The sequence below is a fragment of the Streptomyces sp. NPDC088116 genome, assembly GCF_044741745.1.
GTDB lineage: Bacteria > Actinomycetota > Actinomycetes > Streptomycetales > Streptomycetaceae > Streptomyces.
On the sequence record NZ_JBIUTF010000001.1, the window covers coordinates 326,109 to 440,942 of the forward strand.

The 114,834-nt window shown below is 69.7% G+C and carries 95 protein-coding genes and 2 pseudogenes (2 of these 97 running past the window's edge); 51 read left to right on the forward strand and 46 right to left on the reverse strand.

Going from position 1 to position 114,834, the window contains the following annotated elements; translation table 11 throughout:
- Together ACIOJD_RS01425 and ACIOJD_RS01430 are read left to right on the forward strand one after the other, a co-directional pair.
- Positions 1-1,911, forward strand: partial view of a M4 family metallopeptidase gene (locus ACIOJD_RS01425; protein ID WP_401907640.1) — the 3' portion only. 117 nt of this gene lie to the left of the window's left edge; the window shows 1,911 of its 2,028 coding nt (coding positions 118-2,028); the start codon falls outside the window, past its left edge; its stop codon occupies positions 1,909-1,911.
- A 229-nt stretch (positions 1,912-2,140) separates the two neighbouring features.
- On the forward strand, positions 2,141-2,680 hold the full coding sequence (locus ACIOJD_RS01430; RefSeq protein ID WP_401907641.1) for an SMI1/KNR4 family protein: 540 nt from the start codon (positions 2,141-2,143) through the stop codon (positions 2,678-2,680).
- Positions 2,681-2,755: 75 nt separating this feature from the next.
- Here ACIOJD_RS01430 and ACIOJD_RS01435 read toward each other — a convergent pair whose 3' ends face one another.
- From ACIOJD_RS01435 to glgP, 3 genes are all read right to left on the reverse strand, one after another.
- The gene (locus ACIOJD_RS01435) at positions 2,756-4,171 is read right to left on the reverse strand and encodes a DUF2252 domain-containing protein (RefSeq protein ID WP_401907642.1); all 1,416 of its coding nucleotides are present in this window, start codon (positions 4,169-4,171) and stop codon (positions 2,756-2,758) included.
- 226 nt (positions 4,172-4,397) lie between these two features.
- On the reverse strand, positions 4,398-5,639 hold the full coding sequence (locus tag ACIOJD_RS01440) for an alginate lyase family protein (protein WP_401907643.1): 1,242 nt from the start codon (positions 5,637-5,639) through the stop codon (positions 4,398-4,400).
- Positions 5,640-5,904: 265 nt separating this feature from the next.
- The gene (gene glgP, locus ACIOJD_RS01445) at positions 5,905-8,616 is read right to left on the reverse strand and encodes an alpha-glucan family phosphorylase (RefSeq protein ID WP_401907644.1); all 2,712 of its coding nucleotides are present in this window, start codon (positions 8,614-8,616) and stop codon (positions 5,905-5,907) included.
- 751 nt (positions 8,617-9,367) lie between these two features.
- On the opposite strand from glgP, the gene ACIOJD_RS01450 reads away from it, so the two are divergent.
- From ACIOJD_RS01450 to glgB, 4 genes are all read left to right on the forward strand, one after another.
- On the forward strand, positions 9,368-11,440 hold the full coding sequence (locus ACIOJD_RS01450) for an alpha-1,4-glucan--maltose-1-phosphate maltosyltransferase (protein WP_401908858.1): 2,073 nt from the start codon (positions 9,368-9,370) through the stop codon (positions 11,438-11,440).
- Entirely contained in the window at positions 11,437-13,161 is a 1,725-nt protein-coding gene (gene treS / locus ACIOJD_RS01455) for a maltose alpha-D-glucosyltransferase (protein ID WP_401907645.1), read from the forward strand. The genes ACIOJD_RS01450 and treS overlap by 4 nt, the downstream gene beginning before the upstream one ends.
- Positions 13,162-13,458: 297 nt before the next feature.
- Positions 13,459-14,955, forward strand: a complete 1,497-nt coding sequence (locus ACIOJD_RS01460) for a maltokinase (RefSeq protein ID WP_401907646.1) — start codon at positions 13,459-13,461, stop codon at positions 14,953-14,955.
- Positions 14,956-15,219: 264 nt separating this feature from the next.
- Positions 15,220-17,706 (forward strand): 1,4-alpha-glucan branching enzyme, encoded by a 2,487-nt coding sequence (gene glgB, locus ACIOJD_RS01465; RefSeq protein WP_401907647.1) that lies wholly within the window; start codon positions 15,220-15,222, stop codon positions 17,704-17,706.
- A gap of 211 nt (positions 17,707-17,917) precedes the next feature.
- Here glgB and ACIOJD_RS01470 read toward each other — a convergent pair whose 3' ends face one another.
- A complete protein-coding gene (locus ACIOJD_RS01470; protein ID WP_401907648.1) occupies positions 17,918-20,281 on the reverse strand; it encodes a HelD family protein in 2,364 nt (787 codons plus the stop codon).
- Positions 20,282-20,508: 227 nt separating this feature from the next.
- On the opposite strand from ACIOJD_RS01470, the gene ACIOJD_RS01475 reads away from it, so the two are divergent.
- Entirely contained in the window at positions 20,509-21,135 is a 627-nt protein-coding gene (locus tag ACIOJD_RS01475) for a GntR family transcriptional regulator (RefSeq protein WP_401907649.1), read from the forward strand.
- A 61-nt stretch (positions 21,136-21,196) separates the two neighbouring features.
- On the opposite strand, the gene ACIOJD_RS01480 is transcribed toward ACIOJD_RS01475, so the two are convergent.
- Positions 21,197-22,015, reverse strand: a complete 819-nt coding sequence (locus ACIOJD_RS01480) for a carbon-nitrogen hydrolase family protein (RefSeq protein ID WP_401907650.1) — start codon at positions 22,013-22,015, stop codon at positions 21,197-21,199.
- A 117-nt stretch (positions 22,016-22,132) separates the two neighbouring features.
- The gene (locus ACIOJD_RS01485) at positions 22,133-23,500 is read right to left on the reverse strand and encodes an MFS transporter (protein WP_401907651.1); all 1,368 of its coding nucleotides are present in this window, start codon (positions 23,498-23,500) and stop codon (positions 22,133-22,135) included.
- Positions 23,501-23,670: 170 nt separating this feature from the next.
- Here ACIOJD_RS01485 and ACIOJD_RS01490 point away from each other — a divergent pair, with 170 nt between their 5' ends.
- Positions 23,671-24,357 carry a DUF2848 domain-containing protein gene (locus tag ACIOJD_RS01490; RefSeq protein WP_401907652.1) on the forward strand — a complete coding sequence of 229 codons (687 nt, stop codon included), beginning with the start codon at positions 23,671-23,673 and terminating at the stop codon, positions 24,355-24,357.
- 114 nt (positions 24,358-24,471) lie between these two features.
- On the opposite strand, the gene trxA is transcribed toward ACIOJD_RS01490, so the two are convergent.
- A complete protein-coding gene (gene trxA / locus ACIOJD_RS01495; protein WP_401908861.1) occupies positions 24,472-24,783 on the reverse strand; it encodes a thioredoxin in 312 nt (103 codons plus the stop codon).
- A gap of 71 nt (positions 24,784-24,854) precedes the next feature.
- Positions 24,855-25,313 carry a MerR family transcriptional regulator gene (locus ACIOJD_RS01500; protein ID WP_401907653.1) on the reverse strand — a complete coding sequence of 153 codons (459 nt, stop codon included), beginning with the start codon at positions 25,311-25,313 and terminating at the stop codon, positions 24,855-24,857.
- Between the two features lie 286 nt (positions 25,314-25,599).
- On the opposite strand from ACIOJD_RS01500, the gene ACIOJD_RS01505 reads away from it, so the two are divergent.
- A complete protein-coding gene (locus tag ACIOJD_RS01505) occupies positions 25,600-27,030 on the forward strand; it encodes a glycoside hydrolase family 16 protein (protein WP_401908863.1) in 1,431 nt (476 codons plus the stop codon).
- Positions 27,031-27,126: 96 nt separating this feature from the next.
- Here ACIOJD_RS01505 and ACIOJD_RS01510 read toward each other — a convergent pair whose 3' ends face one another.
- Both ACIOJD_RS01510 and ACIOJD_RS01515 read right to left on the reverse strand, forming a co-directional pair.
- Positions 27,127-28,002 (reverse strand): LLM class F420-dependent oxidoreductase, encoded by an 876-nt coding sequence (locus ACIOJD_RS01510; protein WP_401907654.1) that lies wholly within the window; start codon positions 28,000-28,002, stop codon positions 27,127-27,129.
- Between the two features lie 327 nt (positions 28,003-28,329).
- Positions 28,330-29,988: a methyltransferase domain-containing protein gene (locus ACIOJD_RS01515; RefSeq protein ID WP_401907655.1), complete on the reverse strand. Its 1,659-nt coding sequence runs from the start codon at positions 29,986-29,988 to the stop codon at positions 28,330-28,332.
- Positions 29,989-30,491: 503 nt separating this feature from the next.
- Here ACIOJD_RS01515 and ACIOJD_RS01520 point away from each other — a divergent pair.
- Positions 30,492-31,574 carry an alpha/beta hydrolase gene (locus ACIOJD_RS01520; RefSeq protein WP_401907656.1) on the forward strand — a complete coding sequence of 361 codons (1,083 nt, stop codon included), beginning with the start codon at positions 30,492-30,494 and terminating at the stop codon, positions 31,572-31,574.
- Here the strand turns inward: ACIOJD_RS01520 and ACIOJD_RS01525 are convergent.
- Positions 31,564-32,442: an NADP-dependent oxidoreductase gene (locus ACIOJD_RS01525; protein WP_401907657.1), complete on the reverse strand. Its 879-nt coding sequence runs from the start codon at positions 32,440-32,442 to the stop codon at positions 31,564-31,566. The two genes, ACIOJD_RS01520 and ACIOJD_RS01525, sit on opposite strands and share 11 nt — an antisense overlap.
- A gap of 34 nt (positions 32,443-32,476) precedes the next feature.
- Positions 32,477-33,666, reverse strand: a pseudogene (locus ACIOJD_RS01530) (MFS transporter).
- A gap of 79 nt (positions 33,667-33,745) precedes the next feature.
- Between ACIOJD_RS01530 and ACIOJD_RS01535 the strand changes: the two are divergent.
- On the forward strand, positions 33,746-34,135 hold the full coding sequence (locus ACIOJD_RS01535) for a MerR family transcriptional regulator (RefSeq protein WP_401907658.1): 390 nt from the start codon (positions 33,746-33,748) through the stop codon (positions 34,133-34,135).
- A 439-nt stretch (positions 34,136-34,574) separates the two neighbouring features.
- The gene (locus ACIOJD_RS01540) at positions 34,575-34,928 is read left to right on the forward strand and encodes a hypothetical protein (protein WP_401907659.1); all 354 of its coding nucleotides are present in this window, start codon (positions 34,575-34,577) and stop codon (positions 34,926-34,928) included.
- 177 nt (positions 34,929-35,105) lie between these two features.
- Here the strand turns inward: ACIOJD_RS01540 and ACIOJD_RS01545 are convergent, their stop codons facing one another.
- From ACIOJD_RS01545 to ACIOJD_RS01560, 4 genes are all read right to left on the reverse strand, one after another.
- Positions 35,106-35,585, reverse strand: coding sequence for a VOC family protein (locus ACIOJD_RS01545; RefSeq protein WP_401907660.1), 480 nt, complete (start codon positions 35,583-35,585; stop codon positions 35,106-35,108).
- A gap of 158 nt (positions 35,586-35,743) precedes the next feature.
- Complete coding sequence (locus ACIOJD_RS01550) at positions 35,744-36,889, reverse strand: AEC family transporter (RefSeq protein WP_401907661.1); 1,146 nt, start codon at positions 36,887-36,889, stop codon at positions 35,744-35,746.
- A gap of 33 nt (positions 36,890-36,922) precedes the next feature.
- Positions 36,923-38,683 (reverse strand): NAD-dependent malic enzyme, encoded by a 1,761-nt coding sequence (locus tag ACIOJD_RS01555; protein ID WP_401907662.1) that lies wholly within the window; start codon positions 38,681-38,683, stop codon positions 36,923-36,925.
- Between the two features lie 207 nt (positions 38,684-38,890).
- Positions 38,891-39,526 carry an alpha/beta fold hydrolase gene (locus ACIOJD_RS01560; protein WP_401907663.1) on the reverse strand — a complete coding sequence of 212 codons (636 nt, stop codon included), beginning with the start codon at positions 39,524-39,526 and terminating at the stop codon, positions 38,891-38,893.
- Positions 39,527-39,887: 361 nt separating this feature from the next.
- On the opposite strand from ACIOJD_RS01560, the gene ACIOJD_RS01565 reads away from it, so the two are divergent.
- On the forward strand, positions 39,888-40,847 hold the full coding sequence (locus ACIOJD_RS01565) for a MerR family transcriptional regulator (protein WP_401907664.1): 960 nt from the start codon (positions 39,888-39,890) through the stop codon (positions 40,845-40,847).
- A gap of 43 nt (positions 40,848-40,890) precedes the next feature.
- Here the strand turns inward: ACIOJD_RS01565 and ACIOJD_RS01570 are convergent, their stop codons facing one another.
- Positions 40,891-42,063 (reverse strand): epoxide hydrolase family protein, encoded by a 1,173-nt coding sequence (locus ACIOJD_RS01570; protein ID WP_401907665.1) that lies wholly within the window; start codon positions 42,061-42,063, stop codon positions 40,891-40,893.
- Between the two features lie 110 nt (positions 42,064-42,173).
- On the opposite strand from ACIOJD_RS01570, the gene ACIOJD_RS01575 reads away from it, so the two are divergent.
- Positions 42,174-42,734 carry a CGNR zinc finger domain-containing protein gene (locus ACIOJD_RS01575; RefSeq protein ID WP_401907666.1) on the forward strand — a complete coding sequence of 187 codons (561 nt, stop codon included), beginning with the start codon at positions 42,174-42,176 and terminating at the stop codon, positions 42,732-42,734.
- A 64-nt stretch (positions 42,735-42,798) separates the two neighbouring features.
- On the opposite strand, the gene ACIOJD_RS01580 is transcribed toward ACIOJD_RS01575, so the two are convergent.
- Entirely contained in the window at positions 42,799-43,017 is a 219-nt protein-coding gene (locus ACIOJD_RS01580; RefSeq protein WP_401907667.1) for a DUF397 domain-containing protein, read from the reverse strand.
- 63 nt (positions 43,018-43,080) lie between these two features.
- Between ACIOJD_RS01580 and ACIOJD_RS01585 the strand changes: the two genes are divergently transcribed.
- A complete protein-coding gene (locus tag ACIOJD_RS01585) occupies positions 43,081-43,257 on the forward strand; it encodes a hypothetical protein (RefSeq protein ID WP_401907668.1) in 177 nt (58 codons plus the stop codon).
- A gap of 643 nt (positions 43,258-43,900) precedes the next feature.
- On the opposite strand, the gene ACIOJD_RS01590 is transcribed toward ACIOJD_RS01585, so the two are convergent.
- Entirely contained in the window at positions 43,901-44,182 is a 282-nt protein-coding gene (locus ACIOJD_RS01590) for a chaplin (protein WP_401907669.1), read from the reverse strand.
- A 457-nt stretch (positions 44,183-44,639) separates the two neighbouring features.
- Between ACIOJD_RS01590 and ACIOJD_RS01595 the strand changes: the two genes are divergently transcribed.
- Positions 44,640-45,350: a hypothetical protein gene (locus ACIOJD_RS01595; protein ID WP_401907670.1), complete on the forward strand. Its 711-nt coding sequence runs from the start codon at positions 44,640-44,642 to the stop codon at positions 45,348-45,350.
- Between the two features lie 31 nt (positions 45,351-45,381).
- Here the strand turns inward: ACIOJD_RS01595 and ACIOJD_RS01600 are convergent, their stop codons facing one another.
- Positions 45,382-45,594: an ester cyclase gene (locus tag ACIOJD_RS01600; RefSeq protein WP_401908865.1), complete on the reverse strand. Its 213-nt coding sequence runs from the start codon at positions 45,592-45,594 to the stop codon at positions 45,382-45,384.
- Between the two features lie 122 nt (positions 45,595-45,716).
- Here ACIOJD_RS01600 and ACIOJD_RS01605 point away from each other — a divergent pair.
- From ACIOJD_RS01605 to ACIOJD_RS01615, 3 genes and pseudogenes are all read left to right on the forward strand, one after another.
- Positions 45,717-46,465: pseudogene (locus ACIOJD_RS01605) on the forward strand (MerR family transcriptional regulator).
- Positions 46,462-47,136 (forward strand): hypothetical protein, encoded by a 675-nt coding sequence (locus ACIOJD_RS01610; RefSeq protein WP_401907671.1) that lies wholly within the window; start codon positions 46,462-46,464, stop codon positions 47,134-47,136. Before ACIOJD_RS01605 ends, ACIOJD_RS01610 begins: the two are co-directional and overlap by 4 nt.
- A gap of 329 nt (positions 47,137-47,465) precedes the next feature.
- The gene (locus tag ACIOJD_RS01615; protein ID WP_401907672.1) at positions 47,466-48,671 is read left to right on the forward strand and encodes a cytochrome P450; all 1,206 of its coding nucleotides are present in this window, start codon (positions 47,466-47,468) and stop codon (positions 48,669-48,671) included.
- Positions 48,672-48,892: 221 nt separating this feature from the next.
- Here ACIOJD_RS01615 and ACIOJD_RS01620 read toward each other — a convergent pair whose 3' ends face one another.
- Positions 48,893-49,660, reverse strand: coding sequence for a pirin family protein (locus ACIOJD_RS01620; RefSeq protein ID WP_401907673.1), 768 nt, complete (start codon positions 49,658-49,660; stop codon positions 48,893-48,895).
- Between the two features lie 144 nt (positions 49,661-49,804).
- Between ACIOJD_RS01620 and ACIOJD_RS01625 the strand changes: the two genes are divergently transcribed.
- The 7 genes from ACIOJD_RS01625 (at position 49,805) to ACIOJD_RS01655 (ending at position 56,330) form a co-directional block, all read left to right on the forward strand.
- Positions 49,805-50,308 carry a MarR family winged helix-turn-helix transcriptional regulator gene (locus tag ACIOJD_RS01625; RefSeq protein WP_401907674.1) on the forward strand — a complete coding sequence of 168 codons (504 nt, stop codon included), beginning with the start codon at positions 49,805-49,807 and terminating at the stop codon, positions 50,306-50,308.
- 151 nt (positions 50,309-50,459) lie between these two features.
- Entirely contained in the window at positions 50,460-50,879 is a 420-nt protein-coding gene (locus ACIOJD_RS01630; RefSeq protein ID WP_401907675.1) for a nuclear transport factor 2 family protein, read from the forward strand.
- Positions 50,880-51,076: 197 nt separating this feature from the next.
- Complete coding sequence (locus tag ACIOJD_RS01635; protein WP_401907676.1) at positions 51,077-51,640, forward strand: NADPH-dependent FMN reductase; 564 nt, start codon at positions 51,077-51,079, stop codon at positions 51,638-51,640.
- Positions 51,641-51,654: 14 nt separating this feature from the next.
- Positions 51,655-52,563, forward strand: coding sequence for an oxidoreductase (locus tag ACIOJD_RS01640; protein WP_401907677.1), 909 nt, complete (start codon positions 51,655-51,657; stop codon positions 52,561-52,563).
- A 78-nt stretch (positions 52,564-52,641) separates the two neighbouring features.
- The gene (locus ACIOJD_RS01645; protein ID WP_401907678.1) at positions 52,642-53,073 is read left to right on the forward strand and encodes a helix-turn-helix transcriptional regulator; all 432 of its coding nucleotides are present in this window, start codon (positions 52,642-52,644) and stop codon (positions 53,071-53,073) included.
- Between the two features lie 67 nt (positions 53,074-53,140).
- A complete protein-coding gene (locus ACIOJD_RS01650; protein ID WP_401877885.1) occupies positions 53,141-53,557 on the forward strand; it encodes a VOC family protein in 417 nt (138 codons plus the stop codon).
- Positions 53,558-53,927: 370 nt separating this feature from the next.
- Entirely contained in the window at positions 53,928-56,330 is a 2,403-nt protein-coding gene (locus tag ACIOJD_RS01655) for an ATP-binding cassette domain-containing protein (protein WP_401907679.1), read from the forward strand.
- 358 nt (positions 56,331-56,688) lie between these two features.
- Here the strand turns inward: ACIOJD_RS01655 and ACIOJD_RS01660 are convergent, their stop codons facing one another.
- Positions 56,689-58,104 carry a cation:dicarboxylate symporter family transporter gene (locus ACIOJD_RS01660; RefSeq protein ID WP_401907680.1) on the reverse strand — a complete coding sequence of 472 codons (1,416 nt, stop codon included), beginning with the start codon at positions 58,102-58,104 and terminating at the stop codon, positions 56,689-56,691.
- Positions 58,105-58,239: 135 nt separating this feature from the next.
- Between ACIOJD_RS01660 and ACIOJD_RS01665 the strand changes: the two genes are divergently transcribed.
- The 5 genes from ACIOJD_RS01665 (at position 58,240) to ACIOJD_RS01685 (ending at position 64,114) form a co-directional block, all read left to right on the forward strand.
- On the forward strand, positions 58,240-60,015 hold the full coding sequence (locus ACIOJD_RS01665; protein ID WP_401907681.1) for an ATP-binding protein: 1,776 nt from the start codon (positions 58,240-58,242) through the stop codon (positions 60,013-60,015).
- Positions 60,012-60,713: a response regulator gene (locus tag ACIOJD_RS01670; protein WP_401907682.1), complete on the forward strand. Its 702-nt coding sequence runs from the start codon at positions 60,012-60,014 to the stop codon at positions 60,711-60,713. Before ACIOJD_RS01665 ends, ACIOJD_RS01670 begins: the two co-directional genes overlap by 4 nt.
- Before the next feature lie 238 nt (positions 60,714-60,951).
- The gene (locus ACIOJD_RS01675) at positions 60,952-62,307 is read left to right on the forward strand and encodes an extracellular solute-binding protein (protein ID WP_401907683.1); all 1,356 of its coding nucleotides are present in this window, start codon (positions 60,952-60,954) and stop codon (positions 62,305-62,307) included.
- 125 nt (positions 62,308-62,432) lie between these two features.
- Positions 62,433-63,278, forward strand: a complete 846-nt coding sequence (locus ACIOJD_RS01680; RefSeq protein ID WP_401908868.1) for a carbohydrate ABC transporter permease — start codon at positions 62,433-62,435, stop codon at positions 63,276-63,278.
- The gene (locus ACIOJD_RS01685) at positions 63,278-64,114 is read left to right on the forward strand and encodes a carbohydrate ABC transporter permease (protein ID WP_401907684.1); all 837 of its coding nucleotides are present in this window, start codon (positions 63,278-63,280) and stop codon (positions 64,112-64,114) included. Before ACIOJD_RS01680 ends, ACIOJD_RS01685 begins: the two co-directional genes overlap by 1 nt.
- Positions 64,115-64,389: 275 nt before the next feature.
- On the opposite strand, the gene ACIOJD_RS01690 is transcribed toward ACIOJD_RS01685, so the two are convergent.
- Positions 64,390-65,415 carry an ATP-dependent 6-phosphofructokinase gene (locus ACIOJD_RS01690; RefSeq protein ID WP_401907685.1) on the reverse strand — a complete coding sequence of 342 codons (1,026 nt, stop codon included), beginning with the start codon at positions 65,413-65,415 and terminating at the stop codon, positions 64,390-64,392.
- A 469-nt stretch (positions 65,416-65,884) separates the two neighbouring features.
- Here ACIOJD_RS01690 and pta point away from each other — a divergent pair, with 469 nt between their 5' ends.
- The 3 genes from pta to pyk all read left to right on the forward strand — a co-directional run bounded on the left by pta (position 65,885) and on the right by pyk (position 70,847).
- The gene (gene pta, locus ACIOJD_RS01695; protein WP_401907686.1) at positions 65,885-67,960 is read left to right on the forward strand and encodes a phosphate acetyltransferase; all 2,076 of its coding nucleotides are present in this window, start codon (positions 65,885-65,887) and stop codon (positions 67,958-67,960) included.
- A complete protein-coding gene (locus tag ACIOJD_RS01700; protein ID WP_401907687.1) occupies positions 67,957-69,297 on the forward strand; it encodes an acetate kinase in 1,341 nt (446 codons plus the stop codon). Before pta ends, ACIOJD_RS01700 begins: the two co-directional genes overlap by 4 nt.
- A gap of 122 nt (positions 69,298-69,419) precedes the next feature.
- Positions 69,420-70,847, forward strand: coding sequence for a pyruvate kinase (gene pyk / locus ACIOJD_RS01705; RefSeq protein WP_401907688.1), 1,428 nt, complete (start codon positions 69,420-69,422; stop codon positions 70,845-70,847).
- 107 nt (positions 70,848-70,954) lie between these two features.
- Here pyk and ACIOJD_RS01710 read toward each other — a convergent pair whose 3' ends face one another.
- The 4 genes from ACIOJD_RS01710 to ACIOJD_RS01725 form a co-directional block, all read right to left on the reverse strand.
- Positions 70,955-72,343, reverse strand: coding sequence for a hypothetical protein (locus tag ACIOJD_RS01710; protein ID WP_401907689.1), 1,389 nt, complete (start codon positions 72,341-72,343; stop codon positions 70,955-70,957).
- Positions 72,333-72,878 (reverse strand): DUF6114 domain-containing protein, encoded by a 546-nt coding sequence (locus tag ACIOJD_RS01715; RefSeq protein ID WP_401907690.1) that lies wholly within the window; start codon positions 72,876-72,878, stop codon positions 72,333-72,335. The genes ACIOJD_RS01710 and ACIOJD_RS01715 overlap by 11 nt, the downstream gene beginning before the upstream one ends.
- Positions 72,879-73,048: 170 nt before the next feature.
- Complete coding sequence (locus ACIOJD_RS01720) at positions 73,049-73,687, reverse strand: DUF6230 family protein (protein ID WP_401877858.1); 639 nt, start codon at positions 73,685-73,687, stop codon at positions 73,049-73,051.
- Positions 73,688-74,303: 616 nt separating this feature from the next.
- Positions 74,304-75,284: a tetratricopeptide repeat protein gene (locus ACIOJD_RS01725; protein ID WP_401907691.1), complete on the reverse strand. Its 981-nt coding sequence runs from the start codon at positions 75,282-75,284 to the stop codon at positions 74,304-74,306.
- A gap of 283 nt (positions 75,285-75,567) precedes the next feature.
- On the opposite strand from ACIOJD_RS01725, the gene ACIOJD_RS01730 reads away from it, so the two are divergent.
- Positions 75,568-76,299: a TetR/AcrR family transcriptional regulator gene (locus ACIOJD_RS01730; RefSeq protein ID WP_401907692.1), complete on the forward strand. Its 732-nt coding sequence runs from the start codon at positions 75,568-75,570 to the stop codon at positions 76,297-76,299.
- Between the two features lie 42 nt (positions 76,300-76,341).
- Here the strand turns inward: ACIOJD_RS01730 and ACIOJD_RS01735 are convergent, their stop codons facing one another.
- From ACIOJD_RS01735 to ACIOJD_RS01760, 6 genes are all read right to left on the reverse strand, one after another.
- Positions 76,342-77,202, reverse strand: a complete 861-nt coding sequence (locus tag ACIOJD_RS01735; RefSeq protein ID WP_401907693.1) for an ABC transporter permease — start codon at positions 77,200-77,202, stop codon at positions 76,342-76,344.
- Positions 77,162-78,067 carry an ATP-binding cassette domain-containing protein gene (locus ACIOJD_RS01740; RefSeq protein ID WP_401907694.1) on the reverse strand — a complete coding sequence of 302 codons (906 nt, stop codon included), beginning with the start codon at positions 78,065-78,067 and terminating at the stop codon, positions 77,162-77,164. The genes ACIOJD_RS01735 and ACIOJD_RS01740 overlap by 41 nt, the downstream gene beginning before the upstream one ends.
- Positions 78,064-78,519: a MarR family winged helix-turn-helix transcriptional regulator gene (locus ACIOJD_RS01745; RefSeq protein ID WP_401907695.1), complete on the reverse strand. Its 456-nt coding sequence runs from the start codon at positions 78,517-78,519 to the stop codon at positions 78,064-78,066. The genes ACIOJD_RS01740 and ACIOJD_RS01745 overlap by 4 nt, the downstream gene beginning before the upstream one ends.
- Before the next feature lie 105 nt (positions 78,520-78,624).
- Positions 78,625-80,325, reverse strand: coding sequence for a methylmalonyl-CoA mutase (locus ACIOJD_RS01750; protein WP_401907696.1), 1,701 nt, complete (start codon positions 80,323-80,325; stop codon positions 78,625-78,627).
- Between the two features lie 156 nt (positions 80,326-80,481).
- Complete coding sequence (locus tag ACIOJD_RS01755; RefSeq protein ID WP_401907697.1) at positions 80,482-80,808, reverse strand: DUF3817 domain-containing protein; 327 nt, start codon at positions 80,806-80,808, stop codon at positions 80,482-80,484.
- 152 nt (positions 80,809-80,960) lie between these two features.
- Positions 80,961-81,467 carry a MarR family winged helix-turn-helix transcriptional regulator gene (locus ACIOJD_RS01760; RefSeq protein WP_401907698.1) on the reverse strand — a complete coding sequence of 169 codons (507 nt, stop codon included), beginning with the start codon at positions 81,465-81,467 and terminating at the stop codon, positions 80,961-80,963.
- A gap of 206 nt (positions 81,468-81,673) precedes the next feature.
- Between ACIOJD_RS01760 and ACIOJD_RS01765 the strand changes: the two genes are divergently transcribed.
- Positions 81,674-82,774 (forward strand): glycoside hydrolase family 6 protein, encoded by a 1,101-nt coding sequence (locus ACIOJD_RS01765; RefSeq protein ID WP_401907699.1) that lies wholly within the window; start codon positions 81,674-81,676, stop codon positions 82,772-82,774.
- A gap of 25 nt (positions 82,775-82,799) precedes the next feature.
- Here ACIOJD_RS01765 and ACIOJD_RS01770 read toward each other — a convergent pair whose 3' ends face one another.
- From ACIOJD_RS01770 to ACIOJD_RS01785, 4 genes are all read right to left on the reverse strand, one after another.
- Complete coding sequence (locus ACIOJD_RS01770; RefSeq protein WP_401907700.1) at positions 82,800-84,788, reverse strand: galactose oxidase-like domain-containing protein; 1,989 nt, start codon at positions 84,786-84,788, stop codon at positions 82,800-82,802.
- A gap of 3 nt (positions 84,789-84,791) precedes the next feature.
- Entirely contained in the window at positions 84,792-86,552 is a 1,761-nt protein-coding gene (locus ACIOJD_RS01775; protein ID WP_401907701.1) for a glycosyltransferase family 2 protein, read from the reverse strand.
- Positions 86,553-86,775: 223 nt separating this feature from the next.
- Positions 86,776-87,069, reverse strand: coding sequence for an MTH1187 family thiamine-binding protein (locus ACIOJD_RS01780; protein WP_384911061.1), 294 nt, complete (start codon positions 87,067-87,069; stop codon positions 86,776-86,778).
- Positions 87,066-87,410, reverse strand: a complete 345-nt coding sequence (locus tag ACIOJD_RS01785) for a DUF3817 domain-containing protein (RefSeq protein WP_401877842.1) — start codon at positions 87,408-87,410, stop codon at positions 87,066-87,068. Before ACIOJD_RS01785 ends, ACIOJD_RS01780 begins: the two co-directional genes overlap by 4 nt.
- Before the next feature lie 238 nt (positions 87,411-87,648).
- Here ACIOJD_RS01785 and ACIOJD_RS01790 point away from each other — a divergent pair, with 238 nt between their 5' ends.
- From ACIOJD_RS01790 to ACIOJD_RS01805, 4 genes are all read left to right on the forward strand, one after another.
- Positions 87,649-88,287 carry an AIM24 family protein gene (locus ACIOJD_RS01790; RefSeq protein ID WP_401907702.1) on the forward strand — a complete coding sequence of 213 codons (639 nt, stop codon included), beginning with the start codon at positions 87,649-87,651 and terminating at the stop codon, positions 88,285-88,287.
- Positions 88,287-88,937 carry an AIM24 family protein gene (locus tag ACIOJD_RS01795; RefSeq protein WP_401907703.1) on the forward strand — a complete coding sequence of 217 codons (651 nt, stop codon included), beginning with the start codon at positions 88,287-88,289 and terminating at the stop codon, positions 88,935-88,937. The genes ACIOJD_RS01790 and ACIOJD_RS01795 overlap by 1 nt, the downstream gene beginning before the upstream one ends.
- The gene (locus ACIOJD_RS01800) at positions 88,934-89,719 is read left to right on the forward strand and encodes an AIM24 family protein (protein WP_401907704.1); all 786 of its coding nucleotides are present in this window, start codon (positions 88,934-88,936) and stop codon (positions 89,717-89,719) included. Before ACIOJD_RS01795 ends, ACIOJD_RS01800 begins: the two co-directional genes overlap by 4 nt.
- Before the next feature lie 114 nt (positions 89,720-89,833).
- Positions 89,834-90,310 (forward strand): MarR family winged helix-turn-helix transcriptional regulator, encoded by a 477-nt coding sequence (locus tag ACIOJD_RS01805; RefSeq protein ID WP_401907705.1) that lies wholly within the window; start codon positions 89,834-89,836, stop codon positions 90,308-90,310.
- A 137-nt stretch (positions 90,311-90,447) separates the two neighbouring features.
- Here ACIOJD_RS01805 and ACIOJD_RS01810 read toward each other — a convergent pair whose 3' ends face one another.
- Together ACIOJD_RS01810 and ACIOJD_RS01815 are read right to left on the reverse strand one after the other, a co-directional pair.
- On the reverse strand, positions 90,448-92,079 hold the full coding sequence (locus ACIOJD_RS01810) for an ATP-binding protein (RefSeq protein WP_401907706.1): 1,632 nt from the start codon (positions 92,077-92,079) through the stop codon (positions 90,448-90,450).
- A complete protein-coding gene (locus ACIOJD_RS01815) occupies positions 92,076-92,738 on the reverse strand; it encodes a response regulator transcription factor (RefSeq protein WP_401907707.1) in 663 nt (220 codons plus the stop codon). Before ACIOJD_RS01815 ends, ACIOJD_RS01810 begins: the two co-directional genes overlap by 4 nt.
- Positions 92,739-92,854: 116 nt before the next feature.
- Between ACIOJD_RS01815 and ACIOJD_RS01820 the strand changes: the two genes are divergently transcribed.
- A complete protein-coding gene (locus ACIOJD_RS01820) occupies positions 92,855-93,625 on the forward strand; it encodes a PepSY domain-containing protein (protein WP_401907708.1) in 771 nt (256 codons plus the stop codon).
- 422 nt (positions 93,626-94,047) lie between these two features.
- Here the strand turns inward: ACIOJD_RS01820 and meaB are convergent, their stop codons facing one another.
- Positions 94,048-95,010, reverse strand: a complete 963-nt coding sequence (gene meaB, locus ACIOJD_RS01825; protein ID WP_401907709.1) for a methylmalonyl Co-A mutase-associated GTPase MeaB — start codon at positions 95,008-95,010, stop codon at positions 94,048-94,050.
- A 24-nt stretch (positions 95,011-95,034) separates the two neighbouring features.
- On the reverse strand, positions 95,035-96,234 hold the full coding sequence (locus ACIOJD_RS01830; protein ID WP_401907710.1) for an acetyl-CoA C-acetyltransferase: 1,200 nt from the start codon (positions 96,232-96,234) through the stop codon (positions 95,035-95,037).
- A gap of 190 nt (positions 96,235-96,424) precedes the next feature.
- Between ACIOJD_RS01830 and mce the strand changes: the two genes are divergently transcribed.
- The 7 genes from mce to ACIOJD_RS01865 all read left to right on the forward strand — a co-directional run bounded on the left by mce (position 96,425) and on the right by ACIOJD_RS01865 (position 106,377).
- Entirely contained in the window at positions 96,425-96,853 is a 429-nt protein-coding gene (gene mce / locus ACIOJD_RS01835; protein ID WP_401877825.1) for a methylmalonyl-CoA epimerase, read from the forward strand.
- Positions 96,854-97,176: 323 nt separating this feature from the next.
- Positions 97,177-100,893: a polarized growth protein Scy gene (gene scy, locus ACIOJD_RS01840; RefSeq protein WP_401907711.1), complete on the forward strand. Its 3,717-nt coding sequence runs from the start codon at positions 97,177-97,179 to the stop codon at positions 100,891-100,893.
- Positions 100,894-101,100: 207 nt separating this feature from the next.
- Positions 101,101-102,039, forward strand: coding sequence for a cellulose-binding protein (locus tag ACIOJD_RS01845; protein WP_401907712.1), 939 nt, complete (start codon positions 101,101-101,103; stop codon positions 102,037-102,039).
- Between the two features lie 147 nt (positions 102,040-102,186).
- Complete coding sequence (locus ACIOJD_RS01850) at positions 102,187-103,185, forward strand: ABC transporter ATP-binding protein (RefSeq protein ID WP_401907713.1); 999 nt, start codon at positions 102,187-102,189, stop codon at positions 103,183-103,185.
- Position 103,186: 1 nt separating this feature from the next.
- Positions 103,187-103,966: an ABC transporter permease subunit gene (locus tag ACIOJD_RS01855; RefSeq protein ID WP_401907714.1), complete on the forward strand. Its 780-nt coding sequence runs from the start codon at positions 103,187-103,189 to the stop codon at positions 103,964-103,966.
- Between the two features lie 252 nt (positions 103,967-104,218).
- Positions 104,219-105,460 (forward strand): ABC transporter ATP-binding protein, encoded by a 1,242-nt coding sequence (locus ACIOJD_RS01860; RefSeq protein WP_401907715.1) that lies wholly within the window; start codon positions 104,219-104,221, stop codon positions 105,458-105,460.
- Positions 105,457-106,377 (forward strand): ABC transporter permease subunit, encoded by a 921-nt coding sequence (locus tag ACIOJD_RS01865; RefSeq protein WP_401907716.1) that lies wholly within the window; start codon positions 105,457-105,459, stop codon positions 106,375-106,377. The genes ACIOJD_RS01860 and ACIOJD_RS01865 overlap by 4 nt, the downstream gene beginning before the upstream one ends.
- 150 nt (positions 106,378-106,527) lie before the next feature.
- Here the strand turns inward: ACIOJD_RS01865 and ACIOJD_RS01870 are convergent, their stop codons facing one another.
- The gene (locus tag ACIOJD_RS01870) at positions 106,528-106,860 is read right to left on the reverse strand and encodes an ATP/GTP-binding protein (protein ID WP_401907717.1); all 333 of its coding nucleotides are present in this window, start codon (positions 106,858-106,860) and stop codon (positions 106,528-106,530) included.
- Positions 106,861-107,071: 211 nt separating this feature from the next.
- On the opposite strand from ACIOJD_RS01870, the gene ACIOJD_RS01875 reads away from it, so the two are divergent.
- Complete coding sequence (locus ACIOJD_RS01875; protein ID WP_401907718.1) at positions 107,072-108,205, forward strand: LLM class flavin-dependent oxidoreductase; 1,134 nt, start codon at positions 107,072-107,074, stop codon at positions 108,203-108,205.
- Between the two features lie 109 nt (positions 108,206-108,314).
- Here the strand turns inward: ACIOJD_RS01875 and ACIOJD_RS01880 are convergent, their stop codons facing one another.
- Positions 108,315-108,707 (reverse strand): SCO5389 family protein, encoded by a 393-nt coding sequence (locus ACIOJD_RS01880; protein ID WP_401877811.1) that lies wholly within the window; start codon positions 108,705-108,707, stop codon positions 108,315-108,317.
- Between the two features lie 212 nt (positions 108,708-108,919).
- Here ACIOJD_RS01880 and nucS point away from each other — a divergent pair, with 212 nt between their 5' ends.
- On the forward strand, positions 108,920-109,591 hold the full coding sequence (nucS, locus tag ACIOJD_RS01885) for an endonuclease NucS (RefSeq protein ID WP_401907719.1): 672 nt from the start codon (positions 108,920-108,922) through the stop codon (positions 109,589-109,591).
- Between the two features lie 219 nt (positions 109,592-109,810).
- Here nucS and ACIOJD_RS01890 read toward each other — a convergent pair whose 3' ends face one another.
- From ACIOJD_RS01890 to ACIOJD_RS01900, 3 genes are all read right to left on the reverse strand, one after another.
- Positions 109,811-112,681 (reverse strand): ATP-binding protein, encoded by a 2,871-nt coding sequence (locus ACIOJD_RS01890; RefSeq protein ID WP_401907720.1) that lies wholly within the window; start codon positions 112,679-112,681, stop codon positions 109,811-109,813.
- Between the two features lie 206 nt (positions 112,682-112,887).
- Complete coding sequence (locus tag ACIOJD_RS01895) at positions 112,888-113,211, reverse strand: STAS domain-containing protein (protein ID WP_066956508.1); 324 nt, start codon at positions 113,209-113,211, stop codon at positions 112,888-112,890.
- Positions 113,212-113,356: 145 nt separating this feature from the next.
- Complete coding sequence (locus ACIOJD_RS01900) at positions 113,357-114,205, reverse strand: 3-hydroxyacyl-CoA dehydrogenase family protein (RefSeq protein WP_401907721.1); 849 nt, start codon at positions 114,203-114,205, stop codon at positions 113,357-113,359.
- 322 nt (positions 114,206-114,527) lie between these two features.
- Here ACIOJD_RS01900 and ACIOJD_RS01905 point away from each other — a divergent pair, with 322 nt between their 5' ends.
- On the forward strand, positions 114,528-114,834 hold the 5' portion of the coding sequence (locus tag ACIOJD_RS01905; RefSeq protein WP_401907722.1) for a cob(I)yrinic acid a,c-diamide adenosyltransferase. The gene runs 266 nt beyond the window's last position; 307 of the gene's 573 nt are visible here — the first part of the coding sequence; its start codon is at positions 114,528-114,530; the stop codon falls past the right edge of the window.

Below are 114,834 nucleotides of genomic sequence, written 5' to 3' on the forward strand. Positions count from 1 at the left end.
GCGGCCCCCGTCGCGGGCAAGGCCGATCCCGGCGCGCTGCCGCGGAGTCTCTCCCCCGCCCAGCGCGCCGCGTTGATACGCGAGGCCGACGCCGGCAAGGCGGAGACCGCCAAGGATCTCGGCCTCGGCGCGCAGGAGAAGCTCGTCGTCCGTGATGTCGTCCAGGACGTCGACGGCACCACCCATACCCGCTACGAGCGCACCTACCAGGGCCTTCCGGTACTCGGCGGCGACCTGGTCGTCGCCGCGTCGAAGGCGGGCGCCACCCGCTCGGTGAGCAAGGCGTCCCGCTCCGCCCTGAAGAATGTCGCCACCACGGCGGACATCGCCCCGGCCGCCGCCGAGAAGCAGGCGCTGAGCGCCGCCGCCGCGGACGGTTCGAAGAAGACCGAGGCCGACCGCGCGCCGCGCAAGGTCGTGTGGATGGCGCAGGGCTCCCCGACCCTCGCGTACGAGACGGTCGTCGGCGGTCTCCAGCACGACGGCACCCCGAACGAACTGCACGTCGTCACCGACGCCGCCACCGGCAAGAAGCTGTACGAATGGCAGGCCGTCGAGAACGGCGTCGGCAACACCCAGTACAGCGGCACGGTCACCCTCGGCTCCACCCAGTCGGGTTCGACGTACAACCTCACCGACGGCGGCCGCGGCAACCACAGGACGTACAACCTGAACCGCGGCACCTCGGGCACCGGCACGCTCTTCTCCGGCGCCGACGACGTCTGGGGCAACGGCGCCGCGTCCAACCTGGAGACGGCGGGCGCCGACGCCGCCTACGGCGCCGGTCTGACCTGGGACTACTACAAGAACGTGCACGGCCGCACCGGCATCCGCGGCGACGGCGTCGGCGCGTACTCCCGCGTCCACTACAGCAGCGGCTACGTCAACGCCTTCTGGCAGGACAGCTGCTTCTGCATGACGTACGGCGACGGCTCGGGCAACGCCAAGCCGCTGACGTCCATCGACGTGGCCGCCCACGAGATGTCCCACGGTGTCACCGCCAACACCGCCAAGCTGGTCTACAGCGGCGAGTCCGGCGGCCTGAACGAGGCGACCTCCGACATCTTCGCCGCGGCTGTCGAGTTCTACGCCAACAGCCCGCAGGACCCGGGCGACTACCTGGTCGGCGAGAAGATCGACATCAACGGCAACGGCACTCCGCTGCGGTACATGGACAAGCCGAGCAAGGACGGCGCGTCCAAGGACTCGTGGTACTCCGGCATCGGCGGTGTCGACGTCCACTACTCCTCGGGCCCGGCGAACCACTTCTTCTACCTGCTCTCCGAGGGCAGCGGCGCCAAGACGATCAACGGCGTCTCCTACAACTCCGCGACCTCCGACGGCCTGCCGGTGACCGGCATCGGCCGGGCGAAGGCGGAGCAGATCTGGTTCAAGGCGCTCGCCACGAAGTTCACCTCCACGACCAACTACGCGGCGGCCCGCACCGGCACGCTCGCGGTCGCCGGTGAGCTGTACGGCACCACCAGCGCCGAGTACAAGTCCGTCCAGGACGCCTGGGCCGGCATCGCGGTCGGCGCCCGCCCGGGCAGTGGCGGCTCGGGCGGCACGGCCTTCGAGAGCACCACGCCCATCGCCATCCCGGACAACGGCGCGGCGGTCACCTCCTCGCTCGCCGTCACCGGAATCACCGGCAACGCCCCGGCCGCCCTCCCGGTGGACGTGAACATCTCGCACAGCTGGCGCGGTGACCTGGTCGTGGACCTGGTCGGTCCGAGCGGCACCTCGTACCGCCTCAAGAGCGCCAGCGGCAGCGACTCGGCGGACGACGTGGTCGAGACGTACACGGTGAACGCCTCCGCCGAGGTGGCCAACGGCACCTGGCAGCTGAAGGTGCAGGACACCGCGTCCCAGGACACGGGCACCATCAACAGCTTCAAGCTCACCTTCTGATCCGCTCGTCCGCCGATCGGCGCTCGTTTTCCGACCTGCGCTCGTTTTCCGACCTGCGCTCGATGTCCGATCGGCTCGTCCGCCGAGCCGTGCGCACCTGCTGAGCCGTCAGGCCGCTTGCCGTCCTGACCGCGCGTGCCGCCCGGGGTCCCCCCGCCCCGGGCGGCACACCGCTGTTTCGGGTGATGGCCTCGTCACGTAGCTTGACCAGGCACGAAAGGAGAACCCGATGAACTCATCAGTCGCACACCTGGTCCAGGCCATTCCGCCGGCCACCACCCCGCAACCCAAGGACTGGCAACAGGTAGAGAGCCAGGTCGGGGCGTCTCTGCCGAAGGACTACAAGCAACTCGTCGATGCCTACGGCGGAGGCAGTTTCGACGATTCGATCTGGCTCCTGGAGCCGTGGTGCGCCAACAGGTACTACGACCTCGTGACCGAGAACAAGGAGCGCCCCGAGATACTCCAGCGGCTCTGGTCGATGGGCGAACCCAAGCCGCCCGAGCTGGCGGAGGAAGGCGTCCGCGTCATCCCCTGGGCGCTGACCGAGAACGGGATGTACCTGTACTGGCTCGTCCGGCCCGGTCAGGACCCCGAGGACTGGACCGTGATCCTCAATGAGGGGCGCGGGCCCGAGTGGGAGCGTCACTCGGTGACGTGCGGTCAGTTCCTGGAGGGCGTGCTGTTGACGGGGGACGTCGAGTCCTCCTACTTCGGCGATCTCCCCGCCGATACGCACGAGTTCCGCCCCAGCCCCGTGTTCGCCTGACGCACCCGTGGTGGGGCGGCGTCCGTTGCGAGCGCCGCCCCACCACGGGTGTTCACCGGCACCACGCCAGGGACGTCACGCGGGGGCAGCGGCGGCCACCCGGCCGGCGCGCGCCGCGTCCACCAGGGCCCGGTGGTCCCGCTCGTTCTGGTCCGCGTAGCTCTCGGCGAACTCCGCCAGCGCGCGGTCGAAGGTGTCACCGGAGCCCAGATAGGCGGCGATCGCGATCCGGTCCCCCGAGCGGGCATGGGCCCGCGCCAGGGTGGCGGCGCAGAACTCGCCGAACACCCGCATCCCGTTCGGCACCATGATCTGGGGCACCAGGATGCCCTTCCAGTCGTGCAACTGGCGTACGTAGAAGTCCCGTTGGCGCTGGTCGAGCCCTGCCTCGACCCGGTCCCAGCCGAGGAAGATGTCGCCGGTCGCCTGCATGAGCCGCTGCCCGGCGACCACGCGCTGCCCCTGGTTGTCGTACGCGCTCTCGCCGACGTGCGCGGCGAGCACCGACCGGTCGGCCTCCTTGGCCTGGAGGATCAGCGGGTCCTCGTCGTCCCGTCCCAGCATGAGAAGGACCCAGCAGCGGGTGCCGACGCTGCCCACACCGACCACCTTGCGGGCGATGTCGACCAGACGGTATTGCCGGAGCAGATGCCGCCGGTCCGTGGACAGACTCTGGCCGTACCGCTCGATCAGATCAGCGAGTCCCCGGGCGATCCGGTCCCGCTCGCCGCCGGCCACCATGTCGTCGAGCGGCACGATCAGCGGCGGATCGGCGGCGAACCGGCGCTGTCCGCCGCCGAGCCGGGTCAGCTTCTCGAACGCCCGCAGGTTGTCCGTTGTCCGCGCCTTCGCCATCGCCTTGGACACCCGCCCACGACCGCGCCCACTGAGCCGCCGGCTCGCCAGGGCCTGGAGTTCCTCCATGTCGGCGTGCTCGTACCAGACGGCGAGATTGCCCAGCCCGGCGAGGAACCGCATCCGCTCGCGGTACGACCGTACGGTGGCCCGGACGATGACGGCGCGCTCCTTCCTGGAGTAACCGTTCTCCCGCCCCGCGATCACCAGGCTCGCGGCGAGCCGTTTGACGTCCCATTCCCAGGGGCCGGGCAGGGTCTCGTCGAAGTCGTTGATGTCGAACACCAGCCGCCGCTCCGGGGAACCCAGCAGCCGGAAGTTCAGCAGGTGCGCGTCTCCGCACAGCTGGGCGGTGATGCCGGAGCGCGGAGTCGCGGCCAGGTCGCCGGCCATGATCGCGGCGGCGCCCCGGTAGAAACGGAACGGCGATTCCGTCATGCGCGCGTAGCGGATGGGGATGAGTTCCGGCACCCGCGTGGCCGACTGTTCCTCGACCACCGCCACCGGATCCGGCCGCTTCCCGGCGGGCGTGAACCCGGCATGGCTGGACCTCGGCACCTTCCTCCGGGCCGCCTTGCCCCGGCCGGCCCGCTCCTGGGGCGACAGATGCGGTACGCCGTCGCTGCCCTGGTTCATGGAAGTCGCCTCCCTGCCCACGGGGCGACCGCCCCCACGCCCTGCCGACGCGGAGCCCGGAGCACCCGGAACGAGCCCCCCGATGTCCCTATTATCCGTCGCCCCGCGCACGGCCCGCATCCCGGCCGTCCACAGCGGGCCGTCGACGGCCCGCTGTGGACACACACGGTCACGGTCGCGGAGCGGAGGGGCACCACCCGTGTCCGGCACCCCTCCGCGACGACCGTCAGTTCGGGTTGCTCGCGTTCGTCAGCGTCTCCCAGGCGACGAACAGGTTGTTCGTCCCCGCCGGCCGCCCCTGCTCGGTGAGCCGCTGGGTGTTGGTCATCGAGTAGCCCAGCCGCGTGTTCAGCGCGTTGAAGCCGACCTCGGTGATCGGGCCGAGGCCACGCGTCACCGTCCCCTTGCACAGCGACGCCGGTACGGGCTCGGCCCCCAGCTCGTACTTCGCCTGGAAGCCCAGCGCCTGCCGCAGCCGCTCGCCGACCTGCGGGAACAGGTCCTGGCCCTGGATGCGCGCGGTCTCGTAGACATGGCCGACGGACGAGATGCCGTAACCCGTGTGGACGAAGTCGCGGCACGTCTCCTGGGTGAGACCGGTGACGAAGGTTCCCTGGCCCTGCCAGTAGCTGACGATCTTGGCGCGGGTGTCCAGGTTCTGGCTCGGTACGGTCCTGGGCAGATCGCCGTCCGAGGACAGGTAGATGTACGCGGGCACACGGACCAGGTACTTGCCGATCGCCTTGTCGTAACTCGCCTTGTCGTCGAGGAAGACGGAGACGCTCACCGCCGCCTCCATCATCGTCAGCTCCCAGTTCCCGTTGGAATTGGACCCGTTGATGATCTCGGGCAGATAGACGGTGCGCAGCATCGTGCCGAACCGCGCGGAGTTCGCCCAGCTTCCCGAGCCGTTGGCGTAGACGTGCTTGATGATCTCCGCGGCCTTGGGCCAGGAGGAGCCGGCCCAGCCGGTCTGGAGCGGGGCGTTGCTGTTGGTGTGGTCCTTGACCGTGCCGGACCAGGCGTCCATGAGCTCGATCGACTTCTTCGCGTACCGGTCGTCGCGGGTGATGTACCAGGCCAGCGCGTCGGTGTACGCGGCGATGGCGTCCTCGCGCTCGTCGGTGCAGCCGTAGTTCGGGTTGGAGTACGGGCCGCACTCGACGACCGCGCGAGGCTTGGCCGTACGCGACAGGGAGGCGTACTTGCTCGCCATCATCTGGTCGTACGCGCCCTTCCAGGGCTGCGCGCCGGCCTGCACCTTGCCGCGCACGAAGTCGAGTTGGGCGGTGTTGAGGTTCACACCGGGGTGGGTGAAGTTCTGCGGGGCGGCCGCGGCGGACGGGGCCGGGGCCCTGTCCGCCGCGGGCGCCTTCTCGGCCGCCGCCGGTGTGACGAAGGCGGCGGCCGTCAGGCCCGCCAGGGCTGTGGAGAGAGCGAGCACGCGGGAGATGGATCCGGGGCGCATGTGGGGGTGCCCTTCCGGTCGTTGGGCGTTCCTCAACCCCAACTCGGTTCATTCATATGAACATTGAGCGGGGTTGTGAACTCTGCACGGAAGGGGAACGTAGAACCAACCCGCGAGCGCGTCAAGGTCTGGACCAATAGGGATCCCTGTGCGAACGAAAAGGCACGGACGTCCCGCACACGTCGAGGGCCGGGCGGCCACCGCCACCCGGCCCTCGAAGACCGCCTGTCGCACCACTCGCGCCCCGCGCGTCGCGCCCCACGCGTCAGCGCATCAGCACTCCCGCACCCTCGCCCGTCATCTCCGTCGGCAGTGTGACCAGCCCCAGATCCACACCGGTGGGAAGCAGCGGGTGCGCGGGCAGTACCCGCACCGTGTAGCCGTACGGGCCCGTACGGTCCAGGGCCAGCGGTCCCTCGTACACCCAGCGGCCCTCCAGGTCCGGCCCGCCGGCCGGCTTGAGCGGGAAGGTCACCGCGTCCGCGATCGCGTCGTCCGAGCCGACCCGGCCCGCGACCGCCTGCACTTCCACATCGTCCGGGCGGAGTTCGCCGAGACCGACGTTCACCCGCAGGGAGAGCGTGGAACCCAGCTCGGCGGCGCCGCCCGTGCCGCTCGCCGCCACCGCCTCCACATGGTCGACCGACACATACGGCCAGAGCGTGCGCGTCCGGTACTTCCAGGCCGCCAGCTCCGTCGCCGTACCGGCGTCCAGGGCGCGGTGGGCGCGGGCGGCCGGCGCGTACAGCCGCTCCACATACTCCCGCACCATCCGTCCCGCGAGCACCTTCGGTCCCAGGGTGACCAGTGTGCTGCGGACCATCTCGATCCAGCGGCCGGGCAGGGCGTCCGCGCCCCGGTCGTAGAAACGCGGCGCGACCCGGTCCTCGATCAGCTCGTAGAGTGCGTTCGCCTCCAGGTCGTCCCGGCGGTTCTCGTCGGCGGCCAGGCCCTCGGCCGTCGGGATGGCCCAGCCGAAGTCCGGGTCGAACCACTCGTCCCACCAGCCGTCCAGCACCGACAGGTTGAGACACCCGTTGAGCGCGGCCTTCATCCCGCTGGTGCCGCACGCCTCCAGCGGGCGCAGCGGGTTGTTCAGCCAGACGTCGCAGCCCGGGTAGAGCTTCTTCGCCATCGCCATGCCGTAGTCGGGCAGGAAGACGACGCGGTGGCGCACCCGCGGATCGTCGGCGAACCGCACCAACTCCTGCACCAGCCGCTTGCCGCCGTCGTCCGCCGGGTGCGCCTTGCCCGCGACGACGATCTGGACGGGCCGCTCGGGATCGAGCAGGAGGTCCGTCAGCCGGCCGCGGTCGCGCAGCATCAGCGTCAGGCGTTTGTACGAGGGGACGCGCCGGGCGAAGCCGATGGTGAGGACGTCCGGGTCGAGCACCCCGTCGATCCAGCCCAGTTCGGCGTCCTGCGCGCCGCGCAGCCGCCAGGACGCGCGCAGCCGTTCGCGTACCTCGGTCACCAACTGCTCGCGCAGGGCCCGGCGTACGCCCCAGATCTCGCCGTCCGGGATCCCGGCGATGGCGTCCCGGCGCGGCGATCCGTCCCCGGAGTCCGCCGCCAGGGCGTCCCCCGAACAGCCCGAGCCTCCCGGACCTGCCGGACCTGCCGGACCCGCGCCCAGCCGGGCGATCTCGGGGGCGACCCAGGTAGGGGCGTGCACGCCGTTGGTGACGGAGGTGATGGGCACCTCGTCCGGGTCGAAGCCGGACCAGAGCCCGGCGAACATCTCCCTGCTGACCGCGCCGTGCAGGGTGGAGACGCCGTTGGCCCGCTGGGCGAGCCGCAGCCCCATCACGGCCATGTTGAACAGCCTCGGGTCGCCGCCCGGATAGCTCTCCGTACCGAGGCCGAGGACCCGCTCGGCGTCCACGCCGGGCAGTTCGCCGTCGTCGCCGAAGTGACGGGCGACCAGCGCGCGGTCGAAGCGGTCGATCCCGGCGGGCACGGGGGTGTGGGTGGTGAAGACCGTCCCGGCCCGTACAGTCTCCAGAGCGGCCTCGAAGCCGAGCGAGCCCCCAGGGGCCGAACCGGAACCGGAGTCGGCACCGACATCGGCGCCACCGCTCACCAGCTCACGAATGCGCTCCAGCCCCAGGAACCCCGCGTGCCCCTCGTTGGTGTGGAACACCTCGGGCGCCCGGTGCCCGGTGATCCGGCAGTACGCACGCACCGCACGGACCCCGCCGATCCCCAGCAGCATCTCCTGGAGCAGGCGGTGTTCACTGCCACCGCCGTACAGCCGGTCGGTCACCTCGCGCTCGCCCGGTCCGTTCTCCTCGACGTCGGAGTCGAGCATCAGCAGCGGCACCCGGCCCACCCGCGCCTGCCAGACGCGGGCGCGCAGCGAGCGGTGTCCCGGCAGGGCGAGGACGACATGGGCCGGTGTGCCGTCCGCCTCGCGCAGCAGCGTCAGTGGCAACTCGTCGGGGTCGAGGACGGGATACTGCTCCTGCTGCCAGCCGTCCCGCGAGAGGGACTGGCGGAAATAGCCGTGCCGGTAGAGCAGCCCGACGCCGATGAGCGGTACGCCGAGGTCGCTGGCGGCCTTGAGATGGTCACCGGCGAGGATGCCGAGCCCGCCGGAGTACTGCGGCAGTGCCGCGGTCACCCCGAACTCGGGCGAGAAGTACGCGACGGCCTCGGGCAGCTCCGCGCCCTGGCCGTCGCGTTCCTGGTACCAGCGCTCGCCGTGCAGGTAGGTGTCGAGATCGGCCGCGGCGGCGGCCAGTCTCTCCAGGAAGGGACGGTCCCCGGCCAGCTCGGCGAGGCGGGCGGCGGACACGCTTCCGAGCAGCCGTACGGGGTCGCCGTCGGCGGCCCGCCAGCCGGCGGGGTCGACGGCCTCGAAGAGCTCTCGGGTCTCGGTGTGCCAGGACCAGCGCAGATTGCGGGCGAGATCGCCCAGCGGTCGGAGGGGTTCGGGCAGGACGGGGCGGACGGTGAACCGACGGATTGCCTTCACGCTTCCACCTTCGCAGGGGACGTACGAGCCGCAGCGGACAAACCACAGACATACGAGCCGGAAGTACGGGCCGGACACCGGACCGGACGACCGGACCGGCGGGACGCACCACGCTGTGCGGCCCACCGTCCGTCCGACGTTAGCCGTACCCCGCCCTGCGCAACCACGGCGCATTCGCGCACTCACGCCCGGGTGTCCGCGCCCCGTCGGGGCAACCGACAAGGAAGAGGCTCCTGTTCGCGCCTGTCGTCCCGGGCCGCTGTCCGTACGCCCAAAGCAGTTACACGGGCAGTCGCACGGGCGGTTCGCCGTACGCCCGAGTAGTTAACAAACCGCCGGATTGCCCACCCGAAAAGAGTGGGAAGGCTCCTGCGGTACGCACGGCTCAGCGCACGCTCAGGACGCACCCGCACACGCATGCGCACCACTCACATGCACGCCACACATGTACGGCGCACACCTGCACGGCACATGCGCGGCTCATATGTACGGCATACGAGCGCGTCTCCACATGATTCCAGCGCTATTCGAGTGAACGCGGACAGGAGCGGCCATGCTCGCAGCGTCCCAGTCGTCTACCGAGCAGCTACAAAGAACACCCAAACCTCGCGAAAAGTCTCATAAAGGCGCCCAAAACGATCAATCTGCTTCGCCTGCGCCACCTGCCTCACCTGCTTCACCACCTGTTCCACCTGCTCCACCTGCCCTGCCTGTCACGCCCGCACAGCCCACAGGTGATCGAGTGAAACCACTGATTGGCCGCATTCCCGTCCTGGACGTACGTCCGCTCGTCGACTGCGGCAGACGCCCCGCGAAGGCGGTGAACGGTGAGTCCTTCCAGGTCACCGCCACCGTCTTCCGCGAGGGCCATGACGCCGTCGCGGCCAACGTCGTCCTGATGGACCCCGCCGGCCGCCCCGGCCCCTGGACCCCGATGCGTGAACTGGCCCCCGGCACGGACCGCTGGGGCGCCGAGGTCACCCCCACCGAGGAAGGCCGGTGGACCTACACCGTCGAGGCATGGAGCGATCCGGTCGCCACCTGGCGCCACGCGGCCGGCATCAAGATCCCGGCGGCCACCGACGAGGCCGACATCGCGCTCGTCCTCGCGGAGGGCGCCGAGCTGTACGAACGGGCCGCCGCCGGCGTGCCGAAGCGCGACGGCCGGGAGGCCGTGCTGGCCGCCGCCGACGCGATGCGCGACGAGTCGCTGTCCGCCCCGGCCCGGCTCGACGCCGCGCTCGCCCCGGAGGCCGAAGCCGCGCTCGCCCGCCACCCCCTGCGCGATTTCGTGAGCTCCTCGCGCCCCGCTCCCCTGCTGGTCGAGCGCCGGCGCGCGCTGTACGGCTCCTGGTACGAGCTGTTCCCGCGCTCCGAGGGCGCGATCGTGCCCAAGGGCCCGGTCGTCCCCCAAGGCGCGGTGGTCCCCAACGGCGGCCGTACGAACGGCGGATCGAGGAAGGACGGCAAGCACAAGCCGCCCGTCAGCGGCACGTTCAGGACCGCCGCCGAACGGCTTCCCGCCGTCGCCGCGATGGGTTTCGACGTCGTGTATCTGCCGCCGATCCACCCCATCGGCACCACCCACCGCAAGGGCCCCAACAACTCCCTGACGCCCGGCCCCGACGATGTCGGTGTGCCCTGGGCGATCGGCTCGGCCGACGGCGGGCACGACGCGATCCACCCCGACCTGGGCACGATCGAGGACTTCGACCACTTCGTGGAGACGGCGCGCACCCTGCGCATGGAGGTCGCACTGGACTTCGCGCTCCAGTGCTCCCCCGATCATCCCTGGGTCGCCAAGCACCCCGACTGGTTCCACCACCGCGCGGACGGCTCCATCGCGTACGCCGAGAATCCGCCGAAGAAGTACCAGGACATCTACCCGATCGCCTTCGACAAGGATCTGCGCGGCCTGGTCCGGGAGACGACCCGCGTCCTGCGCCACTGGATGTCCCACGGCGTACGGATCTTCCGCGTCGACAATCCGCACACCAAGCCGGTGCTCTTCTGGGAGAAGGTCATCGCGAACATCAACCGCACCGACCCCGATGTCATCTTCCTGGCCGAGGCCTTCACCCGGCCCGCCATGATGCACACGCTCGGCGCGATCGGCTTCCAGCAGTCGTATACGTACTTCACCTGGCGGAACACCAAGCGGGAACTCACCGACTACCTGACCGAGCTCTCCGGTGAGTCCGCCGCGTACATGCGGCCCAACTTCTTCGTCAACACGCCTGACATCCTGCACTCCTACCTCCAGGAAGGCGGCCGTCCCGCCTTCGAGGTACGGGCCGTGCTGGCCGCGACGATGGTCCCGACGTGGGGTGTGTACGCGGGATATGAACTCTGCGAGAACTCCCCCGCCAAGCCCGGCAGCGAGGAGTACCTTGACTCGGAGAAGTACCAGCTGCGGCCCCGGGACTGGGAAGCGGCGGAGCGTGAGGGCCGCACGATCGCCCCCCTCATCACCACGCTCAACCGCCTCAGACGGCGTCATCCCGCGCTCCAGCAGCTGCGTGACATCCACTTCCACCACGCCGACAACGACGCGGTCATCGCGTACAGCAAACGGTCGGGCACGGACATCGTTCTGGTGGTCGTGAACCTCGACCCTCACCACACCCAGGAGACGACGGTCTCGTTGGACATGGAGCGGCTCGGCCTCGAACGGCACGAGACCGTCCCGGTGCGCGACGAGCTCACCGGAGAGACCTATCACTGGGGCAGAGCCAACTATGTGCGCCTAGAGCCGGGCGTCACGCCCGCGCACATCGTGGTTCTGCGACCGTCCCCGCCGATCGGAGGGTCACCCACATCATGATCGTCAATGAGCCTGTCCACGACACGTTCGAGGACACCCCGGCCAAGGACCGCGATCCCGACTGGTTCAAGCGTGCTGTCTTCTACGAGGTCCTGGTGCGTTCGTTCCAGGACAGCAACGGCGACGGCATCGGCGACCTCAAGGGCATCACGTCCAAACTGGACTATCTCCAGTGGCTCGGAGTGGACTGCCTCTGGCTGCCGCCGTTCTTCAAGTCGCCGCTGCGCGACGGCGGTTACGACGTGTCGGACTACACGGCGGTGCTCCCCGAGTTCGGTGATCTCGCCGACTTCGTGGAGTTCGTCGACGCCGCGCACCAGCGCGGCATGCGCGTGATCATCGACTTCGTCATGAACCACACGAGCGATCAGCACGACTGGTTCCAGGAGTCCCGCAAGGACCCCGACGGACCGTACGGCGACTACTACGTCTGGGCCGACGACGACAAGCAGTTCCAGGACGCCCGGATCATCTTCGTCGACACCGAGACGTCCAACTGGACCTTCGACCCGGTCCGCAAGCAGTACTACTGGCACCGTTTCTTCTCCCACCAGCCGGATCTCAACTACGAGAACCCGGCGGTACGCGAAGAGATCGTCTCCGCGCTCCGGTTCTGGCTGGACCTGGGCATCGACGGCTTCCGGCTGGACGCCGTGCCATACCTGTACCAGCAGGAGAACACCAACTGCGAGAACCTCCCGGCGACCCACGAGTTCCTCAAGGCCGTACGGAAGGAGATCGACGCCAACTACCCCGACACGGTGATCCTCGCCGAGGCCAACCAGTGGCCGGAGGACGTCGTCGACTACTTCGGCGACTACGCGGCGGGCGGGGACGAATGCCATATGGCGTTCCACTTCCCGGTGATGCCCCGGATCTTCATGGCCGTACGGCGCGAATCGCGCTACCCGGTCTCGGAGATCCTGGCGAAGACCCCGGCCATCCCGACGAGCTGCCAGTGGGGCATCTTCCTGCGCAACCACGACGAGCTGACCCTCGAAATGGTCACGGACGAAGAACGCGACTACATGTACGCGGAGTACGCCAAGGACCCGCGCATGCGTGCCAACATCGGCATCCGGCGCCGGCTCGCCCCGCTGCTGGACAACGACCGCAACCAGATCGAGCTGTTCACCGCTCTGCTGCTGTCGCTGCCAGGGTCCCCGATCCTCTATTACGGGGACGAGATCGGGATGGGCGACAACATCTGGCTCGGCGACCGGGACGCCGTGAGAACCCCGATGCAGTGGACCCCCGACCGGAACGCGGGCTTCTCGTCCAGCGACCCCGGCCGGCTCTACCTGCCGACGATCATGGACCCGGTCTACGGCTACCAGGTCACCAATGTCGAGGCGTCGATGGCGTCACCGTCCTCGCTGCTGCACTGGACCCGGCGAATGATCGAGATCCGGAAGCAGAACCCCGCTTTCGGGCTCGGCTCGTACACCGAGCTGCCGTCGTCCAACCCGGCCGTGCTCGCCTTCCTGCGCGAGGCCCCCTCCCAACAGGGCGAGGGCGACGATGTGGTGCTGTGCGTACACAACTTCTCGCGCTTCGCGCAGCCCACGGAGCTGGACCTGAAGGCCTTCGCCGGGCGTCATCCGGTGGAGCTGATCGGCGGTGTGCGCTTCCCCGCCATCGGCGAATGGCCCTACCTGCTGACTCTCGCGGGGCACGGCTTCTACTGGTTCCGCCTCAGGAAGGACGTCTCGCCGTCGTGATGGCGTGACGTTGCCATGGCGTGGCGTCGTGATGGCGTACGGCGTGATGGCGTCCTCTGCCGTCCTTCGACCACGCGTTGACCCGTGACCCGGCGTTAACGCGTGGCCCCCGTGCGAGGCGGTTTCCGTCGCCCCGCACGGGGCAGTCTCCCAAACATCCAGTTCGATCGAGTTCGTACGAAAACGATCCGTTCGGATCATCCTCACCCGACACGTCCCGCACAGCCGGACAGCCATTGCCGCAATCCGGGACACTCTGCGCATCCTGTGGTGTGCCCGGGGAAAGGACGCGATGCCATGTCGAAGGCTGCATCCACCTGGACTACCCCACGCCTCGTCACTGCCTCGCCCACGGTCCCACCCGCTCCCCCGTCCGCCGTACCCCCCTCGCTGTCGCCGGTCGACGCGCGAGAGCTGGTCGGCTCGCTCGCACCGATACTGCACGACTGGCTGCCGCACCAGCGCTGGTTCGCGGGCAAGGGCCGTCCGGTCACCGGCTTCGTACCGGTGACGGTCACCGAGTTGCTGCCGTCGGACGCGGGGGATCCGGGGCTGCTGCACCTTCTGGTTCGGGTCGAACAGCGCGGTGCCGCCGGGCCGCCGCCGTCGATTCCCCCCTCCGCCCCCTCGGCTCCCGCACCGGCCGACGACTGCTATCAGCTGCTGCTCGGCGTACGCGACGCACTGCCGCCCCACCTGGCGCCCGCCCTTGTCGGCCATGCCACCCAGGGCCCGCTGGCCGGCCGTACCGTCTACGAGGGCCTGCACGATCCGCGCCTGGCCGAACTGCTGCTGGAACGATTGCGCACACCCGGCGCACTGGGCACGCTGCGGTTCGACCGCGCCGACTCCGTCCCGTCCGGACTCGCCGGCCGGCTGCTCGACGCCGAGCAGTCGAACTCCTCGCTGGTGTACGGGGACGAGTACATCCTGAAGATCCTCCGCCGGGTCTTTCCCGGCCCCCACCCGGACCTGGAACTGCCGCTCGCCCTGGCGGCGGAGGGCTGCGGGCGGGTTCCCGCGCCCGTCGGCTGGTTCGAGGCGGACGACCCGTCCGGCAGCGGCGACTCCCTCACCCTCGGGGTGCTCCAGCCGTATCTGCGCGGCTCCCAGGACGGCTGGCAGCTGGCGCTGGCCGCGCTCGCCGACGACCGTGAATTCACCACCGAGGCGCGGGCGCTGGGGCGGGCCACCGCCGAGGTGCACATCGCGCTGGCCGCCGCCCTGCCGACGGTCACCCTGGGCCGTCGGCAGACCGGGCAGCTGGCGGCCGGGATGGCCGAGCGGCTGGACGCGGTGGCGCGGGCGGTGCCCGCGCTGGCGCCGTACGCTCCCGGGCTGCGCGGCGCCTTCGACGCGCTCGCCGGGCTGGACGAGGCGGGGCGCGGCCGGCCCGCCCAGCGTGTGCACGGCGATCTGCACCTGGGCCAGGCCCTGCGCACGCCGGACGGGAGCTGGTCGGTCATCGACTTCGAGGGCGAGCCCGCCCGGCCGCTCGCCGAACGCCGCCGCCCGCAGCCGCCGGTCCGCGATGTCGCGGGCATGCTGCGCTCCTTCGACTACGCGGCCCGCTCCCACGAGCCGTGGCGCCCGGACTGGGCGACACGCTGCCGCGCGGCGTACTGCGAGGGGTACGCGGCGGTCTCGGGCACCGACCCGCGTGCCGAACCCGAACTGCTGCGCGCGTACGAGACCGACAAGGCGGTCTACGAGGTGCTGTACGAGGCCAGGCAACGCCCCGACTGGCTGCCGGTGCCGATGGCGGCGATCCGCCGGCTGGCGGGTGGCGTCTGACGCGGCGTCACCCCGTCACGGCCGAGCGGTGCGGGCACCGTCCCCGGACCGCTCGCGATCCGCCTCATGGTCCGGCGCGACGACGGCACGGGGACCGGCAGCACGACGGTCCCTGTCCCCCCACTCCCCCCGCTCCCCCCACACGCAATTCCCCACGACTCCCGTCCCCCTTCCCGCGCCCCGTAGCACCCGCCGCATCCGCACCCGTCCCCGCACTCACACTCGCTCCGACCAGCAGTGAAGTCCGCCGAGGAGGCAGCCCCCGTGACCCCCCGTCCGCCGTCCAACCGTCCACCCGAGCCCGAGCGCCCCACGACCGCCCTCCCGGCGCCGGTCCCCGCGCCCGCCGCCGAGAAGAAGCCGACGCGCCGCAAACACCCGAAGGCCTCGGGGGCGCCGACGGGGACCTCGGCAGCGGCGGGGGCCGCGGGCGCGGCATCCTCGTCGGGCGCCGCACCCAGACCGCGCAAGGCTCCCGGCAAGGCCGCCGGCGGCAGGACGCGGGCCGGCGCCGCCGCCGGCCGCGAGGCCCGCACGGTCCGGGCGGCGCCGCCCCCGGCCGGCGATGACCGGGAGCGGCTGCTGGCCGGTTCGCACCACGACCCGCACGCGCTGCTGGGCGCGCACCCGGTGCCCGACGGCGTCCTTTTCCGGACGCTGCGGCCGTACGCGCGCGCCGTGACCGTCATCGCCGAGGGCGTCAACGTGAGAGCCGCGCTGAACGACGACGGCGACGGCTTCTTCTCCGGTGTCCTGCCGCTGCGCGCCGTACCCGAATACTCCCTCCTCGTCCGCTACAGCGATGTCACGGAGGAGCTGGACGAGCTGGAGGTGCAGGACCCGTACCGCTTCCTGCCCGCCCTCGGGGAGCTGGACCTGCATCTGATCGGCGAGGGCCGGCACGAGGAGCTGTGGCAGGCGCTCGGCGCCCGGCCCATGGTTCACCAAGGGGTGACCGGCACCCGTTTCACGCTCTGGGCGCCCAACGCCCGGGGCGTCCGGGTGACCGGTGACTTCACGTACTGGGACAGCACCAGCCTTCCGATGCGCTCGCTCGGCGCCACCGGGGTGTGGGAGCTGTTCGTGCCGGGGGTCGGCGAGGGCGCGCTCTACAAGTTCGACATCACACGCCCGGACGGGTCGCGCACACTGCGCGCCGACCCGATGGCCCGGCGCACGGAAGTGCCGCCCGCGACGGCCTCCATCGTCACCGAGTCGCACCATGTGTGGCACGACGAGGAGTGGATGGCGCACCGCGCCGACCGCCCCGTGCACGCGGCTCCGTTCTCCGTATACGAGGTGCATCTCGCCTCCTGGCGGCCGGGCCTGACGTATCGTCAGCTTGCCGCTCAACTCCCCGCGTACGTCAAGGATCTCGGCTTCACGCACGTCGAGCTGATGCCGGTGGCCGAGCATCCCTACGGCGGTTCGTGGGGCTACCAGGTCACCGGCTTCTTCGCGCCGACGTCCCGGATGGGCACGCCGGACGACTTCCGGTATCTCGTGGACTCCCTGCACCGCGCGGGTGTCGGGGTGCTGCTCGACTGGGTGCCCGCGCACTTCCCGAAGGACGAGTGGGCGCTGGCCGAGTTCGACGGCCGTCCGCTGTACGAACCCGCCGACCCGCAGCGGGCCGAGCATCCGGACTGGGGCACGCTGGAGTTCGACTACGGCCGCACGGAGGTACGCAACTTCCTTGTCGCCAACGCCGTTTACTGGTGCGAGGAGTTCCATGTCGACGGGCTGCGCGTCGACGCGGTCGCCTCGATGCTCTACCTCGACTACTCGCGCGAGGAGGGCCAGTGGACCCCGAACGAGCACGGTGGCCGGGAGAACCTGGACGCCGTGGCGTTCCTCCAGGAGATGAACTCCACGGTGTACCGCCGCTGCCCCGGCGTGGTGACCATCGCCGAGGAGTCCACCGCGTGGAGCGGTGTCACCCGCGCCACCCACCATGTGGGCGCCGACGGCTTCGGCGGGCTCGGCTTCGGCCTGAAGTGGAACATGGGCTGGATGCACGACTCGCTGGAGTACGTCTCCAAGGAGCCGATCCACCGCAAGTACCACCACGGCGAGATGACCTTCTCCATGGTGTACGCGTACAGCGAGAACTACGTCCTGCCGATCTCCCACGACGAGGTCGTGCACGGCAAGCGCGCGCTGGTCTCCAAGATGCCCGGCGACTGGTGGCAGCAGCGCGCCGACGAACGTGCCTATCTCGGCTTCATGTGGGCGCACCCCGGCAAGCAACTGCTCTTCATGGGGCAGGAGTTCGCGCAGGGTGCGGAGTGGTCGGAGAGCCATGGGCCGGACTGGTGGGTGCTCGATCCGTCGTACGAGGCGGAGCCGGACCACCGGGGCGTGCGCGATCTGGTCCGCGAACTGAACACGGTGTACGGCGCTACACCGGCGCTCTGGCAGCGGGACACCGAACCCGAGGGCTTCGCGTGGGTGGACGGCGACGCGGGTGAGGACAACGTCTTCGCGTTCCTGCGGTTCGACGCGGCGGGCTCACCCCTGCTGGCGGTCTCCCACTTCTCGCCGGTGGTCCGCCATCAGTACCGCATCGGTGTCCCCGAGGGGTTCTCGGCCTGGACCGAGGTCCTCAACACGGACGCGGGGCGCTACGGCGGCAGCGATGTGCGCAACGAGGACCCGCTGAAGCCGGAGTCGGTGTCCGCGCACGGCCGTCCGGCGAGCATCCAGCTGACACTGCCACCGCTGGCGACGCTCTGGCTACGGCCTTCCTGACGTACCATCAGGCACATTTCTGACGTACCATCAGACGCAGTCGTGGCCCCGCCGGATCCGCTCTCCGGCGGGGCCACGGCGTACCCGGACGGGGCGTCGATCACCGTGAACGGCTGATCACCACTCACCCGGTCACCACTGGTCGGCACGGCACGTCGAGGGGCCCGGAGCACTGGCTCCGGGCCCCTCCTCAGTGCCAACGGCCCACGCCTCAGGCGTCGCGGCCCGTCGCCAGTGACGCCGGCCGGGCCGGGACCGCCTCGTCGCGTACGATCCCCAGCCGCTGAGTTGCCCGCGTCAGCGCCACGTACAGGTCGTTGACACCGCGCGGTGAGCCGTCCAGGATCCCCTCGGGATCGACCACGATCACCGTGTCGAACTCCAGGCCCTTCGCCTGCCGGGCGTCGAGCAGGACCGCGTGGCGGGTGAGGTCGGGCGTCGCTCCCCAGGAGGCGTCGGGCAGTTCGGCCGCCAGCGCGGGCAGCAGCGCGGCCGGGGCGATGACCGCGACCCGCCCCTCGCGGCCCTCGCTCGCGTGTTCCGCGGCCAGTTCGGCCGCGGTACGTGCCAGGGCGGCGCTCTCCACCGCCCGTACGACCGGGCCGGTGCCCGTCGAGCGTACGGACGTCGGCGGCTCGAAGGACGGATCCGCCAGCCGCCGCACCTCGGCCGCGACCTCCATGATCTCCGTCGGCGTACGGTAGTTGACGCCGAGCTTCGTCAGCTCCCAGCGGTCCCCCGCGTACGGCTGGAGGATCTGCTGCCACGAGTCGCAGCCGGCCGCGTCCCCGGTCTGGGCGGGGTCGCCGACCAGGGTCATGGAACGGCTCGGGCAGCGGCGCATCAGCAACCGCCAGGCCATGGCGGACAGTTCCTGCGCCTCGTCCACGACGATATGGCCGAAGGCCCAGGTACGGTCGGCGGCGGCCCGTTCGGCGGCGCTGCGGGTGTCGAGTTCCTCGTGCCGGTCGGCGAACCGTTCGGCGTCGATGATGTCGTGCGCGGCGAGGACCTCCGACTCGTCGTCGTCCTTGTCCTCGAACTCCTGCGTACGGGAGCCGTACGACAGCTCCAGCACGCCCTTGGCGTAGTCGATCCGCTCCTGCCGCGCCACCGCGGCGGCGGCGCGGGCCGCGGTGTCGTCCTCGCCGAGCAGCTCGGCCGCCTCGTCCAGCAGCGGCACGTCGGCCGGCGTCCAGTCGGTCCGCGCGTCGGTCCCGGTCCGGGGCCCGGGGCGCCGTACGGCGGCGGCGTCGCGCGCGCCGAGCCGGCCCGGCTCCGCCAGGAATTCGGAGACGAACCCCTCGGGGGTGAGGCCCGGCCACAGCGACTCGATCGCGGCCTGCGCCTCGGGGCTGGTGGCGATCTCCTTGCCGAGCTGGGCGATGTCGGTGGGGTCGAGGAGGTTGGGCCCGCCGAGCGGGTCGGCGCCGATCCGGTCGGCGAGCTGTTCGGTCAGCGCGTCGATGATCCGGAAGGCGAAGGTGGGCCGGGCCAGGTTGTGCGGCAGCCCGGTGTCCCGGGCACGCTGCCTGGCCTCGTCCGCCATGGCCCGGTCGAGCAGGAGCGTGCCGTGGTCCTCGTGCGCGATCTCGATGGCGGTGTCGGGCAGGGTCTGCCGGTCGCGCAGCTCCTCGGCCAGCACCCGCGCCATCCGGGCCCGGCCCTTGATCTCGGCCGCTTCCGGGGTGTCCGTACCGGTGGCGCGCACTCCGGGGAACAGCTCCCCGGTCGTCGCCAGCAGCACGCCGGTCTCGCCGAGCGAGGGCAGCACCTCGCCGATGTAGCCGAGGAACGCGGGGTTCGGACCGACGATCAGCACGGCGCGGCGGGCCAGCTGCTCGCGGTACGCGTAGAGGAGGTAGGCCGCGCGGTGCAGCGCCACGGCGGTCTTCCCGGTGCCCGGACCGCCCTCGACGACCAGTACCCCGCGGTGGGGTGCGCGGATGATGCGGTCCTGCTCGGCCTGGATGGTCTGCACGATGTCGCTCATCCGGCCCGTACGGGCGGAGTTGAGCGCGGAGAGCAGCACGGCGTCGCCGTCCGGGTCCTCGAAGCCGGTGCGGGTGGTGTCGCTGAGATCCATGATCTCGTCGTGCAGCGCGGTGACCTCGCGCCCGTGGGTGGTGATGTGACGGCGTCGGCGCAGCCCCATCGGGGAATAGCCGGTGGCCAGATAGAAGGGGCGTGCGACAGGGGCCCGCCAGTCGATCAGCAGCGGGGTGCGCTGCTGATCGTCCCGCCGCATTCCGATGCGTCCGATGTGATGACTCGTGCCGGGACCGGGATCGCCGTCGACGGTTCCGACAGCTCCGGATTTCCCGTCACCGATTGTTTCCCCATTCGCGGTTTCCCCGTTCGCGAGATCGATCCGGCCGAAACAGAGCCCGGACTCGACGGCATTCAGTGAGGCCACCCTGCCGGAGTGCTCCGCGACGCTGATGTCCCGTTCGACACGGGCCTGCCGTACGGTGCTGACCTGAGCGGCCGACGCGTCCACGGCAGCCTCCGCCTGCTCCCTGAGGGCATCGAGGCGCTCATAGAGGAGGGAGACGAATTGCTGCTCGTTCCGCAATTCCCGCAATTCCTCGTTTGACAATTCAGCCCCTGTTCGATACGCTACTTCTTAGCCGCCTGATGCATGCCCTCATTAAATCAGGACATGGAAACATTCAATATACGCAGACGAACACCCCGGCCGTCAATTCGGTTCCGGGGATTTTTTGTGTCCGGACCTCACGGGTCCGCACCACGGGGCGTATCGGATCTGTATACTCGTTGTATGCAACCGTGGGGGCAGTCGTGACATCAGGCCGGGAGAAGGCATACGCGTTTCTCAAGGACAACGTCCTCACCGACCCGGACATGCAGGGCGGCTTCCTCTCCGAGCAGGAGATCGCCGACCGCATCGGCGTGTCCCGTACCCCCATCCGCGAGGCGCTGCTGCTGCTCGCCGCCGAGGATCTCGTACGACTCGTCCCCAAGCGCGGGGCGCAGATCGTACCGCTGTCGGGGCGCGAGATCACCGAGTTGATGGAGCTGCGCGGCATCGTCGAGCGGTACGCGGCCGAGCAGATCATCCCTGAGGGCAAGGCGCCCGTGGCCGAGCTGTCCGCGCTCCTGGAACGCCAGCGCACGCTCAGCGGGCCCGAGCACGCCAAGGAGTTCATCGCCGTGGATCACCTCTTCCACGCGACGATGGTGTCGGCGGTGGGCAACGCGCTGCTCAACCGGCATTACGACGGTCTGCGCAGCCGGCAGATCCGGGCCGGGGTGGTGGCGCTGTACAACCAGTACGGACGGCAGAAGTCCGTACTGACCGAACATCAGGCGATCGTGGACGCGATCGCCGCCGGTGACGCGGGGGCCGCGCACACCGCGATCGACAGCCATCTGGAGACGACGCTCAAGGTACTGCTCGCCGGTTAGGCCTTTGGGGCCGACCGTATGTCGGCCCCAAAGGCCCGCGCCCGGCGTGCGCTTGCGGCGCTCAGTCCGAGGCGGGGCCCCCGGCCGGGGACAGCCTGCGGTTGGCCAGCACCGGGATGGCCCGGCGCACCGAGGCGACCTCGTCGAGGTCCAGATCGGCGATCAGCATCCCCGGCGCGTCTTCGAGGCTCTGCCGTACGGATCCGTCCGGCCCGATGACCGCGCTGTAGCCGATCCCGGTCGGCGCCTTCGACGTCGTGGGGGTCCCGGACGCCGCCGGGTCCGCCTGGCCGACGGCTGCGAGCCAGAGCGTGGCGTCGAGCGCGCGGGCCCGGGTCAGCAGCTCCCACTGCTCCCGCTTGCCGGGGCCCGCGCCCCAGGAGGCGAGGAGCAGCGACGCGACCGCTCCGGCGTCCGCGTGCGCCCGGAACAGTTCGGGGAAGCGGACGTCGTAACAGGTGGCGAGACCGATGCGGGTGCCGTCGACATCGATGGTGACGACCTGGGAACCGGGCGCCACGGTGTCGGACTCGGCGAACCCGAAGGCGTCGTAGAGATGGATCTTGTCGTAGGACGCCTCGACCCCGGGGCCGGTGGCGAGCAGGGTGTTGGCCACCTTTCCGTCCGGGGCCGGGGTGAACATGCCCGCGACCACGACCAGCCCGGTGTCCTTCGCGATCTGGCGGACGGCCGTGGCCCACGGGCCGTCGAGCGGTTCGGCGACCGGGCCCAGCGGGGTCCCGAAACAGGCCATCGATGCCTCGGGGAAGACGACGACGCGGGCGTCCGCCTCGGCCGCGCGACGTGCCTGTTCGCGCAGGAGTCCGAGGTTCTGCTCGGGGCGGGGGCCGGTGGTGATCTGGCTCAGTGCGATGCGCATGGGCGCTTCCTTCGGCGAGTGCGGGTACGGGGTGCGGGTGCCGTTGCCGGGGGTCTGGGTCCTGTCCGGTCGGTCTTCGCCGGGCCCGCAAGACCGACCGGACAGGACCCAGGCGGTCTACGCGGTCTGCGAGCCCACCGGCCGGTCCGTGCCGGCCGCGTCGGTCTCGTCCCCGCCCAGGTCCTCGTCGTCCGCGTGGGTGCCGTCGCGGCCCAGACACAGCCCGATGATCGTGACGGCCGCGGTGACCGCCACGTAGAGGGCCAGCGGGATCCACGAGTTGTACGCGTCGAGCAGCGCGGTGAACAGCAGCGGCGCGACGGCACCGCCGATGACACCGGCGAGCGTGTAGGCGAGCGAGGAGCCCGTGTAGCGCAGCCGCGGGGAGAACTGTTCGGCGATGAAGGCCGCCTGCGGCCCGTACATCAGCGAGTGGAGGGCCAGCGCGACCACGACACCGAGCGCGAGCAGCGGCCAGCTCCCGCCACCGATCATCGGGAAGAACAGGAACGGCCAGATGCCGGCCGCCAGGGCGGAGACGCCATAGACCAGGCGCCGGTTGACGCGGTCGGACAGGGCTCCGGCGAGCGGGATGAGGAAGACCTGGAGGGACGAGCCGATGAGGACGGCGGCCAGCGCCGAGCCGCGTGACATGCCCAGCTCGCCGGTCGCGTAGGTCAGTACGAAGACGGTGAACAGCGCGTACAGCACATCCGGCGCGACCCGGCTGAGGATCGCGGCCGTCAGGGCGCGGGGGTGCGTGGTGAGGACTTCCCGGATCGGCGCCTCGGGGCGCTTCTTCTCGGCTTCCATGGCCTTGAAGACCGGGGTCTCCTCGAGCTTGGCCCGGATCCACAGGCCGAAGAAGACGAGCACTCCGGAGAGCAGGAACGCCACGCGCCAGCCCCAGCTCAGGAACTGGTCCTCGGTGAGCAGCGCGCCGAGGGCGGCGAGGACGCCGTTGGCCATGAGGTTGCCGGCCGGCGGGCCGATCTGGGCGGCCGAGGCGTAGAAACCGCGCCGCCGGGGGTCGCCGAACTCGCTGGAGAGCAGTACGGCTCCGCCCCACTCGCCGCCGACGCCGACGCCCTGGGCGAAGCGCAGGATGACGAGGACGATGGGCGCGGTCACGCCGATCGTGGCGTAGGAGGGCAGCAGACCGATCATCAGGGTGGCGGCCCCGATCAGTACGAGGGTCGCGATGAGGACCTTCTTGCGGCCGATCTTGTCGCCGAGGCGGCCGAAGACGAACCCGCCCAGAGGCCGGGACACATAGCCGACGGCGTACGTCGAGAAGGCCAGCAGCGTGCCGGTGGCGGGGTCTTCGGAGGGGAAGAAGACATCGCCGAAGACCAGCGCGGCCGCGACGGAGTAGATGGCGAAGTCGTACCACTCCAAGGCGGTTCCGGTGAGGCTGGCGAAGAAGGCGCGGCGGACCGCGGACCCGCCGGGCGGGGGCTTTTCGGTGCTCGTGGTGTGGTTCACGACTTCCGTCCTTGGGGTGGGCACGTTCCGGGCTTTTGGGGTGGCAGCGTTCCGTTCTCGGGTGAGGCACGCTATCGACCTTCCGGCATACTTCTTGTATACAGGTCGTATGCGCAAGCCTTCCGCGCAAAGTTAACCTCCCTGATACCGCGAACGATGTGGAGACCCTCATGGCGCTGCTGACCTTCGAACTGCCCGATGGCACCACCCGGCGGGTCGATGTCGTCCAGGTGCTCAACGCCGGCTACGCCGGACGCAGCCAGGCCGACGTGGCCGCGCATGTCGCCGAACTCGCCGAGCTGGGCGTGCCCGCGCCGTCCGTGACACCCGCGCTCTACCCGGTTTCCCCGTACCTCGCCCAGCACACCGATCAGGTCAGTGTGCAGCATGGCCGCACCTCGGGCGAGGCCGAGTGGGCCCTGGTGGTGGACGGCGACGGCGAGCTGCTGCTGACGGCCGCCTGCGACCACACCGACCGCGAGCTGGAGGTGCACGGGGTGGCGTGGAGCAAGAACGCGAGCCCCGACGTGCTCGCCCGCCGCGCCTGGCGCCTGGCCGACGTCGAGGAGCGGCTCGACGGTCTGACGCTGCGTGCCTGGGTGACCCAGGAGGGCAAGGAGACCCTCATCCAGGACGGCACGCTGGCCGAGCTGCTCACCCCCGGCTACTGGGCCGACGTACTGCGTGAGCGCGGCGACCTGGTGCCGGGTACGGTCCTGATCTCCGGCACGATCCCCATGGCGGAGGGCGTGGACCAGTTCGCCGAGCGCTGGCGCGTCGAGCTGAGCGACCCGGCCACCGGGGACACGATCGACCTGGCGTACGACGTGGTCCCGATGCCGAAGCCGATCGGCTGACCTTTCGCGGGCCGGGAACCACGGGGATCCCGAGGGGGCGCCAACGCCCGGCGACGCCCCCTCGGCCCCCGTCCTGGCCGCTCCCACACCGTTGCCGAACTGACTCGAGAAGCGTCAGAGCACGTCCGCCAGCTCTTCCAGCAGCTTGCGCTTCGGGCGGGCGCCGACCACCGACATCACCGGCTCCCCCGCCCGGAACACCATGAGCGTCGGCATCGCGAGTACGCCGTACCGCATCGCGACCTCCGGGTTGCTGTCCACATCGAGCTGGACGACCTTGATCCGGTCGGCCTCTTCCTCGGCCAAGGCCCTCAGTACCGGGGCGAGTTGGCGGCACGGTCCGCACCAGTCGGCGGCGAACTCCAGCAGAACCGGGAGCTCGGATTTCAGCACCTCGTGGTCGAAGTCCGCGTCCGTCACCTCCATGACTACCGCCGTCGGCACGGTCCTCGCCGCCGTCGCCGCTGCCGTCACCGTTCCGACGCCTGCTGCCTCGATCATGTTTCTTCGCCTCCATGGCTCTCGTCGCTGAGTGCGTATGCCGTCAGCTCACACCGTGGTTCAGGACCGCCCGGCACATCCGCTCCGGCCGCCAGCCCGGCCCGTGCCTCTTCCGCCCGTGCGAGCTGGGACCCGACCTGGGCACGTACCGACTGGAGCTGATCGATCAGGCCGTCCAGCTCGGTGAGCTTGCGGCGGTACACGGCGAGCGAGGCGGGACAGGAGTCCCCTGCCGGATGACCGGCACGCAGGCACTCGACGAACGGCCGCGTCTCCTCAAGGCCGAACCCGAAGTTCTGAAGGGTCCTGATCTGCCGAAGGAGCCGCAGATCGCTCTCGTCGTACGTGCGGTAGCCGTTCACCGCGCGCCGGGCGGGCAGCAGCCCACGGGACTCGTAATAGCGCAGTGCCCGGGTGGTCGTCCCGGCCCGCTCCGCCAACTCGCCGATTCGCATGTCCTCGACCGTAGGGCTTGACGCCGACGTCAAGGCAATCGTCCCGGGCAGGTGAGCACCCCCCCCCCTTGTGCCGGCGGCCCGAGGCGCAGCCATTGACGGTCCTTCCGGCTCCGGCTACAAGACTTACTGAGAGCGCTCTCAACCCCCTCGGCACCACCTCAACGGAGGTGTTCCCTTGAGACCGATCCGCATCAGAAGTACGAGCCGCGCCACACGTACGAGCCACGCCACGCCTACAGGCAGTGCCACACGTACAGGCAGCGCCACACGCACATCCCGCCGCATCCCCCGCACGCCTCTCCTCGCGGCACTCCTGGCCACCGCCGTCGCCCTCGCCGGGTTCGTCGGCATCACGAGTGCCGATACCGCGCGGGGCGCCATGCCGCCCGCGCCCGGCTGGAACCTGCAATGGAGCGACGACTTCGAGGGCGCGAACCGTACCCTGCCGTCCTCCGCCAACTGGCAGACCGACACCGGTCACAGCTATCCGGGCGGGCCCGGCAACTGGGGCACCGGCGAGATCCAGAACTACACCGCGAGCCCTGACAACCTGAGCCTGGACGGCAGCGGCAATCTCCGTATCACCCCGCTCAGGGACGGCGCGGGCAACTGGACCTCGGGCCGGATCGAGACCCGGCGCTCCGACTTCAAGGCTCCGGCGGGCGGCACGCTGCGCATCGAGAGCCGCATCCAGATGCCGAACGTGACAGGAAACGCCGCGCTCGGCTACTGGCCCGCCTTCTGGGCCCTCGGCGCTCCCTATCGCGGCAACTACTGGAACTGGCCCGGCATCGGCGAGTTCGACATCATGGAGAACGTCAACGGGATCAACTCGGTCTGGGGCGTGCTGCACTGCGGCGTCAACCCCGGAGGGCCGTGCAACGAGACCACCGGTCTCGGCGCCAACCGCGCCTGCCCCGGCTCCAGTTGCCAGTCCGCGTTCCACACGTACCGCTTCGAGTGGGACCGCTCCGTCAGCCCCAACGAGCTGCGCTGGTACGTGGACGACCAGGTCTTCCACAGCCTCCGGCAGAACCAGTTCGACGCCGCCACCTGGTCCAACATGACCGAGCACGCCGGGTACTTCATCCTGCTCAACGTGGCGATCGGCGGCGCCTTCCCCGACGCGCTCGGAGGCCGGACGCCGACCGCCGAGACGGTTCCCGGACGGCCCATGCTGGTCGACTACGTGGCCGTGTGGACGCGCGGCGGCTCGACCGGGGAGCCCACCGATCCGCCCACGGGTTCCTCGCAGTTGTACGCACGGACGGGCGCCGCCCTCGGCGACTCCACCGGCTCGTCCGCGACCGCCGCTCTCGCCACGGCGGGCGGTGCCAACCACGACGGTGATCCGCACAACCCGGCCACCTTCACCTCCGGCGGGATCACCCGGAAGTACAACGGCGGCTCCACGCAGTTCGACCTGTTCGTGGACGCGGGCACGGTGGTCGGCAACGGGTCGCAGGTCAGGGTGAGTTACGACCGTACGGGCGACGGCACCTGGGACCGGACGGAGACGTACCAGTACTTCGCGACCGATCCGCTCCCCGGCTACGAGCACTACACGCAGGCACGCGGGCTCAAGTCGTCCACCGGGACGCAGGGCGATCTGGTGAACGGCAAGGTGCGGATCGAGGTCTGGAACGCCATCGGCAACGGCGCCGGCACGCTCGGAATCGGCAATCAGTCGGTGGTCCGCGTCCCGTTCGACTGACACACGAACGGGACGGGGACGGAGGACGAAGGCGGTGGCGGTGGCGGTGGCGGTGGCGGTGGCAATGGCGGTCGCGGTGGCGGAAAGGAAGGGCCGTCAGGCCAGCAGCTCGGCGAGCCGACGCCATTGTGTACGGGGCAGCGCTGCGGGAGCACCCGGAGCGCTGCCAGGAGCGACGATCTGGAGAGCGACATGGTCCGCGCCCGCCGCGTGGAAGGCGTCGATGCGCCGGCGGACGCTGTCGTCGTCACCCCAGGCGCAGACGGCGTCGACGAGCCGGTCGCTGCCACCGTCCGCGAAGTCGTCCTCGGTGAAGCCCAGCCGCAGGAAGCTGTTCGTGTAGTTCGGCAGGGTCAGGTACATGGCGAGGTAATCACGGGCGGTGGCGCGGGCGGTCCCCGGATCGGAGTCCAGCACGACCTTCAGCTCGGGCGCGAGGAGCGGGCCGGAGCCGAGCAACTCACGTGCCTGCGCGGTGTGTTCGGGGGTGACGAGGTACGGGTGGGCTCCGCCCGCGCGGTCCCGGGAGAGTGCGAGCATCTTCGGGCCGAGGGCGGCCAGGACGATCCGCCCGGCCGGCACACCGGCCGTTTCCAGACCGTCGAGGTAGCCGGCCATCGCCGAGTAGGGCCGCCGGTACTGTGCGGCGAGCTTGGCGTGGCTGGCGCCGATACCGAGCAGGAAACGGCCGGGGTGCGTGGCGTCCAGCTCCAGGAAGCGGGCGGCGGCATCCGGCGCCTCGTACTGCCAGATGCTGAGGATGCCGGTGGCGACGGTGAGCCGTGACGTGGCCCCGATGAGGGGCCGCGCGTGCTCGACTCCGCTGCTGCCGCCGAGCCAGACGGCTCCGAAGCCCAGCTCCTCCAGCTCGGCGGCCGCTTCGGGAATCTCCGCGCGCAGGGCGGGTTTCTCGGAACGCAGTTCCCCGCTCCAGATCCCGTAACGGCCCACCGCGTCCTTCAGAGCGACCATCGTCCTGTCTCCTTCGTACCCTCGGCATCCGGCCGGGTCCGTCCGGGTCCGGCCATTGGTCCTGCCAACCCGGGGCGTCCGGCGCTTGTTCCGGCCCCTGGATGGCACGGCAAGACCCAGGGTGCGGCAGCAGGCGGCGTTTTCGTGGTCGCCGGTGGGCGCGAGTCGCGGATACGGATGGGCGAACGCCACGGGCAGGGGTGGGCGCGTCACGGGTACGGGTGGGCGCACGTCACGGGTGCCGTCCGGGCACGCGCGTCACAGGGACCCGTCCGGGCCGGGTACACCTCACCCGGCCCGGACGGGTCCAGAAGGACCGGGGCGGCGCTACCGCCCGGTATCGCCGAGCGTGAAGTGGAAGATGCCCCAGGTGAGGTACTCCTCCCGACCGCCGTCGACCCAGTGGCCGAGGCCCTTCTTCATCTGGGTGAGGTAGTCGTGGCTGATTTTCCTGGTCAGCCCCTCGGCCTCCTGGTGCCTGGTCTCCTCGAGCACCCGCGCGTAGTGACTCACCAACTGCTCGCGATGCTCCTCGAAGCCGCCCTCGGCGGCGGTGAAGCCGAGCCTGGCCAGCTCGCGCGTGTAGAAGCCGGGCGACCCCATGTCGTCCAGGTGGATGCGGTCGAGGATCGGCCGCAGCACTCCGGTGGGACAGCCGTCCACCGACATCGGGTCGGTGAAGATGAGGTGGCCGCCGGGGCGCAGCACCCGGGCGATCTCCTCCAGCACCCGGACGCGGTTCCCGCTGTGCAGGAAGGCGTCCTGGGACCAGACGACATCGACCTGGGCGTCGCCGTACGGGATGTCCTCGAAGGACCCGTCCACCACGTCGATCCGCTCGGAGAGACCGCGCGCCGAGTTCAGCTCCCGGTTGCGTTCGTTCTCCACCTCGCTGAGGTTGAGCGCGAGAACCCGGCTGCCGTATGTCTCGGCCAGATACCGGGCCGAGCCGCCGAAGCCCGAGCCGAGGTCGAGCACCACGGACTGCTCCGTCAGCTCCAGTTTCGAGGCCATCCGCTCGACGGTCCGGCGGCTGGCGTCGGCGATGGGCTCCGCCGGGCTTTCATAGAGCCCGATATGGATGTCCTCACCGCCCCACACCGTGGCGTAGAAGGCGTCGGCGTCGGGTGAGTTGTAGTAACTGCGGGCGGTACTGACCGCGCCGGTGTACCGCTCTTTCTCCTCGTCCTCCACCAGATACTCCTTCTCCGCCACGTGTACGAAGAAGTCCGGCTGGTCACCTCGGTAGGTGTGCTGGAAATCTCCGAAGGTCTCGATGCGCTGGAATCCTACGTCGGACATGAGCCGACGGGTGTAGTCCTTTCGGAGCGGGAACATATTGAGGTGGTACACGGAGTCGTCCGCGAAGGTGTACCGCATGCGGCACAGTCCTTCGTCGACGTGCTCCGGCTCCACGCTGACGTCCTCGCCGCAGTAGTAGTACTTGTGCTTGCTGCTGTACCCGTCGTCCAGCATCGCATCGTAATTGCGCTGGTCCAGCACGAGAATTCCGTCGTGCTTGAGCATCGCGTAGAACTCGGCCAGCGCCTTGCGCCGGTCGCGCTCCGAGAAGAGGTGGGTGAAGGAGTTTCCGAGGCAGACGATGGCGTCGTACTCCCCGTGGACGTCCCTGTTGAGCCAGCGCCAGTCCGCCTGGACCACGCGCAGGATATGACCGCCCCTCTTCATTCCGTTCTCGAAGGCCATGGCAAGCATGTCCGCGCTACCGTCCGCGCTGACGGTATCGAATTCGGCCGCCAGCAGCGTGACGGAGTGGAATCCGGTGCCCGTCGCGACATCGAGCACGCTTTTCACGCCCCGCTCGCGGAGCAGGTCGATGAAGAAATTTCCTTCACTCGCCGCCCGTTTCTCCCAATCTATGAGGGAGTCCCATTTCTCGACGAAGCTGGGGACGTATTCCTCGGTGTAGTGTCCGGTTTCTCGTACTTCAACAGGGTTGTCACCAAACTCTTGGACCTGTTGCACAGTGCTGGGAACCCTTCAGCTGTGGAGAAAACATGCCCTGACGCGGCACCCCGAAAGGATCATGCTCCGGGTCTCTGGAGCCGACGCGCCTCAGCCCATCGCTGTCCAAGACCGAAAATTCCATGCCTCCGAATGTTGTATACAGAGGCAGAATTGACACGTGTAGGCGCTCTGGCCAGCGCCTTTCCCGCCTGAGATTCTTCGGGGCAGCGAGTCCGGGATCTCTGCATATAGGACATGATGGTCCGACTCGGCCGCTGATAACACCTGGACCTCGGTCATCTCGGCTCAACGGCCCGCGCCGCCGTCACTCAGGGCACGGCGAAGCACCCGCCCCGCCCCACGCATGGCGGCCCCGTACCCGCTGATCGGCTCTCCCTACCCGTAGTACTTCAGAGCTACGTACGGCATGCCCTCCCGAGCGGGACGCCGACCACGAGGCGTGACTCATAGATTCCGTTCCGGCAGCACGACACAGTTCCGGTACGGAAGGACCACCCGCCATGGCGTCCCGCCCCCTCAGAAGCCGCCTGCGCCACGCCCTGCTCGCCGCGTTCGTCACCGGATCGGTGGCCGTGCCGGTGTCGGGTGCGGCCCGCCCCGCGGCGGTCGCGGCGCCCGTTCCGGCCGGGGCCGCGCTCGCACCGCTGCGGGCAGCGGACCCCGTCGCCCTGGCCGAGCGGTACGCCGTCAACCGCGCGGGCATCCGGGCGGCCGAGCGGATGGCCGCCGAACATGGCGACCGCGCTCGCGCCGCCGCGCTGCGCACCATGGCGGGCCGGACGCGTCACTTCCTCTCCTTCGACGGCCGCGACGGCGGCCGGACCGCCGAGGTCTTCGGCGACCTGTCCCGGGCCGGGCGGATCGCCGTACTGGTCCCGGGATCGGACACCGGCCTGGACACGTACCCGCGCTTCCGGGCGGGCGCCATCGCCCTGCGACATCAACTGCACGACAGCGAGCGGGAACCCGGGGACGCGTCCGCCGTGGTCGCCTGGCTCGGGTACAGAACACCCGGCACGGTGAGCCCCGAAGCGCTGACGCCCGGCGTCGCGGACGACGCCGCCCCCGGGCTCCGCCGCTTCGTCAGGGAGCTGGCCGCGACCAGGCCCACCGCCCGGATCTCCCTCCTCTGCCACTCCTACGGCTCCGTGGTCTGCGGACGGGCCGCGTCCGGGCTGGAGGTCGCGGACATCGCCCTGTTCGGGAGCCCCGGCGCCGGTGTCGGCAACGCCGCCGCGCTCCGTACCCGGGCCACCGTCTGGGCCGGCCAGGGCGCCGACGACTGGATCGCCGATGTGCCGCACACCCGGCTCCGCCTCCCCTTCACCACCGTCGGGTTCGGTACGGACCCGGTCTCGCCGGAGTTCGGCGCCCGGGTCTTCGCCGCGGGCGACGGCGGTCACAGCGACTACCTGAAGCCGGGCTCCGTACCCCTGGAGAACCTCGCCCGGATCGTCTGCGGACAGCACCCCTCCGCCGAACAGCGCCCTTCGGCCGGGCCTCGCCCCTCCCCCGGACGGCTACGCCCAGGCGCTCTGTCCGGGACCGCTGAGGGGCATGCACGTGCGTCTTTCAAAAGGTGAGCAGGATCTTGCCGAGCACTCCGCCTGCTTCGAACCGCTCGTGGGCTCTGCGGACCTCGTGGAAGGGGTAACGGTGCGCGATGCGCAGCCGGAGTTCGCCTCTGTCCACGAGGGCCACGAGCTGGGCGAGGTGATCCTGGTCCTCCTGGACGTAGCTCTTGGCTGCCCCGGGGATGTCGGGCAGGGGGTGGTCGGCGATGGAGACGTACCGTCCCCCTGGCGCGAGGGCTTGGCCCGCGTCGATGCCCGCGGTGTCCAGTACGGCCGCATAGATACGGCGGGGGAGGTCGGCCGGGGTGTGCCAGACGTGTTCGGCGCCGAGTTCCCGGGCCGCGTCGAGGTGCTCGGGGCGTGAGACCAGGGCATCGACCGTAGCCCCGGTGTTGCGTGCGAGCTGGACGGCGATGCCGCCCACCGCACCGGCCGCGCCGGTGATCAGAACGCGGTCTCCGCTGGTGACCGCCGCCCGGTTCAGGGCTTGCAGCGCCGTCACTCCGGCCAGCGGCAGTGCCGCGGCATCCGCCGGCGGCAGTGTGGTGGGTGCGGCCGCCAGCAGCCGGGCGGGCAGAGCGACCTGCTCGGCCCAGGTACCGCGGCCGGTGGCGATCTGTGCGGACATCGCGATCACCTGGTCCCCGGGGCGGTAGCCGGGGTGGTCGGCGGCGGTGACGACTCCGGCCAGATCCCACCCCAAGGTGGCGGGGAGTTCGGGCCCGACGTCCCATGCGCGGGTTTTCCAGTCCACCGGGTTCAGACTGCTGGCGACGGTACGGATCAGTACTTCGCCGGGTCCTGGAGTGGGCGGGGGAACCTCCCGGACGGACAGGACTTCGGGCCCGCCGTGACGAGCGATTCGGATCGCGTGCATGGCGACCTCCTTTGCGAGGTGAGTGGACGGGGAATCAGGCGGCGATCGGGGCTTCGTGTCCGGCGTCCTTCGCCGACGTCCGTGTCCGGGGCAGGACGAGATAGGCCAGGGCCAGTCCGATCAGGCTCAGTACGGCGCCCGCCGGGCCGGTCCACCGCAGAGCGCCGGCGGCGACGATCGCGCCGCCGATGACCGAGCCGGCCGCGGCTCCGAGGTTGAAGGCGCCCACGTTGACGGAGACCGCCAGGTTCGGCGCGGCGCCCGCGTGGTGCAGGATCAGTCCCTGAAGCGGGGCGATGGTCGCTGTGGCGAGCAGGCCGAGGACCAGGACCGCTGCCACGGCGGTGGGCTGCCACACCATGGCGAACGGGACGAGCAGGAGCGTCTCCGCCAACCCGCCGAAGACCCCGCGTACGGTGGCGCTCATCGACCTGTCGGTCAGCTTTCCGGCGGTGAGGTTGCCGAGGAAACTGCCCGCGCCGTAGGCGAGCAGCAGAGCGGAGGCCGCGGCGGCGGAGAAGCCGGAGACGCCGGTCAGCAGCGGGACGATGTAGGTGAACACCGTGGCGACCCCGGAGAAGCCCACCACGGTGGTGGCGATGGCGAGCATGACCGGCCGACGTGCCACTGCGCGTATCTCGTCCCGCAGTCGCGTGGACCGTGTCTCCTGCCGGGGCAGTACGGCGGCCAGGAGCATGGTGCCCACGAGGGACAGAACGGTCAGCACGGCGAACGGGCCCGCCATCCGGCGCCCTGCCCGAGCAGTGCCCCCAGGGGCACTCCGAGGAGCGTGGCCACGGTGAAGCCGGAGGCCACGGTGGCGATGGCCGAGCCCGTCTTCTCGACCGGGATCATCCAGGTCGCCGTCACCAGCGCCAGCGCCAGGAACGCGGCGTGACTCAGCGAGGTCACCACGCGGCCCACCAGGAGCAGGCCGAACGACGGCGCCACGGCGCTGATCGCGCTGCCCGCCGCGAACAGCAGCATCAGCGCGACGGCGAGCCCCTTGCGCGGCAGACGCGAGGTCAGCAGGGCCATGAGCGGCCCTCCGGCCACGACTCCGAGCGCGTATGCGGTCACCGCTTGTCCGGCGGTGCCCACGGAGACGTCCAGATCCTCGCCGGCCTGCGGCAGCAACCCAGCGATCAGGTACTCCGACGTACCCACGGCAAAGACACTCGCGCACAGTGCGGCGAGCGTCGCGAACCCCTTGTTCACCTTCATGACGCAGACGCTAAAGTCTCACACCGGTATGAGAGTCAAGACGAACGGGCAAAGCCCGCGCGACCATCAGGAGGTCCGTGTGCGCATCGGTGAACTGTCCCGGCGGACCGGCGTGGCCGTGCACCTGCTGCGCTACTACGAAGAACAGGGTCTGCTCCACCCGCGGCGGCGCCCCAACGGTTACCGGGAATACGTCGAAGAGGACGTTGCCGTCGTCCGCCGCATCCGCGGCCTGCTGGCCGCCGGCCTGGGCACTTCAACGATCACCACGGTCCTGCCGTGCCTGCGGGACGGCGGCGACCGTCTCGTCCCCACCTGCTCGGACCTGCTCGCCGGCCTCCACCAGGAGCGCGACCGCATCGCTCAGGTCATCAGCGACCTTCAGGCTTCCATGGACGCGCTCGACGACGTCATCGCCGCGGCCCCGGCCGACGTCACTCGCGGGGCACCGGCCTCACCCGACGTGTGAACGAATCGGCTCTCACCAACGTCCGCCGGACCCGGGTCCGAAGCCGATCTCGCAGAGCCGCCCGTGTCCGAAGTGTCTGCCGAGCGCGGACATCCGCACCGGCTGTGCCCGTTGCTCACACCTCAGGCAATGAGCGCTCGGGGACTCGGGGAGTGAGCCGTCGAACCTCCGGCTTCCCACTCATAGTCAAATCGTATTGCGCACAAACGAATTGCCGACTGACTTTAGTCGCGACGAAAAGGCGCAGCCACCCTTTGGCAGGTAAACGCCATTGGTCATACTCCGGCCCCATGCAAGCTGGCGCCGATACGACACGAACACAGCCCATTTGCCTGTACCACGCCCCCGTACGGGTGAGGATCTCCGATCCTTCTGGCCGCTGCCTCGCTCGAAGTGCCATAAAGGACAAGGCAATTCGCCCGCACAGAAGGAGGAATCCATGTACGAACTGCGCAACAAGGCCAGGGGCATCGCGGTCCTCGCGGCACTCATGGTCGCCGGCACCGGAGCCGTGACGGCCACCCCCGCCATGGCATCGCCGTCGGACGTGAAGGCAGTGAATTTCACGGGCACGGTCACCGCGAGAGACTTTGTGGCCATCCGTGAGGAGCCGAGGGTCAGCGCCAAGGAGTGGGGCCGGATCAACTCGGATCGCAAGGTCCGGTTGGACTGCTTCGTGCGGGGCGGCAATGTCGAAGGCAACCACAAGTGGTACCGCCTCTCCGGACAGATCGGCAAGTACGTCTCGGCGCGTTGGGTCAGCGCGAGTGGCGTACCGGAGTGCAGGCTCTGACGAGTCCGTCCAGTAGCCGCGGCCACTGTCGCACCCTGCGGTGACCTATCCGTGAAGCGCCGGATCATCGATCCCCCGACCCATTGATCCGGCGCTTCACGGCAGCCCGCGCGTCACCCTCCACGCTTGGTGGCAGCCCGGCACGTCATCCTCCACACTTGATGGCGGCCGGCGCCGTTACTCGCCCGCGTAGGCCTTCTCCAGTGCGGCGATGTCGAGCTTGTGCATCGACAGCATCGCCTCCATGGTCCGGCCCGCCTTCTCCGGATCCGGGTCACTGATCATGTCGATGAGTCCGCTGGGGACGACCTGCCAGAACACTCCGTACCTGTCCTTGACCCAGCCGCAGTCGGATTCCGCGCCCCCTTCGGAGAGCAGACGCCAGTAGTGGTCCACCTCGTCCTGGTTGTCGCAGTGGATCTGGAACGAAATGGACTCGTTGAAGGTGAACAGCGGCCCGCCGTTCAGCCCCACGAACTTCTGGCCGTTGGCCTCGAACTCGACGGTCAGCACGGATCCGACGGGCCCCGATCCGGCCTCGGTGTGCCGGACGATCCGGCCGACCTTGGAGTCCTTGAAAATCGAGGCGTAATAGTTCGCCGCCTCTTCCGCCTGACCGTCGAACCACAGGCAGGTGGTAAATCCCTTGGTAGCCACGCGGGCCTCCTCGTGCGAGTTGTGCGAGAACGTCTTCACCCATACCGACCCCCGCGCCGCCCGAAACTCATCGGCGGCCGAGCGCGAAGGGGCGGGCCGAAACTTCCGGCCCGCCCCTTCGCGCTCACCCGTTCCCGGTCAGCTCATCGAGCGTCAGGTCAGCCGGTCAGGTTGATCATCAGCGGCAGTGTGACGAAAGCCAGCACAATGCTAATGATCACGGCCGAGGCGATGCGGTGTTCCTCGCTCTTGACGTGCTGCGAGGCAAGCATCATCGGTACGGGCGAAACAGGGAAGGCGACGATCAACGCCGCCTGCGCCGCGACCTGTTGCGTGGTCAGCAGCAGGCCGATGCCGTAGGTGAGCAGGGGCAGCACCACCACGCTGCACAGCGCGATGGCGAACGCTCCGGCGCTGAGCTGGGGCCTGCCGACGCGCGCGAGAGTCACGCCCACCGACAGCAGCGCCACCCCGGAGGCGGCCTGTCCCACCAGGTTGAGCGAGGAGTTGATCATCTCGGGTGTGTGGATCCCGGTCAGCGCGAAGACCAGACCGAGCAGCGGAGCCCAGGCGAAGGGCTTGCGCAGGGGCTCCAGAATCCGCAGCCAGGTGGGCTTGGGCTTGGCGCTACCGCCGTCGGATGACGGTGCGTCGGCATGCCCTCCGGCACCGTCCGGCGTTTCGTCGTCCGGCCATTCGCCGCTCGACGATCCGGTCCCGGCGGAGGAACCCCCGACAGTCGCCGGCACCGGGACGCGCCGGGACCCGCTCCGGGCTCCGGGCACCGAGGCATGTGCCGACGCGTCCGACTCCTTTGTCGCTTCCGTCGCGTCCGCGCTCTTCCGGTCGAGACTGATCAGGATCAGCACGGCAGGATCGAGGATGACATTCACCATGATGCCGGCGATGGCGATCGGGATCGCGGCAGCAGCCGCGCCGAACAGACTGCCCAGAATCGTGACGCCCATGAAGGCGTACTGAGGCTGGACGGACGCCAGCGTCAGGATCGCCGCCCTCTCGGTCGGCAGGTGCCCGATCGTCCGCAGTCCGATAAAGATCAGTACGTAGAGGCCGAGCAGCCCGAGTGCGAGCATCCCGACGAGGGGCCCCTGGCTGAGCAGAGTCTGGCGCGGGGTGTTCATGATGCTCAGGAACAGTGCCGCCGGAAGGGCGAACTGCATCGTGAGCACCGTGAGCGCACCGCCGCGGTCCCCGCTGAAGGCCTGTCCTCGCCCGGCCCCGTAACCGAGGGCGATCACGAGGAAGACAGGCACGATGATCGTGAAGATATGAGAGAAGCTCACAGTCTTTTTCCCTTGCGTCTGCTGTTACGGGCGTCAGACTGGCTTGACCGGGCTGTAGTCCGGGCTCCACATGGCGTCTCTTACGGTGGTCTCGAGGTCGTCGCCGATGGGCGCGCGCGCCACACCGTCACGCTCCGCGGCGCGGGCCACGGCCACGGCGACTGCGGTGGATGTCTCGCGCAGGCGGTCCACCAGGGGAAGGATGGGCGACCCGGGGGTCGTCGGATCGACCATGGCGGCGATCTGCTGGGCGGCGGCGAGGAACATGCCCTCGGTGATCCGGGTGGCACGCGCCACGATCGCGCCGAGCCCGAGTCCGGGGAAGACCAGAGCGTTGTTGGCCTGGCCGATGACATGGGTGACGGAGCCGTGCTCCACCGCCGGGAACGGGCTTCCGGTCGCGATCAGGGCCCGTCCGTCGGTCCACCGGACCAGGTCCTCGGGCTTGGCCTCGGCCAGCGGCGTCGGGTTGGACATGGGGAGGATGACGGGCCGCTCGGTGTGTGCCGCCATCTCGCGTACGACATCCTCGGTGAAGGCACCGCCCTGGCCCGAGGTACCGATGAGGATGGTGGGACGGGCGCGGCGGACGACCTCGGCGAGCGTGATGCCGCCGACCTGCGCGTCGCGCTCCCAGTCGGCGACGTCGGCCGCCTTGCGGGCGTACCGCAGCCGGTGCTCGTCCAGTCCTTCGGCATCGTCCACGACAAGGCCGTACCGGTCGATGCACCAGAACCGGTCCGACGCTTCCTGGGGGTCGAGGCCGTCCGCGATCAGGGCGTCGCGCAACTGGTCGGCGATCCCGAGTCCGGCCGAACCGGCGCCGAAGATCACCACGCGGTGGTCACGCAGGGGCGTCCCGGTGACCCGGGCGCCGGAGAGGACGGCCGCCAGGTTGACCGCACCGGTGCCCTGGATGTCATCGTTGAACGTGAGGGCCCGGTCGCCGTAGGTGTCGATGATGCGGCGGGCGTTGGAGGACCCGAAGTCCTCCCAGTGCAGCAGCGCGTCGGGGAAGACCCGGCCGGCCGCGGCGACGTACTCGGCGATGAACGCGTCGTACGTCTCACGGTCCACGCGCGGATGACGGTTGCCCAGGTAGAGCGGGTCCTCCAGCAGCTCCTGGCGGTTGGTGCCGACATCGAGGACGACCGGCACCGCACGCGCCGGGTCGATGCCTGCCGCCGCCGTGTACACGGCCAGCTTGCCGATGCAGATGTCCATGCCACCCACACCCCAGTCGCCGATCCCGAGGATGGCCTCGCCGTCGGTGGCGACGAGCAGATCGACGTCCTGGGGGCCGAGACCGCTCGCACGCAGTGCCGGCTCGATGTCCTGAGGGGAGTCCACGGAGAGGTAGACGCCACGGGAGCGCCGGTACTCATGGCTGTAGCGCTCGATCGCGGTGCCGACGGTGGGCGTGTACACGATCGGCAGCATCTCGCTCAGATGCTGTCCGAGCAGCCGGTAGAACAGCACTTCGTTACGGTCCTGGAGGGACCGGAGATACACGTTCTTGTCCAGGTCCGTGGCCTTGGCCCGGTACTGCCCGTAGGCCCGGATCACCTGCTGGTCCAGGGTCATCACCTGGGCCGGGATCAGGCCGGTGAGCCCGAGACGGCGGCGCTCGCCATCGGTGAACGCGGTGCCCTTGTTGAGCCGTGGGTCACTGAGCACGGCGCGCCCGCGGGAGGTGGTCTCCCAGGAGTCGCCGCTGGGATCCCATCGTGTCGCCTGGATGACGGAGGAGGTTGGGTCGGCTTCCTTCGCTTCAGAGAGAGGGTCGCTCTTCATGGCAGATTCCTTGCTGAGGGTTCACTTCACGGGGCGGATGGCACCCCAGAAATCACGGTATCAACATGTTGAAAGCCGAAACACTTGACCCCCGCGTCACCGCGAAACGCCTGCTCACAGCCCTCGGGCCGCCCCGTGAAACACCCCCGAAACACCCCCCGTGTCACCCCTGAAGCGCCCCCGCCCGGACTCCGCCGCCGATGCCGGTCAGCGGTCGCCGGCGAAGAACCCCAGGCAGGCCTCGGCCGTCTCGCGCGGCGCCTCCTGGGCGGGGTGATGCCCCGTGTCGAGCAGCACCTCGCGCACGTCGGTCGCGACCTCACGCATCTGCCGGGCCGGGTCATCGCCCACGGCGTACGTCCCGCCGACCGCGAGGACGGGCATCGGCAGCGGGGCGCGGGCGGCGGCCCGGTTCACCTCGGCGTCCTCAAGAGTGGCGCGGTAGATGAAGAGCATCGCCCGCAGCCGGCCGGGCAGCGTGCAGCACCGGACGTATTCGTCGAGGAAGTCGGAGGCGAGCGCGTCGACATGGTGGGCCTCCCGGGACATCCAGTGGTCGATGAACGGCCGCTCGCGCCCGGCGATGTCCTCCGCGAGCGTCACCGTGTCGAAGCCCCCGGCGGCCGGGTCGGAATCGCCGAGTCCCCGCAGGTCGGGCGTGATCACGGTGTAGTGGGGCGTCAGGTGCGGTACGACATCCCGCCAGTGACAGCTGGCCTTCGGCGCACCGTGGAGGAGCACCACGGTCTCTTCCTCACCCTCCGCGCGGTAGTGGAGACGGGTGCCGTTCACGGACATGCGCGCCGAGGTCAGCGGACGCCCGAGGTGGTCGTGCACGTACATGCGTATCGCCCTCGCTCTGCTCGAGACTCTGCTCGAGCTGGTCACTTCCAGTTACTCGATCACCGCAAGGAAGCGATCTCTACGCAGAAAGAACGCACTTTTCAGTGAGAGGGGAACCTCGCGGTGACCGAGCAGCTCAGGCGCCGCCCGACCACGCGGATGTGACGTGCGCCGGGCGGGGGCGACGGCGTACCGGACCTGGGCCATGTTTCAGCAGGAAAAGACGGCCCTGCGGTCATCACGGAAGAAGGACGCGCTTCCTCGCATTGGCGCGGAGCGGTGTGTATGAGGTTGCACCTTCCGTAGCGGCATGTGGTCCGGTGGACTTACGTCCCGATCCCTTGAGGAAAGGTCCCCGCTCATGCATTCGTCCTTCATGCCACCCCGCCAGGTCAAGATCGGTGACGCGGCGGCCTTCGCCGGCAGCACGCCACGGGCGATTCGCCATTACCACGAGATCGGCCTGCTCCCCGAGCCTGAGCGGGGCGGCGATGACCGCCGCCGCTACGGGTACGAGGACATGATCCGCCTGCTGTGGATTCGCAGGATGGCCGACGCCGGGATCGCCCTGGACGACATCCGTGACGCCTTCACCACCGGCACGGCTTCCGCCGGTGCGGACAGCGCTGAAGAGATCGCGGGCATCCTGGAGCGGTTGGAGGAAACCCTCGCCGAGCAGGAGGCGGAATCGCGGCGGCAACGGACCGCCGTGCAGCGGATGCGCACCGAAGGCAGCCGGATGGGCCTGCTCTCCGACTTCGTCACCGACCGCCTCAAGAGCCTGCCCGAGGGCTCCCTGCGTCAGGCGGACCTGGACAGCCTGCTGGTCACTGAGCGGATTTTCGGCCCGCTCGGCGCGGCCGTCCAGGCCACCCGCTTCGTCGTCCTGGCCACGCATCCCACGCTGCGAGAGGATTCCGACCGCATCGACGACGCCGAGGAGGCACTCGATGACAGCGTCGCCGTCGATGATCCACGGGTGGCTCAAGTGGCTGTCGAGCGGCACGCCTTCGAAAGCGTCCTGCAAGCTGTCATCGAGGAGTCCGGCCTGGAGAAGGACGACGATGCCCTCTTCGACGCCTGGGAAACTTTGCACCCTGCCACCGCCGATGACGGCGAGGACGAGGCCGACCTCAGCTCTGGCCGGCGGGAGGCCGACTCCATGAGCGCGTTCGAAGCCATCGGCAAGATGCCCTACGACTTCTCCCCGGCCCGCCTGCGCTGTATGGAACTGGCCGAAGAACTGTCCGCCCAAGACTCACCCGCTGCCCAGAACACGGCCTGGACCGGGGCGACTGCAAAGCCGTCCGCAACGTCTTGAGCCGGATCAGGCGGTGATCGGGCGCCGGGTCGCCGGGTCGCGTTCACCGATGAGCGGCCAGCACTGCCCCGAGGCCCTCTTGCAGATCCTTGACGAAATACTCGGGGACCTCCAGCGAGGGGAAATGTCCCCCGCTTTCGGGCGACCTCCATCGGACGATTTTCCGGTACCGCTCCTGCGCCCAGGGGCGCGGACTCTTCTCGATGTCGCGGGGATACATACTGATCGCCGACGGGACGTCGACCCGAAGTTCGGGGTCCAGCGAGTTGTGACTTTCGTAGTAAATACGGGCCGACGATGCACCGGTCCGCGTCAGCCAGTACAGGGTGACGTTGTCAAGAACGCGGTCCATGGAAATCGTCTCGAACGGGCTGTCTTCGGTGTCCGTCCACTCGGCGAACTTGTCGAGGATCCAGGCAAGAAGCCCGACCGGTGAGTCGACGAGCGAGTAGCCGATGGTCTGCGGTCGGGTCGCCTGCTGCTTCGCGTACGCCGCGCGGTGGCGCCAGAAATCGCGGGTTTCCTCGGTCCACTGGCGCTCGACCGCCGTCAGCCCGTCCGTTGTCAACCCGGGCGGCGCCTCCGCGAACGTTGTGTGGATGCCGAGAACGTGCGCCGGGAACCTGCCGCCGAGAACCGTGGTGATATTGCCTCCCCAGTCGCCGCCGTGGGCCACGAACTTGCTGTAGCCGAGCCTCCCCATCAGTTCCACCCACGCGGCCGCGATCTTTTCGGTTCCCCACCCGGTGGTGGCCGGCCTGTCGCTGTAACCAAAGCCCGGTAGCGACGGGACCACGACATGGAACGCCGGCGCGTCCGCGTCTTTCGGATCTGCCAACTCGTCCACTACATCGATGAATTCAGCAATGCTGCCCGGCCAGCCGTGCGTCACGATCAGAGGAGTGGCATCCGCGCGCGCGGATCGGCGGTGCAGGAAGTGGATGCCCAGATCGTCAATGGTCGTGCGGAACTGGCCAATGCGGTTGAGGCGCTCTTCGAACGACCGCCAGTTGTACCCGGTGCGCCAGTAGTTCACGACATCGACGAGGTCGGCGAGCGGAACGCCCTGTTCCCATCGGCGAGGGTCGGGCGCGGCGCGATAGACCGTCTCAGCCTCCGGCAGCCGCGCCGCGGCCAGTCGCGCGCGCAGATCGTCGAGGTCGGCGTCAGCCGCGTGGGCTTCGAATGCTTGCACGTCGCTGGTTGGACGGTTCATGGGATGTCGCACCTCCTGGTCATTGCGGAACCGGCTGAAATTCATCGCGAACCGGCTTAGACGGTTCTAGCAGGCCTCCAGGTCTGCGCGCAACCTGCTAAGGTGGTTCCATGCCTGCTGGGTTCCCTGATTTCCGCCTCGGTAGCGTGCTGGCGACCAGCTTCACGGGGACTCTGTCGGAGCGTCATGGCAACGCGGTCGAGCGCATTCCCGTGCCGCACCGACTCGTCGACTGGCTGGCGGTGTACGGCCTGGCCGTGGCGTCCTGCACCACCGCCCAGCTCGACCTCGCCCGGGAACTGAGGGAGTCGATTCACGCCGCCGCGACAGCGGCCGCGCTCCAGGACGCTCTCCCTGCGTCTGCCGTCCAAGTCATCAATGACCGCAGCGCTCAGGGTCGGGCCGCGGCGATCCTGACGCCCGAGGGCAAGCGGCGATGGCAGCTCAGCTCGGCTTCCTGCGTGGAAGATGCCCTCAGCGTGATCGCCGCCGACGCGATCAGCATCATCGCGGGCGAACGAGACGGAAAATTGGCCTTGTGCGCATCACCGACCTGCCAAGCCGCCTTCTTCGACACCAGCCAAAGCCGCACCCGCAAATGGTGCGACATGAACACGTGTGGGAACCGCCAGAAGAAGGCGCGCTTCAATGCCAACCAGCGCATGCGATGAGCCTTGACGACTGTGGGCCGCTCCCGGGAAGGGAGCGGCCCACAGTGGCGTACGAAGTCGAGCCCTACGGGCGGCCCTCCCCGCCGACCGCGTCGACAAACGCCGTCCACGCCCGGCCGGTGACAACGAACGCGGCGCCGTGGGGATCCTTGGAGTCGCGTACAGCCATGACATCGCCGTCGAGACGGGCGCCCTCTACGCACATGCCCTTCTGGTCATCGCTGTAGCTCGACTTGAACCAGTGGGCACCGGTCAGCGAGTCAGCCCTGTATGTGATCGGCATCAAAGCTCCTGGCGTGTCCTGTTCTCGCTCTCGTACGACCAGACGGACGAGGTGCTGATCGAAGTGGACGACCATTCCCCGGCCCGGGTCGTCGTCGGACACCCCGGGCCGGAGGAGGAGCACGGCCGGGGCATGTCGCTCGTCGCCACGCTCGCCCGCGCCTGGGGACGGCGCGGGACATGTACCTGGTGCACCGTCGGCACGCAGGCCCTCAATTCGTACGAGGTGGGTGTCCGATGACCGTCAACCGCCGGATTCCGGGCCTCCATTGGCCCTGGCGGGCGCCGAGATACACCACGGACACGGAGACGCTGCACCGCCTGCTCGCCGCTCTGGGCCGCTGGCGTCTGCGTGAACTCGAACGGTTGCCGTCCTTCCCCGCGCCCGGAGCCACCTGCCGTGAGGCGGGAAGTGCGGGCATCGTCGGGACCGCTCAGCAGGCGTCGTATCCCGTGGACCTCATGTCGATCGACCGTACCGTCGCCGCCGCCCTCACCCGCCGGCTCACGCTCCCCGAGCGCGACTGGACGGACATCACCACGCTCAAGCTCCGGGGCCAGCTCGCTCTGCTTCTGTGTGAGGACCTGGGCGACACCGATTCCCCGCACTATGTGGCTCTGTACAGAACGGCGTACGGCCTGCTCGACCGCAACGCCCAGCCCACCCCGCGCACTCCCCCGGCCACGCCTACGACCACATGCGCGCACTGGCCGCGGCCACCCGCGTATTCGCCACGCTCTACGAACAGCACCGACGGCAGATGCCGGAGGACCTCGACCGGTAGAGCGCGTTCCCCGTCGCGGACGGGGTGGTGAGGGGTGCCGTCAGGCTCACCGGCGCCGAAGCCACATGGCCGCCGCGCCGGTGAGCCTGACTCGTGAGATCAGCCCCCGTGGTGGCCGTGGCCCTTCTTGGCGTGGCTGCCACCGTCCGCGTTGAGGCAGACGTTGCCGGACGTCGGGTTCAGCAGCGCGATGATGTTGATGCTGTTACCGCAGACGTTGACCGGAATGTGGATCGGCACCTGGATGGCGTTACCGGACAGGACGCCGGGGGAGTTGGCGACGATGGCGTCGGCATCGGCGTCGGCGACAGCCGGACCGGCGCCCGCGAGGATGGCGGACGCGGCCAGGGCGGCGGCCGCGAGGGACGTGCGAATACGCATGATTTCTCCCGAGTAGGTGAGGAAACGTTGAACCCTGATCACACCCGCCATGGCGATCATCGGAAGGTATTGACCCATACGAGGGCAAGTCCGCCGACGGACGAAGGTATCCCGGGAATAAGTCCGGGCGCGGTCGTCGGAAAGAGCGCCCATTCGGCGTACGCCGATCGCTCAAGCCTTAGGGCCTGTCCGGCTGGCGTGCCGTCATGGGGACACCTACGCTGGTGAGAAAAGGGGATTCACCCGGGCGGCGCATGTCCGCGGCGCGAATACGCCCACATGAATACGCCACACGGCCCGGGATGTGCCCGCCCTGATCGGGCCCAGTGCCGGTTCCCGGCGCCGGTCAGAGGCGTGGCTGCCGTATCGCCACATGAGGGCGCCGGTTTTTCTCATGTTCAACCTCCTTTTGGCTGGCGCCGGTTGGCGACCATGTCCGTCAAGAGAGGTGAGAACCATGACCGAGCAACTGAGCCGTAGGCCCACTGACCCGAGCCACAAGAAAATGGCCGCGCGAGTACGCGCGAGCCTCGCGGAATCCGGCATCGACTCGTTCGACGCGATAGTGGACCGCTTCGCGGATTCCGCTCCGCTCTCGCACGAGGACCACCTCATGATGATCGGCCTCGGCACCAAGGCCCCGCCGTCGCCGAAGCCGCATCAACCGCCCGAGATGAAGGTAGTGATCGACGGCGAGACCAACGAGCCTGGAACAGTGCACCAATTCGACGGGCAGGCGTTGTACTCGACGCCGGGTTTCGACGCGAAGAAGAACCCCGTCATGTACAGCTTCACGTCCTTGGAAGGGCTCAATCAACACCTGCTGGCGAGGCCGTTCCATGATGTCGGCACGACCAACCCGGACTCGCTGTCGGAGCTTTCGTACTACTACGAGAACGACGACGCGGGCGGAGACTGGTTGCAGAACGGCCCGGCACGGGCCTGGAGCGACCTCACCCGCGTACCGCGCGGATTCCTGCACACGGGCAACTGGAACGACTTCATCTCCTCGGTCAATTGGTGCCGTTGGGATATCTCCCTGTACGAGAACATCAACTACCAGGGCTCGCAGCTCTACCTGCCGGCCGGGCGGACCTACTTCCACCTGAGCCAGTTCGGCTGGAACGACCGCGCCTCCGCGACCGTGAACTGGGGACGGCGCTTCTGACCCGGGTTCCGCGGCCGGCGACCCGCCGACGTCAGTGGTCGGCCCGGGTCGGCGAGATCTGCCGCATGAGGCCGAGGATGTCCGGAGCGACCCATTCCTCCGCGATGCGGTCACCCTCCAGGCGGTAGACCTCGACGCTCCGGTAGCTGACCTGACGGCCCGTCGCCTCGAACTCCTGGGGTGGGATCGACCCGCGTGCTCGGTGATTGATCCGGGCCGGGTGCCACTCAGTAGAAACCCCGATGTCGCGGCAAGGTCAAACCGTCACGGACTCCCCGTGCCGCCCCCGCCGTGGTCGTGCCGTGAAAGGCCGCCGGTCAAGGGCGCCCTTGACCTTGTCGCAACGTCAGGGTTTGTACTGGGCTCATGCGAATCGGCGAAATCGCCGCCCTCGTCGGGGTCACCCCGCGGGCCGTGCGGCACTACCACCATCTCGGGCTGTCGCCCGAGCCCGTACGGCGCGGTAACGGCTATCGCGACTATGGCATCCGGGAAGCTGTCCAGCTCGCCCGGATCCGGCGGCTGACCGAGTTCGGGCTCGGGCTCGAGGAGGTGCGGGACGTCCTCGCGGACGACAGTGCGCGGGAGCTGGTGGAGGTGCTGGAGGAGCTGGACGAAGACCTCGCACGGCAGGAGGCGGCCATCCGGGAGCGGCGGCCCGGCTCGCCCCGCTGCTGGCCGACGCGCGGGCCGGGCGGTTCCCCGCCGAGGGGCCGGTGTCGCCGGAGTTCGCCCGGCTGCTGGTGAGTCTGGGCGAGGTGCCGGACTCCCCGAGCGCCGTGCGGGACCGGGAGCACCTCGCCTTCCTCGACGCCCTGGCACCCGAGGAGGAGCGGGGCTCGCTGATGACGGCGCTGTACGGGATGAGGGAGCACGCGGGGGAGGTGTACGGCCTGCTGGACGCCCTCGCCGACGAGGAGCCGGACGCCCCGCGGGTGGACCGGGCCGCGGCGGCGCCGGCGGCCCTGCTGCCCGACGGCCTGGCGGCGCACTTCCCCGGCAACGACGCCGGCGGTCTGGCGGACGGCATCTTCGCGGACCTGGCGCCGGCCCAGTCGGCTGCCGTCCGGCGGGCGATGGAACTCGTGACGGAACGACAGGAAGGACCATCTTGACGACTCCGGAGAGTGGGGCGCTCCTGCCCCGGTCCGTGCTGCGTTTCGTCAAGCACGAGCTGCGGATCATGGCGAGCCTGGTCCGGTGGGCAGCCCGCCGCCGGCACGGCGTCAACGGCGCCGACGCGGTCTTCTCACACGGCGGCGACCAGGCCGTCATGATGTACGGACTCGCGTTCGCCTGCGTCGTCGAGACCGTCGCCCTGTCGTACCTGCTCGCGGACTGGCCCGTCGTCCACACCGTCTTCCTGGTGATCGACGTCTACACCGTCGTGTTCGTCCTCGGCCTTCACGCGGCCTCCGTGACCCGGCCGCACGTCCTGGCCGACGGCACCCTGCGCGTCAGGCAGGCAGCCCACATCGACGTCCACGTGCCCCTCGGCCAGATCGCCTCCATCCGGCGCGAGGCACGGTTCACCCACGAGAAGAAGAACGACGAGCTGAACCTGCCCATCGGCTCACAGACCTCCATCACCCTCGCACTGACCGAACCGGTCAGCGCGCCGAAGTTCCTCGGCGCGCCCCGCCTCGTCCAGGTGATCAGACTGCACGCGGACGACCCGAAGGCCCTCCACGACGCCCTCACACGGGCACAAGCCGCATCCGCACCCGCCACCGGGTCCGGCGCCTCTGACCGGACCCGTGGAGTCGATCCCGGGCACCGGTCATAGGTGAGACCGCCGCGCCGCATCGTCGAGGCGGCCGGATCGAGTGCCGGCAGCGGCAGTATCGCGTGCGTCGGGAGCCTCCATCGGGAGCGCTTCAATACGAACAAAATGACGAGTCGTCGCCATTTGCCGCAGGACAGGCATATGTGAGAAATGAGGGAGGTAATTATCCCTAGGCCCTGTCCGGCCGATCTCTGCCGGGCCCGGAACGCCTGGCACGGCACCTCGCAAGGCGCCCCGGGCCGATCCGGCAAGATCGACCGGACAGGACCTGGCTCGCACCGTCCGCCCCACTGGCCGGATGACCGTTCGCGTTCGTCCTGGAGTACTTGATGACCGAAGTTGGCGAATCAACCACCTGTCCGTTCGATTTCAGTGAGGCCTTGGAGTTCGATCCCTCACTCGCCGGGCTCATGTCCCGGGGATCCATCTCGCGGATCCGGCTGCCTTACGGCGACGCGGAGGCCTGGCTGGTCACGGGGTTCGACGGGGTGCGGCAGGTGACCACCGACCAGCGGTTCAGCCGAGCGGGGATCATGGGCCACAACTACCCGCGGCTGACCCCGGAGCCGATCGTCTCCCCCGAGTCGATCAACGTGATGGACCCGCCCCGCAGCACCCGTCTGCGACAGCTGGCCTCACAGGCGTTCACCAAGCGCCATGTGGACCGGATGCGGCCCGCCATCGAGGGCATCGTCGACGGGCTCCTCGACGAGATGGCCGAGCACGGCTCCCCGGCCGACCTGGCGCACCACCTGTCGGACAAGCTCCCCCAGCACACCATCTGCGAGCTGCTGGGCATCGCCCCGGACGACCGGCCCCGGATGCAGATGTACGCCCATCAGATGCTGTCCACCGCCCCGGACACCCGCCGGGCGGCCGCGGACGCGAAGGCGCAACTGCGCGACTACTTCGGCGCGCTGGTGACCGAGCGGCGGCGCACTCCGGGGGACGACCTGATCAGCACCCTGGCCGCCGCGAAGGACGGTGACGACGCCTTCGACGACAAGGACCTCGCGGTCATGGCGCTCACCCTCATGCTGAGCGGCCACGACACGGCGACCTGCGAGATCAGCAACATCGCCTACCTCCTGCTCACCCGCCCCGAGTTGATGGACCTGCTGCGGAGCCGCCCCGAGTCGCTGACGCCGGTGCTCGACGAACTCCTCCGCTACATCCCGTTCCGCAAAGGCGTGGGCATCCCGCGCGTCGCCCTGGAGGACGTGGAGATGGACGGGGTGACGATCCGGGCGGGCGACTTCGTCCATGTGTCGTACCTGACGGCGAACCGCGACCCGGACAGGTTCACCACCCCGCACGACATCGACCCGCACCGGCCGAACACTCCGCACATGACCTTCGGCTGGGGCGGACACCGCTGTATCGCGGCCCCCTTGGCCATGGCGGAGCTGGAGGCCACGATCGGTGGTCTGCTGACCCGGTTCCCGCGGCTGCGACTGGCGGTTCCGGCCGAGGAGCTGCGGTGGGACACGGAGACCATCCGGCGCTTCCCGTGCGAGCTGCCGGTGGCCTGGTAGCCGCCCGCCACGTCGCGGGGCCCGTCCTCAACCGCCGGACGGGTCCCGCGACCTGTCCACCGCCCCGGGGCCGAGCCGGGGCCGGGAGGTTCCACCGTCCAGTTGCCTTTTGGTCAGTGACCTACGGTACTGGGCCCCGCTCGCGGAGCCGCCGCGAGGTGACAAGTGGCTCTCCGTAGCCGGTGCGGGGGTTGTTCAGCCGATCCCGGGGTGTTCGTCCATCAGACGGTGGCGGTGGCGTGCATCTCCCAGATGAGAATCTCGGCCGGCTCGACGGCGGCGACACTCTGGCCACCGGTGGCGGTGAAGCGGGCCGCGTCGCCCTGGGTGAGGACGCCCACGCCTTCGAGGTCCACCGATCCGCGCGCGACGAAGAGGTGCAGGTACGGCGCCTCGGGCAGGGTGACCCGCCGGCCGGGGCGCAGCCGCGCCGCGTGCAGGGCGGCATGCCGGTTGTGGATCCGGATCGCGGTCGCGTCCCGGTGCCGGTCCATGCCCGAGGCCACGGTGACGAGCGACCCGCTGAGCAGCTCGTCGTCGATCTCCAGCTGCTCGTAGCCGGGCGTGCCGCCCGCCTCGTCGGGCTGCACCCACATCTGGACGAAGTGCGCGGGGGTGGTGGGGTGTTCGCCGGTGAGCCGGTGGGTGTCGTTCTTCTCCGAGTGCAGGATGCCGGTTCCGGCGCTCATCCGCTGGGCGAGGCCGGGGTAGATCACGCCGGAGTGGCCGCCGGAGTCCTGGTGGACGAGCGAGCCGTGGAGCACCCAGGTGACGATCTCCATGTCCCGGTGAGGGTGCGTCTCGAAGCCCGCGCCGGGCCGCACCAGGTCTTCGTTGTTGACCAGCAGCAGGCCGTGGTGCGTGTTGGCCGGATCCGGGCGACCGGTGCCGAGCGAGAACGAGTGCCTGGAGTCGAGCCACGACAGTTGGCTCGACTGCCGCTCGCCGGCCCGTCGCACCTCGACCATGGGTGTCAGCAGTCCGGGCATCGGGTTCCTCTCTCGATGTTGATCGTTCGATATTCAACATCTAGCGTACGGGCCATGACATGAACGTTCAAGTTATTCTTGCTGTCAAGGCACCCCCAAGTCCTACCCGTGTCATCCTCACGGCGCGGCTGATACGCTCCCAGCGTGACCCCCCAGGACAATCCGCCCCAGCCACCGTCCGACGAAAATGCGGACCTGTGGCTCGACCCCGGCGAGCTGGCCTCCTGGCTGTCGGTGGTCCGCCTGATGACCCGCCTGCCATGGGCCATCGACGCGCGGCTGCAGCGCGACGCCGACCTGAGCATGGTCGAGTACATGACCCTGGCCATGCTGTCCGAGGCCCCCGAGTGGACCCTGCGGATGAGCGCGCTCGCCGAGAACACCAGCACGTCACTGTCACGGCTCTCGCACATGGTCAAGCGACTGGAGAGCCGCGGCTACGTCCGCCGCGAGCCGGACCCCGCGGACGGGCGTTTCACCAACGCCATCCTCCTGCCCGCCGGCATGGACAAGCTCGAATCCGCCGCTCCGGCACACGTGGCCCACGTCCGCCACCTGGTCGTGGACAACCTCTCCGGCGAGCGCCTGCGCCGCCTCGGCCAGGACGCCGAGCGCATCCTCCAGCGCATCGACTCACCCGCGCGCTGACTTGACACATCAAGTGATCATCTAATTCCTGCCAGATACACTCGACTCCACCTCAGGACCTGCGCTCGTCCACCTCAGGACTTGCACTCGACATTGACTTGAATGTTAAAGTTAATACACAAGGTTCCCTTACTGCGAGAGGAGAGTCGAGATGTCACTCGACAACGAGAAGATCATCCGCAGCGCGTACCGGGTCGCCGAAGAACGGGACATCGCCGGCTGGGTCGCGGCGTTCACCGAGGACGGGACCTTCACCGACATGTCGGTCCCGCACACCTATCGCGGCGCCGACGAACTCGGGAAGACGGTCGAGGTCTACGCCAAGGCCTTTCCCGACATGCACCGCGAACTCGAGCGGTTCTACCTCACCGGCGACTTCGTGATCGTGCAGCTGAGACTGCAGGGCACCCATCTCGGCCCGCTGGAGCTGCCCGCCGGGACGGTCCCGCCCACGGGCAAGCGCATGGACGCCCCCTGCTGCGATGTGTTCGAGCTGACCGACGGAAAGATCAAGCGCTTCGACTGCTACCCCTCCGGTACGGTCATCGCCGCCCAGCTCGGTCTCGCCTGACCCACCGACGAATGCCTCACTTGAGCATTCAAGGTCACAGGGCTAACGTTTGACTTGAACACTCAAGCCACATGAAGGCCCTCATGACCACCGCAACACCGACGCCGGACGGCACCTGCTGCTGACCGCGACCGTCCGCGCCCACCGCACCGACGGCAGCCCGGCCTGAGGGCCGGGCCGCGGAAGGAGTGAACAGCATGAGCACTCTCAAGATCGCCGTGATTCTCGGCAGCACCCGCCCCGGCCGCAACGGCAAGGCGGTCGCCGACTGGATCATCGACCGCGCCGGCGCGCGGACCGCCGCCGAGTACGAGCTGGTCGACCTCACCGACTGGCCGCTGCCCTTCATGGACGAGCCGATACCGCCGTCCATGGGGCAGTACCAGGGCGAGCACACCAGGGCCTGGGCCGCCAAGGTCGCCGAGTTCGACGGCTACGTCTTCGTCACCCCGGAGTACAACCACTCCATCCCCGGCGTGCTGAAGAACGCGATCGACTTCGCCTACGCCGAGTGGAACAACAAGGCCGCCGCCTTCGTGTCCTACGGCAGCCTCGGCGGCATCCGCGCCGTCGAGCACCTGCGCGCCATCGCCAGCGAGGTCCAGCTCGCCCACATCCGGCAGCAACTCGCCTTCTCCCTGCTCACCGACTTCGAGAACTTCTCGCTCTTCAAGCCCGCCGAGCACCACGACGCCACGGCCACGAAGCTCTTCGACGGCGTCGAGGCCTGGTCCACGGCGATGAAGACACTGCGCGACTGACGACTGGAGACACCATGCCCGAACAGAACTCTTCCCTCGCGTCCGCAGGCACGTACGCCCTCGGCTCCTGGCAGGTGCGCCGGATCGGATACGGCGCGATGCAACTGGCCGGCGAGAACGTCTTCGGTCCGCCCCACGACCGCGACGAGGCATTGCGCGTGCTGCGCGCCGCGGTCGCCGGCGGCGTCAACCACATCGACACCGCCCAGTACTACGGCCCCGGCGTCGTCAACGAACTGATCCGCGAGGCGCTGCACCCCTACCCGGACGACCTGGCCATCGTCAGCAAGGTCGCCGCCCGGCGCGACGAGAACGGTGCCGTCCTGCCCTACGACGAACCGCACCAGCTGCGCGCGGGCATCGAGGAGAACCTCGCCACGCTCGGCGTCGACCGCCTGGCCGCGGTGAACCTCCGTGTCATGGACGGAACCACCCCGCCGGGCAAACGCTTCGACGCCCAGCTGGCGGAGCTCGTCCGAGCCCGCGACGAAGGGCTGATCGACGGCATCGGCCTCAGCAACATCTCGCGGGAACACCTGCTGCGGGCCGTCGAGCAGACGCCGGTCTCCTGCGTCCAGAACCTGTTCAACCTCACGGACCAGCACTCCCTCGACGTACTCCAGGAGTGCACGAGCAGAGGGATCGCGTTCGTGCCCTTCTGCCCCCTCGGGTGGCCGCGCGACGCGCAGAACCGGATCCTCTCCAACCCCGTCCTCTCCGCCGTCGCCGAGCGGCTGCGGGCCACCCCGGCACAGGTCGCCCTCGCCTGGCTGCTCGACTTCGCACCCAACATCCTGCTCATCTCCGGCACCCGCACCCGCACACACCTGGCCGAGAACCTCACCGTCGCGTCGGTACAGCTCGACGAGACCTCACGCAAGGAGCTGGCCCGGGAGTTCCCGCCCCCGAACAGCCGTGCCTGAAAGCCTTCCCCGCGCCTGAGCGGACCGGCCCGTACCGAGCCCACACCCGCGCGGTACGGGCCGTGGGAGGGTGGTCGTGTGACCTTGGAGGATCTCGTCCGGCTGCGCCGGGCCCGTGACCGGATGGACCGCGACTACGCGGAGCCGCTCGACGTTCCGGCGCTGGCGCGCGACGCCCTCATGTCGCCGGGCCACTTCTCCCGCAGCTTCCGCGCCGCCTTCGGCGAGACGCCGTACAGCTACCTGATGACGCGCCGGATCGAGCGGGCCAAGGCGCTGCTGCGGCGCGGTGACCTGACGGTGACGGAGGTCTGCTTCGCGGTCGGCTGCACCTCGCTGGGGTCGTTCAGCTCGCGGTTCACCGAGCTGGTCGGCGAGAGCCCGAGTTCGTACCGTGCCCGCCGTCATGACGAGGGCGCCGCCATCCCGGCCTGCATCGCCAAGATCCACACGCGACCGGTCAGGAACGGGCCGGAGCGGACGGGGCACGAAGCGACGGGGCAAGACTGACCGGTCGGGAACGGACCGGTCAGGAACGGAGAAGCGAAACCCGCACCCCGCCCGTAGCGTGAAACGCATGGACATCAAGCTTTCACAGTGCTTCATCGCCGTCGACGACCATGACAAGGCGCTCGTCTTCTACCGGGACGTTCTCGGCCTGGAGGTCCGCAACGACGTCGGCTGGGAGGGGATGCGCTGGGTGACCGTCGGCGCGCCGTCGCAGCCCGATGTGAACATCGTTCTCGAACCGCCCGTCGCGAACCCGAACTCCTCCCCCGCCGACAAGCAGGCCATGGCGGAACTGCTGGCGAAGGGGCTGCTGCGCGGAGTCATCTTCAGCACCGACGACTGCGACGCCACCTTCGAACGCATCCGTGCCGCCGGCGGCGAGGTGTTGCAGGAGCCGATCGACCAGCCGTACGGCGTCCGCGACTGTGCCTTCCGCGACCCCTCGGGCAACATGCTGCGCTTCACCCAGCCCCGGGGGCAGTGAGTTCCGGTCCCACGACGCCAGGGTGTGTCGCGAGAGTCCCGCCTGGCCTGCGACGCCCTCCGCGAGGACGGCGCTACTTTCACGACACACCCTGGCGCTACCCTGCTGGCGAACCCCGCGCCTCGCACCGGGCGCGGCCCCGGCCGACACCGCCCTCAGGTGGAGCGCGGACCGTTGCCGTGACCGCGCCGACGGACGCGCGACTGTCCGCCGTACGTACGGCGGACGTACAGGGGACGTACGGCGGAGAAGAACCAGACGTACTGCTCGCGGGCCAGACGTACCGCTCACAGCTGTCCGGATCGAGCCAGGCGACACCGACGGGGACCGCGAAGGCGGCTCCGCCCACAGATACGGAGACACGAGAAGCATGGCCACGAGCACGGACCACACGCGGTCGCCTGCCCCGCACGACGCCGACAGCCACGATCTGATACGCGTGCACGGCGCGCGCGAGAACAACCTCAAGGACGTCAGCGTCGAGATCCCGAAGCGGCGCCTGACGGTGTTCACCGGTGTCTCCGGCTCGGGCAAGAGCTCGTTGGTGTTCAGCACGATCGCCGCGGAGTCGCAGCGGCTGATCAACGAGACCCACAGCGCCTTCGTGCAGGGCTTCCTTCAGACGCCCGCGCGGCCCGAGGTCGACGTACTCGAAGGGCTGACGACCGCGATCATCGTCGACCAGCAGCGGATGGGGGCCGACGCCCGCTCCACGGTGGGCACCGCCACCGACGCCAACGCGATGCTGCGCATCCTCTTCAGCCGGCTCGGGCAGCCGCACATCGGCCCGCCGCCCGCGTTCTCCTTCAATGTCCCCTCGGTCCGGGCGAGCGGTGCGATCACGGTCGAGCGCGGTGCGCGCAAGACGGTGAAGCAGACCTACACCCGCACCGGCGGCATGTGTCCGCGCTGCGAGGGCCGGGGCACGGTCTCCGACATCGACCTCGCGCAGCTCTTCGACGACTCCAAGTCGATCGCCGAGGGCGCGATCACCGTCCCCGGTTACACGAAGGACGGCCACTGGACGCTGCGGATCTTCACCGAGTCGGGCTTCGTCGACCCGGACAAGCCGATCCGCGACTTCACCGAGACCGAGATGCACGACTTCCTCCACCGGGAGCCGACGAAGGTGAAGGTCAGCGGTATCAACCTCACCTACGAGGGGCTGATACCCAAGGTCCAGAAATCGTTCCTCTCCAAGGACCGGGAGGCGTTGCAGCCGCACATTCGGGCGTTCGTGGACCGGGCGGTCACCTTCACCGCCTGCCCCGAGTGCGACGGCACCCGGCTCAGCGAGGCGGCCCGGTCGTCGCGGATCGGCGGGATCAATATCGCCGACGCGTGCGCGATGCAGATCAGCGACCTGGCCCAATGGGTCCGCGGCCTCGACGAGCCGTCGGTGGCGCCGCTGCTCGCGACGCTGGGGCAGACTCTGGACTCGTTCGTGGAGATCGGGCTGGGCTATCTCTCGCTCGACCGGCCGGCGGGCACGCTGTCGGGCGGCGAGGCGCAGCGCGTCAAGATGATCCGGCACCTCGGTTCCTCGCTCACCGACGTCACGTACGTCTTCGACGAGCCCACCATCGGGCTGCACCCCCATGACATCGAGCGGATGAACGGCCTGCTGCTGCGGCTGCGGGACAAGGGCAACACGGTGCTCGTGGTGGAGCACAAGCCGGGGACGATCGCCATCGCCGACCATGTCGTGGACCTCGGCCCCGGCGCCGGTACGGAGGGCGGCACCATCTGCTTCGAGGGCACCGTCGAGGGGCTGCGGGCCGGCGGCACCCTCACCGGCCGCCATTTCGACGACCGGGCCGCCGTCAAGGAGAAGGTGCGTACACCCACCGGCGCGCTGGAGATCCGCGGCGCGACGGCGCACAACCTGCGCGATGTGGATGTCGACGTGCCGCTCGGGGTGCTGACCGTCGTCACCGGTGTCGCGGGCTCCGGCAAGAGCTCGCTCGTGCACGGGTCGCTGCCTCGGCTGTCGGGGGCCGCCGGCGAGGGTGTGGTGTCGATCGACCAGGGCGCGATCCGCGGCTCGCGGCGGAGCAACCCGGCGACATACACCGGTCTGCTGGAACCGATCCGCAAGGCGTTCGCGAAGGCGAACGACGTGAAGCCGGCGCTGTTCAGCGCCAACTCCGAGGGCGCCTGCCCCAACTGCAACGGCGCCGGTGTGACCTTCACCGATCTGGCGATGATGGCCGGTGTCGCCAGCACCTGCGAGGAGTGTGAGGGCAAGCGGTACCAGGCGTCGGTGCTGGAGTACCGTCTCGGCGGCCGGGACATCAGCGAGGTGCTCGCGATGTCGGTGGCCGAGGCCGAGGAGTTCTTCGGGGCGGGTGAGGCGCGCATCCCGGCCGCCCACAGGATCCTCGACCGGCTCGCCGACGTCGGGCTCGGCTACCTCACCCTCGGGCAGCCGCTCAACACACTGTCCGGTGGCGAGCGGCAGCGGCTCAAGCTGGCCACGCACATGGCGGAGAAGGGCGGCGTCTACATCCTCGACGAGCCGACCACCGGCCTCCACCTCGCCGACGTGGAGCAGCTGCTCGGCCTTCTCGACCGGCTCGTCGACTCCGGCAAGTCCGTCATCGTCGTCGAGCACCACCAGGCGGTCATGGCGCACGCCGACTGGATCATCGACCTCGGCCCCGGCGCGGGCCACGACGGCGGCCGGATCGTCTTCGAGGGCACCCCCGCCGACCTGGTCGCCGCCCGCTCCACCCTCACGGGGGAGCACCTCGCGGCGTACGTCGGCACCTGACCGGGGCCGCTCCTCCACGACGTGCGGGTACCGCAGTCGGCATGCTCCACACGGTTGCCGAACGGCGGGAGCCCCAGGCCGGGTTTGAGAGGGAAGGCCCCGGCCTGGGGCTCAGAAACAGGCCGGGGCAATGGGGGGAGAAGCCCCGGCCTGGGGCTGTTGGGCTGGGGGTTCCAAAGGCCTGCGGGGCTCCAAAGGCCTGCGGGGCTCCAAAGGCCTGCGGGGCTCCAAAGGCCTGCGGGGCTCCAAAGGCCTGCGGGGCTCCCTGGAAGGGCTCTTCGAGAACCCTTCCAAGGAACCCCTGAGGGTCGACCAAGGAGTCGGACCCATCACGGACCAGGAGGCGGACCCAAGGGGCTCAGACCGCGGCCTTGTCGCCGCCGCGCGCCTTCACGGCGTCCTTCTCCAGGCTCGGCGCCGGCTCCTGCGTCTGGCCGGCCTGCGGCTCGGCGCCGTCGCTGTCGTCGTCGCCGGACCCGCCGCCGTGGCCGTCGTCCACCAGGGTCTTCTCGTCGAACGGAAGCTTCCCGGCGAACACCTGCTCCGCCCGCTCCTTGTCGAATTCCTTCGTCCAGGTACCGACGAGGACCGTGGCCACCGCGTTGCCCGCGAAGTTCGTCATGGCACGCGCCTCACTCATGAAGCGGTCGATACCGACGATCAGGCCGACGCCGTCCACCAGCTCCGGCCGGTGCGACTGGAGACCGCCCGCCAGTGTCGCCAGACCCGCTCCGGTGACACCCGCCGCGCCCTTCGACGCGATGATCATGAACAGGAGCAGTGAGATCTGCTCCGAGATCGCGAGCGGCTTGCCCATGGCCTCGGCGATGAAGAGCGAGGACATCGTCAGGTAGATGGCCGTGCCGTCCAGGTTGAACGAGTAGCCGGTCGGCACGGTGATGCCGACGACGGGCTTGCTCACGCCCACGTGCTCCATCTTCGCGATCAGACGCGGGAGCGCCGACTCCGAGGAGGAGGTGGAGAGGATCAGCAGGAACTCCCGGCCCAGGTACTTCAGCAGGGAGAAGATGTTGACGCCCGAGACCAGCTTCAGCAGCGCGCCGAGGACGAGGAAGACGAAGAGCGCACAGGTGATGTAGAAGCCGATCATGATCATCGCGAGCGACTTCAGGGCGTCCAGCCCGGTCTCGCCGACGACCGCCGCGATGGCGCCGAAGGCGCCCACCGGCGCGGCCCACATGATCATGGCGAGGATCCGGAAGACCAGCCGCTGGATGTGCCCGATACCCCGCAGCACCGGCTCACCCGCCGAGCCCATGGCCTGGAGCGCGAAGCCCGACATCAGTGCGATCACCAGCGTCTGGAGGACCGAGCCCTCGGTGAACGCCGACACCATGGTCGTCGGGATCATGCCGAGCAGGAACTCCGCGGTGGTCTCGCCGCCGCCCTCGGCCTGCGCCGCGCCCGCGCTGCGAGCCGCCTCGGAGATGTGCAGACCGTCACCGGGGTGCAGGATGTTGCCGACGACCAGACCGATGGCCAGCGCCACCGTTGACATGGCCATGAAATAGCCGAGGGCGAGTCCGCCCACCGCACCGACCTTGGCGGCCTTTCTGACCGATCCGACGCCCAGCACGATCGTGCAGAAGATGACGGGGGAGATCATCATCTTGATGAGGTTCACGAAGCCGGTACCGAGCGGCTTCAGCTCGACGGCCACTCCGGGGGCCGCGAAGCCCACCGTGATGCCGAGCACTACGGCTGCGATCACCGCTATGTACAGAAAGTGGGTACGGTCCCGCTTTGCGGCCACGGGTCCTCCTTGACTCGTCCCTGCGTTCCCCCGTCCCTGTCTCGAGGGGTCCCGGTGACTATCCACCACGGCTGTGACGCTGGTCACCCTTATGTTCATTTCGTTCATGTGAATCAGGCCAGGCATTCTTGTTCCATGCATCTGCCCCGACCGCGCAGCCTCGCCGGCCAGCTCTTCGCCATGCAGGTCGTGCTGGTCGCGGCCGTCGTGGCGGGGTGCGCGGTCTTCGCGTACATCACCGGACGCGCCCAGGCCGACGACACCGCGCGCAAAGAAGTGGTCGCCACGGCACATGCCATGGCCGATTCGCCCTCTGTACAAACAGCGATCCGTACGTCAGATCCGACGACCACGCTCCAGCCGTACGCGGAGCGGGTACGGCACGACACCGGCCTGGACTTCATCACGATCATGAACCCGAAGGGCATCCGCTGGACGCACCCCGACCCGTCGCGGATCGGGAAACCCTTCCTGGGCCGTACGGCACCGGCGCTGCACGGCAAGACGTTCACGGAGACCTACACGGGCACGCTCGGCCCCTCGATCCGGGCGGTCACCCCGGTGCGGGACGGCGACCGGATCGTCGGTCTCGTCAGCGTCGGCATCACCGTCGAGCGGGTCTCCTCGCAGGTGACCAAGCAGGTCCAGGCGCTGGCGCTGATGGCCGGCGGGGCGCTGGCGCTCGGCGGCCTCGGTACGTACGTGGTCAATGCCCGGCTGCGGCGGCACACCCACGGGATGAACGCCGAGGAGCTGAGCCGCATGCACGACTACCACGAGGCCGCGCTGCACGCCGTGAGCGAGGGGCTGCTGATGCTCGACGGCGCGAACAGGATCGCGCTGATGAACGACGGCGGCCGGGAGCTGCTCGGCCTCGACGACTCCGCGGTGGGCCGCCCTGTGGCGGAGCTGGGGCTGCCCGTGCCGCTCACCGGAGCGCTGCTCTCCGCGACGCCCCGTACGAATGAGGTGCACATGACATCCGAACGGGTAGTGGTGGTCAATACGCGGCCGGTCGTCGGTGGCGAGCGGCGAGGTACGGTCATCACTCTGCGCGACCACACCGAGCTGCAGGCGCTCTCCGGAGAGCTGGACTCGGAACGTGGTTTCACCCAGGCTCTGCGTTCACAGGCGCATGAGGCGGCCAACCGGCTGCACACAGTGGTCTCGCTGATCGAGTTGGAACGGGTGGAGCAGGCGGTGGAGTTCGCGACAGCGGAACTGGAACTGGCCCAGGCGCTCACGGACCGTGTTGTCGCGGCGGTCGGCGAGCCCGTCCTCGCGGCACTGCTGCTGGGCAAGGCGGCCCAGGCGAACGAACGCGGTGTGGAGCTGGAGCTCACCGAGGACAGCCGGATCGACGACGGCGTCCTGCCCCAGTCGCTCCCGGCGCGCGACCTGGTGACCATCCTCGGCAATCTGATCGACAACGCCATGGACGCGGCCCAGGGCAGCGAGGGCGCGCGGGTCATGGTGGCCGCGCTGGTCGAGGGCGACGAGCTGCTGCTGGACGTACGGGACACCGGCGCCGGGGTCGAGCCCGGCGACATGGACGAGGTGTTCCGGCGCGGCTGGTCGACCAGAGGGCCGGGGCGCGGGCTCGGGCTGGCACTCGTACGGCAGGCGGTGCACCGCGCGCACGGCACGGTGCGGCTGACGCGGGGCCCTGAGGGCGGCGCGGAGTTCACCGTACGGCTGCCGCTGGGGAATGGGCCGGGCGACACCGGTACGGCCGCCAGGGGCGCTGACACGAGCCACGCGGGCACCACGGACGCGGACCCTGGGCGCGCGGGCACAACGGACGCGGGCACGACGGACGCGCGTCCGTCCGGTGACTCGGGCAGGTCCGGTGACACGAGTACTTCCGGTGACTCCTCGGGCACTTCCGGTGACACGGAGGCGACCCCATGAACGCCACGGACTCGGTCGGCCCGGCGATCCGGGTACTGGTGGTCGAGGACGATCCGGTCGCGGCCGACGCCCACACGCTGTACGTGGGCCGGGTGCCCGGCTTCGCCGTCGCGGGCGTCGCCCACTCCCGGGTGGAGGCCGGCCGGGTGCTGGAGCGTACGGACATCGATCTGATCCTGCTCGACCTGTACCTCCCGGACGGGCACGGGCTCCAGCTGCTGCGCAATCTGCGCGCGGCCGGGCATCACGCGGACGTCATCGCGGTCACCTCGGCGCGCGATCTCACGGTGGTACGGGAAGGCGTGTCCCTCGGGGTCGTCCAGTACGTACTGAAGCCCTTCACCTTCGCCACGCTGCGCGACCGGCTCACCCGGTACGCCGAGTTCCGGGCGGCGGCCGGCGAGGCCAGCGGCCAGGAGGAGGTGGACCGGGCTCTCGGCGCCCTCCGGGCCCCTCAGCCGTCCTCGCTGCCCAAGGGGCTCAGCGCCCCCACCCTGGAGGCCGTGACCCGGGCGCTGCGCGCCTCCGACACCGGCCTGACGGCCGCCGAGGCCGGTGTCCAGGTCGGGATCTCCCGCATCACCGCGCGTCGCTATCTGGAACACCTGGTCACGAACGGACGCGCCGAGCGCAGTCCACAGTACGGGCAGGTCGGGCGCCCGGAACTCCAGTACCGCTGGATCGCGGCGACCCACTGACCCGACCGGCCCCACCGGACATCCCCGGCCCAGCAGGCCCCACCGGGCCGGGCCACCCCACAGGACAAGCGGACCCCGCCCGTGCGGGCGGGCACCACCGGGCCGGTCGGCCCCGCGCGTGCGAACGCGCCCCAGCGAGCCGGGGGGCGCCAACTACTCTCCCCTGCAAGGGGATTGACCTTGGTATTGGCCCAGTCCTACGGTCGCCGGGCAGCCCTCAGCGGCTCATGAGGAGGTCGTGCCCGTGCGCCCCACCGCCCTGATCCTCGTCGCCGTCCTCGCCGCCGGTTCACTCACCGCGTGCGGCGGCGGTTCCGGCAGCGACCCGGACACCGTCAAGGTCGCGTACAACCGGTCCACGGACAACAAGATCCGCTTCAAGGACCGCCATCTCGAAGCCGTGAAGAAGCAGTTCGAAAAGGCACATCCGGGCAAGAAGGTCCAGCTCATCCCCATCCAGGCGCCGGACAACGACTACGCGACCAAGGCCCAGCAGATGATGCGCTCCCCCAAGACCGCGCCGGACCTGGTCTACGAGGACACCTTCCGTATCAACGCCGACATCAAGGCCGGCTATCTGCGCCCACTGGACGACTACCTGGCGAAGTGGGGCGCCTGGGACCAGTTCGTCGACACGGCGAAGGCGGCGGCCGAGGCGGAGGACGGCAAGACGTACGGCGTCCCCGACGGCACGGACACCCGCGGTCTCTGGTTCAACAAGAAGATCTTCGCGCAAGCGGGCCTGCCCGCCGACTGGCGGCCCAAGAACTGGGCCGAGGTCCTGGACGCGGCCCGTACGGTCAAGCGGAAGGTCCCCGGCGTCATCCCGCTGAACGTCTACACGGGCAAGGCCCCCGGCGAGGTGGCGGTGATGCAGGGCTTCGAGATGCTGCTGTACGGCACGGGCACGGACCCGCTGTACGACACCGGTGCGAAGAAGTGGGTGACGGGCGGCCGGGGCTTCCGGGACGCGCTCCGCTTTGTACGGACGGTGTACGGCGAGAAGCTCGGCCCCGACGTGTCCGACGCGCTCGATCCGAACATCACCACCCATGTCGCCACGGAGTGGTTCCCGCAGGGGAAGCTGGCGATCTCGCTGGACGGTTCCTGGATGGGCCAGAACTGGATCAACAAGGGCCCGAAGGAGTGGCCGGACTGGTCGAAGGAGCTGGCGCAGGCGCCGATGCCCACGCAGAACGGGCAGGCGCCGGGCCAGGTGTCGATGTCGGGCGGCTGGACGTGGGCGATCCCGCAGAAGTCCAAGAACCCGGATCTGGCCTGGGACTTCCTCAAGACGCTCCAGACCCGGGACAACGCTGTCGAGTGGGCCGTGGTCGACGCGCAGATCGCCGTACGCAAGGACGTGGCGGCCGATCCCCGGTACCTGAAGTCCATGCCGGGCATCGACTTCTTCACCCAGCTGGTGGGGGTCACGCACTACCGCCCGGCGCTGCCGGTCTATCCGCAGGTGTCGACCGCGATCGGGGAGGCGATGGAGACGGTGACGACGGGTGACGGGTCACCGCAGAAGGCGGCGAAGGAGTACGACGAGCAGCTGAGGACGATCGTGGACGGCGCGGTGGTCGCCAAGTGACGTCGGCCGACGCGGTGGGTGTCCCGGGACCACCGCGCCCCGTGGGCGCCCCGGGACCGGCGCAGGCCCCGGCTCAGACGCCCGATGGCCGTCCCCGGAAGGGCCCCGTCGAAGGCCGCCGCCGGTTGTGGCGCTGGCTGCCCCTCGCCCCCGCCACCGCCCTCCTGCTGCTCTTCCTGGCCGGTCCCATCGGCTACTGCGTCTGGATCGCGTTCACCAACACCCAGCTGACCGGCTCCTCGACCTCGGACTTCGTCGGCCTGGCGAACTTCCGCCGCGCCCTGTCCGACGAGAACTTCCGCAACGCCGTCTGGCTGACCCTGGTCTTCACCTTCGTCTCGTCCGTCCTCGGTCAGAACTCCCTGGGGCTCGCTCTGGCGGCCCTGATGCGCGCCGCCTCCCGGCCGCTCCGTACGCTCACCGGCTCCCTGGTGATCGCCGCGTGGGTGCTGCCCGAGATCGTCGCGGCGTTTCTGCTCTACGCCTTCTTCCGCCGCGAGGGGACCCTGAACGCGATTCTGGACTGGCTCCATCTGCCGTCCCAGAACTGGCTGTTCACGCTGCCGATCCTGGCGGTGTCGTTCGCCAACGTCTGGCGCGGTACGGCCTTCTCCATGCTGATCTACTCGGCCGCGCTCTCCGAGATCCCCCAGGACGTCACGGAGGCGGCACAGGTCGACGGCGCGAGCGGGGTACGGCGGCTGTGGCACATCACGCTGCCGATGATCCGCCGCTCCATCGGCACGAACCTGATGCTCAACACCCTGTCCACGCTGTCCGTCTTCGGCCTCATCTGGGCGATGACGCGCGGCGGTCCGGGCAACCGCAGCCAGACCCTGCCGGTGTTCATGTACGACCAGGCGTTCCTCAAGAGCCTGATCGGCTACGGCACGGCGGTGGCGCTGCTTCTGCTGCTGGTGGGCTCGCTCTTCTCGATCGTCTATCTGCGCCTGATGAAGGTCGAGGTGTGATGAGGCCCGCGCTCAGCCGCCGCACCCGGGCGCGCCTGGCGGCGGACGCCGCCCTCCTCCTGACCTCGGCGGCCTTCGCGCTGCCCCTGATCTGGCTGGTGCTGGCGTCGGCCGACGCCGAGGCGGACATGCGCGTACGGGTCCCCTCGTCGCTGACCACGGACAACTTCGACGCGGTCCTCACCGACGAGATCACCTTCACGCCGATGCTCAACAGCCTGCTGCTGTGCGGCAGCGCGACGCTGCTGACGGTGGTGTGCGCGGCACTGGCGGCGTACCCGCTCTCCCGCTACCGCTCGCGCTTCAACCGCCCGTACCTGCTGACGATCCTCTTCACCACCTGCCTGCCGATCACCGCGATCATGGTGCCGGTGTACGGCCTGTTCGTGCAGGTCGATCTGATCGACACGATGTACGGCACGTCCCTCTTCCTCGCCACGTCCCAACTGCCCTTCTCCATCTGGCTGATGAAGAACTTCATGGACTCGGTGCCGACGGTCCTGGAGGAGGCGGCGTGGACCGACGGCGCGTCGAACCTCCAGACGCTGACCCGGGTGGTGCTGCCGCTGATGGGGCCGGGGCTGACGGTGGTGACGATCTACACCTTCATCCAGCTGTGGGGCAACTTCTTCGTACCGTTCATGCTGCTGCTCACCCCGGACCAGCTGCCGGCCTCGGTTTCGATCTTCACCTTCTTCGGCAACTACGGATCGGTGATCTACGGGCAGCTGGCGGCGTTCTCGATCCTGTACTCGGCACCGGTGCTGGTGCTGTACATCCTGATCTCAAGACGGCTGGGGGGCGGATTCGCCCTGGGGGGCGCGGTGAAGGGATAAAAGGGGGAACGGCAGCAGACCACAACCGGCCCGCGGACGGAATTCGACGGGAGGGGGCCGGGGTCGCAGAAGGTGACGTGTCCGGACGTGAAGCGTGATGTGTGGCGCTGGCCGGCCCGCACCCAAGAACAAAGCCGCACGCGCCGTAAATCATGCAGTCCGGACATGCGCCTCCGGAGCCCCCGGCCCCCGCACCACCCACGGCACACGCCGTCCCCCGCACCACCCACGGCACACGCACGCACCCGCACCCGCACCCGCACCCGCACCCGCAGCTAAAAAACCGACTCCGCCTCGAACATCCGGTCCTCCGGCACTGTCTTCAGCTGCGTCACGGCCTCCGCCAGCGGCACCATCTCCACCGTCGTCCCCCGCAGCGCCGTCATCCGCCCGAACTCGCCCCGGTGCGCCGCCTCCACCGCGTGCCACCCGAACCGCGTGGCCAGCACCCGGTCGTACGCCGTCGGTGTGCCGCCCCGCTGCACATGCCCGAGGATGACCGGCCTGGCCTCCTTGCCCATCCGCCGCTCCAGCTCCGCCGCGAGCACGTTCCCGATGCCCCGGAACCGCTCGTGGCCGAACTGGTCGATCTCGCCCTTGCCGTACTCCATGGATCCCGGCGCCGGATGCGCGCCTTCCGCGACGCAGATGACGGCGAACTTCTTGCCCCGGGAGAAGCGCTCCTCGACCATCTTGCCCAGGCGGTCGACCTCGAAGGGCCGCTCGGGCAGGCAGATTCCGTGCGCGCCGCCCGCCATGCCGGACTCCAGCGCGATCCAGCCCGCGTGCCGCCCCATGACCTCGACGACCATCACCCGCTGGTGCGACTCGGCGGTGGTCTTGAGCCGGTCGATGGCCTCGGTGGCGACGGTGACGGCGGTGTCGAAGCCGAAGGTGCGGTCGGTGGAGTGGATGTCGTTGTCGATGGTCTTCGGTACGCCGACGACGGGCATCCCCGCGTCCGAGAGCAGCCGGGCCGCGGTCAGCGTGCCCTCGCCGCCGATCGGGATGAGCGCGTCGATGCCGTAACGGCGGGCCAGTTCGGCGCAGTTCTCGGCGGCTTCGCGCAGCCGGCCGCGTTCCAGCCGGGCCGAGCCGAGGATCGTACCGCCGCGGGCGAGGATGCCACTGACGGCGTTGAGGTCGAGTGGGCGGAAGTGCCCGTCGAGCAGCCCCTTGAAGCCGTCCTCGAACCCGATGACGTCGTCTCCGTGCCCGGTCAGGGCCCGGTGCACGACCGACCGGATCACTGCGTTCAGGCCTGGACAGTCGCCGCCTGCGGTGAGAACTCCGATACGCATCGTGCTGTATCTCCTGCTCGCTAGTGCTGTGCTTTCCCGGGGTTACGGGGTGGACAGGGACGGACGGGATGAACGTAATGAACGAAACGAGGGAGCGGACTTCGCCCCCCAGCCGGGTATCGGCCCGACGGGTTCCGGCTCCCGAGGGGTTCGGCTCCCGAGGGCTCCCCGACAGGGCTTCGGCCCTCCGCCCGTGAGCCGAGTCCGGTCCTCCCGATCTTCCCACGGGCGGTCGGGACCCCGTATCCGCCGACCGTTTGAGCGGACGGCTGTCGGATACCCGGACCAGAACCTCCGACCCCCTGGGCTTCCCGGCCAATCCCACGGGGGCCCTAATCACCCACGGAGGTATTGTCAAGGGCGCAACGCCACCCTAACGGGAATTTTTGTACAAACATAAGTTCCCACCATGAGTTCACTCGGACGTGCCCGACGCGGGGGCGTCCACGAGTACGACGGGAGAGCACGCGTGACGCGCAGCGTGTACGTGACCGGGATCGATCGCGGCGACGGCCGCCAGGTCGTCGAGCTTGGAGTCATGGAACTCCTGACCCGCCAGGTGGACCGGGTCGGGGTCTTCCGCCCGCTGGTCCATGACGGCCCCGACCGCCTCTTCGACCTGCTGCGCGCGCGGTACCGGCTGTCCCAGGACCCGTCGGCCGTCTACGGGCTCGACTACCACGAGGCGGCCGCGATCCAGGCCGAGCGCGGTACGGACGAGCTGGTGTCCCGGCTGGTCGAGCGTTTCCACCGGGTGACCCGGGAGTACGACGTCGTGCTGGTCCTCGGCACGGACTTCGCGGCCACCCAGCTCCCCGACGAGCTGTCGCTCAACGCACGGCTCGCCAACGAGTTCGGCGCCTCGGTGATAGCCGTGGTGGGCGGCAAGGACCAGAGCGCCGAGTCCGTACGGGCCGAGGCCCGCAACGCCCACCGCGCCTACGAGGTCCTGGGCTGCGACGTACTGTCCATGGTCGTCAACCGGGTCGCCGCCGAGGACCGCGGGGCGATCGCCGAGGGCCTCACGTCCCAGCTCCCGGTCCCCTGCTACGTCCTGCCCGACGAGCCGGCCCTGGCCGCCCCCACGGTCGCGCAGATCACCCACTCCCTGGGGGGCACGGTGCTGCTCGGCGACGACTCCGGACTGGCCCGGGACGCGCTCGACTTCGTCTTCGGCGGCGCGATGCTGCCGAACTTCCTGGGCGCGCTGACGCCCGGCTGCATGGTGGTCACCCCCGGGGACCGCGCCGATCTGGTCGTGGGAGCCCTCGCCGCACACTCGGCGGGCACCCCGCCCATCGCGGGCGTCCTGCTCACGCTCGACGAGCGGCCCGACGACTCCGTCCTGACCCTGGCCGCCAGGCTCGCACCCGGCACACCGGTCGTCTCCGTACCGGGCCGCTCCTTCCCCACCGCCACCGAACTCTTCGGCCTGGAAGGGAAGTTGAACGCGGCCACCCCGCGCAAGGCGGAGACCGCGCTCGGCCTGTTCGAGCGCCATGTGGACACGGCCGATCTGCTGGCCAGGATGTCGGTGGCCCGCAGCGGGCATGTGACGCCGATGATGTTCGAGCACGAACTGCTGGAGCGGGCACGCGCCGGCCGCCGCCGGGTCGTCCTCCCCGAGGGCACCGAGGAGCGGGTGCTGCGCGCCGCCGACGTACTGTTGCGCCGCAGCGTCTGCGAGCTGACCCTGCTCGGCGACACCGACGTCATCCGCAAGAAGGCGGCCGACTTCGGTATCGATCTGAGCTCCACGCAACTGATCGACCCGGTCACCTCCGAGCTGCGCCAGGGCTTCGCCGAGCAGTACGCGCGGTTGCGAGCGCACCGGGGCGTGACGGTGGAGATGGCGTACGACGTCGTGTCGGACGCGAACTACTTCGGCACGCTGATGGTCGAGGAGGGCCTGGCCGACGGCATGGTGTCCGGTTCGGTGCACTCGACGGCCGCGACGATCCGCCCGGCCTTCGAGATCATCAAGACCAAGCCGGAGGCGTCGATCGTGTCCTCCGTCTTCTTCATGTGCCTCGCCGACAAGGTGCTGGTGTACGGCGACTGCGCGGTCAACCCGGACCCGAACGCCGAGCAGCTCGCGGACATCGCCGTCCAGGCGGCGGCCACGGCGGCCCAGTTCGGGGTCGAGCCGCGGATCGCGATGCTCTCGTACTCCACCGGCACCTCGGGCTCGGGGGCCGATGTCGACAAGGTGCGCGAGGCGACCGAGCTGGTGCGCGCGGCCAGGCCCGATCTGCGGATCGAGGGCCCGATCCAGTACGACGCGGCGGTCGAACCGTCCGTCGCGGCGACCAAGCTGCCCGAGTCGGAGGTGGCGGGCCAGGCGACGGTGCTGATCTTCCCGGACCTGAACACCGGCAACAACACCTACAAGGCCGTGCAGCGTTCGGCGGGCGCGGTGGCCGTGGGCCCGGTGCTCCAGGGGCTGCGCAAGCCGGTCAACGACCTGTCGCGCGGCGCACTCGTCCAGGACATCGTGACGACGGTCGCGATCACGGCGATCCAGGCGCAGGACGAGAACGCATGAGTTCCGCCCCCGGCACCCCGCAGAGCACACCTGCCACACCCTCCACGCACACCCCGACAGAAGGCCGTCAGCCCGTGACCGCGCACACCCCCGCCGCCCCTGCCGCTTCCGGCGCTCCCGCCACCCGCGTCCTCGTCCTCAACTCCGGTTCCTCGTCGCTGAAGTACCAGCTGCTGGACATGCGGGACAGCTCCCGGCTCGCGGCCGGTCTGGTCGAACGCATCGGCGAGGACACCTCCCGGCTGGCGCACTCCCCGCTGGCCGCCGGCCCCGGCGCAGGGAGCGGAGCGAAGCGTGAACGTACGGGCCCGATCGCGGACCACACGGCGGCGCTGGAGGCGGTCGCGGAGGAACTGTCGCGGGACGGACTCGGGCTCGACTCCCCCGAGTTGGCGGCCATCGGCCACCGAGTCGTACACGGAGGGCTGAAGTTTCACGAACCGACCGTCATCGACGACGCCGTTCTGGCAGAGATCGAGCGCCTGGTGCCGGTGGCGCCGCTGCACAACCCGGCGAACCTCACGGGCATCCGTACCGCCCAGGAGCTGCGCCCCGACCTCCCTCAGGTCGCGGTCTTCGACACCGCGTTCCACACGACGATGCCGGAGCACGCCGCGCGCTACGCGATCGACGTCGAGACTGCCGACGCCCACCGCATCCGGCGCTACGGCTTCCACGGCACGTCGCACGCGTATGTCTCGCGCAGGACCGCCGAGCTGCTGGGCAAGGACCCGGCCGAGGTGAATGTGATCGTCCTGCACCTCGGCAACGGCGCCTCGGCGTCGGCGGTCGCGGGCGGCCGGTGCGTGGACACCTCGATGGGGCTGACCCCCTTGGAGGGGCTGGTGATGGGCACGCGCTCCGGCGACATCGACCCGGCGGTCACGTTCCATCTCAAGCGGGTGGCCGGAATGTCCGTGGACGAGATCGATGAACTTCTGAACAAGAAGAGCGGTCTGGTCGGCCTCTGCGGGGACAACGACATGCGGGAGATCCTCCGCCGGGTCGACGCGGGCGACCAGCGGGCGGCGCTCGCGTTCGACATCTACATCCACCGGCTGAAGAAGTACGTGGGTGCCTACAGCGCGGTGCTCGGCCGGGTGGACGCGGTGGCCTTCACGGCGGGTGTGGGCGAGAACGCGGCGCCGGTACGGGAAGCTGCCGTGGCGGGCCTGGGAGCACTGGGCCTGGCCGTGGACCCGGACCGTAATGCCGTACGTTCCGGCGAACCGCGGATCATCTCACCGGACACCGCCAGGACCGTGGTGGCCGTGGTCCCGACCGACGAGGAGCTGGAGATCGCGCAGCAGACCTTCGCGCTGGTCGGAAAGGCCTGAATTCGGCAAGGCCGGACGGGGAATCACGCCTGAACGCCCAACGCCTGAGCACCCTTCCGCCCATTTGTACTTTCCGCCAGACGGAATATTCCGCATCGAAACAAACCGATAGGATCCGCCTCATGCGCCGTTCCAAAATCGTCTGCACACTGGGCCCCGCCGTCGACTCGTACGAGCAGCTGAAGTCGCTCATCGAGGCCGGAATGAATGTGGCCCGTCTGAACATGAGCCACGGGAGCCACTCGGAGCACGAGGAGCGGTACCACCGCGTGCGGAAGGCCGCGCAGGACACCGGCCGCGCCGTGGGTGTGCTCGTCGACCTCCAGGGCCCCAAGATCCGCCTGGAGACCTTCGCCGAGGGCCCGGTCGAGCTGGTGCGCGGTGACGAGTTCACCATCACCACCGAGGACGTCGCGGGCGACAAGTCCATCTGCGGCACCACGTACAAGGGCCTGCCGGGCGATGTGTCCAAGGGCGACCAGATCCTGATCAACGACGGCAACGTCGAACTGCGCGTGATCGCGGTCGAGGGGCCGCAGGTCAAGACCATCGTCATCGAGGGCGGTGTCATCTCGGACCACAAGGGCATCAACCTGCCCGGCGCGGCGGTGAATGTCCCCGCGCTGTCCGACAAGGACGTCGAGGACCTGCGCTTCGGCCTGCGGATGGGCTGTGACATGGTCGCGCTCTCGTTCGTCCGGGACGCGCACGACGTGCTGGACGTGCACAAGATCATGGACGAGGAGGGCCGCCGGGTCCCCGTCATCGCCAAGGTCGAGAAGCCGCAGGCGGTCAACAACATGGAGGCCGTGATCGCGGCCTTCGACAGCGTCATGGTGGCCCGCGGCGACCTGGCCGTCGAGTACCCGCTCGAAAAGGTCCCGATGGTGCAGAAGCGGCTCATCGAGCTGTGCCGCCGCAACGCCAAGCCGGTGATCGTGGCGACCCAGATGATGGAGTCGATGATCACCAACTCCCGCCCGACCCGCGCCGAGGCGTCCGACGTCGCGAACGCGATCCTGGACGGCGCGGACGCGGTCATGCTCTCCGCCGAGTCCTCGGTGGGCGCGTACCCGATCGAGACGGTCAAGACGATGTCGAAGATCGTGGTCGCGGCCGAGGAGGAGCTGCTCTCCAAGGGCCTCCAGCCGCTGGTCCCGGGCAAGAAGCCCCGTACGCAGGGCGGTTCGGTGGCCCGTGCGGCCTGCGAGATCGCGGACTTCCTGGGCGGCAAGGCGCTGGTCGCCTTCACCCAGTCCGGCGACACGGCCCGCCGCCTCTCCCGCTACCGCGCGGCCCAGCCGATCCTGGCCTTCACCACGGACGAGTCGACCCGCAACCAGCTCGCCCTGAGCTGGGGCGTGGAGTCCTTCATCGTCCCCTGGGTCAGCAGCACGGACGCGATGGTCGACCTGGTGGACCAGGAGCTGCTCAAGCTCCAGCGCTACAGCGAGGGCGACTCCATGATCATCACGGCGGGCTCCCCTCCCGGCGTCGCCGGCACGACGAACATGGTCCGGGTGCACCACCTGGGCGGCAACAAGGCCTGAGGCCCGACGCCGTCGGCAACGAACGTGGCCCACACCGACCGGTCGGTGTGGGCCACGGCTTTTCCCGCGGCTCCCGGGAGTGCGATTCGGGCCGTGCGGGCGGTCGTTCAGCCCGTGAGGTAGTTCTGGAGACCGGGGATCGTCAGCGTGCCGCCGAACTGGCCCGCCTGAGTCACCTGTACGTCCGTGAAAGAGGCGTACGGGACGTCCAGCGGCGGCGGGGTCTGCGGAGAGAAGGTGACCGGGATGAGGCCGAAGAGGTTGCCCTTCAGCTGCTCCGTGTACATCGTCACCGGGGTGTCGCGGATCGTGGAGGTGGAGCCGTCGCGGCCCCGCACATGGGCGGTCCTGCCCATGGGGTAGACGACGGTCTGGTGCAGGTTCTCGATGTCCACCGAGGTGGCGGTGAACTTGAGCGCCTTCTTGACCTCGCCGCCGTACGTCTTCACCTCGACGATGCCGTGGTACTTGAGGCCGTACAGCTGGAGGTTCGAGCTGTTGAGGATCCAGGGGTCGTCGGGCAGGAGCGGAATGCCCTGTTCCTGCTCGGCGTTGGCGAGGGCGTCGGGGTCCGCGGTCGGGCAGGGGTAGCCGGGCTTGCCGGAGGCGCCGGCCGGGATGTCGTCGTCCTTGCGGGCCTTGAGCCCCTTGGCGTCCTCGTCCAGTTCCTCGACCGTGGCGCCGGCCTTCCTGGCCGCGTCCTCGATGGCCTTCTTGGTACGGTCCGCCGCCTCGCCGTCCTCGGCTGCTTCCTTGCCCTTGTTCTTGTCCTCGGACTTTTCCTTGTCCTTGTCCGTGTCCTTGTCGTCCGCCGTGTCGGCCTGATCCGACACGGCGGGCTTCGAGTTGGAGGGCTTCGGCGTGGACCCGGTGGACGCGTCCGCCTCCGGCTTCCCGGAGGCGGAGGCGCTCGGTGTCGGGGCGGCCGTCCCGTCCTTGCCGGGGATGCCCAGCAGGTCTCCGAGCGCGTCCCCCACACCCAGCGGGTCCAGCGGGTTCCTGGACTTGGACTCGGTCGGGGTGGGCGTCGGCGTGGGCGTGGGTGACGAAGAGGCGCCGGGCTCCGGCTTTTCCGTCTTCCCCGCGTCCGAACTCGCCGACGGTTCCGGCTCGTCGCCCTTGCCGCCCTGAGCCGCTCCGTCCCCCGCCGCACCGCTCGCGGAGGCGCCCGGCGTCGCCGACGCGGACGAGTCCGGCCCGGGGCTCCGCGACGCGGACGTGGAGGGCGAGGGGGACGCGTCCGGGTCGTCCGAGCGGGTCACGCACGGGCCCGGCGCGAAGGGGATGTCCTTGTTGTCGTCGGCCAGCGCGAGCCTGGGGGTGAGCCCCATGCCCACGAAGACCGCCGTCGGCATCGCGGCCAGAGCCATCGCCTTGCCGGCGGGTATGTGGAGCTTGGTCAGGAGCGACTTCCTGGGGGCCGCGTGACGCGGCCCTCTTCGTACCGGGGAAGCATCGCCTCCGGCCGCGATCTCGTGCGTGTCGTCACCCCGCACTTTTCCTCCCGCCGTTGGCATGGGCAGTCGTATCCGTCACGTTCGGGTTCTCCCCCTCGCGCGGAGCGGGGAGAAAGGGATCACCGTCGTCGGGCTCCGGCGCCCGGCGGGGAGCCTCACGCCCCACCGCCGATCTGGCCGGCGGCCTGCCGGGGACCCAGGAGATCGAGAGCGCGCCGCCGAGCAGGGCGAGCAGGAAGCCCAGCAGGAAGCCACCGATGTTGGAGACCGGGATCGACACCAGGGCCAGCAGGATGGCCGCGACTCCGGCGAAGACGCGGACGATGCTGTGGAACCACATCGTCAGTCCCAGCGTCACCAGCAGCACACCGATGATCAGCGAACCCGCACCGGCCGTCGTCGACATGGCCAGCGTCAGGTTGCCGAGGTGGAGCTGCGCGTACGGGAAATAGGCGATGGGCAGCCCACCGAGCAGAGTGAACAGGCCCGCCCAGAACGGCCGGGTGCCCCGCCAGGCGCGGAACCGAAGCCGCCAGTAAGTGAATCCGCGGGAACCTGTGGACTCGGCGCTCATGGAAAACAGCTCCCTGGAATGCGGTATTACGGTGAGAGACAGGGGGCCGGGCGGGCCGAACAGTCCTGGAACCGCCCGCCCCGCCCGAAAGGGTGCCTAGGGCATGCCGCGAACGTCGCGCCCGGCCCGCAACACCCTGCGGGCGGACGGCGCCACCTTCGCGACACCCCTCAGTAGCACTCGTACTTCTTGGGATCGCCGACCTTGAGCCTGAGGTTCAGGTCCGGCAGCTTGAACGTACCGGCCGTGGTGGCCCAGGCCGTCTGCCTCACGTTGCTCAGCGTGGCCGTCTCGGCCTCCTGCGCGAAGCCGTTCGGGTCCGCCTTCGTACCCGGCTGGATGCCCGGGGACTTGTTCGCACCGGCCGCGACACCGATGTTGATGTTCTTGAACTCCGCGTCGGCGTCCAGGGATTCGACATCGAGGTAGAGGTTCTCCGCCGCGATGTCCCTGCCCTTGTTGCCGGCGTTGAGCACCAGCGTCACGCTGGTGCCCAGCATCGGCAGCGGGGTGACCACGGACTGGCACATACTGGTGATCTCGGCCGACTTGAACCCGGAGACAGCGACCGGGTGCATGGCTTTCTTGCCTTCGGAGTCAACCCCCTCGGCGACTCCGCCGTACTGCACGAAGTCGTGACCGACCAGTTTGTCGGCCTTCACCTTGAAGCTCTGGCCGGACACGCTGAACGAAGCGGCCAGCGCCCCCTGCGCGAGTGCCACACCTATCGCCGCCGTCGCGGCCACACTGGGCACCATGACGACGGCGAACCGCTTCCATCTGGTCCCGCCACGTAGTTGGGACTCCATGAATTTCCTCCTTCTCGGACGTACATCTCCGGATCGGGCCGGAGCCCGTCCTGGGATGGGAGAAGTGCTACGTCCTCGGGAAGGAGAGCGCCTGTTCCCCGGAGGCGCGAACTGCGTCCGAAAGCACCGGCGATCACCCCCGAGCGACAACCACTGGCCACGCGTTCGCGCAACCTCTGGACAGGCCCTGCCGATGGGCAGGAACCCCCCTGTCCGGCCGGCGGCCAGTGCCGCCGGACCGCCCGGTGGGGACCCAGGACCGACGGCGCGGCTGGCTGCCGTGCGGATGCGGTCAATTGGACCGAGCGTCGCCGATCGTGGTGCATTCGAGCCCCTGGCACAAGGGGCTCGTTACTGACTAGTAACGGCCTGATAACCAGGGGTTGACCCCGTGATACCACGCAGCCACACAGGGTGCCACCCCCTGGAGCGACAGAAGCAGTGATTGACACCCAAAGCGGGACAGAGCAAGGGAGTTGATTTACTGCGAGTAACAGCGGCCACGTTTGCCAAGTTTTGGCAAAGTATGGCCGCCGTTGTCGCAGTGTCACCAAAACCGCGGCGTGACCCCCGAGGTGTCAGACCGTCAGGCCCCGGAGCGTCAAGTCTCGCACCGTCAGAAGAGAACGCGCGCCAGGGCCGAGCGCGCCGCCGTCACCCGGGCGTCGTCCCCGCCGATGACGTCGAACAGCTCCAGCAGCCGTACCCGCGCCGCCTCCCGGTCGTCACCGGCGGTACGGCGCACGGTCTCGACCAGCCGGCCGAAGGCGTCCTCGACATGTCCGCCGACCAGATCGAGGTCGGCCGCGGCGATCTGCGCCTGGGCGTCCTCCGGTCGCTCCGCCGCGTCCTTGCGGACCTGCTGCTGGTCCATCCCCTGCACGCGCCCGAGCAGTTCGGCCTGCGCGAGGCCCAGGGTGGCTTCCGAGTTGCCGGGGTCCTGGGAGAGCACGTTGCGGTACGCCTGCGCGGCGCCGCCGAAGTCATTGGCGTCCAGCGCGCGTACGGCCTCCTCCAGCAGGGCGTCGTACGGCCCGGCGGGCACCGCGGCCTCCTCGTCGCCGGACTCCGCGCCCGGCTCCCCCTCCGCGTCGACCGCGATCCCGGTGAGGCCGAAACGCTCCTCGCCGACCTGGATCAGCTGGTCCAGGGTCTGCCGGATCTGGGTCTCCGGGGCCGCGCCCTGGAAGAGCGGCAGCGCCTGGCCGGCCACCACCGCGAAGACCGCCGGAATCCCCTGGATCCCGAACTGCTGCATCAGCATCTGATTGGCGTCGACGTCGATCTTGGCGAGAACGAACCGGCCGTTGTACTCCCGCGCCAGCCGCTCCAGTACCGGACTCAGCTGCTTGCACGGCTCGCACCACTCGGCCCAGAAGTCGATGACGACCGGGACCTCACTGGAGCGCTGGAGGACATCGCGTTCGAAGCCCGCCTCATCGACATCGATCACCAGACTGGACGGGGGCACGGCGTCGGTGCCGCCCTGGCGCGCCGACTCCGCGCGGGCCTGCTCCGCCTTCACCTTGGCCTCACCGGCCGCCTTCACCGCGGCGAGGTCGACGACGCCGCTCATGGACATGTTCCTAGGCTGCATGAGTACATCCTCCCCCTTCCGCGCACACTTCAGAAAAGCGGTGCGTACACCGTCGTACCGGAATCGGACCATCCGCCGCCCTCGCCGGTGCGCGGGGCGTACGGACGGACACTGTCCGAAGGCCGGCGCCGGGTCCCCACCCGTACGCCATGTGGTCGTCGCGACGAGCCGTGTCCGGCTTTCGCTACGGGTCGTAGCGTAACTTCCGGCTCTGTGACGGGGGGAAAAAAATCCGGTGAACTGGATCACAGCACATGGCCCGCCGGCCGATATGGTCGCCGTCATGTGCCGCCCCATCCGCCCCGCCGACGCGGGTCCACCCCACGCGGGTACGCACGACGCGCGCTCCCCCGACCCGGGTGCGACCGCACCGGGCGCACCCGACAGCCACGCGCCCGGCGCCCGCACGACGCGTACGGGCCGCCCCCGCAGCGCCACGGCCGACTCCGCGATCCTGGAGGCGACCCGCGCCGCCCTGGTGGAGCTGGGCTGGTCCAAACTGACGATGAGCGATGTGGCCAGCCGTGCGGGCGTCGCCAAGACCACGCTCTACCGGCGGTGGCCGAGCAAGAGCGAGCTGGTGGTGGACGCGGTCGCGGTCCTCTTCGACGAGCTGGTACTCCCCGACTCCGACTGCCTGATGGCCGACGTCGAAGGCGTGGTGCTCCAGTTCGCGGGGCTGCTGGAGCGGCCGGAGACCAAGACCGCGCTCATGGCGCTGGTCGCGGAGTCCACCCGGGACGAGGCGCTGCGGCGGCGCATCCGTACCTCGATCGTCGAGCGCCAGAAGCGGCTGGTGGTGCTGGGGCGCGAGCGCGCGCAGGAGCGCGGTGAACTCCCCCGCGATCCGGACGCCCGGAGCGCGGCCCGTCAGGTGGACCTGATCTTCGATGTGCTGGCCGGCGCGGTGGTCCACCGCGCCCTGGTCAGCGGGGAGCCGGTGGACGAGGACTGGGCACACGCCTTCACGGGGCTGCTGCTGGGCGGCCTGGTCGCGGTGGCGTCGTCGCGGTGACGGGGCGGCGGCCGTGACGGCGCCCGCGGGCCCGCGCCGCCGTCATCTGGCCAGGCGTCCCAGCAGCGACGAGGCCGCCACGATGCCGAGGAGCGCGGCCCCCAGCAGTACGCCGTAGTCGAGCAGCAGATGGGACGGCGTACCGAGCAGCAGGCCGCGCAGGGCGTCGACCTGATAGCTCAACGGGTTGATCTTGCTGACCACTTGGAGCCAGCCGGGCATGATCGCCACCGGGTACAGCGCGTTCGACGCGAAGAACAGCGGCATGGTGATGGCCTGCCCGATTCCCATCAGCCGGTCACGGGTCAGCACGATGCCCGCGATCGTCATCGACAGGCAGGAGAAGAAGGCCGAGCCGAGGACCACCGCCACGGCCACGCCGAGCAGCTTCAGCGGATTCCAGGTCAGCCCCACACCGAGGGCCGCGGCGATGACGATCACCACCACCGCCTGGATCAGCGCCTTCACCCCGGAGGCGAACGCCTTTCCGCTGATCAGGGCGGCTCTGGGGGTCGGGGTGACCAGGAGCTTGGTGAGGATGCCCGCGTCCCGCTCCCAGATGATCATGATCCCGTAGAAGATCGCGATGAACATCGCGGACTGGGCGATGATCCCGGGCGCGAGGAAGTCGATGTACGGGATGCCCTGCGTCGGGATCGCCTTGATCCGGGTGAAGGTCTCCCCGAAGATCAGCAGCCACAGGGCGGGCTGGACGGCGCGGGTGTACAGCTCCGTACGGTCGTGCCGCAGCTTCTGGAGTTCGACCACGCACATCGCGACGACCCGGGCGGGCAGGACCCGCCAGCCGGTTCGGGCGCGCGGCGCCACGAGCAGCAGGTCCAGCCGGCCGGGGCCGCCGCCCTCAGCCGACGCGGGTCGCGGTGCGACGGGTGCTCCGGACATCGCGGAAGTCGCCCCCTTCCTCGTCCAGGCCACTGCCCGCCACGTCCCTGAAGACGTCCTCCAGCGTCGGCAGGGGCTCCTGCGCGCCCGGCTGCCCGCCGGACACCCTCACGGCCGTTCGGCGCTCGCGCAGATCGGCTCTCAGCTCGCCGGGGGTGCCGAGCGCGTGGATGCGTCCGTGGTGCATCAGGGCGACCCGGTCGCAGTACTGATCGGCCTCGTCCATGTAGTGCGTGGTCACCAGGACGGTCATGCCCGTGGCGTCGCGTACGGCGTTGATGTGTTCCCACACGCTGGTACGGGCGATGGGGTCGAGCCCGATCGTCGGCTCGTCCAGCATCAGCAGCCGGGGCGCGCTGACCAGCGCCTGCGCGAGTTCGAGACGGCGGATCATGCCGCCGGAGTACGTCTTGGCCATCCGGTCGGCCGCGCCGTTCAGGCCGACCGCCTCCAGCGCCTGTGCGACGCGCTCGGAGCGCTCCCGGCGGGAGACGTCGAAGACGCGGGCGAACAGCGTGACATTCTCGCGGCCCGTCAGCGCGGCGTCGGCGGACAGCTGCTGCGGTACGTATCCGAGCAGGCGGCGCACCGCCATCTTCTCCTTCGCCGCGTCGTGCCCGAACACCCGCACCATGCCCGCCGGAACGGGCAGCAGCGTGGTGATGCAGCGGATCGCGGTCGTCTTGCCCGCGCCGTTCGGGCCGAGCAGCCCGAAGACCTCGCCCTCGCGGACGGAGAGATCGAGGTCGGTGACGGCCTTGGTCTCGCCGAACGCGTAGTCCAGCCCGCGGCAGGAGACGGCGTCGGGTCCGGTACGGTCCGGGCCCTCGGCTGTCACTGGGCCGGCTGTCGCTTCGTCCGTCATGTCCCCTCCACTTCCTCGTGCAGGTTCCGGGCGAGCTCGCGCAGTGCCGGGAGGGCGGCGGCCAGGGCGGCGCGGTCCTCCTGCGTCAGGCGTTCCACCTGGGCACGCACCAGCTCGCCACGCCGGGCCGCCCAGTCGCTCAGCCGCGCTTCGGCCGCCTGGGTGGGCAGCAGCAGCGCGGAACGACGGTCGTCCGGGTCGGTCTGGCGGACCAGATAGCCGGCCCGGCCGAGCTGATTGACCAGCGTGGAGACCGAATTGCCCGCGAGATACAGCTCCTTGGCCGCGTCCGACACCCGGATCCCGGGGCGGGCCGCCACCAGCCGCAGCAGCTCGGCCTGCGCGCCGCGCAACGGCGGGGAGGCCAGTTCCCCGCGCAGCCGCCGCCGGACCATGCGCTGGATGCCTGCCAGCACATCGGCGAGCGAGTCGGGGAACTCCTCCGTGGCCATACCACCGATTTTAGCTCTCACTCAGAGCTATTCACCAGGCGCGGACCACCACACACCCCTCAAAAACTCTTCAAAACACCCGCGAGCCCGGGAGAGACGGCAGCCCTAGAAACCCGGCGGTTCCGTGTACGTCCCCCACTCGTCCCGCAGCGCGTCGCAGATCTCGCCCAGCGTCGCCTCCGCCCGTACCGCCTCCAGCATCGGCTCGATCATGTTCGAGCCGTCACGGGCCGCCGCCAGCATGGCCTCCAGTGCCGTACGCACCTGGGCGTCGTCCCGCGCGCCCTTGCGCTCCCGGAGGACGCGCACCTGGTCCCGCTCAACCTCATGGCTGACCCGCAGGATCTCCAGGTCGCCGGTGACCGAGCCGTGGTGGACGTTGACGCCGACGACCCGCTTGTCGCCCTTCTCCAGGGAACGCTGGTACTGGAACGCCGATTCGGCGATCTCCCCGGTGAACCAGCCGTCCTCGATCCCGCGCAGGATCCCGGAGGTGACGGGACCGATCGGATGCCGCCCGTCCGGGTGGGCCCGCAGACCCCGCTCCTTGATCTGCTCGAAGATCTTCTCGGCGTCGGCCTCGATCCGGTCGGTGAGCTGCTCGACGTACCAGGAGCCGCCGAGCGGGTCGGCCACGTTGGCGACGCCGGTCTCCTCCATCAGCACCTGCTGGGTGCGGAGCGCGATCTCGGCGGCCTGTTCGCTCGGCAGGGCGAGGGTCTCGTCCAGCGCGTTCGTGTGCAGGGAGTTCGTCCCGCCGAGGACCGCCGCCAGCGCCTGGACCGCGGTCCGTACGACGTTGTTGTACGGCTGCTGCGCGGTGAGCGAGACGCCCGCTGTCTGGGTGTGGAAGCGCAGCCACTGCGCCTTGTCCGTCTTCGCGCCGTACACCTCCTTCATCCAGCGCGCCCAGATCCGGCGCGCGGCACGGAACTTGGCGATCTCCTCGAAGAAGTCGAGATGCGCGTCGAAGAAGAAGGACAGCCCGGAGGCGAAGTCGTCCAGGTCCAGGCCCCGACTCAGTCCCAGCTCCACATAGCCGAAGCCGTCGGCGAGGGTGTACGCCAGCTCCTGCGCGGCCGTCGCTCCCGCCTCGCGGATGTGGTAGCCGGAGACCGAGAGGGGCTTGTACGCGGGGATGGAGCGGGCGCAGTGCTCCATCAGGTCGCCGATCAGGCGCAGATGGGGCTCGGGCTGGAAGAGCCACTCCTTCTGCGCGATGTATTCCTTGAAGATGTCGGTCTGGAGCGTGCCGTTGAGGACCGCCGGGTCGACGCCCTGCCGCTCGGCGGCGACCAGGTACATGCAGAAGACCGGGACGGCCGGACCGCTGATCGTCATCGAGGTGGTGACATCCCCGAGCGGGATGTCACCGAAGAGGATCTCCATGTCGGCGGCCGAGTCGATGGCGACGCCGCAGTGGCCGACCTCGCCGAGCGAGCGCGGGTCGTCGGAGTCCCGGCCCATGAGCGTCGGCATGTCGAAGGCGACGGAGAGCCCGCCGCCACCGGCGGCCAGGATCATCTTGTAGCGCTCGTTCGTCTGCCGGGCGTTGCCGAACCCGGCGAACTGGCGGATGGTCCACGTACGGCCCCGGTAGCCGGTCGGGTGGAGCCCGCGGGTGAACGGGTACTCACCGGGCCAGCCGATGCGCTCGAAGCCGTCGTACTCGTCACCGGGCCGGGGCCCGTAGACCGGCTCCACCGGGTCGCCGGAGAGCGTGGTGAAGTCCGCGTCCCGCTTGCGGGCCGCGTCGTAACGGGCCTGCCAGCGTCGGCGGCCCTCCTCGATGGCGTCAGCGTCCATGCCGTATCTACCTCCACCGTCCATGCGACAAATTTACTAGGACGTCCAACTAAATGTCGAACGGCAAACCGCCCGCACATCGTGCGGGCGGCATGGGGAGGGGCGGCACGACCCTGGAGAGCCTGCCGGACGGCCGACTCCGGCGGAGTACGGCGGTTACGCCTCGACGGTCTCCGGGTCCCGGTCGGTGATCAGCGGCCGGGTCTCCCGGGTGATCTTCGGCTCCACGAAGAACGACGCGGCGGGGATGCAGCCGGCGGCCAGCACCCAGAGCAGCTTCCCGAACGGCCACTTCGCCTTGGAGCCCAGATCGAAGGCGAAGACGACGTAGATGATGAACAGCACGCCGTGGATCTGGGAGATCAGCATCGTGTCGCCGGTATCGAACCCGTACTTCATGATGATCGCAACGGTGAAGACCAGCAGCCATACGGCGGTGATGTACGCCATCACCCGGTAGCGCGACAGCACATTCGACTTCATGGCACCGAGCCTAACGGGGCACAACGGGCGATCTTCCGGCGCCCTGCCGAAGCACCCCGCGCGTCGAAGTCCCGACCTGCGCGCGTCCTGGCTCACGTGCTTCCTGATGACGCGCGTCCTGATTACGCGTCCTGGCCCACGCGCACCCTGACCTACGTGGCGAAGTCCTGGGCCGCCACCCGCAGCGGGCGCAGCATCGCGAAGATCTCCGCGCACTCCTCGGCGTCGTACGCCCCGAGCCCGAAGTCCATCTCCATCAGGTCGCGGGTGGCCGCCTCCACCACCTCGCGCCCCTTGTCCGTGATGGAGGCGAGGGTGCCGCGCCCGTCGGCCGGGTTGGGCCGCTTGTCGACCAGGCCGGAGGTCATCAGCCGGTCCACGGTGTTGGTGACCGACGTCGGGTGGACCATCAGCCGCTCGCCGATCTTGGACATCGGCAGCTCGCCCTCCTTGGAGAAGGTCAGCAGCACCAGCGCCTCGTAACGGGCGAAGGTCAGCCCGTACGGTTTCACCACCGCGTCGACGCCGGCGAGCAGGATCTGATGCGCGCGCATGATCGAGGTGATCGCGCCCATGGCCGGTACGGGACCCCAGCGCCTCTCCCAGAGTTCGTCGGCACGGGCGATCGGGTCGAAGGGCAGACTGAGCGGCTTTGACACGGCCCCGACCTTACCCACAGGGCATTTGGCCGTCAGCCCCCGTCTCGCACTTCGGTCCAGGTCGGACATAAGCGGGCCCTGAGTGACCTCGCGGTGTCGTAGCCGAGCACCGACGGGCCGTTGTGCCACGATATGCCGGTCTTATCATTTAAATTCCTTTTGTGCTCTTCTCCTTCCCTTTCCCAGTCGTCGCCCGAGGGGGCTGGATGTCCGGCCGCAGACCACACCACCCGCATCGCCTGTATCGCGCGTCTCGCACTCCTCTTCCCCAGGTCCTGCCGCGCTCGTTCACGGCCGCCGCCGTCGCCGCGACCGTTCTCCTGCTGACCGCCACCGGATGCTCCTCGGGCTCGTCCTCGCCCTCGTCGGCCAGGTCTCACCATGGTTCCGCCGAGCGGACCGGTGACGCCGTCACCGAGGCCACCGCCGCCTCCCCCTTCTGGGTCGACCCGGCGAGCGACGCGGCACGCCAGGTCGAACAGTGGGAGAAGGAGGGCCGCAAGGACGACGCGAAGGCTCTCAAGCGGATCTCCGAGCGCGCGGTGGCCGAGTGGCCCGCCTGGGATGATCCGGAGCCGGACATCAGCCGGGCCGTACGGGGCGCGGCGGCCGGCAGACGCACGGTGGTCTTCGTCGCGTACAACATCCCCCACCGCGACTGCGGTCTCTACTCGGCGGGCGGCGCCCACGACGCCCAGGCGTATCGCGAGTGGATCAATGCCTTCGCCGGCGCCATCGGTGATGCCCCGGCCATCGTGATCCTGGAGCCGGACGCCGTACCGCACCTCGCGGACGGCTGCACGCCGGCCGAACACCACGACGAGCGCTACGAGTTGCTCTCCCAGGCGATCGCCCGGCTGAAGAAGCAGCCGGGGACCAGGGTCTATCTGGACGCCGGGAACCCGGACTGGATCTCCGACCCCGCCAAGCTCGCCGAACCGCTCCGGCGGGCGGGCGTCAAGACGGCCGACGGTTTCTCACTCAATGTGTCCAACTTCCAGACGAACAACGCGGCCAAGTCGTACGGCACCCAGCTCTCCGGGCTGCTCGGCGACGCCCACTTCACCATCGACACCAGCAGGAACGGCCAGGGCCCGCTGCCGGGCGACCGGGACGAGGCCTGGTGCAACCCGCCCGGACGGGCGCTCGGCACACCGCCGACCACCAACACGGGCAACGAACTGGTCGACGCGTTCCTGTGGATCAAGCGGCCCGGCGAGTCGGACGGCCCGTGCCGGGGCGGTCCGGCCGCCGGCAAGTGGTGGCCCGACTACGCCCTGGGCCTCGCCCGCAAGACGAAGGGCTGAGGCGGAAGCCGAGACCGAACAGGCTCTACTTCACCTGGATCCACTTGGCCTCGGACGGAACGCCCTGGGCGTTGGTGACGAACAGCATGTACCAGCCCGGCGGGACCATCGCCCGGTCCTTCGGCACCTCCACCGTCACCGAGTCCCGGCGCGCGCCCGTGCCCTTGCTCAGCTTCAGGTCGATCGAGCGCTGCTCGACATCCGTCGTGTGCGTCACGGCGCTCGGCCGCATCAGCCGCGCCTTGGCGATCCGGTCGGGGCGCGACGTACGGAAGGTCGCCCGGCCGTCGGGGCCGACCTCCCGCGGGCCCGCCCCCAGCGCGGGGCGGTTCTCCTTGCGGCCCTTGTCGCCCTGGAGATACGGCGGCGTGTAGATCTCCACCCGCTGCTCGAAGGTCCCGAGCTTGGTGTTGTCCGCGTCGCCGAAGAGCGGGTCCGAGCCGAAGGTGACCACCCGGCCGTCGGGCAGCAGCAGCGCCTCGGAGTGGTAGTTGCGCCCCACCGTGGGGTCGGCGGCCCGGCGGAAGGTGTTGCTCTTCGGGTCGTAGAACTGCGCCTTGAGGATGTCGCTCGCGTTGCGCCCGCGGTAGTCCGAGGACCCGCCGGTGGTGAACACGGAGTCGTCCGGCATCAGCACACTGCTCAGGTAACGCGTCCCCTGCGGCAGCCGGGGCCCGTCCCGGAACGCCGGGCTGTCCCGCTTCAGGTCGACGATCGCCGTACGCCCGGTGGCCTTGGACGACTCACCGACGCCACCACCGCCGAGCAGCATCACCCGCTGGTCCTGGACCGGCGGCAGCATCACCGAGGCCGAGGTCTCGGTCTGGTCGAGGTCGGTGAGCCCGCCGACCTCGGAGAACGTGTTCGCCTTGAGGTCCCACAGCCCCGGCTTCCGGCCCTTCTCCGCCGGACCGTAGCCCGCGTTGGAACCGGAGTAGAAGAGCTTGCCGCCCTTGGTGAGGAAGAGCGCGGGATACGTCGGGAAGTAGCGGGTGGGCCCCTTGGACCACTTCTTGGTCTTCGGGTCGTACAGCTCGTTGTCGCCGGTCAGTACCGCGCCGACATCGTCGAGGCCCGAGACGGCGAGCACCTTGCCGTCGTCCAGGGTCACCAGCGTGGGATACCAGCGGGCTTCCTCCATCGGGTCGACGGGGATGTACTTCTCGGCCCTGGGGTCGAATTCGTACGCGGACCTGATGCCCTGGAAGTCCTGCTTCTCGGTGGTGAGTTTCTGCGCGATGCCGTACAGGTTGTCCGCGTCCTTGCCCTTGAGGCCGACGATCTCGTACTGCGCGGCCTGGGTCCGCAGCCCCTGCGGCCCCTTCTCGGCCGCCTCCACGAACACCCGCGCCTCGCCCGGCGTCACCTTGGTCTTCCAGGGCAGCATCCGGCCGCCCTGCCCGTAGGAGACCTTGAAGTCCTTCTTCGCCCTGGGCACGGTGACATCGAACTTGCTGACGAACTCCACGCCCGACGGGGCGCGGAAGCGCGTGCCCTTCTTGAACGTGTGGGCCCGGTCCGGGTCCTCGTTCTTGACCCGCATCCGGCCGCCCGCCCGGTCGACCTCGCCGTCGAGCACCTCGTAGCGTGCCGTGCCGCCCGCCACCAGCAGCCGCCCGTCGGCGAGTTGGGAGTGTCCGGAGCAGAAGAAGTCCTCCGGGGTGGGGATCTTCCGGAAGCTGTTGTCTGCCGGGTTCCAGAGGATCGTGTCGAAGGACCCCTTGTCGAACTTCTTCTGGTTGTTGCCCGAGCCGGCGATGATCAGGACCTTGCCGGAGTGCAGCAGGGCCGCGTGGATCGCGTTCGTACGGTACTTCTTCGGGACGTCGAGGGTCTCCCACGAGCCGTACCGCTGCTTGTAGCCCGGCTGCGCGATCTTGTAGGCGTGGTACTTCTCCGCGGCGAAGGAGACGACGGCGGGTGCGTTGAGGCCCACGAGCACCACCAGCGCCCCGCCGCCCAGCAGCTTCCTCTTGAACGTCTTCGACGGCCGGTACCGGTTCCGCTTCGCCATGACTCAGTTCCCTCCTGTCGTCGTCGCGAACGCCGGCTCCTGCTCCTCGCCGGCCGTGGCCACGGTGCTGCGGACGCCCCTCCTGACGGCGCGCTCCTGACGCGTGCTGAAGGTCCAGACCCCGATCGGGGCGAGCGCGATCGCCAGGGCGAGCACGGCCCAGGTGCGCATCGCCGCGTGGCTGTGGCCGAGGTACAGGGACGCGATGAGCGAGGTGACCAGCACGACGGCCCAGAAGATGTGGATCCGGAAGGTCATCAGCCGGTCGGGGCTGGCCGCGCCGCCCTTGGGGGTGACCACGAAGCGGCCGTCGGTGCGCAGCAGCGCCGAGCCCAGCGACCTCAGGTAGATCGGCGCGGAGAGCGCGGACATCGCCATACCGGCCAGGCCGCCGGAGCCCTCGGGCTCGTGGGGCGAGACGTTGTGGCGGCGGTTCCAGAGGTAGAGGCCGATCTGGAGCGCTGCCGCGTCGCTGTAGAGCATCAGCAGGACCGAGGACGAGACCTGGGTGCCGGAGGCTCCGAGCCACAGGTAGAGGACGCAGCTGAGGATGCCGAGGAACCAGTTGACGGCGGTCATCGGGTAGTACACGAGCATCAGCGAGTAGCTGAGCAGCCGCCCCGGAGGCACCCGGAAGGGTGCCTTCCAGTACTGCTTGAAGAGCGTCTCGTACGTGCCCCGGGACCAGCGCAGCTGCTGGGTGAAGAAGTCCGTCCAGGACGCGGGTCCCTCGCCGACGGCCAGCACGTCGGGGGTGTAGACGGAGCGCCAGAACCGGCCGGTGAGGGGGTTCCTCCTGCGGTGCAGTTCGAAGCCGGTGGCCATGTCCTCGGTGATCGAGTCGCACAGTCCGCCGATCTGCCGCAGCGCCCTGACCCGTACGGCATTGTTGGTGCCGACGAACATCGGGGCGTGGTAGCGGTTGCCGGCCCGCTGGATCAGCGCGTGGAAGAGGAACTGCTGCGACTCGGCGGCCTTCGTGACCGGTGAGGTGTAGTTGCCGTACACCTGGGGTCCGACGACGAACGCGACGTCCGGGTCACGGAAGTAGCCCATCATCCGCTCCAGGAAGTTCGGGAGCGGGACGTGGTCGGTGTCGACGGAGGCGAAGAAGTCGTAGTCGTGGCCATGCATGGCGAGCCACGCGTTGTAGTTGCCGTGCTTGGTGCGTGCCTTGTGCACGCCCTCGTCACGGTTCCACTCCGGCACACCCTTTCGGGTGAAGTGACGGACCCCCAGCTCCTCGCAGAGCTCCTTGGCCGCGTCGCTGTCGCCCTCGTCGAGCAGCCAGATGTCCAGCGGTCCGCAGTGGCGCAGCCGGACGGCTCCTTCGAGCGTGGCCCGCACCATGGTGAGCGGTTCCTTGCCCGGTACGTACGTGGTGAGGAACGCGACGCGGGTGCCGACCTCGGCGGGGACGGGTATGGGATCCCTGGCGACCATCGTGGCGTGGGCCACCGAGGCGACGTTGACCAGCATGAAGAAGGCTATGAGCCCGATCGAGCCGAGCATCAGGTGGTCGAAGGCGATCAGCCAGCGCTGGCCGCCCTCCCGCTCGGTCCGGTGGGTGGGCCAGACCAGGTAGACCAGCAGGACGCCGGAGAGGGCGGGCGCCAGGGTCATCAGGAGGACGGCCCGTATTCGGCGGGTCTCCCGGGCGAGCAGGCTCCGGTACCGCACCCGGTACGGCACGGTCCGGTCCGGCTCCTTGAGAGGACCGGCCAAACAGCTGTAGCCGTCGTAGTCGTAGCCATCAGGCCGCACGGTGCCTCCAGCCGATACGCGAGGTAGATATCACCACAGAAGGGGACATTCACCGGCGTGTCGACTGGAAGCGTCCGTGCGAGCGGTTTTTACGCTCGCGGGTTACTGCGTACGGGTTGCGGAGCGTACGGGCCGTCAGGCCCCCGGACGCGGGTACGGGTACGGGTACGGCCGGGGATACGGGGCGTCAGAGCGCGGCCCTCATAGGCGCCCAGGCAGGCACTCAGGCCGAGAGGTGGCGCTCCACCGTCTCGACCTTCGAGGTCAGGCCGTCCGTGACGCCGGGCCGGATGTCGGCCTTGAGGACCAGCGAGACGCGCCCGGCGCGCGCCTCGACGGCGGCGACGGCACGCTTGACCACGTCCATCACCTCGTCCCATTCGCCCTCGATCGAGGTGAACATGGCGTCGGTACGGTTCGGCAGCCCGGATTCGCGGACCACCCGGACGGCGTCGGCGACGTACTCACCGACGTCCTCCCCCACACCGAGCGGAGAGACGGAAAAGGCGACGATCATGCGCTGACCGTACCCTCGCGGCGGGCGCGGGAGGCGATGACCTCGTCCTCGGCGGCACGCTTGAGCTTGCGCTCGGCGAAGAAGCCGCCGGCCGGCAGGACGGAGAGCACGAAGTAGAGGGCCGCCGTGCCGAAGGACCACTTGGTGCGGTTCCAGGCGTCCAGCCAGAAGAGCACGTACACGACGAAGAGCAGGCCGTGGACCGCGCCCATGACGGGGACCGCGTTGAACTCCGTCGTGCGCTTGAGCACCGAGCAGACCAGCAGCAGGAGGAAGGACACGGCCTCGGGCGCGGAGACCAGGCGGAGTCGGTGGAGGGAGGAGGCGGTCTTGATGTCCACGAGGAGGCACCTTCGTCATCGGGGGCAGACGTGATCTTGTGAATGCGTGCACAAGCGCTGCCTCATTGTGGCAGCACGGCTTTGCCCGACCGTTATCAGGGTCCCGTCAGGAGGCCCGTCGGGGACGCTCCGGAAACCCTTCGGGGACCGTTTCGGGGGCCGCTCGGGGACCGTTTCGGGGACTGTTCGGGGAACGGAGCCCTGTCGGCTGTCGGTGCCGCCGGTTACCGTCGATCCCGTGGCTCAGTTCCGACTGCAAGGCAGCAAGGTGCTCGCCGTCGACATGACCGGCGATGCCGTCAAGGCGAAGAACGGCTCGATGGTCGCGTACGACGGCCGGATGGCGTTCAAGAAGATGTCCGGCGGCGGTGAGGGTCTGCGCGGGATGGTGACCCGCCGCATCACCGGCGAACAGATGACCGTGATGGAGGTGAAGGGCCAGGGCACCTGCTATTTCGCCGACCGGGCGAGCGAGATCAACCTCGTCTCGCTGCGCGGCGAGACGCTCTATGTCGAGGCGAGCAATCTGCTCTGCACGGACGCCGCGCTGCGGACCGGCACGTCGTTCACCGGACTGCGGGGCGGGGCGAGCGGAAAGGGCCTGTTCACGACCACCGTCGAGGGGACCGGCCAGGCCGCCCTCACGTCGGACGGCCAGGCGGTGATCCTCCGGGTCACCCCCCAGTACCCGCTCCATGTCGACCCCGGCGCGTACATCGCGCACCAGGGCCGCCTCCAGCAGCACTTCCAGTCCGGGGTGAACTTCCGGACGTTCATGGGCGAGGGCTCGGGCGAGGCCTTCCAGATCCGCTTCGAGGGCGACGGGCTCGTCTACGTACAGCCGAGCGAGCGGAACACGATCGGGGGTGATGTGTGATGCCGTTCCGTGAACTCAATGCGCGGATGGTCGAGGCGACGGTGGTGCCCGGCCAGAAGATGTTCAGCCAGCGCGGCGCGATGCTCGCGTACCGCGGGGACGTCAGCTTCACGCCGAACATCCAGGGCGGCCAGGGCGGCCTGATGTCCATGATCGGCCGGCGGGTCGCCAATGAGGCCACCCCGCTGATGACGGTCGAGGGGAGCGGCACGGTGATGTTCGGCCACGGCGGCCATCACATCCAGGTCATCGCCCTCGCCGGCGACACCCTGTACGTGGAGGCGGACCGGCTGCTCGCCTTCGACGGGACCCTCCAGCAGGGCACGATGTTCATGGGCTCGCAGGGTGGGGTCATGGGCATGGTCCGCGGCCAGGTGACGGGCCAGGGCCTGTTCACCACGACCCTCAAGGGGCATGGCTCGGTCGCGGTGATGGCGCACGGCGGAGTGATCGAGGTGCCCATCGTCCCGGGCCGGGACGTCCATGTGGACCCGCAGGCCTATGTCGCCCACCACGGCGACGTAAGGAACAAGCTCTCCACCGCGCTCGGCTGGCGCGACATGGTGGGCCGCGGCTCGGGCGAGGCCTTCCAGCTGGAGCTGAGCGGCAACGGTGCGGTGTACGTCCAGGCGTCGGAGGAGAAGCTGTGAGCGCCCCCGTGATCTTCGACCCGTCGACGCTGCCGAGCGACGACAACGTCAACGCGTACACCTTCTGCGTGGAACTCAAAGGGAGCCAGTGGTTCCTCCAGAAGGGGAAGATGATCGCCTACTACGGGCAGGTCGACTTCGACGGGATCGGCCACGGCCGGTTCGAGCGGCTGGTGCGCAGCAGCTTCCACTCGCCGCTCCACGCGGCCGACTGGGTGGTCGCCGCGGGCAGCGGCAAGATGCTGCTCGCGGACCGGGCCTTCGACGTCAACTCGTTCGATCTGGAGGACGGCAATCTGACGGTCCGCTCCGGGAACCTGCTCGCGTACCAGCCCTCGCTGGCGCTGAAGCAGTCGATCGTGCCGGGCTTCCTGACCTTGATCGGTACGGGGAAGTTCGTCGCGGCGTCCAACGGACCCGTGGTCTTCATGGAGCCGCCGATCCGGGTGGATCCCCAGGCACTGGTGGGCTGGGCGGACTGCCCCTCCCCCTGTCACCACTACGATCACGGCTATCTGACCGGGGTGCTGGGCGGCCTGCGGTCCCTGACGGGTATCGGGGGCACCTCGGGCGAGGAGCACCAGTTCGAGTTCGTCGGGGCCGGTACGGTCCTGCTCCAGTCCACCGAGATGCTGATGGCGGAGCAGCCGACCGGCGCGGTGGCACCGGAGCCGGGAGTGCCCGGCGGTGGTGGTCCGGCGCCCGGACACGGGGGGCAGCAGGGAGCCACTCCCCGAATGCCCGGTCAACTGGGGGATCTCCAGCGTCGCTTCGGGCTGTGAGCGGTAGTCTGCGGAGTGTGACGTCGAACGCCTGCCCCCCTCCAGGGCCGGGCCGGTCGCGCTCCACACCCGCAGGCTTCGTCCAGAATTCAACTTCTTAGGTAGAATCCATACATGGAGACCGAGACGGCCACTCGCTGGCTGAGCGACGCGGAACAGTGCGCATGGCGCACCCACCTGGATGTCAACAAGCTGTTGACGCACCAGCTGGAGAAGGACCTTCAGCCGTTCGGCCTGACCATGAACGACTACGAGATCCTGGTGAATCTCTCCGAGTCCCCGGACCGGCGGATGCGGATGAGCGACCTGGCGGGCACCACGCTCCAGTCCAAGAGCCGGCTCTCCCATCAGATCACCCGGATGGAGACCGGGGGTCTGGTCCGCAGGGAGAACTGCGAATCCGACCGGCGTGGCCTGTACGCGGTCCTCACGGACCACGGCATGGAGACCATGCACAAGGTCGCACCGCACCACGTCGAGTCCGTGCGCAGGCATTTCATCAACCTGCTCTCGCCGGAGGCGCTGGCGGAGCTGCGGGCATCGCTCATGCCGGTGGCGGAACATCTGCGCGGTCGGCGCGGCAAGATCTGACGAACGGGCGGCCCGGTCCGTGAGCGACCGGTCGCGGCCCGGCAGACGCGGTGAGAGCGGCGCCGGGGTCAGTCGGTGCCGTCCGCGGTGAGGCCGGTGCCGGGATCAGGCGGTGCCGGGGTCAGTCGGTGCCGGGGTCAGTCGGTGCCGTCCGCCGCCGGCAGGCGTAGTTCGAACAGGGCGCCGCCGGCCGGTGCCCGTCCGACCGTGAGTGTGCCGCCATGACGCTCGGCCACATCGCGGGCGATGGCCAGCCCCAGCCCGGCGCCGCCGTCGTCACGGCTGCGGGCGTCGTCGAGCCGTACGAACCGCTCGAAGATCCGCTCCCGCTCCGCCTCCGGCACCCCTGAGCCGTCGTCGGCGACCGTGAGCACCACCTGGCCACGCGTCCGGACGACCGTCGCGTGGACCGTCGCGCCGGCGTGCCGCTGGGCGTTGTCCAGCAGATTGCCGAGCACCCGCGCCAACTGGCCGCGCGAACCCGCGACTTCGGCCCCGGCCCCCTCCCCCGGCCCGATGTCCAGCGACACGGGGATACGGTCCGTGGTCCGCTGCGAGACCTCCTCGCGGGCCATCACCCCCAGATCCAGCGTCGCGCTCCCCGGCCCCTCGCCCGCGTCGAGGCGGGCCAGCAGCAGCAGATCCGCGGCGAGGTGCTGAAGCCGTACGGTGTCCGCGACCGCGCCCGGGACATCCAGCAACTCCGGGTGCGCCTCGCCCACTTCGAGCTGGGTACGGAGCGAGGCGATGGGGCTGCGCAGCTCGTGCGAGGCGTCCGCGACAAAGCGGCGCTGCCGGTCGACAGCGACCTCCAGCGCGGTGAGCGTCTCATTGGTCGTACGGGCCAGCCGGGCCACCTCGTCGTGGGTGGCGGGCTCCGGGACCCGCCGGGAGAGGTCGGCGGAGGCGGTGATGGCCGCCATCTCGCTCCGGATGCCCTCCACCGGGCGGAACGCCCGCCGGGTCACCAGCCAGGTCGCTCCCCCGACGACCAGCAGCAGGACCGGCAGGCCCGCCAGCATCGACACGGCGGCCGTGCCGACCGCGTTCTCCCGGGCCGCCAGCGACGCGCCCGCGTGGACGATGACCGTCCGGCCCTTGCGGTCGGTCACGTCGATGGCGGCGAAGCGGTAGTCCCCGGTCCGCCCGTCGACCGTCGCGGTGCCCGAGGTGTGATCGAAGATGCCACCGATCTGACCGATCTCGGGATCGTCGTCACTGCCGAGGTCGTCGTCACCACCACTGTCGTCGCCGCCGTCGTCCCCGCCGTCGTCATCGTCGTCCGACCCGGCGGTCGCGCTCGCCGACGGGGACGGGGACGGGCTCTTCGGCGGAGTGACCGCGGACAGTCCGGTGCCGCTGATCCGTTGCAGGTCCTTGCTGGCCACCATCAGCCGGCCGCTCTCGTCCGTGACCTGTACCGGATGGTCCTCGTCGTCCGGCAGATCGAGACCGGCGTACGAGGTCTTCTCCGGGACCTGGGAGGCGATGTCCAGGGCGACCTCGCGCGCCGCCGAATCGGCCTCCCGGTCCGTCTGGCCGGTGAGGTTCGATCGCAGCGACAGGAGCACCGCGATTCCGGCGGCCACCAGCGCGACCGCCACCACGGCCGTCGTGCCGAGCGTGGCCTTGGCCCGTACGGAGGCGAAGCGGCGCCGTACGGCGGCGAGGGCGCCGGCGGGGCTGGTGGAGCTGGCGGTGTTGGAGGAGCTTGTGGTGTTGGTGGAGGCTGCGGGGTTGGTGGGGGTCTCTGGGCTTTTGGGGCTCATGACTTGACCAGCCTGTATCCGGCGCCCCGCACCGTCTGGATGGACGCGGCACCGATCTTGCGCCGCAGAGTGCTGATGTAGACCTCGATGATGTTCGGGTCACCGTCGTACGCGAAGTCCCAGACGTGCTCCAGGATCTCCGGCTTGCCGACCACCTCGCCCGCCCGGACCGCCAGCTGCTCCAGTACGGCGAACTCCTTCGCGGTGAGCGCCACTTCCGTATCGTCCCGGAAGACGCGGCGGGCCGCCGTGTCGACGCTCAGCGCGCCGATCCGCAGGACGGGCGAAGCCCCGGCCGACCCCCGGCGGCGCAGCAGCGCCTTCACCCGGGCGACGAGCACCACGTACGAGAACGGCTTGGTCAGATAGTCGTCGGCGCCGGTGTCGAGCCCCTCCGCCTCGTCGTACTCACCGTCCTTGGCGGTGAGCATCAGGATCGGCACGTCGTGGCCGGCGGCGCGCAGGGTGGCGCAGACCCGGTAGCCGTTCATGCCCGGCAGCATGATGTCGAGCACGACCAGGTCGTACACGCCCTCACTCGCCCGGTGCAGCCCTTCGAGGCCGTCGTGGACGACGTCCACGGCGAAACCCTCGGCCGTCAGGCCCTTGGCGAGTGACACCGCGAGCCGCTTCTCGTCCTCCACGATCAACAAGCGCATGGGCCCACCTTCCCAAACGGAACCTGAAGATCTCTTCAGCTGACTTCAGGGTGGCTTCAGCTTCTCTCCGGCACATTGAAGTTGTTCGAAACGCACGACCGACTCGGGAGGACCCCATGAAGCGCAACCTCGTCATCGCAGCCATCACCGCGGCGGCTCTGATCGGCGGCGGCACCGCGGTCGCGGTCAGTGGCGCCGGAGGCCAGGACGGCGCCGGGGCCGAGGCGTCGGCGACGCTGCCCCAACTCCCCTCGCAGAGCGGGTCGTCGGACGACTCGATGACGGTCAGCCCGACGGCGCCCGGCCCTACTGACGACACAGACGACTCGGACGACGCCGATGACTCCGACGGCTCGGGGGTCTCGGGTGGCTCCGGCTCCGGCTCCGGCTCCCAGGACGACAGTGGTCCCGTACAGAACCGTAAGGGCCTGAGCGCGAGCGAGGCGGCCGCCGCGGCGCTCGCCGAGTACCCCGGTGCGGTGGCCTCGGTCGAGCGGGACGACGACCGCGCCGACCGCTGGGAGGTCGACCTGCTCGGCAAGGACAACCGTTGGCGCGACCTCAGGGTCGACGCGGCCACCGGCAGTGTGAGCGTGGACCGTGACGACGACGGCGATGACGATGCGGGCGACGGCGATGAGCGCGCCGCGCTGCGCGCCGCCACGGTGGATGCCCAGAAGGCGGCGTCCGCGGCTCTGGCGTCCGTGCCCGGGGCCGTGACGTCCATCGAGATCGACGACGACCTGACAAACCGGTGGGAGGTCGAGGTCCGGGGCACGGACGGCCGTTCGCACGAGCTGAACGTCAACGCCAAGACCGGCAAGGTCACGGCGGGCAGTGACGACGACGGTGACGACAGCGGCGACGACGACGGTGACGACGACTGATCTGACGCCTTGTCGCCGTCCGGCGAGGTGCGGGTGCGGGTGCGGTTTGTTGTGGTGCGGGGGTCGGGGCCTTCGGAGGCGCATGTTCCGGACGGCATGATTTACGGCGCGTGCGGGTTTGTTGTTCGGTGCGGGCCGGCTTGCGCCACACATCACGCTTCAGTGTCCGGACACGCACCTCCTGCACCCCCGCCCCCTCCCGCCGGTCCCTCGTCTGCGGGCCGCCTCTCGGTTACGCAGGGCCACCCGTTCTGGGGTTGGTGGTGAGGGGACGATTCAGGCTCCGTCGTCCGGCGGCGAGTGAGCCGGAGGGGCCCGCCGCTGTCGAAAGGGAGAGCGCGCGCAGGTTTGTGAGGTACGAGCAAACCGAGCACGGTCGACCGTCGGCAGGGGCTTGAAGCGCCCCGGAGGCGAACCGAGCCCTAAGAAGAGCGACCCGTGATTCCCGCTACCAGTTCGTCCGCCGCCGCGTACGGGTCCAGTTCGCCCGCCACCACCCGTTGGGCCAGTGCGCCCAGGCGGCGGTCGCCGTGGAGGTCTCCGATGCGTTCTCGCAGGGCCGTGACCGCGATCGTCTCGACCTCGCGGGCCGCGCGGCGGGCTCGGCGGTCGGTGAGGACGTCGTGTTCGTCCATCCAGGCGCGGTGTTTCTCCAGCGCTTCCATGACCTCGTCGATGCCCTCGCCGCGCGCGGCGACCGTCTTGACGATGGGCGGGCGCCAGTCGCCGGGGGCGCGGGACTCGCCCAGGGCGAGCATGTGGTTGAGTTCGCGCGCCGTCGCGTCGGCGCCGTCCCGGTCCGCCTTGTTGACCACGTAGACGTCGCCGATCTCCAGGATTCCGGCTTTGGCGGCCTGGATGCCGTCGCCCATGCCGGGGGCCAGGAGCACCACCGAGGTGTCGGCCTGGGAGGCGATCTCGACTTCCGACTGGCCGACGCCGACGGTTTCCACGATGATCACGTCGCAGCCCGCCGCGGCCAGGACCCGGATCGCCTGTGGGGCCGCCCAGGCCAGGCCTCCCAGGTGGCCGCGGGTGGCCATGGAGCGGATGTAGACGCCGGGGTCCGAGGCGTGTTCGGACATCCGGACGCGGTCGCCGAGCAGTGCTCCGCCGGAGAAGGGGGAGGACGGGTCGACGGCCAGGACGGCGACCCGCCTGCCCGCTCGCCGGTACGCGGAGACCAGGGCGTTCGTCGAGGTCGACTTGCCGACTCCGGGGGGTCCGGTGAGGCCGATGACGTACGCGTTGCCCGCGAGCGGTGCCAGCGCCGCCATCACTTCGCGCAGTTGCGGGGACGCCCCCTCGACCAGGGAGATCAGCCGGGCGACGGCACGCGGCCGGCCTTCGCGTGCCTGGGCCACCAGCTCGGGGACGTCCCGCATCACAGCTCCTGTTCCCGTCCGTACCTACTTGGCCACGCGCACGATCAGCGCGTCGCCCTGGCCGCCGCCGCCGCACAGTGCCGCCGCGCCGACCCCGCCGCCGCGCCGCTTCAGCTCCAGCGCCAGGTGCAGGACGAGCCGGGCGCCCGACATGCCGATGGGGTGTCCGAGGGCGATGGCGCCACCGTTCACGTTCACCTTTTCAGGGGTTACCCCGAGGTCCTTCATTGACTGCACGGCGACCGCCGCGAAGGCCTCGTTGATCTCGATCAGGTCGAGGTCGTCGACGCGCAGGCCCTCTTTCTTCAGCGCGTGCAGGATGGCGTTCGACGGCTGGGACTGGAGCGAGTTGTCCGGGCCGGCGACGTTGCCGTGCGCGCCGATCTCGGCGATCCAGTCCAGGCCCAGTTCCTCGGCCTTGGCCCTGCTCATCACCACGACCGCCGCCGCGCCGTCGGAGATCTGCGAGGCCGTGCCCGCCGTGATCGTGCCGTCCTTGGCGAACGCGGGGCGCAGCTTGCCCAGGGATTCCACGGTCGTGTCGGCGCGGATGCCCTCGTCCTGTGAGAAGAGCACCGGGTCGCCCTTGCGCTGCGGGATCTCCACGGGGGTGATCTCGGCGTCGTAGAGCCCGTTCTTCTGCGCGGCGGCGGCCCGCTGGTGGGAGAGTGCCGCGAATTCGTCCTGTTCGGGACGGGCGATTCCCAGCCGCGTGTTGTGCTTTTCGGTCGAGGTGCCCATGGCGATGTCCTCGAACGGGTCGGTGAGTCCGTCGTACGCCATCGAGTCGAGCATCTCGACCGCGCCGTACTTGTAGCCCTCGCGGGACTTGGGGAACAGGTGCGGGGCGTTGGTCATGGACTCCTGGCCGCCGGCGATGACGATGTCGAACTCGCCGGCCCGGATCAGCTGGTCGGCCAGGGCGATCGCGTCGAGTCCGGAGAGACAGACCTTGTTGACCGTGAGCGCGGGGACGTTCATGGGGATGCCGGCCTTGACCGCGGCCTGGCGGGCCGGGATCTGGCCCGTGCCGGCCTGGAGCACCTGCCCCATGATCACGTATTGCACCTGTTCGCCGGTGATCCCGGCCCGGTCCAGCGCCGCCTTGATGGCGAACCCGCCCAGGTCCACGCCGGAGAAGGGCTTCAGCGAGCCGAGGAGCCGTCCCATGGGGGTACGGGCGCCGGCGACGATCACGGATGTGGTGGTGTTCGTTCCAGACATGAGACGCGATCCCCTTTGCGTACAAGCTTGAGGAGTGAACGGGACGGGGGTGGCGCCCCAATAGTTGGGGAGACGCCCCGAACAGAAGGTGTACTGCCAGCGTACTGAGCGGTAGGACGACGGGTCACCAGGCGGTGTGTGTGACGGCGGGCACGTTGCGTAACCGGCGCCGGGGCGCTGCACTGTCAGCATGCTGACGCGAATCGACCACATCGGAATCGCCTGCTTCGACCTCGACGCCACCGTCGAGTTCTACCGGGCCACGTACGGCTTCGAGGTGTTCCACACCGAGGTCAACGAGGAGCAAGGGGTCCGCGAGGCCATGATCAGGATCAACGGGACGTCGGACGGCGGGGCTTCCTACCTCCAGCTCCTCGAATCAGTCCGGGAGGATTCCGCCGTGGGCAAGTGGCTGGCGAAGAACGGCGAGGGTGTCCATCACATCGCGTTCGGGACCGCCGATGTCGACGGGGACTCGGAGGCGGTGCGCGACAAGGGCGTACGGGTTCTCTACGAGCAGCCGCGGACGGGTTCCATGGGCTCCCGCATCACCTTCCTCCACCCCAAGGACTGCCACGGAGTCCTCACCGAACTCGTCACGTCCGCCTCGGAGCACTGACCTGAGGGGTCCTTGCGAATGGGCGGACGACAGCTCTGGGCGTCTGGTGCCGTGCCTCGCGAGGCGGAGGATCGTCCGTGTACCGGATGTACTCGGACGACTCCGGCAACGCGGCGAGGTGCGGTGCCGGGCGTCGCGAGCCGGTCGGCCGTTCCGCAAGGCCCCCTCAAGGATTCCCGGCCCGGTACAGTGGGGCGCTCCGGGCCGGGGCCGGGCCGGGGCCGCGCCCCTGCCGTTGATCTGTCACCATTCCCCGGGGGGCCGTTCGCCGCGAACGGTGCTCAATTGGGCAGTTGCGACCAGGGGACGGATGGGACCGCGCAGTGCGGGGCTACGAACGCCAGGAGAGCCACCGAGCTGACGACGACCACCTCTCGCGGTTCGAAGCCGAGATGGACCGGCTGAAGACCGCGCGGGAGAAGGCCGTCCAGCACGCCGAGGACCTCGGTTACCAGGTCGAGGTATTGCGCGCCAAGCTCCATGAGGCACGCCGCAGTCTGGCCACCCGGCCGTCCTACGACACCTCAGACATCGGTTACCAGGCCGAACAGCACCTCCGTAACGCCCAGATGCAGGCGGAGCAGATGCGCGCGGACGCCGAGCGCGAGCTGCGTGACGCCCGCGCCCAGACGCAGCGCATCCTCCAGGAGCATGCCGAGCACCAGGCCAGGCTCCAGGCCGAGCTGCACGCCGAGGCCGTCCAGCGGCGCCAGCGGCTCGACCAGGAGCTGTCGGAGCGCCGGCAGACCGTCGAATCGCATGTCAACGAGAACGTCGCCTGGGCCGAGCAGCTCCGTGCCCGTACCGAGGCTCAGGCCCGGCGGCTGCTCGACGAGTCGCGCGCCGAGGCCGAGCAGTCGCTGGCCGCCGCCCGCGCGGAGGCCGCCCGGGTCGCCGAGGAGGCGCGGCGCAGGCTCGGTTCGGAGACGGAAGCGGCCCGTTCCGAGGCCGAGACGGTCCTGCTGCGTGCCCGCCGGGACGCCGAGCGGCTGCTGAACGCCGCGTCCTCGCAGGCCCAGGAGGCCAACAGCCACGCCGAGCAGTTGCGTACGTCCACCTCCGCCGAGGCCGACCAGGCCCGCCAGCAGGCCACCGAGCTGACCCGCGCCGCCGAGCAGCGGATGCAGGAGGCCGAGGAGCGGCTGCGCGAGGCGCGTGCCGAGGCCGAGAAGGTCGTCGCGGAGGCCAAGGAGAGCGCGGCCAAGCAGCTGGCCGGCACCGAGTCGCAGAACGAACAGCGCACCCGTACGGCCAAGTCGGAGATCGCCCGGCTGGTCGGGGAGGCGACGAAGGAGGCCGAGGCCACCAAGGCCGAGGCCGAGCAGGCGCTCGCCGACGCCCGCGCCGAGGGCGAGAAACTGGTCGCGGACGCCGCCGAGAAGGCCCGTACGGTCGCCGCCGAGGACAGCGCCGCCCAGCTCGCCAAGGCGGCCCGTACCGCCGAGGAGGTGCTGACCAAGGCGTCCGACGACGCGAAGGCCACCACCCGGTCCGCGAGCGAGGAGGCCGACCGGATCCGCCGCGAGGCCGAGGCCGAGGCGGACCGGCTGCGCGGCGAGGCGGCCGAGCAGGCCGATCAGCTCAAGGGCGCGGCCAAGGACGACACCAAGGAGTACCGCGCCAAGACCACCGAGCTCCAGGAGGAGGCGCGCAGGCTGCGCGGCGAGGCCGAGCAGCTGCGGTCCGAGGCGGTCGCCGAGGGCGAGCGGATCCGGGGCGAGGCCCGCCGGGAGGCCGTCCAGCAGATCGAGGAGGCGGCCAGGTCCGCCGAGGAACTGCTGACGAAGGCCAAGGCGGACGCCGACGAGCTGCGTTCCGGCGCCGCCACCGAGAGCGAGCGGGTACGCACCGAGGCCATCGAGCGCGCCACCACGCTGCGCCGGCAGGCCGAGGAGACCCTGGAGCGCACCCGCGCCGAGGCCGAGCGGCTGCGCGCCGAGGGCGAGGAGCAGGCCGAGGCCACCAAGGCCGCCGCCGAAGAGGCCGCGGCGGAGCTGCGTGAGGAGACCGAGCGCGGCGTCGAGTCCCGCAAGGCCGAGGCGGCCGACGAGCTGACCCGCCTTCATACGGAGGCCGAGCAGCGCCTGTCGAGCGCCGAGGAGGCGCTCACCGAGGCCCGCGCCGAGGGTGAGCGGTTCCGCCGTGACTCCGCCGAGGAGGCCGAGCGGCTGCGGACCGAGGCCGCCGAGCGCATCCGTACGCTCCAGGCGCAGGCCGAGCAGGAGGCCGAGCGGCTGCGGACCGAGGCCGCGTCCGATGCCTCGCAGTACCGCGCCGAGGCGGAGACCGCGGCCGTACGGCTGCGCTCCGAGGCCTCCAACGAGGCGGAGCGTCTCAAGAGCGAGGCGCAGGAGAGCGCCGACCGGATCAGGGCCGAGGCGGCCGCCGCCGCCGAGCGGGTCGGCACCGAGGCGGCCGAGGCGCTGGCCGCCGCGCAGGAGGAGGCGAGCCGCCGCCGCCGCGAGGCCGACGAGACCCTGACGGCCGCCCGTACGGAGGCGGACCAGGAGCGCGAGCGGGCCCGCGAGCAGAGCGAGGAGCTGCTCGCCTCGGCCCGTAAACGGGTCGAGGAGGCACAGGCCGAGGCGCAGCGGCTGGTCGAGGAGGCCGACCGCCGTGCCACGGACATGGTCTCCGCCGCCGAGCAGAGTGCCCAGCAGGTACGGGACTCCGTCGCCGGTCTTCAGGACGAGGCCGAGCAGGAGGTCGCCGGGCTGCGCTCGGCGGCCGAACACGCCGCGGAGCAGACGAAGTCCGAGGCGCGGGAGGAGTCCGACCGGGTACGGGCGGACGCGTACGCGGAGCGGGAGCGCGCCGCCGAGGACGCCAACCGGGTCCGGCTCAGGTCCCAGGAGGAGGCCGACGCCGCGCAGGCCCTCGCCGAGCGGACGGTGGGCGAGGCGATCGCGGAGGCGGAGCGGCTGCGCGCCGACAGCTCGGAGTACGCGCAGCGGCTGCGGACCGAGGCGTCGGACTCGCTCGCCTCGGCCGAACAGGACGCGTCCCGTACGCGTGCGCAGGCCCGCGAGGACGCCAACCGTATGCGTGGTGACGCGGCGGGCCAGGCGGACCGGCTCATCGGGGAGGCCACGAGCGAGTCCGAACGGATGCGCGCCGAGGCCGCCGAGACGGTGGGTTCCGCGCAGCAGGCCGCGGAGCGGCTGCGTGCGGAGGCCGAGCGGTTCAAGGCGGAGACCGAGGCCGCCGCGGAGCGGCTGCGGAACGAGGCCCAGGAGGAGACGGACTGGCTCCTGGACGAGGCGCGCAAGGACGCGGCCAAGCGCCGTTCCGACGCCGCCGAGCAGGCCGACCAGCTCATCAACAAGGCGCGGGAGGAGGGCCTTCGGGTCGCCACCGAGGCCGAGACCCAGGCGGACGCCCTGGTGGGGGCCGCCCGTAAGGAGGCCGGCCGGATCACCTCGGACGCGACCGTCGAGGGCAACTCTCTGGTGGAGAAGGCCCGTACGGACGCGGACGAGCTGCTCGTCGGCGCGCGCCGGGACTCGACGGCCATCCGGGCCCGCGCGGAGGAACTGCGGGAGCGCGCGGAGAACGAGGTCGAGCAACTGCACGAGCGGGCCCGGCGTGAGACGTCCGAGCAGCTGAGGACCGCGGGCGAGCGTGTCGACAATCTGATGAAGGCCGCCGACGAGCAGCGGGTCGAGTCCGAGGCGAAGGCCAAGGAGCTGATCGCGGAGGCCAATTCGGAGGCGAGCAAGGTCCGGATCGCCGCGGTGAGGAAGGCCGACGGGCTGCTCAAGGAAGCCGAGCAGAAGAAGGCCGAACTGGGCCGGGAGGCCGAGAAGCTGCTCGCCGACGCCGCCGCGGAGGCGAAACGTACGGTCGACGAGGGCCAGCGCGAGCTCGATGTCCTGGTCCGCAGACGCGAGGACATTCAGGCCGAAATCTCCCGTGTGCAGGACGTACTCGAAGCGTTGGAGTCATTTGAGACACCCTCAGCGCCCGCGAAGGACAGCCCCGTCAAGGCGGGCGCCGCAGCGGGCAACACTCGTTCGGGTGGAAAAACGTCCGACAGTTAGCCAAAACGAGGACTCGACCGGTCATGTTTGTCCGTCAAGGAGTGCGCGTACTCGGCGTCGTGGCGGGGAAAGGGTTGCCGGGAGGGTCACTCGGCACCCAAAAGGCTGGACATTCTCCAGATCAAACCGACATCAGCTCGATGACACGCCGCTTAGGCCCCTAGGATTCCCCCTATCACCTCACCGGTCTCATTCGACAGGAACCCCATGAGCGACACTTCCTCCCCATTCGGCTTCGAGCTCGTGCGGCGTGGTTACGACCGCGGTCAGGTGGACGACCGCATTACCAAACTCGTCGCCGACCGTGACAGTGCCCTGGCCCGCATCACCGCTCTCGAGAAGCGCATCGAGGAACTCCACCTCGAGACGCAGAACGCACAGGCTCAGGTGAACGACGCCGAGCCGTCGTACGCCGGTCTCGGCGCCCGCGTCGAGAAGATCCTCCGCCTCGCCGAGGAGGAGGCCAAGGACCTGCGCGAGGAGGCCCGCCGCGCGTCCGAGCAGCACCGTGAGCTCGCCGAGTCGGCGGCCCAGCAGGTGCGCAACGACGCCGAGGCGTTCGCCTCGGAGCGCAAGGCGAAGGCCGAGGACGAGGGCGTCCGCATCGTCGAGAAGGCGAAGGGCGACGCCCAGACCCTCCGTTCGGAAGCGCAGAAGGACGCGCAGTCCAAGCGCGAGGAGGCCGACGCGCTCTTCGAGGAGACCCGCGCCAAGGCCGCCCAGGCCGCCGCGGACTTCGAGACGAACCTCGCCAAGCGGCGTGAGCAGTCGGAGCGCGACCTGGCGTCGCGTCAGGCGAAGGCCGAGAAGCGCCTGGCGGAGATCGAGCACCGCGCCGAGCAGCTGCGTCTGGAGGCCGAGAAGCTGCGCACCGACGCGGAGCGCCGGGCCCGTCAGACGGTCGAGACGGCGCAGCGCCAGGCCGAGGACATCGTGGCCGACGCGAACGCCAAGGCCGACCGGATCCGCAGCGAGTCGGAGCGCGAGCTGGCGGCGCTCACCAACCGCCGCGACTCGATCAACGCGCAGCTGACCAACGTCCGCGAGATGCTGGCCACGCTGACCGGTGCCGCGGTGGCCGCCGCCGGCTCCCCGGCCGACGACGAGCCGATCTCGCGTGGTGTGCCGGCGCAGCAGTCCCGCTGAGCCGACGGTTCCACCGGGCCGGCACGGCCCACTGAGCCGACTCGGTCGTCCGGTCGCACGCGTTCCGTCAGTTCGATTGCGTAACGATCCCGCAGGCCCCCCGTCACTCCGGTGGCGGGGGGCTTTGTGTCGCTTTACGTTGGCCGCATGATCGAGGTCGAGGGGCTCACCAAACGCTTCGGCCGCACGGTCGCGGTCGATCGTCTCTCCTTCCGGGTGAGACCCGGTGTGGTGACGGGCTTCCTCGGCCCCAACGGCGCGGGCAAGTCGACCACGATGCGGATGATGCTCGACCTGGACAACCCGACCAGTGGTTCGGTCCGGATCGACGGCAGGCACTACCGGGAGCTGGCGGAACCCCTCAAGTACATCGGGGCACTGCTGGAGGCCAAGGCCATGCACGGCGGCCGCAGCGCGTACAACAATCTTCTCTGCCTGGCCCAGAGCAATCGCATCCCGGCGAGCCGGGTCTCCGAAGTACTGGAGATGGTCGGACTGACCGCGGTGGCGAAGAAGAAGACCAAGGGCTTCTCGCTCGGGATGGGCCAACGACTCGGTATCGCATCGGCTCTGCTCGGCGATCCGGAGATCCTGATGTTCGACGAACCGGTGAATGGTCTGGACCCCGAGGGAATTCACTGGATCCGCAATCTTATGAAGGCTCTCGCACAGGACGGCCGGACGATCTTCGTATCCAGCCATCTGATGAGTGAAATGGCCCTGACCGCCGACCACTTGATCGTGATCGGTCAGGGCAGACTACTGGCGAACACGTCAATGGCGGACTTCATCCGGGAGAACTCCCGCAGTTACGCGCGGCTGCGCTCCCCGCAGCAGGAGCAGTTGAAGGACGTCCTGCACGCGGCGGGCTTCACCGCGGCCGAGACGGCCGGCGGCGTACTGGAGATCGACGGGGCCGCCACCGAGGAACTCGGAGAGCTGGCCGCGCGGCACGGGATCGTGCTGCACGAGCTGAGCTCCCAACGTGCCTCGCTGGAGGAGGCCTTCATGGGGATGACGGCGGAGTCGGTCGAGTACCACTCCCACGCGGTCCCCCGTGAGGAACGTCCCGCGGGCCCCGGTTGGGGACAGCCGCCCCGGCCGGAGCGGGGCCGGCGGCCGAACCGGCGGGACGAGGGGGCCTGACATGGCATCGATACCGGCGGTGCTCCGGTCGGAGTGGACCAAGATCCGTACGGTCTCCTCCACGAGCTGGACGCTGATCAGCGCGCTGGTCGTGACCGTGGCCCTGGGAGCGGCGCTCTCGGCGCTGCTGAACTCGACGTTCGGCGATTTGTCGCCGACCCAGCGGCTCACCTTCGACCCGACGTACACGAGCTTCTCCGGGATGGTCCTCGGACAGCTGGCGATGGTGGTCTTCGGTGTGCTGGTGGTCGGCTCCGAATACAGCTCGGGCATGATCCGCAACTCGCTCGCCGCTGTCCCGCAGCGTGGCACCTTCCTCTTCGGCAAGATCCTGGTGGCCGGGGTGCTGGCGCTGGTCGTCGGGCTCGTCACCGGTTTCCTGGCCTTCTTCCTCGGCCAGGCGCTGCTCGGTGACCACGGTACGGACATCGGCGAGCCGAACGTGCTGCGCGCGGTCATCGGCAGCGGTCTCTACATGGCGCTGATCGCCGTGTTCTCGATGGGCGTCGCGGCGATGCTGCGAAGCTCGATTCTCTCGCTCGGCATTCTGATGCCGTTCTTCTTCCTGGTCTCGCAGATCCTGTCCGCGGTCCCGGTGGCCAAGGACGTCGCGCGGTACTTCCCCGACCAGGCCGGTTCCAAGATCATGCGAGTCGTCCCGGACGCCCTCAGCCCGGACAAGGCGCCCTACGGGCCTTGGACCGGGCTGGGAATCATGGTTCTCTGGGTGGTGGCGGCCCTGGTGGGCGGATACGTCGTGATGAAGAAGCGGGACGCGTAGGGCCAGCTCACGGGACGCTCCGGGAAGGCTCGGAGAGTGCCCGCGGCGAGGATGACAGGTGTCGGCAACGGGCCGACGAGTGGCGGAGCCCCTGACTGTTCCCGTGCGATGTCCTCGTATTCCTGTGCGACGCCCCGGCGGAACGACTTGGCTGGAACCGTCAACCCGTGGATATCCTCTTAACTCTTACGGGGGCCTTAGGTCCGGAACGGCCACTGCCCCGACTACCTGACCTGTCGATGGGGCTGGAGAATGATCGAGGCAGTCGGCCTGACGAAGCGCTACGGCGCCAAGACGGCCGTTTACAACCTTTCCTTCCAGGTACGACCGGGACACGTCACCGGGTTCCTGGGCCCCAACGGTTCCGGCAAATCGACGACCATGCGGATGATCCTCGGGCTCGACCGCCCGACGTCGGGCCGGGTGACGGTCGGCGGACATCCCTTCCGGCAGCTGCCGAACGCACCGCGCCAGGTCGGCGCGCTGCTCGACGCCAAGGCGGTGCACGGCGGCCGCAGCGCGCGCAGTCACCTGCTCTCGCTGGCCCAGCTCTCCGGCATCCCGGCATCCCGGGTCGACGAGGTACTCGGGGTCGTCGGCCTCCAGGACGTCGCCAAGAAGCGTTCCAAGGGCTTCTCGCTCGGAATGGGGCAGCGGCTCGGCATCGCGGCCGCGCTGCTCGGCGACCCGAAGGTGCTGCTCTTCGACGAACCGGTCAACGGTCTCGACCCGGAGGGCATCCTCTGGGTCCGCAATCTGATGAAGCAGCTGGCCGACGAGGGCCGTACGGTCTTCGTCTCCTCGCACCTGATGAGCGAGATGGCCCTCACCGCCGACCATCTGATCGTGATCGGGCGGGGGCAGCTGCTGTCCGACATGAGTGTCAAGGACTTCATTTCGGCCAACTCCGCGGACTTCGCCCGGGTACGCACCCCGGGGACCGAGCCGCACGAGCGGGAGAAGCTGACGTCCTCGCTCGCCGAGGCGGGCGGCCAGGTGCTGTCCGAGCCGGACGGCGCCCTGCGGGTCGCGGGCCTGCCGCTGCCCCGGATCAGCGATCTGGCGCACGAGGCGGGCGTACGGCTCTGGGAGCTGTCGCCGCACCAGGCCTCGCTGGAGGAGGCGTACATGCGGCTGACGCAGGGTGCCGTGGACTACCGCTCGACGGCCGACGCGCTGGCCGGCTTCCAGCCGCCCCAGCAGCCGGGCTACGGCCCACAGGGGTACGGTCCCGGCCCGCAGGGATACCAGCCGCCCGTCGTCCCGGAGGTGCCGCACCAGGGCTTCTACGCCCCGCCGCCGCCCGGAGCGAACCCGTACGCGAGCGGAGGCCCGGCGGCTCCGGTCCCGGCTCCGGTGCCTGAGGCACCTCCCGTACCGCAGGCGGCTCCGGCGGCTCCGGCCGGTCCCGTACCGCAGGCGGCCCCCACTCCCCCGGCGGCGGCCCCCGCCACGGACATGACGAAGCGCGACAGCAGCGAGGACGGCCGATGACGACCCCGTACCAGCAGTCCCCGCAGGCGCAGCCGCCGGCGCGACAGGCGCCGTACGCGGGAGCCCAGCAGGCGCAGCAGGCGCAGCAGGCCCCGCAGGGCCGGCAGTGGCAGGGCGGGCCCGGCGGCTACACCTCGCCGATCCCGATCCGGCCGGCCCATCTCGGCGACGCCCTGGCCTCCGAGTGGACCAAACTCCGTTCCGTACGCTCCACGGTGTGGACCCTCGGCGTCATGATCGCGCTGATGCTCGGCATCGGACTGCTCGTGGCGCTGATCATCTCCGCGGGGGACCCCGCCATCTCGCGGGAAGGTGTCCTCACCCTCGGCTTCTTCGGGACACTGCTCGGCTCGATCTGTGTGATCACGCTCGGGGTGATGACCATCGCCTCGGAGTACAGCACGGGCATGATCCGTACGACCTTGACCGCGTGCCCCAGCCGGGTCCGGGTGCTGGCCGCCAAGTCGGTGGTCTTCTTCCTGCTCGTCTTCGCGATCACGACGGCGACCACGGCGATCGTCGGCGCGCTCCAGACCTCGATCCTGGACGCGCCCTCGCCCACGAACGACCAGTGGCTGAAATCGACGGTCGGCGTCGGGCTCTATCTGGCGATGCTCGGACTGCTCTCGCTGGCGGTCGGCGCGCTGATCCGGCACTCTGCGGGTGCGATCACGGTCATGATCGGTGTGGTTCTGGCGCCGCTGGTGCTGGCGATGTTCATGGCCTCGGAGTCGCTCGTCACCGTGCGCGACTACATGTTCCAGTACTCGATTCCGAACCAGCTCGTGGTGTTCTACGGCGACGAGGGCATCGTCCCCGGGGGACCGACCGGCTGGGACCCGCTGTGGATCATGCTCGGCGTGACGGCGGTCGCGATGGCGGGCGCGCTGGCCGCGCTCAACCAGCGCGATGTGTGAGCGGCCGGGACCTTTCGGGGTCCGGGCTTACCGGGTCCGGGCTTACCGGGTCCGGGCTTACCGGGTCCGGGCTTACGGGGTCCGGGCGGGCGCCTGAGCGGCGGGATCGAGCCGGTCCCCTCGCCGAGGGCCCCTGCGAGTCTCCTCGGTTCAGTACTTCGGCCCGTTACGGGACCGCTGCACCCGCGTGGTGCGGCGGTCCTTCGCGTTCCAGCAGGCCTGGTGCCAGTGCCGCCGGTCGTCCACACCGCCGTACTCGGGCCAGGCCACCACGTGCGGCACGGCGGACGGGATCTCCTGGTCGCACCCCGGGCAGCGGTACCGCTTGCCGGCGGCGCTCGCCCCGGCGACATGGCGGATCGACCACTCCTCGCCCTGCCATGTCTCCGACCGCTGGAATCCGCCGTACCGGTCCCCCGCGTCGCCGCCTGCTCGCTCGGTCGGTTTCTCGCCACCTTTGGGGCGGTTGCGGCGCGGGGACACAGGACACCTCACGGGACAGACAGCACGGTTCTCCACCAGCCTACGGCCCGTTCTCGGGGGCAGACGCCCCGTGCGGGGCAAGGGATCGACACGCACAGAAGGTACTTACCGGACAATCGCAAGAACTTCACGACCGGGCCGTGCCTTTGGCACGTGTCAGGCGTTGTTGCCGGTAGGGGGAGTCGCGTCGGCCGCAAGGAGGCAGAAGGCGATGCGTGTTGGAGCTTTTGTACTGGCCGCCCAGTTTCCCGGTCAGGGACAAGGAGAAGCGCTGCATCGGGCGGTGCGTACCACCGATCTCACCGAGGCGTGCGGACTCGACTCGGTCTGGCTGGCCGAGCACCACTTCGTGCCGTACGGGGTCTGCCCGTCGGCCGTGACCCTGGCCGCCCTGCTGCTCGGCCGGACCCGTCGGATCCGGGTGGGTACGGCGGTCAGTGTGCTGCCCAACGTCCATCCGGTGGCGCTCGGCGAGCAGGCGGCGCTCCTGCATCTCGTCTCCGGCGGACGGTTCACGCTCGGCGTGGGCCGGGGCGGTCCCTGGGTGGATCTGGAGGTCTTCGGCACCGGACTGCGCGCCTACGAACAGGACTTCCCCGAATCGCTCGATCTGCTGATGCGCTGGCTGCGCGAACCGCGCGTGTCGGCTTCGGGCGAACGTTTCAGCTTCCGCGAAGTCCCCGTCGTACCACGCCCGGACGAGCTGCACGACGGGCTGCACGGCGGACGGTACGACCGGCTCTTCAACGCACGTACCGACGGCGCGAGGGGCGGTGCGAGGGGCCGTGCGAGGGACGCCACGGCGGTCGGCGGCCGCGCGGGGGACGGCCCCGAGACGGTCCTCGCGTGCACCTCGCCGCGGAGTGTGAAGATGGCGGCCGAGCGCGGCCTGCCGATGCTGCTGGGGATGCACTGCGGCGACGAGGAGAAGGCGGACATGGTCGCCCTGTGGCGTACGCACGCACGCGCCGCGGGCCGCCCCGCCACGGAGATCGCGGACACCGCGCATGTGTCGGCGGGGGTGGCACAGATCGCGGACGGCCGGTCCGAGGCGGCCGAGACGCTCGTCAAGACCATGCCCGGCTGGCTGCGCCAGGGGCTCGGCGCCCATGTGACGGTCGACGGCCGGATCCGGCCGATGCGCGACCCGGTGGCCTATACGGAACTGCTGTGCGGCCTGCACCCGGTGGGCACGCCCCGCCTGGCCGCCGACCGGCTCGCCGCCACCGCCGAACGCACGGGCATCACGCGCTTCGCTCTGCTCGTCGAGGGCTCCGGGGACCTCGCGGCGACGGAGGAGAACGTACGCCGCCTGGGAGCCGAGGTCCTGCCCCTGCTCGGCTGACGCCCATCGACTGGCATCCGGTAGGAGCATGGACAGTCCGTACGGTGTCGTTAGGCTGCCGCTCCGGCACCCATGGTGCCTTGGCGATGCGGAGCGGCAGCAAGATACGTCAGCAGTCCCGAAGTTGCGGTGACTGGTTGAGCAACTGGCCCCTTACCGAGGTGAAACGGGCCAGCCTCTCATCGACCGAGGAGTCCAGGGGGAACACAGCCACGCGGTGGCAGTTCTGGAATGCGAGACGCACTCCGAAGTGACGCTGTAACGCGCCGCGAATCGCATCACTCGCGAGCGCACGGAGCAGTTGCCCGCGTGCCTGCTCGTCCGGCGGGGGCGTCTGGTTGTCGGCGAACTGGCCACCGTCCACCTTCAGCTGTGCCACCAGAGAACTGATCATCTCCCATGCGTAGGGCAGGGAGGTCCGGACGCAGTCGACGAAAGCCGCTTCGTCAACCTCGCCTCGCTCGGCCTGTTCCAACAGTGCCGGTGAGACGTCGAGCGACATGGGGTTCTCCTCTCGCGACCCCGGAGGTGGGGCCTTACGGGCAGGGAAGGAGGCGACGACGACGCAGCGTGCACGACCGGCGACCTCCTGCTTCCACGTTATGCGCGCTGTCCGGACCGCACCAGGCGAATGGGAACACAACCGGCCAATAACGAACGGGGCTTCCGGGGCGAATCGCGCGCGGAGCCGGTGGTCGAGTAGCGTTGCCGACCATGCGTCTCGTCATTGCCCGCTGCTCCGTGGACTACGCGGGCCGGCTCACCGCCCACCTGCCCTCCGCTCCCCGTCTGATCCTGGTCAAGGCCGACGGCAGCGTGTCCATCCACGCCGATGACCGGGCGTACAAACCGCTCAACTGGATGTCTCCGCCGTGCACGCTGAAGGAAGGCGCGGGTGAGGATGACGGTGTTTGGACGGTCGTGAACAAAGCGGGCGAGAAATTGATCATTACGATGGAGGAAGTTCTCCACGATTCCTCGCACGAACTGGGCGTCGATCCGGGCCTCATCAAGGACGGCGTGGAAGCACACCTCCAGGAGCTTCTGGCGGACCGGATCGAGACACTTGGCGAGGGTTACAGCCTGATCCGCCGTGAGTACCCCACGGCGATCGGTCCGGTGGACATTCTGTGCCGGGACGCGGACGGCGCGACGGTGGCCGTGGAGATCAAGCGCCGCGGCGAGATCGACGGCGTGGAGCAGCTCACGCGCTACCTGGACCTGCTGAACCGCGACCCTCACCTGGCGCCGGTGAAGGGCGTGTTCGCGGCGCAGGAGATCAAGCCGCAGGCGCGGGTACTGGCGACGGACCGTGGCATCGGCTGTGTGGTGCTGGACTACAACGGCCTGCGCGGCATCGAGGACGACAAGCTGCGGCTGTTCTGACGGATCCGGCCGGTCCGAAAGATCCGGCTGTTCCGACCGATCTCACCGCCGCCCGCCGACCGCCGGACGCAATCGCCGTCCGGCGGTTTTTCACGTTCCGACCGTTTCACGATCGGTCGCTTTCGCGTTGCGACGGTTTCACGTTCCGACGATTTCGTGTTGCGCCCGTTTCGCGTTCCGACGGCTCCACGTTCCGTCGGTTTCGCGGTCAAGTTCGGACTACGCCGCCCCGGGATCCGACCCTGTCGCACCGGTGGACACGCTCGGCGATGTGTCGCTCGCCGTGGTGTTGGGCGATGACGGGGGCGGTTCCGATTCCTCCGTCGGCTCGGTCGTCGGCTCATCCGTCGGGGAGGTAGGCGGGGACGAGGGGGAGGTCGGGGTGCCCGAAGGGCTGGTGGGGTCGGGCGACGACGGCGGGTCCGTCGGGGTGTCCGACGGGGTGTTCGGCGCGGAGGAGTCGTCGTCCGGGGACGAAGCGCTGTCCGACGGAGTGCCCGACGGCGACGCCGAGTCAGACGGGCTCACGCTGTCCGACGGGCTGGGGCTGCCGGAGGTGCCCGGTACGGGCAGGCCGCCGGGGGCCGACGACGAGTCGTCGACGGGCTGTTCGGCCGGCAGGCCGGGGGTGTCGTCGTCCGGATCCGTGGACTGTTCCGTACGGATCTTGTCGCCGGGCGCGTTGTCGGTGCCGGAGGTCGTGCCCAGGGTCACCACCGTGCCCAGTACGGCCGCGAGCGCCACGCCCGCGCTCGCCGCGACCAGGTTGCGGCGAGCCCCGCCGAGGACGGTTCGGCGCCCGTGCTTCGCGGGCACGGCCGCGGAGACGCGGGTGGGGTACGACGCCGGGGTGTCGTGCCGGGCGACCAGCGGGGCGCTCTCGGCGGAGGCCGTGCGGGAGTTCGGGACGTGCCCCGCGCCGGCACCGGTGTGCGACGGCCCCGGCAAGGCGAGCGGCCCCGGCACAGTGCGCGGCGCCGGCAACGCGAGCGGCGCGGACCGGGCCTGCGCCTCGTACCGTACGGTCGACGCCTCCGCGGCCAGGGCCACGGCCGTGCTCGGGGATGCCGGTCCGCCGGACAGCGCGCTTTCGCGGTCGATGACCAGCGCCAGTGCCCTGCGGCCCGCGACCGTACCGCTCTTGTCGGCGACCGCGCCGCGCATGCCGATCGACGCCTCCAGCTCGGCGCGGGCCCGGTCCAGGTTCCCGACGCAGAGCGCGAGAACGCCCAACTCGTGGTGGAAGTACGCCTCTTCGGCCACCTCTCCGGCCAGCCTGGCGGCCTCGGAGCCGGACCGCAGGGCCCGTTCCCAGGCCCCCCAGTGCAGGCCGGCGAGGAAGGCGGGCGCGGCGCTGCGGGCCAGGAGTACGGCGGCGCTCGGGTGGCCCGATTCCCGGCCGGGCAGCAGCGCGCCCATCGAGGCGAGGATGGCGTCCGCCTCGGCGGCGGCGCGCTCGGGCGTGACCGAGGGGTGCCCGGTCCACCAGGCGTAGTGCTGGGCGGCGGTGTGCGCGTGGGCCACCGCGTCGTCGGCGTATCCGTGCGCCTCCAGCTGGGCGGCGACTCCCGGGGCGAGCCGGTAGCGCGGGCCGACCGGGGTGAGCAGGCCGGAGCTGGTCAGCTCGCCGAGCGCGGCGTCCGCGTGCGTGTCGCCCACCAGGGCGGGCAGATGCGCCTGGTGCGGGACCTCACCGCCGAGCGCGACCGCGAAGCGCAGGGTGGCACGGGCGGCTTCGCTCAGCCGGGAGGCGAGCAGCGCGGCGGGAGCCGCGCCCTCGCCGAGGCTGGGCAGCGGGATGTCGTATCCGTCGGGCGTGGTGAACGCGGTCTCGCCCACCGGCCGTTCGAAGGGCTCGAACTCGTCGGAGGCCTCGGAGCCCGCGCGCAGCCGGTCACGCTGGCGCAGCAGCGCCCCCGCCTGGACGAAACGCAGCGGCAGCCCCTCGGACTCGAACCAGAGGTCACCCGCCCAGTTCGCCTCCTCGTCGGTGAGCGGCCGTTCCACGGCGCGCTCCAGGAGGTCCAGCGAGGCGCCACGGCCCAGCCCTCGCAGGACGACCTCTTCCAGGCTCGCCTCCTCCGAGGTCACATCGGCGTCGGGGGTCGCGGCGATCAGGTACGCGCATTCGGGGGTGGCGGCCAGCAGTTCGTCCAGCGCCTGCCCGCCCAGCTCCAGGTCGTCGAGGAAGACGACGGCGCCGATGTCACGGACCAGTTCGAGCAGCGCCGCGCGGTCGGGCCGCCGGAGAGGTGAGCGGTGGACGGTCGCGTACAGCTCGTACAGCAGCTCGGTGGTGGTGCGGTGGTGCCCGGAGAGTCGTACGACTCCGTCGGGCGCGAGGTCCGCGCAGTCCGCCGCGACGGCGTCGAACAGCGAGGTGCGTCCGGAGCCCGGGGCTCCGGTGAGGAGTACGGAGCGTCCGCGTCCCAGCAGTCCGGTGAGCCGCTCGCGTTCCTGCCGGCGCTCCAGCAGCGGGAGGGCCGGTGCGGCGGGCCCCGCCGGTACGGGCGGTCGGCCCGCGCGCTGGAGGTCGGCGCGCTCCTCGGCGGTGCGCCGGACGGGAGCGGGGGGCCGTCTGCCGGGCGGGCAGAGTTCGATCTCGCTGCCGTCGACGGGGTTCACGGTCAGCAGGAGGTCGCCGGAGATGAGCTGGAGCGTCCGGGCGAGCGGAGGCGTGGAGGGACCCGCGCCCTTGATGTGGGCCAGGGCGGGGGTGATGGGAGGCGTGTTCGCGGGGAGTGTCGCGGGTGTGACGCCGGGGACGATCACAACGCGCGGCGGACGCTCGGGGTCTGCCGCGCGCTGTGAATCCGTGTACTGGGAGTCCGCGTGCTGTGAATCCGTGTACTGCGAGGCCGCGCTCGCGCCGGGGCGTTCACCGTCGGGGCTCTGGCTGTCGCGACTCCGGCTGTCGCGGCGTTCGCCGTCGGGGCGCGCGTGACGGGTGCCGTCGCCCGAGTGGCCTTCACCCGCGTACCGTTCGATGGCGTACCGTTCGCCGTCGTGACGAGCGCCCTCGGGACGCCGGTCGTCATGACGCTCGTCGCCGTAGCCGTACTCCTCGGATCCCCGGCTTGTCGGGTCCATGATGAAAAGCCCCCCAGATCGTGGCGTGCCATTGCCTCCCCGGCCTCGCACGCCCATCTGTCGCTTCCGGTCCGGCGCCTGCTCTGTGGTCCGTACGATCTGCGGACACCGCCGAACCCTAGACCTCCGTCCAGTATCTACGAAGAGCCGGGGTCCCACGCCGTCCAGAACATCACGGTCTCATGAGGATTGTGAGGAGTGCCTGGTCAGACCCGAGGGAGCGATTCTGCGGCGATTCCGCCCTCGATGGCGAGGATGCGGTGCAACCGGGTGGCCACCAGCAACCGTTGCATCTGCGGCGGAACGCCGCGCAGCACAAGCCTCCGGCCACACCGCCCCGCGCGTCGGTGGGCTCCCATGATGACGCCGAGTCCGGTGGCGTCCCAGGAGTCCAGTTCGGTCAGGTCGAGCACCAGATCGCCGGCTCCGTCGTCGACGGCCGAGTGCAGGACCGTACGGGCGTCCGCCGCGCTGCGTACGTCGAGGCGGCCCCCGACGACCAGCTCGGCGTGGTCGCCCCTGATGTGCATATATGCTCCCCGAGAGTTCTTCTGTGCTCCGTAGTCTGTTCTGTCCTTCAACAACTGACTGCCGCGCGGCCGAAGAAGTTGCCGTCTGTGAGCGAACCGATACCGAATTCACCCGGAGGGGTGAGACCGGCCGGGTCGGGGCGGCTCAGTGCTTGTAGAACCCCTGCCCGCTCTTACGGCCGATGTCCCCGGCGTCCACCATCCGGCGCATCAGCTCCGGCGGCGCGAACTTCTCGTCCTGGGACTCGGCGTAGATGTTGCCGGTCGCGTGGAGAAGGATGTCGACACCGGTCAGGTCGGCGGTGGCGAGCGGGCCCATCGCGTGACCGAACCCCAATTTGCAGGCGGTGTCGATGTCCTCTGCCGACGCGACGCCCGACTCGTAGAGTTTGGCGGCCTCGACAACGAGCGCGGAGATCAGCCGTGTGGTCACAAAGCCTGCCACATCGCGGTTGACGACAATGCAGGTTTTGCCGACGGATTCGGCGAACTCCCGTGCGGTGGCAAGGGTTTCGTCGCTCGTCTTGTAACCGCGCACCAGCTCGCAGAGCCGCATCATCGGCACCGGCGAGAAGAAGTGCGTACCGACGACGCGCTCCGGACGGCCGGTCACCGCCGCGATCTTGGTGATCGGGATGGCGGAGGTGTTGGAGGCGAGGACGGTCTCGTCCCGTACGAGCTTGTCGAGCGTACGGAAGATCTCGTGCTTGGCGTCGAGTTGTTCGAAGACGGCCTCGACGACGATGTCCGCGTCGGCGACGGCGTCCAGATCGGTGGTCGTGGTGATCCGGGCGAGGGCCGCGTCGGCGTCGGCCTCCTCCAGCTTGCCCTTGGTGACGAACTTGCCGTACGAGGCTCTGATTCCGGCCGTCCCCCGGACCAGCGCGGCATCGGTGACATCACGCAGCACCACGTCCCAGCCCGCCTGGGCCGCGACCTGCGCGATGCCGGACCCCATGAGTCCGGCCCCGATGACGGCAAGCTTCCCGGCCACTGCACACCCCATGATTCTTGAAATTCTTCAACGGTCATCGGCTTAACGTCTGTTTACTTCTGCCCTCTCTGCCGGAGATTAGCGGCCGAGGGCGGGCGATGTAACGGTGAAGAGAGGCGCGTCACGTCTCACATGACGGACATCACACCGGAACGGCCCGCCGGCGGCGCATCAACAGCACTCGGACCATCTGTCAAGGGTGCCTCAACGGTTCGCCTGGGGCGCCCTGGCGGCTCATCAGGCGCCGCGCGCCGCGTACTTGCGCACGTTCTCGCACTCCCTGTTCCGGCCTGATCCAAACGAAAGACCCTAGGCTGGCCACATGGTCAATCTGACGCGTATCTACACCCGCACCGGCGACAAGGGCACGACGGCGCTCGGCGACATGAGCCGTACCGCGAAGACCGATCTGCGGATCGCCGCGTACGCCGACGCCAACGAGGCCAATGCCGCCATCGGCACGGCGATCGCCCTGGGACAGCTGCCCGAGGACGTGGTGAAGGTCCTCGTCCGCGTCCAGAACGACCTCTTCGACGTGGGCGCGGACCTGTCCACACCGGTGGTGGAGAACCCCGAGTTCCCGCCGCTGCGCGTCGAGCAGTCGTACATCGACAAACTGGAGGCGGACT

Excerpts from the sequence above, each read along its gene's own strand:
- ACIOJD_RS01845 (WP_401907712.1), top strand. The coding sequence starts at position 101,101 with ATGAGCGACACTTCCTCCCCATTCGGCTTCGAGCTCGTGCGGCGTGGT.
- ACIOJD_RS01590 (WP_401907669.1), bottom strand. The coding sequence starts at position 44,182 with ATGCGTATTCGCACGTCCCTCGCGGCCGCCGCCCTGGCCGCGTCCGCC.
- mce (WP_401877825.1), top strand. The coding sequence starts at position 96,425 with ATGCTGACGCGAATCGACCACATCGGAATCGCCTGCTTCGACCTCGAC.
- ACIOJD_RS01875 (WP_401907718.1), top strand. The coding sequence starts at position 107,072 with ATGCGTGTTGGAGCTTTTGTACTGGCCGCCCAGTTTCCCGGTCAGGGA.
- ACIOJD_RS01635 (WP_401907676.1), top strand. The coding sequence starts at position 51,077 with ATGAGCACTCTCAAGATCGCCGTGATTCTCGGCAGCACCCGCCCCGGC.
- ACIOJD_RS01745 (WP_401907695.1), bottom strand. The coding sequence starts at position 78,519 with ATGGCCACGGAGGAGTTCCCCGACTCGCTCGCCGATGTGCTGGCAGGC.
- ACIOJD_RS01890 (WP_401907720.1), bottom strand. The coding sequence starts at position 112,681 with ATGGACCCGACAAGCCGGGGATCCGAGGAGTACGGCTACGGCGACGAG.
- ACIOJD_RS01430 (WP_401907641.1), top strand. The coding sequence starts at position 2,141 with ATGAACTCATCAGTCGCACACCTGGTCCAGGCCATTCCGCCGGCCACC.
- ACIOJD_RS01575 (WP_401907666.1), top strand. The coding sequence starts at position 42,174 with ATGCCTGCTGGGTTCCCTGATTTCCGCCTCGGTAGCGTGCTGGCGACC.
- ACIOJD_RS01525 (WP_401907657.1), bottom strand. The coding sequence starts at position 32,442 with ATGCACGCGATCCGAATCGCTCGTCACGGCGGGCCCGAAGTCCTGTCC.
- ACIOJD_RS01700 (WP_401907687.1), top strand. The coding sequence starts at position 67,957 with ATGAGTTCCGCCCCCGGCACCCCGCAGAGCACACCTGCCACACCCTCC.
- ACIOJD_RS01715 (WP_401907690.1), bottom strand. The coding sequence starts at position 72,878 with ATGAGCGCCGAGTCCACAGGTTCCCGCGGATTCACTTACTGGCGGCTT.
- ACIOJD_RS01685 (WP_401907684.1), top strand. The coding sequence starts at position 63,278 with ATGAGGCCCGCGCTCAGCCGCCGCACCCGGGCGCGCCTGGCGGCGGAC.
- ACIOJD_RS01765 (WP_401907699.1), top strand. The coding sequence starts at position 81,674 with ATGTCCGGCCGCAGACCACACCACCCGCATCGCCTGTATCGCGCGTCT.
- ACIOJD_RS01555 (WP_401907662.1), bottom strand. The coding sequence starts at position 38,683 with ATGAAGAGCGACCCTCTCTCTGAAGCGAAGGAAGCCGACCCAACCTCC.
- ACIOJD_RS01895 (WP_066956508.1), bottom strand. The coding sequence starts at position 113,211 with ATGCACATCAGGGGCGACCACGCCGAGCTGGTCGTCGGGGGCCGCCTC.
- ACIOJD_RS01740 (WP_401907694.1), bottom strand. The coding sequence starts at position 78,067 with ATGACGGACGAAGCGACAGCCGGCCCAGTGACAGCCGAGGGCCCGGAC.
- ACIOJD_RS01810 (WP_401907706.1), bottom strand. The coding sequence starts at position 92,079 with ATGAGCCCCAAAAGCCCAGAGACCCCCACCAACCCCGCAGCCTCCACC.
- ACIOJD_RS01665 (WP_401907681.1), top strand. The coding sequence starts at position 58,240 with ATGCATCTGCCCCGACCGCGCAGCCTCGCCGGCCAGCTCTTCGCCATG.
- ACIOJD_RS01880 (WP_401877811.1), bottom strand. The coding sequence starts at position 108,707 with ATGTCGCTCGACGTCTCACCGGCACTGTTGGAACAGGCCGAGCGAGGC.
- ACIOJD_RS01570 (WP_401907665.1), bottom strand. The coding sequence starts at position 42,063 with ATGAACCGTCCAACCAGCGACGTGCAAGCATTCGAAGCCCACGCGGCT.
- pyk (WP_401907688.1), top strand. The coding sequence starts at position 69,420 with ATGCGCCGTTCCAAAATCGTCTGCACACTGGGCCCCGCCGTCGACTCG.
- ACIOJD_RS01460 (WP_401907646.1), top strand. The coding sequence starts at position 13,459 with ATGTCGAAGGCTGCATCCACCTGGACTACCCCACGCCTCGTCACTGCC.
- ACIOJD_RS01480 (WP_401907650.1), bottom strand. The coding sequence starts at position 22,015 with ATGCGCATCGCACTGAGCCAGATCACCACCGGCCCCCGCCCCGAGCAG.
- trxA (WP_401908861.1), bottom strand. The coding sequence starts at position 24,783 with ATGGAGGTGACGGACGCGGACTTCGACCACGAGGTGCTGAAATCCGAG.
- treS (WP_401907645.1), top strand. The coding sequence starts at position 11,437 with ATGATCGTCAATGAGCCTGTCCACGACACGTTCGAGGACACCCCGGCC.
- ACIOJD_RS01860 (WP_401907715.1), top strand. The coding sequence starts at position 104,219 with ATGATCGAGGCAGTCGGCCTGACGAAGCGCTACGGCGCCAAGACGGCC.
- ACIOJD_RS01565 (WP_401907664.1), top strand. The coding sequence starts at position 39,888 with ATGCATTCGTCCTTCATGCCACCCCGCCAGGTCAAGATCGGTGACGCG.
- ACIOJD_RS01620 (WP_401907673.1), bottom strand. The coding sequence starts at position 49,660 with ATGCCCGGACTGCTGACACCCATGGTCGAGGTGCGACGGGCCGGCGAG.
- ACIOJD_RS01730 (WP_401907692.1), top strand. The coding sequence starts at position 75,568 with ATGTGCCGCCCCATCCGCCCCGCCGACGCGGGTCCACCCCACGCGGGT.
- ACIOJD_RS01855 (WP_401907714.1), top strand. The coding sequence starts at position 103,187 with ATGGCATCGATACCGGCGGTGCTCCGGTCGGAGTGGACCAAGATCCGT.
- ACIOJD_RS01865 (WP_401907716.1), top strand. The coding sequence starts at position 105,457 with ATGACGACCCCGTACCAGCAGTCCCCGCAGGCGCAGCCGCCGGCGCGA.
- ACIOJD_RS01830 (WP_401907710.1), bottom strand. The coding sequence starts at position 96,234 with ATGTCTGGAACGAACACCACCACATCCGTGATCGTCGCCGGCGCCCGT.
- ACIOJD_RS01650 (WP_401877885.1), top strand. The coding sequence starts at position 53,141 with ATGGACATCAAGCTTTCACAGTGCTTCATCGCCGTCGACGACCATGAC.
- ACIOJD_RS01630 (WP_401907675.1), top strand. The coding sequence starts at position 50,460 with ATGTCACTCGACAACGAGAAGATCATCCGCAGCGCGTACCGGGTCGCC.
- ACIOJD_RS01435 (WP_401907642.1), bottom strand. The coding sequence starts at position 4,171 with ATGAACCAGGGCAGCGACGGCGTACCGCATCTGTCGCCCCAGGAGCGG.
- ACIOJD_RS01820 (WP_401907708.1), top strand. The coding sequence starts at position 92,855 with ATGAAGCGCAACCTCGTCATCGCAGCCATCACCGCGGCGGCTCTGATC.
- ACIOJD_RS01540 (WP_401907659.1), top strand. The coding sequence starts at position 34,575 with ATGTACGAACTGCGCAACAAGGCCAGGGGCATCGCGGTCCTCGCGGCA.
- ACIOJD_RS01750 (WP_401907696.1), bottom strand. The coding sequence starts at position 80,325 with ATGGACGCTGACGCCATCGAGGAGGGCCGCCGACGCTGGCAGGCCCGT.
- ACIOJD_RS01795 (WP_401907703.1), top strand. The coding sequence starts at position 88,287 with ATGCCGTTCCGTGAACTCAATGCGCGGATGGTCGAGGCGACGGTGGTG.
- ACIOJD_RS01755 (WP_401907697.1), bottom strand. The coding sequence starts at position 80,808 with ATGAAGTCGAATGTGCTGTCGCGCTACCGGGTGATGGCGTACATCACC.
- ACIOJD_RS01490 (WP_401907652.1), top strand. The coding sequence starts at position 23,671 with ATGGCGCTGCTGACCTTCGAACTGCCCGATGGCACCACCCGGCGGGTC.
- nucS (WP_401907719.1), top strand. The coding sequence starts at position 108,920 with ATGCGTCTCGTCATTGCCCGCTGCTCCGTGGACTACGCGGGCCGGCTC.
- ACIOJD_RS01655 (WP_401907679.1), top strand. The coding sequence starts at position 53,928 with ATGGCCACGAGCACGGACCACACGCGGTCGCCTGCCCCGCACGACGCC.
- ACIOJD_RS01510 (WP_401907654.1), bottom strand. The coding sequence starts at position 28,002 with ATGGTCGCTCTGAAGGACGCGGTGGGCCGTTACGGGATCTGGAGCGGG.
- ACIOJD_RS01690 (WP_401907685.1), bottom strand. The coding sequence starts at position 65,415 with ATGCGTATCGGAGTTCTCACCGCAGGCGGCGACTGTCCAGGCCTGAAC.
- ACIOJD_RS01805 (WP_401907705.1), top strand. The coding sequence starts at position 89,834 with ATGGAGACCGAGACGGCCACTCGCTGGCTGAGCGACGCGGAACAGTGC.
- ACIOJD_RS01815 (WP_401907707.1), bottom strand. The coding sequence starts at position 92,738 with ATGCGCTTGTTGATCGTGGAGGACGAGAAGCGGCTCGCGGTGTCACTC.
- ACIOJD_RS01670 (WP_401907682.1), top strand. The coding sequence starts at position 60,012 with ATGAACGCCACGGACTCGGTCGGCCCGGCGATCCGGGTACTGGTGGTC.
- ACIOJD_RS01770 (WP_401907700.1), bottom strand. The coding sequence starts at position 84,788 with ATGGCGAAGCGGAACCGGTACCGGCCGTCGAAGACGTTCAAGAGGAAG.
- ACIOJD_RS01735 (WP_401907693.1), bottom strand. The coding sequence starts at position 77,202 with ATGTCCGGAGCACCCGTCGCACCGCGACCCGCGTCGGCTGAGGGCGGC.
- ACIOJD_RS01500 (WP_401907653.1), bottom strand. The coding sequence starts at position 25,313 with ATGCGAATCGGCGAGTTGGCGGAGCGGGCCGGGACGACCACCCGGGCA.
- ACIOJD_RS01440 (WP_401907643.1), bottom strand. The coding sequence starts at position 5,639 with ATGCGCCCCGGATCCATCTCCCGCGTGCTCGCTCTCTCCACAGCCCTG.
- ACIOJD_RS01640 (WP_401907677.1), top strand. The coding sequence starts at position 51,655 with ATGCCCGAACAGAACTCTTCCCTCGCGTCCGCAGGCACGTACGCCCTC.
- meaB (WP_401907709.1), bottom strand. The coding sequence starts at position 95,010 with ATGCGGGACGTCCCCGAGCTGGTGGCCCAGGCACGCGAAGGCCGGCCG.
- ACIOJD_RS01580 (WP_401907667.1), bottom strand. The coding sequence starts at position 43,017 with ATGCCGATCACATACAGGGCTGACTCGCTGACCGGTGCCCACTGGTTC.
- ACIOJD_RS01615 (WP_401907672.1), top strand. The coding sequence starts at position 47,466 with ATGACCGAAGTTGGCGAATCAACCACCTGTCCGTTCGATTTCAGTGAG.
- ACIOJD_RS01780 (WP_384911061.1), bottom strand. The coding sequence starts at position 87,069 with ATGATCGTCGCCTTTTCCGTCTCTCCGCTCGGTGTGGGGGAGGACGTC.
- ACIOJD_RS01725 (WP_401907691.1), bottom strand. The coding sequence starts at position 75,284 with ATGCAGCCTAGGAACATGTCCATGAGCGGCGTCGTCGACCTCGCCGCG.
- ACIOJD_RS01720 (WP_401877858.1), bottom strand. The coding sequence starts at position 73,687 with ATGGAGTCCCAACTACGTGGCGGGACCAGATGGAAGCGGTTCGCCGTC.
- ACIOJD_RS01850 (WP_401907713.1), top strand. The coding sequence starts at position 102,187 with ATGATCGAGGTCGAGGGGCTCACCAAACGCTTCGGCCGCACGGTCGCG.
- ACIOJD_RS01595 (WP_401907670.1), top strand. The coding sequence starts at position 44,640 with ATGACCGAGCAACTGAGCCGTAGGCCCACTGACCCGAGCCACAAGAAA.
- ACIOJD_RS01520 (WP_401907656.1), top strand. The coding sequence starts at position 30,492 with ATGGCGTCCCGCCCCCTCAGAAGCCGCCTGCGCCACGCCCTGCTCGCC.
- ACIOJD_RS01560 (WP_401907663.1), bottom strand. The coding sequence starts at position 39,526 with ATGTACGTGCACGACCACCTCGGGCGTCCGCTGACCTCGGCGCGCATG.